Annotated in this window: 99 protein-coding genes and 1 tRNA gene (2 of these 100 only partly in view); 48 read left to right on the top strand and 52 right to left on the bottom strand. The window is 71.1% G+C overall.

Annotated elements, in window-relative coordinates:
- Positions 1–982, top strand: partial view of a LacI family DNA-binding transcriptional regulator gene (locus AC2XR2_RS10545; RefSeq protein ID WP_491514880.1) — the 3' portion only. It extends 251 nt beyond the left edge of the window; 982 of the gene's 1,233 nt are visible here — the last part of the coding sequence; the start codon falls outside the window, past its left edge; its stop codon occupies positions 980–982.
- Positions 979–1,890 carry a carbohydrate kinase family protein gene (locus AC2XR2_RS10550; protein WP_491514881.1) on the top strand — a complete coding sequence of 304 codons (912 nt, stop codon included), beginning with the start codon at positions 979–981 and terminating at the stop codon, positions 1,888–1,890. The genes AC2XR2_RS10545 and AC2XR2_RS10550 overlap by 4 nt, the downstream gene beginning before the upstream one ends.
- A gap of 83 nt (positions 1,891–1,973) precedes the next feature.
- On the opposite strand, the gene uvrA is transcribed toward AC2XR2_RS10550, so the two are convergent.
- Positions 1,974–5,009, bottom strand: coding sequence for an excinuclease ABC subunit UvrA (gene uvrA, locus AC2XR2_RS10555; RefSeq protein WP_491514882.1), 3,036 nt, complete (start codon positions 5,007–5,009; stop codon positions 1,974–1,976).
- A gap of 226 nt (positions 5,010–5,235) precedes the next feature.
- On the opposite strand from uvrA, the gene AC2XR2_RS10560 reads away from it, so the two are divergent.
- Positions 5,236–5,922: a maleylpyruvate isomerase family mycothiol-dependent enzyme gene (locus tag AC2XR2_RS10560; protein WP_491514883.1), complete on the top strand. Its 687-nt coding sequence runs from the start codon at positions 5,236–5,238 to the stop codon at positions 5,920–5,922.
- A gap of 10 nt (positions 5,923–5,932) precedes the next feature.
- Positions 5,933–6,583 carry an MBL fold metallo-hydrolase gene (locus tag AC2XR2_RS10565; protein ID WP_381301438.1) on the top strand — a complete coding sequence of 217 codons (651 nt, stop codon included), beginning with the start codon at positions 5,933–5,935 and terminating at the stop codon, positions 6,581–6,583.
- Positions 6,584–6,791: 208 nt separating this feature from the next.
- On the opposite strand, the gene AC2XR2_RS10570 is transcribed toward AC2XR2_RS10565, so the two are convergent.
- Together AC2XR2_RS10570 and AC2XR2_RS10575 are read right to left on the bottom strand one after the other, a co-directional pair.
- Complete coding sequence (locus AC2XR2_RS10570) at positions 6,792–9,929, bottom strand: RHS repeat-associated core domain-containing protein (protein ID WP_491514884.1); 3,138 nt, start codon at positions 9,927–9,929, stop codon at positions 6,792–6,794.
- Positions 9,930–10,330: 401 nt separating this feature from the next.
- On the bottom strand, positions 10,331–10,738 hold the full coding sequence (locus AC2XR2_RS10575; RefSeq protein WP_491514885.1) for a hypothetical protein: 408 nt from the start codon (positions 10,736–10,738) through the stop codon (positions 10,331–10,333).
- 979 nt (positions 10,739–11,717) lie between these two features.
- On the opposite strand from AC2XR2_RS10575, the gene AC2XR2_RS10580 reads away from it, so the two are divergent.
- Genes AC2XR2_RS10580 through AC2XR2_RS10590 form a run of 3 tightly spaced genes read left to right on the top strand, consistent with a single transcriptional unit; the run spans position 11,718 to position 14,244 of the window.
- Positions 11,718–12,602, top strand: coding sequence for an ABC transporter substrate-binding protein (locus AC2XR2_RS10580; protein WP_491514886.1), 885 nt, complete (start codon positions 11,718–11,720; stop codon positions 12,600–12,602).
- The gene (locus AC2XR2_RS10585) at positions 12,599–13,489 is read left to right on the top strand and encodes an amino acid ABC transporter permease (protein WP_491514887.1); all 891 of its coding nucleotides are present in this window, start codon (positions 12,599–12,601) and stop codon (positions 13,487–13,489) included. The genes AC2XR2_RS10580 and AC2XR2_RS10585 overlap by 4 nt, the downstream gene beginning before the upstream one ends.
- Complete coding sequence (locus AC2XR2_RS10590; RefSeq protein WP_491514888.1) at positions 13,486–14,244, top strand: amino acid ABC transporter ATP-binding protein; 759 nt, start codon at positions 13,486–13,488, stop codon at positions 14,242–14,244. The genes AC2XR2_RS10585 and AC2XR2_RS10590 overlap by 4 nt, the downstream gene beginning before the upstream one ends.
- An 80-nt stretch (positions 14,245–14,324) precedes the next feature.
- Here AC2XR2_RS10590 and aroQ read toward each other — a convergent pair whose 3' ends face one another.
- Complete coding sequence (aroQ, locus tag AC2XR2_RS10595; RefSeq protein ID WP_123760018.1) at positions 14,325–14,798, bottom strand: type II 3-dehydroquinate dehydratase; 474 nt, start codon at positions 14,796–14,798, stop codon at positions 14,325–14,327.
- An 85-nt stretch (positions 14,799–14,883) separates the two neighbouring features.
- Between aroQ and AC2XR2_RS10600 the strand changes: the two genes are divergently transcribed.
- Positions 14,884–15,930 carry a S66 family peptidase gene (locus AC2XR2_RS10600; protein ID WP_491514889.1) on the top strand — a complete coding sequence of 349 codons (1,047 nt, stop codon included), beginning with the start codon at positions 14,884–14,886 and terminating at the stop codon, positions 15,928–15,930.
- Positions 15,931–15,949: 19 nt separating this feature from the next.
- Here the strand turns inward: AC2XR2_RS10600 and AC2XR2_RS10605 are convergent, their stop codons facing one another.
- Complete coding sequence (locus AC2XR2_RS10605; RefSeq protein WP_491514890.1) at positions 15,950–16,645, bottom strand: SDR family NAD(P)-dependent oxidoreductase; 696 nt, start codon at positions 16,643–16,645, stop codon at positions 15,950–15,952.
- Between the two features lie 102 nt (positions 16,646–16,747).
- Here AC2XR2_RS10605 and AC2XR2_RS10610 point away from each other — a divergent pair, with 102 nt between their 5' ends.
- The gene (locus tag AC2XR2_RS10610; RefSeq protein ID WP_491514891.1) at positions 16,748–17,626 is read left to right on the top strand and encodes a helix-turn-helix domain-containing protein; all 879 of its coding nucleotides are present in this window, start codon (positions 16,748–16,750) and stop codon (positions 17,624–17,626) included.
- Positions 17,627–17,689: 63 nt separating this feature from the next.
- The gene (locus AC2XR2_RS10615; RefSeq protein ID WP_491514892.1) at positions 17,690–19,024 is read left to right on the top strand and encodes an MFS transporter; all 1,335 of its coding nucleotides are present in this window, start codon (positions 17,690–17,692) and stop codon (positions 19,022–19,024) included.
- Here AC2XR2_RS10615 and AC2XR2_RS10620 read toward each other — a convergent pair.
- The 7 genes from AC2XR2_RS10620 to AC2XR2_RS10650 all read right to left on the bottom strand — a co-directional run bounded on the left by AC2XR2_RS10620 (position 19,014) and on the right by AC2XR2_RS10650 (position 28,060).
- Positions 19,014–20,114, bottom strand: a complete 1,101-nt coding sequence (locus tag AC2XR2_RS10620) for a calcium:cation antiporter (protein WP_330267670.1) — start codon at positions 20,112–20,114, stop codon at positions 19,014–19,016. The two genes, AC2XR2_RS10615 and AC2XR2_RS10620, sit on opposite strands and share 11 nt — an antisense overlap.
- A 64-nt stretch (positions 20,115–20,178) precedes the next feature.
- Complete coding sequence (locus tag AC2XR2_RS10625) at positions 20,179–20,481, bottom strand: hypothetical protein (protein WP_330267669.1); 303 nt, start codon at positions 20,479–20,481, stop codon at positions 20,179–20,181.
- Between the two features lie 130 nt (positions 20,482–20,611).
- Entirely contained in the window at positions 20,612–21,613 is a 1,002-nt protein-coding gene (locus AC2XR2_RS10630; RefSeq protein WP_356463057.1) for a TerC/Alx family metal homeostasis membrane protein, read from the bottom strand.
- Positions 21,614–21,839: 226 nt separating this feature from the next.
- Positions 21,840–23,993, bottom strand: coding sequence for a TerD family protein (locus AC2XR2_RS10635; RefSeq protein WP_491514893.1), 2,154 nt, complete (start codon positions 23,991–23,993; stop codon positions 21,840–21,842).
- 49 nt (positions 23,994–24,042) lie between these two features.
- Positions 24,043–24,621, bottom strand: coding sequence for a TerD family protein (locus AC2XR2_RS10640; protein WP_381301454.1), 579 nt, complete (start codon positions 24,619–24,621; stop codon positions 24,043–24,045).
- Between the two features lie 130 nt (positions 24,622–24,751).
- Positions 24,752–26,887 carry an excinuclease ABC subunit UvrB gene (uvrB, locus tag AC2XR2_RS10645; protein ID WP_381301455.1) on the bottom strand — a complete coding sequence of 712 codons (2,136 nt, stop codon included), beginning with the start codon at positions 26,885–26,887 and terminating at the stop codon, positions 24,752–24,754.
- 303 nt (positions 26,888–27,190) lie between these two features.
- A complete protein-coding gene (locus AC2XR2_RS10650; protein WP_381301457.1) occupies positions 27,191–28,060 on the bottom strand; it encodes an MHYT domain-containing protein in 870 nt (289 codons plus the stop codon).
- A 280-nt stretch (positions 28,061–28,340) separates the two neighbouring features.
- On the opposite strand from AC2XR2_RS10650, the gene AC2XR2_RS10655 reads away from it, so the two are divergent.
- The 3 genes from AC2XR2_RS10655 to fdhA all read left to right on the top strand — a co-directional run bounded on the left by AC2XR2_RS10655 (position 28,341) and on the right by fdhA (position 31,237).
- Positions 28,341–29,210, top strand: coding sequence for a glycerophosphodiester phosphodiesterase (locus AC2XR2_RS10655; protein WP_491514894.1), 870 nt, complete (start codon positions 28,341–28,343; stop codon positions 29,208–29,210).
- 56 nt (positions 29,211–29,266) lie between these two features.
- Positions 29,267–29,821 carry a methylated-DNA--[protein]-cysteine S-methyltransferase gene (locus tag AC2XR2_RS10660; protein ID WP_491514895.1) on the top strand — a complete coding sequence of 185 codons (555 nt, stop codon included), beginning with the start codon at positions 29,267–29,269 and terminating at the stop codon, positions 29,819–29,821.
- A gap of 189 nt (positions 29,822–30,010) precedes the next feature.
- Positions 30,011–31,237 carry a formaldehyde dehydrogenase, glutathione-independent gene (gene fdhA / locus AC2XR2_RS10665; protein WP_491514896.1) on the top strand — a complete coding sequence of 409 codons (1,227 nt, stop codon included), beginning with the start codon at positions 30,011–30,013 and terminating at the stop codon, positions 31,235–31,237.
- 68 nt (positions 31,238–31,305) lie between these two features.
- Here fdhA and AC2XR2_RS10670 read toward each other — a convergent pair whose 3' ends face one another.
- Positions 31,306–31,734: a VOC family protein gene (locus tag AC2XR2_RS10670; RefSeq protein ID WP_491514897.1), complete on the bottom strand. Its 429-nt coding sequence runs from the start codon at positions 31,732–31,734 to the stop codon at positions 31,306–31,308.
- Positions 31,735–31,832: 98 nt separating this feature from the next.
- Here AC2XR2_RS10670 and AC2XR2_RS10675 point away from each other — a divergent pair, with 98 nt between their 5' ends.
- Together AC2XR2_RS10675 and AC2XR2_RS10680 are read left to right on the top strand one after the other, a co-directional pair.
- Positions 31,833–32,741, top strand: coding sequence for a pseudouridine-5'-phosphate glycosidase (locus AC2XR2_RS10675; RefSeq protein ID WP_381301462.1), 909 nt, complete (start codon positions 31,833–31,835; stop codon positions 32,739–32,741).
- The gene (locus AC2XR2_RS10680; RefSeq protein WP_491514898.1) at positions 32,738–33,676 is read left to right on the top strand and encodes a carbohydrate kinase family protein; all 939 of its coding nucleotides are present in this window, start codon (positions 32,738–32,740) and stop codon (positions 33,674–33,676) included. Before AC2XR2_RS10675 ends, AC2XR2_RS10680 begins: the two co-directional genes overlap by 4 nt.
- Before the next feature lie 156 nt (positions 33,677–33,832).
- On the opposite strand, the gene AC2XR2_RS10685 is transcribed toward AC2XR2_RS10680, so the two are convergent.
- On the bottom strand, positions 33,833–34,627 hold the full coding sequence (locus AC2XR2_RS10685; RefSeq protein ID WP_491514899.1) for a class I SAM-dependent methyltransferase: 795 nt from the start codon (positions 34,625–34,627) through the stop codon (positions 33,833–33,835).
- A gap of 232 nt (positions 34,628–34,859) precedes the next feature.
- Here AC2XR2_RS10685 and AC2XR2_RS10690 point away from each other — a divergent pair, with 232 nt between their 5' ends.
- The gene (locus AC2XR2_RS10690) at positions 34,860–35,987 is read left to right on the top strand and encodes a magnesium and cobalt transport protein CorA (RefSeq protein WP_491514900.1); all 1,128 of its coding nucleotides are present in this window, start codon (positions 34,860–34,862) and stop codon (positions 35,985–35,987) included.
- Between the two features lie 22 nt (positions 35,988–36,009).
- Here AC2XR2_RS10690 and AC2XR2_RS10695 read toward each other — a convergent pair whose 3' ends face one another.
- From AC2XR2_RS10695 to AC2XR2_RS10705, 3 genes are all read right to left on the bottom strand, one after another.
- Positions 36,010–36,441 carry a CBS domain-containing protein gene (locus tag AC2XR2_RS10695; RefSeq protein ID WP_381301467.1) on the bottom strand — a complete coding sequence of 144 codons (432 nt, stop codon included), beginning with the start codon at positions 36,439–36,441 and terminating at the stop codon, positions 36,010–36,012.
- Between the two features lie 111 nt (positions 36,442–36,552).
- Positions 36,553–36,966 (bottom strand): PPOX class F420-dependent oxidoreductase, encoded by a 414-nt coding sequence (locus AC2XR2_RS10700; RefSeq protein ID WP_491514901.1) that lies wholly within the window; start codon positions 36,964–36,966, stop codon positions 36,553–36,555.
- A 97-nt stretch (positions 36,967–37,063) separates the two neighbouring features.
- Complete coding sequence (locus AC2XR2_RS10705) at positions 37,064–37,696, bottom strand: nucleoside/nucleotide kinase family protein (RefSeq protein WP_491514902.1); 633 nt, start codon at positions 37,694–37,696, stop codon at positions 37,064–37,066.
- A gap of 516 nt (positions 37,697–38,212) precedes the next feature.
- Here AC2XR2_RS10705 and AC2XR2_RS10710 point away from each other — a divergent pair.
- The 3 genes from AC2XR2_RS10710 (at position 38,213) to AC2XR2_RS10720 (ending at position 42,056) form a co-directional block, all read left to right on the top strand.
- Complete coding sequence (locus AC2XR2_RS10710; protein WP_491514903.1) at positions 38,213–38,926, top strand: DUF2293 domain-containing protein; 714 nt, start codon at positions 38,213–38,215, stop codon at positions 38,924–38,926.
- A gap of 630 nt (positions 38,927–39,556) precedes the next feature.
- A complete protein-coding gene (locus tag AC2XR2_RS10715) occupies positions 39,557–40,036 on the top strand; it encodes an anthrone oxygenase family protein (protein ID WP_330267652.1) in 480 nt (159 codons plus the stop codon).
- Positions 40,037–40,568: 532 nt separating this feature from the next.
- Entirely contained in the window at positions 40,569–42,056 is a 1,488-nt protein-coding gene (locus tag AC2XR2_RS10720) for a glutamate synthase subunit beta (RefSeq protein ID WP_491514904.1), read from the top strand.
- Positions 42,057–42,081: 25 nt separating this feature from the next.
- On the opposite strand, the gene AC2XR2_RS10725 is transcribed toward AC2XR2_RS10720, so the two are convergent.
- Positions 42,082–42,561: a carboxymuconolactone decarboxylase family protein gene (locus AC2XR2_RS10725; protein ID WP_491514905.1), complete on the bottom strand. Its 480-nt coding sequence runs from the start codon at positions 42,559–42,561 to the stop codon at positions 42,082–42,084.
- Between the two features lie 46 nt (positions 42,562–42,607).
- Here AC2XR2_RS10725 and pdxR point away from each other — a divergent pair, with 46 nt between their 5' ends.
- Entirely contained in the window at positions 42,608–44,251 is a 1,644-nt protein-coding gene (gene pdxR / locus AC2XR2_RS10730) for a MocR-like pyridoxine biosynthesis transcription factor PdxR (RefSeq protein ID WP_491514906.1), read from the top strand.
- Positions 44,252–44,299: 48 nt separating this feature from the next.
- Here pdxR and AC2XR2_RS10735 read toward each other — a convergent pair whose 3' ends face one another.
- Both AC2XR2_RS10735 and AC2XR2_RS10740 read right to left on the bottom strand, forming a co-directional pair.
- Complete coding sequence (locus AC2XR2_RS10735) at positions 44,300–44,554, bottom strand: DUF397 domain-containing protein (RefSeq protein WP_330267648.1); 255 nt, start codon at positions 44,552–44,554, stop codon at positions 44,300–44,302.
- A complete protein-coding gene (locus tag AC2XR2_RS10740; protein ID WP_330267647.1) occupies positions 44,555–45,415 on the bottom strand; it encodes a Sco1979 family transcriptional regulator in 861 nt (286 codons plus the stop codon).
- A gap of 265 nt (positions 45,416–45,680) precedes the next feature.
- Between AC2XR2_RS10740 and AC2XR2_RS10745 the strand changes: the two genes are divergently transcribed.
- From AC2XR2_RS10745 to AC2XR2_RS10755, 3 genes are all read left to right on the top strand, one after another.
- On the top strand, positions 45,681–46,370 hold the full coding sequence (locus AC2XR2_RS10745; protein ID WP_381301474.1) for an ATP-binding protein: 690 nt from the start codon (positions 45,681–45,683) through the stop codon (positions 46,368–46,370).
- Entirely contained in the window at positions 46,361–46,807 is a 447-nt protein-coding gene (locus tag AC2XR2_RS10750; protein WP_330267645.1) for a hypothetical protein, read from the top strand. The genes AC2XR2_RS10745 and AC2XR2_RS10750 overlap by 10 nt, the downstream gene beginning before the upstream one ends.
- A gap of 294 nt (positions 46,808–47,101) precedes the next feature.
- Positions 47,102–48,964, top strand: coding sequence for an ABC transporter ATP-binding protein (locus tag AC2XR2_RS10755; RefSeq protein WP_491518430.1), 1,863 nt, complete (start codon positions 47,102–47,104; stop codon positions 48,962–48,964).
- A 22-nt stretch (positions 48,965–48,986) separates the two neighbouring features.
- On the opposite strand, the gene AC2XR2_RS10760 is transcribed toward AC2XR2_RS10755, so the two are convergent.
- The 4 genes from AC2XR2_RS10760 to AC2XR2_RS10775 all read right to left on the bottom strand — a co-directional run bounded on the left by AC2XR2_RS10760 (position 48,987) and on the right by AC2XR2_RS10775 (position 52,917).
- Positions 48,987–49,169: a DUF8839 family protein gene (locus AC2XR2_RS10760; RefSeq protein WP_123764903.1), complete on the bottom strand. Its 183-nt coding sequence runs from the start codon at positions 49,167–49,169 to the stop codon at positions 48,987–48,989.
- Positions 49,170–49,342: 173 nt separating this feature from the next.
- On the bottom strand, positions 49,343–50,041 hold the full coding sequence (locus AC2XR2_RS10765) for a DUF899 domain-containing protein (protein ID WP_491514907.1): 699 nt from the start codon (positions 50,039–50,041) through the stop codon (positions 49,343–49,345).
- Between the two features lie 181 nt (positions 50,042–50,222).
- Complete coding sequence (locus AC2XR2_RS10770) at positions 50,223–51,392, bottom strand: cytochrome P450 family protein (RefSeq protein ID WP_491514908.1); 1,170 nt, start codon at positions 51,390–51,392, stop codon at positions 50,223–50,225.
- A 172-nt stretch (positions 51,393–51,564) separates the two neighbouring features.
- Complete coding sequence (locus AC2XR2_RS10775; RefSeq protein WP_491514909.1) at positions 51,565–52,917, bottom strand: amidohydrolase; 1,353 nt, start codon at positions 52,915–52,917, stop codon at positions 51,565–51,567.
- 136 nt (positions 52,918–53,053) lie between these two features.
- On the opposite strand from AC2XR2_RS10775, the gene AC2XR2_RS10780 reads away from it, so the two are divergent.
- Entirely contained in the window at positions 53,054–54,034 is a 981-nt protein-coding gene (locus AC2XR2_RS10780; RefSeq protein ID WP_491514910.1) for an endonuclease/exonuclease/phosphatase family protein, read from the top strand.
- Positions 54,035–54,053: 19 nt separating this feature from the next.
- On the opposite strand, the gene AC2XR2_RS10785 is transcribed toward AC2XR2_RS10780, so the two are convergent.
- Both AC2XR2_RS10785 and AC2XR2_RS10790 read right to left on the bottom strand, forming a co-directional pair.
- Positions 54,054–56,192 (bottom strand): FUSC family protein, encoded by a 2,139-nt coding sequence (locus AC2XR2_RS10785; protein WP_491514911.1) that lies wholly within the window; start codon positions 56,190–56,192, stop codon positions 54,054–54,056.
- Positions 56,193–56,389: 197 nt separating this feature from the next.
- Positions 56,390–57,151: a nucleotidyltransferase family protein gene (locus AC2XR2_RS10790; protein WP_491518431.1), complete on the bottom strand. Its 762-nt coding sequence runs from the start codon at positions 57,149–57,151 to the stop codon at positions 56,390–56,392.
- A 90-nt stretch (positions 57,152–57,241) separates the two neighbouring features.
- On the opposite strand from AC2XR2_RS10790, the gene AC2XR2_RS10795 reads away from it, so the two are divergent.
- The 3 genes from AC2XR2_RS10795 to AC2XR2_RS10805 are packed head-to-tail and all read left to right on the top strand — an operon-like array spanning position 57,242 to position 58,763.
- Complete coding sequence (locus AC2XR2_RS10795; protein ID WP_449348983.1) at positions 57,242–57,901, top strand: hypothetical protein; 660 nt, start codon at positions 57,242–57,244, stop codon at positions 57,899–57,901.
- Complete coding sequence (locus AC2XR2_RS10800; RefSeq protein WP_330267631.1) at positions 57,898–58,317, top strand: RidA family protein; 420 nt, start codon at positions 57,898–57,900, stop codon at positions 58,315–58,317. The genes AC2XR2_RS10795 and AC2XR2_RS10800 overlap by 4 nt, the downstream gene beginning before the upstream one ends.
- The gene (locus tag AC2XR2_RS10805) at positions 58,314–58,763 is read left to right on the top strand and encodes a GNAT family N-acetyltransferase (protein ID WP_491514912.1); all 450 of its coding nucleotides are present in this window, start codon (positions 58,314–58,316) and stop codon (positions 58,761–58,763) included. The genes AC2XR2_RS10800 and AC2XR2_RS10805 overlap by 4 nt, the downstream gene beginning before the upstream one ends.
- A gap of 224 nt (positions 58,764–58,987) precedes the next feature.
- Here the strand turns inward: AC2XR2_RS10805 and AC2XR2_RS10810 are convergent, their stop codons facing one another.
- Complete coding sequence (locus tag AC2XR2_RS10810) at positions 58,988–59,710, bottom strand: aspartate/glutamate racemase family protein (protein ID WP_491514913.1); 723 nt, start codon at positions 59,708–59,710, stop codon at positions 58,988–58,990.
- A gap of 5 nt (positions 59,711–59,715) precedes the next feature.
- Positions 59,716–61,185, bottom strand: a complete 1,470-nt coding sequence (locus AC2XR2_RS10815; protein ID WP_491514914.1) for an NCS1 family nucleobase:cation symporter-1 — start codon at positions 61,183–61,185, stop codon at positions 59,716–59,718.
- Positions 61,186–61,362: 177 nt separating this feature from the next.
- Between AC2XR2_RS10815 and AC2XR2_RS10820 the strand changes: the two genes are divergently transcribed.
- Positions 61,363–62,031, top strand: a complete 669-nt coding sequence (locus AC2XR2_RS10820; protein WP_491514915.1) for a GntR family transcriptional regulator — start codon at positions 61,363–61,365, stop codon at positions 62,029–62,031.
- On the opposite strand, the gene pip is transcribed toward AC2XR2_RS10820, so the two are convergent.
- Together pip and AC2XR2_RS10830 are read right to left on the bottom strand one after the other, a co-directional pair.
- Positions 62,028–62,990: a prolyl aminopeptidase gene (gene pip / locus AC2XR2_RS10825; RefSeq protein WP_491514916.1), complete on the bottom strand. Its 963-nt coding sequence runs from the start codon at positions 62,988–62,990 to the stop codon at positions 62,028–62,030. The genes AC2XR2_RS10820 and pip overlap by 4 nt on opposite strands.
- Positions 62,991–63,033: 43 nt before the next feature.
- On the bottom strand, positions 63,034–63,732 hold the full coding sequence (locus AC2XR2_RS10830) for a uracil-DNA glycosylase (protein ID WP_381301486.1): 699 nt from the start codon (positions 63,730–63,732) through the stop codon (positions 63,034–63,036).
- A 65-nt stretch (positions 63,733–63,797) separates the two neighbouring features.
- Here AC2XR2_RS10830 and AC2XR2_RS10835 point away from each other — a divergent pair, with 65 nt between their 5' ends.
- Positions 63,798–64,388, top strand: a complete 591-nt coding sequence (locus AC2XR2_RS10835) for an RNA-binding S4 domain-containing protein (RefSeq protein ID WP_381301487.1) — start codon at positions 63,798–63,800, stop codon at positions 64,386–64,388.
- 174 nt (positions 64,389–64,562) lie between these two features.
- Here AC2XR2_RS10835 and AC2XR2_RS10840 read toward each other — a convergent pair whose 3' ends face one another.
- Entirely contained in the window at positions 64,563–65,033 is a 471-nt protein-coding gene (locus tag AC2XR2_RS10840; protein WP_491514917.1) for a DoxX family protein, read from the bottom strand.
- A gap of 72 nt (positions 65,034–65,105) precedes the next feature.
- Positions 65,106–66,005 carry an acyltransferase domain-containing protein gene (locus AC2XR2_RS10845; protein ID WP_330267622.1) on the bottom strand — a complete coding sequence of 300 codons (900 nt, stop codon included), beginning with the start codon at positions 66,003–66,005 and terminating at the stop codon, positions 65,106–65,108.
- 65 nt (positions 66,006–66,070) lie between these two features.
- Between AC2XR2_RS10845 and AC2XR2_RS10850 the strand changes: the two genes are divergently transcribed.
- Positions 66,071–66,346: a DUF6343 family protein gene (locus AC2XR2_RS10850; protein ID WP_381301490.1), complete on the top strand. Its 276-nt coding sequence runs from the start codon at positions 66,071–66,073 to the stop codon at positions 66,344–66,346.
- A gap of 27 nt (positions 66,347–66,373) precedes the next feature.
- On the opposite strand, the gene AC2XR2_RS10855 is transcribed toward AC2XR2_RS10850, so the two are convergent.
- The 4 genes from AC2XR2_RS10855 to rpsA form a co-directional block, all read right to left on the bottom strand.
- Positions 66,374–66,754 carry a tetratricopeptide repeat protein gene (locus AC2XR2_RS10855; RefSeq protein WP_123760063.1) on the bottom strand — a complete coding sequence of 127 codons (381 nt, stop codon included), beginning with the start codon at positions 66,752–66,754 and terminating at the stop codon, positions 66,374–66,376.
- A 50-nt stretch (positions 66,755–66,804) separates the two neighbouring features.
- Positions 66,805–67,422, bottom strand: a complete 618-nt coding sequence (coaE, locus tag AC2XR2_RS10860; protein ID WP_449348988.1) for a dephospho-CoA kinase — start codon at positions 67,420–67,422, stop codon at positions 66,805–66,807.
- 31 nt (positions 67,423–67,453) lie between these two features.
- Positions 67,454–68,392 (bottom strand): PAC2 family protein, encoded by a 939-nt coding sequence (locus tag AC2XR2_RS10865; RefSeq protein ID WP_330267619.1) that lies wholly within the window; start codon positions 68,390–68,392, stop codon positions 67,454–67,456.
- A 197-nt stretch (positions 68,393–68,589) separates the two neighbouring features.
- On the bottom strand, positions 68,590–70,086 hold the full coding sequence (rpsA, locus tag AC2XR2_RS10870) for a 30S ribosomal protein S1 (protein WP_123760066.1): 1,497 nt from the start codon (positions 70,084–70,086) through the stop codon (positions 68,590–68,592).
- 367 nt (positions 70,087–70,453) lie between these two features.
- Between rpsA and AC2XR2_RS10875 the strand changes: the two genes are divergently transcribed.
- Both AC2XR2_RS10875 and hrpB read left to right on the top strand, forming a co-directional pair.
- Positions 70,454–71,290 carry a class I SAM-dependent methyltransferase gene (locus AC2XR2_RS10875; protein WP_491518432.1) on the top strand — a complete coding sequence of 279 codons (837 nt, stop codon included), beginning with the start codon at positions 70,454–70,456 and terminating at the stop codon, positions 71,288–71,290.
- A 39-nt stretch (positions 71,291–71,329) separates the two neighbouring features.
- On the top strand, positions 71,330–73,855 hold the full coding sequence (gene hrpB, locus AC2XR2_RS10880) for an ATP-dependent helicase HrpB (protein WP_491514918.1): 2,526 nt from the start codon (positions 71,330–71,332) through the stop codon (positions 73,853–73,855).
- On the opposite strand, the gene pgfA is transcribed toward hrpB, so the two are convergent.
- The 3 genes from pgfA to AC2XR2_RS10895 form a co-directional block, all read right to left on the bottom strand.
- Positions 73,845–74,828: a cell envelope lipid trafficking protein PgfA gene (gene pgfA / locus AC2XR2_RS10885; protein ID WP_449348990.1), complete on the bottom strand. Its 984-nt coding sequence runs from the start codon at positions 74,826–74,828 to the stop codon at positions 73,845–73,847. The genes hrpB and pgfA overlap by 11 nt on opposite strands.
- A 21-nt stretch (positions 74,829–74,849) precedes the next feature.
- Positions 74,850–74,984: an SPW_0924 family protein gene (locus tag AC2XR2_RS10890; protein WP_123760070.1), complete on the bottom strand. Its 135-nt coding sequence runs from the start codon at positions 74,982–74,984 to the stop codon at positions 74,850–74,852.
- A gap of 149 nt (positions 74,985–75,133) precedes the next feature.
- Positions 75,134–76,879 (bottom strand): lytic transglycosylase domain-containing protein, encoded by a 1,746-nt coding sequence (locus AC2XR2_RS10895; protein WP_491514919.1) that lies wholly within the window; start codon positions 76,877–76,879, stop codon positions 75,134–75,136.
- A gap of 308 nt (positions 76,880–77,187) precedes the next feature.
- Between AC2XR2_RS10895 and AC2XR2_RS10900 the strand changes: the two genes are divergently transcribed.
- Positions 77,188–78,033: a DUF4184 family protein gene (locus AC2XR2_RS10900; protein WP_491514920.1), complete on the top strand. Its 846-nt coding sequence runs from the start codon at positions 77,188–77,190 to the stop codon at positions 78,031–78,033.
- Positions 78,034–79,037: 1,004 nt separating this feature from the next.
- Here AC2XR2_RS10900 and polA read toward each other — a convergent pair.
- A complete protein-coding gene (gene polA, locus AC2XR2_RS10905; RefSeq protein WP_449353078.1) occupies positions 79,038–81,767 on the bottom strand; it encodes a DNA polymerase I in 2,730 nt (909 codons plus the stop codon).
- Between the two features lie 236 nt (positions 81,768–82,003).
- On the opposite strand from polA, the gene AC2XR2_RS10910 reads away from it, so the two are divergent.
- The 8 genes from AC2XR2_RS10910 (at position 82,004) to AC2XR2_RS10945 (ending at position 91,682) form a co-directional block, all read left to right on the top strand.
- Positions 82,004–84,283, top strand: a complete 2,280-nt coding sequence (locus AC2XR2_RS10910) for an FdhF/YdeP family oxidoreductase (protein WP_491514921.1) — start codon at positions 82,004–82,006, stop codon at positions 84,281–84,283.
- 55 nt (positions 84,284–84,338) lie between these two features.
- Entirely contained in the window at positions 84,339–84,800 is a 462-nt protein-coding gene (locus tag AC2XR2_RS10915; RefSeq protein WP_449349005.1) for a hotdog fold thioesterase, read from the top strand.
- A 343-nt stretch (positions 84,801–85,143) separates the two neighbouring features.
- Complete coding sequence (locus AC2XR2_RS10920; RefSeq protein WP_491514922.1) at positions 85,144–85,827, top strand: hypothetical protein; 684 nt, start codon at positions 85,144–85,146, stop codon at positions 85,825–85,827.
- 226 nt (positions 85,828–86,053) lie between these two features.
- Positions 86,054–87,280, top strand: coding sequence for a branched-chain amino acid ABC transporter substrate-binding protein (locus AC2XR2_RS10925; protein ID WP_449349026.1), 1,227 nt, complete (start codon positions 86,054–86,056; stop codon positions 87,278–87,280).
- Between the two features lie 133 nt (positions 87,281–87,413).
- Positions 87,414–88,343 (top strand): branched-chain amino acid ABC transporter permease, encoded by a 930-nt coding sequence (locus AC2XR2_RS10930; RefSeq protein ID WP_330267610.1) that lies wholly within the window; start codon positions 87,414–87,416, stop codon positions 88,341–88,343.
- A gap of 5 nt (positions 88,344–88,348) precedes the next feature.
- Complete coding sequence (locus tag AC2XR2_RS10935) at positions 88,349–90,118, top strand: branched-chain amino acid ABC transporter permease (RefSeq protein ID WP_381301504.1); 1,770 nt, start codon at positions 88,349–88,351, stop codon at positions 90,116–90,118.
- A 5-nt stretch (positions 90,119–90,123) separates the two neighbouring features.
- The gene (locus tag AC2XR2_RS10940; protein WP_449349007.1) at positions 90,124–90,969 is read left to right on the top strand and encodes an ABC transporter ATP-binding protein; all 846 of its coding nucleotides are present in this window, start codon (positions 90,124–90,126) and stop codon (positions 90,967–90,969) included.
- Positions 90,966–91,682 carry an ABC transporter ATP-binding protein gene (locus AC2XR2_RS10945; RefSeq protein WP_020137532.1) on the top strand — a complete coding sequence of 239 codons (717 nt, stop codon included), beginning with the start codon at positions 90,966–90,968 and terminating at the stop codon, positions 91,680–91,682. Before AC2XR2_RS10940 ends, AC2XR2_RS10945 begins: the two co-directional genes overlap by 4 nt.
- Before the next feature lie 79 nt (positions 91,683–91,761).
- Here AC2XR2_RS10945 and AC2XR2_RS10950 read toward each other — a convergent pair whose 3' ends face one another.
- Positions 91,762–92,412, bottom strand: coding sequence for an ANTAR domain-containing response regulator (locus tag AC2XR2_RS10950; protein ID WP_491514923.1), 651 nt, complete (start codon positions 92,410–92,412; stop codon positions 91,762–91,764).
- 100 nt (positions 92,413–92,512) lie between these two features.
- On the opposite strand from AC2XR2_RS10950, the gene AC2XR2_RS10955 reads away from it, so the two are divergent.
- A tRNA-Leu gene (locus tag AC2XR2_RS10955) sits at positions 92,513–92,595 on the top strand.
- Between the two features lie 86 nt (positions 92,596–92,681).
- Positions 92,682–93,455, top strand: a complete 774-nt coding sequence (locus AC2XR2_RS10960) for a transcriptional regulator (RefSeq protein ID WP_491514924.1) — start codon at positions 92,682–92,684, stop codon at positions 93,453–93,455.
- Between the two features lie 7 nt (positions 93,456–93,462).
- Here the strand turns inward: AC2XR2_RS10960 and pyk are convergent, their stop codons facing one another.
- Positions 93,463–94,899: a pyruvate kinase gene (pyk, locus tag AC2XR2_RS10965; protein WP_491514925.1), complete on the bottom strand. Its 1,437-nt coding sequence runs from the start codon at positions 94,897–94,899 to the stop codon at positions 93,463–93,465.
- A 144-nt stretch (positions 94,900–95,043) separates the two neighbouring features.
- Positions 95,044–95,730 carry an SIMPL domain-containing protein gene (locus tag AC2XR2_RS10970; RefSeq protein WP_381306940.1) on the bottom strand — a complete coding sequence of 229 codons (687 nt, stop codon included), beginning with the start codon at positions 95,728–95,730 and terminating at the stop codon, positions 95,044–95,046.
- Positions 95,731–95,857: 127 nt separating this feature from the next.
- Here AC2XR2_RS10970 and AC2XR2_RS10975 point away from each other — a divergent pair, with 127 nt between their 5' ends.
- Positions 95,858–97,657, top strand: coding sequence for a bifunctional metallophosphatase/5'-nucleotidase (locus AC2XR2_RS10975; protein WP_491514926.1), 1,800 nt, complete (start codon positions 95,858–95,860; stop codon positions 97,655–97,657).
- A 45-nt stretch (positions 97,658–97,702) separates the two neighbouring features.
- Here the strand turns inward: AC2XR2_RS10975 and AC2XR2_RS10980 are convergent, their stop codons facing one another.
- The 6 genes from AC2XR2_RS10980 to AC2XR2_RS11005 form a co-directional block, all read right to left on the bottom strand.
- A complete protein-coding gene (locus AC2XR2_RS10980) occupies positions 97,703–99,124 on the bottom strand; it encodes a lysine N(6)-hydroxylase/L-ornithine N(5)-oxygenase family protein (protein ID WP_491514927.1) in 1,422 nt (473 codons plus the stop codon).
- On the bottom strand, positions 99,121–100,482 hold the full coding sequence (locus AC2XR2_RS10985) for a pyridoxal phosphate-dependent decarboxylase family protein (protein WP_491514928.1): 1,362 nt from the start codon (positions 100,480–100,482) through the stop codon (positions 99,121–99,123). The genes AC2XR2_RS10980 and AC2XR2_RS10985 overlap by 4 nt, the downstream gene beginning before the upstream one ends.
- 116 nt (positions 100,483–100,598) lie before the next feature.
- Positions 100,599–103,085: an aminopeptidase N gene (pepN, locus tag AC2XR2_RS10990; protein ID WP_491514929.1), complete on the bottom strand. Its 2,487-nt coding sequence runs from the start codon at positions 103,083–103,085 to the stop codon at positions 100,599–100,601.
- Positions 103,086–103,141: 56 nt separating this feature from the next.
- Positions 103,142–103,681: a response regulator gene (locus tag AC2XR2_RS10995; protein ID WP_381306952.1), complete on the bottom strand. Its 540-nt coding sequence runs from the start codon at positions 103,679–103,681 to the stop codon at positions 103,142–103,144.
- 138 nt (positions 103,682–103,819) lie between these two features.
- Entirely contained in the window at positions 103,820–104,170 is a 351-nt protein-coding gene (locus tag AC2XR2_RS11000; RefSeq protein WP_330267601.1) for a chorismate mutase, read from the bottom strand.
- 599 nt (positions 104,171–104,769) lie between these two features.
- Positions 104,770–105,642 carry a helix-turn-helix domain-containing protein gene (locus AC2XR2_RS11005; protein WP_330267600.1) on the bottom strand — a complete coding sequence of 291 codons (873 nt, stop codon included), beginning with the start codon at positions 105,640–105,642 and terminating at the stop codon, positions 104,770–104,772.
- A gap of 131 nt (positions 105,643–105,773) precedes the next feature.
- On the opposite strand from AC2XR2_RS11005, the gene AC2XR2_RS11010 reads away from it, so the two are divergent.
- Positions 105,774–107,543 carry a glycoside hydrolase family 35 protein gene (locus AC2XR2_RS11010; RefSeq protein WP_491514930.1) on the top strand — a complete coding sequence of 590 codons (1,770 nt, stop codon included), beginning with the start codon at positions 105,774–105,776 and terminating at the stop codon, positions 107,541–107,543.
- A 37-nt stretch (positions 107,544–107,580) separates the two neighbouring features.
- A complete protein-coding gene (locus AC2XR2_RS11015; protein ID WP_449349015.1) occupies positions 107,581–108,465 on the top strand; it encodes a hypothetical protein in 885 nt (294 codons plus the stop codon).
- Positions 108,466–108,520: 55 nt separating this feature from the next.
- Here the strand turns inward: AC2XR2_RS11015 and AC2XR2_RS11020 are convergent, their stop codons facing one another.
- Positions 108,521–109,243, bottom strand: coding sequence for a vWA domain-containing protein (locus tag AC2XR2_RS11020; protein WP_449349016.1), 723 nt, complete (start codon positions 109,241–109,243; stop codon positions 108,521–108,523).
- 98 nt (positions 109,244–109,341) lie between these two features.
- Between AC2XR2_RS11020 and AC2XR2_RS11025 the strand changes: the two genes are divergently transcribed.
- Complete coding sequence (locus AC2XR2_RS11025) at positions 109,342–110,259, top strand: rhomboid family intramembrane serine protease (protein ID WP_449349017.1); 918 nt, start codon at positions 109,342–109,344, stop codon at positions 110,257–110,259.
- Complete coding sequence (locus AC2XR2_RS11030; RefSeq protein ID WP_381306966.1) at positions 110,256–111,188, top strand: chitosanase; 933 nt, start codon at positions 110,256–110,258, stop codon at positions 111,186–111,188. Before AC2XR2_RS11025 ends, AC2XR2_RS11030 begins: the two co-directional genes overlap by 4 nt.
- Before the next feature lie 164 nt (positions 111,189–111,352).
- On the opposite strand, the gene AC2XR2_RS11035 is transcribed toward AC2XR2_RS11030, so the two are convergent.
- A complete protein-coding gene (locus tag AC2XR2_RS11035) occupies positions 111,353–112,813 on the bottom strand; it encodes a glutamate synthase subunit beta (protein ID WP_381306968.1) in 1,461 nt (486 codons plus the stop codon).
- Positions 112,806–114,421, bottom strand: the final stretch of a protein-coding gene (gene gltB / locus AC2XR2_RS11040; protein ID WP_491514931.1) for a glutamate synthase large subunit. Its footprint extends 2,983 nt past the window's final position; the window shows 1,616 of its 4,599 coding nt (coding positions 2,984–4,599); its start codon lies beyond the right edge, outside the window; its stop codon occupies positions 112,806–112,808. Before gltB ends, AC2XR2_RS11035 begins: the two co-directional genes overlap by 8 nt.

Consider the following 114,421-nt stretch of genomic DNA (forward strand, 5'->3'; position numbering starts at 1 on the left):
CGCCCTGGAACACGGCTACAGCCTGCTCATCGCCGATCCGCACGACGATCCCGTCCACGAGCGCAAGGTCGTCCAACTGCTGCACGAACGGCGCGTGGACGGCATGATCGTCGCGCCCTCGGCGGACCCGCGCGAACTCGTCGCCTATCTCGCACGGCACGAGGTCCCGACGGTGTTCCTCGACCGGGTGGTCGACGCGGCGGCCGAGGTCGGGGGCGACGGGTCGGGGGATGCCGGCGCCGGAGCCGACGGACCGCGGGATACCGGCGCCCGGACGGACGGCCCACGGCGCTTCGACCAGGTGTGCGCCGAGAACGTCGAACCGATGGCCGAACTGGTCACCCATCTCGCCGCACTGGGCCACCGGCGCATCGGGCTGGTCGCCGGCCTGCCGGGGCTCAGCACCACCGCCGAACGGATCACCGGATACCGGCAGGGCCTCACCGCCTCCGGCCTGCCCTACGACGCCCACCTGGTCGTCCACGGCGACTCCGAGTCGCCCGGGGCGGAACGGGCCACCGCCGCCCTGCTCTCCCTCGCGGCGCCGCCCACCGCCCTGGTCACCGCCAACAACTCCATGACCATCGGGACCCTGCGCGCCCTGCGCGAGCGCGGCCTCTCGGTACCGGACGACCTCGCCCTGTGCTGCTTCGACGACTTCGCCTGGGCCGACCTGTTCTCGCCCCGGCTCACTGCGATCGCCCAGCCCAGCAGGGAGATCGGCGCCCAGGCGGTCCGTGTGCTCCTGGACCGCCTCGCCGTGCCGGACCGGCCCACCCGCACCCTGCGCCTGCCCTGCGCCCTCGTCCACCGCACGTCGTGCGGCTGCGCCGAGACCGGGGAGTACGGCCGTCCCGCGCCGCGCTCCCGGTCCTCGCGCCCCTCCCGGTCCTCGCAGTCCCCGCTGTCCTCGCAGTCCCCTCGGTCCCCTCAGTCTCCGCAGTCCTCGCAGTCCTCGCAGTCGAAAGGAACCGTCTCGTGATCGTCGTCGCCGGTGAGGCCCTGATCGATCTGGTACCGCAGGGCAGGGGCGCCCTCGCGAGCCTCAAGCCGGCGCTCGGCGGCGGCCCCTACAACACCGCCGTGGCCCTCGGCCGGCTCGGCTCCCCCACGGCGTTCTGCTCCCGCACCTCGCTCGACGCGTTCGGCGAGGCCCTGCTCGACGGGCTCCGGGAGGCGGGCGTGGACGTGTCCGCCGTCCAGCGCGGAGCCGAACCCACCACGCTGGCTGTCGCCACGATCGACGACGGCGGTTCGGCCGCCTACTCCTTCTACGTCGACGGCACCGCGGACCGCCTGTTCACGGCCCCCGCCGCACTCCCTCCCGGCACACGCGCGGTGTCCTTCGGCACCTGCTCGCTCGTCCTGGAACCGGGGGCGAGCGCCTACGAGGAACTGCTGCGGACCGCTGCCGCGCAGGGCGTGTTCACCGCGCTCGACCCGAACATCCGGGCCGGGCTGATCCCCGACGCGGACGCGTACCGGGCCCGGTTCAAGAGCTGGCTGCCGTCGGTGTCCCTGCTCAAGCTGTCCGAGGAGGACGCGCTGTGGCTCGGCGGCACCCCCCAGGAGTGGCTGGCGGCGGGACCCTCGGCCGTGGTGATCACCCACGGCGGTGACGGGCTGACCGTGTTCACCAAGGACGGGTCGGCGCTTCCCGTGCCCGGCGAGAAGGTCGACGTCGTGGACACGATCGGCGCCGGCGACACCGTGAACGCGGCGCTGCTGCACGGCCTGGCAACCCTGGACGCCCTGTCTCCGGCGGCGCTCAGCGCGCTGCGCGTCGACGACTGGACCCGGCTGCTGCGCTTCGCGGCCCGCGCGGCGGCGATCACCTGCTCACGGGCGGGCGCGGAGCCGCCGTACGCCTCCGAAGTGGGCGAGCTGTAGGGGCCGCCGTAGGGACCGGGCGAGGACGGAAACGACGGAGCGAGCGGTGCCTGGCGGGGCACCGCTCGCTCCGTCGTTCCGGATCAGGCCTTGCGGGCCCGAGTCGTCTTCTTGGCCGGCGTGGCCTTCTTGGTGGCTTCGGCGGCCTTCTTGGTCGCCGTCGTCCTGGCCGTCGCCGTCTTCCTGGCCGTCGTCCCGGCGGCGACGGTCTTCTTCGCCGCCGTCTTCCTGGCCGCGGCCTTCCGCGGGGCCTTCACCGCGGCTCCGTCGCTGATCCGGTCGGCGCCGAGGATCTCCCTCAGGAACTTGCCGGTGTGGCTCGCCGGGACCCCGGCGACCTCCTCCGGGGTGCCCTCCGCGACGACCAGACCGCCGCCCGCGCCGCCCTCGGGGCCCATGTCGACGATCCAGTCGGCCGTCTTGATCACGTCGAGGTTGTGTTCGATGACGATGACGGTGTTGCCCTTGTCGACCAGGCCGGACAGGACCTTCAGCAGCTTGCTGATGTCCTCGAAGTGCAGACCGGTGGTCGGCTCGTCCAGGACGTAGACCGTACGGCCGGTGGAGCGCTTCTGGAGCTCGCTGGCGAGCTTGACGCGCTGCGCCTCGCCGCCGGACAGGGTGGTCGCGGCCTGGCCGAGACGGACGTAGCCGAGTCCGACGTCCTTGAGGGTGTTGAGGTGGCGGGCGATCGCCGGTACGGCGTCGAAGAAGTCCGTGGCCTCCTCGATCGGCATGTTCAGGACGTCGGCGATGGACTTGCCCTTGTAGTGGACCTCCAGGGTCTCCCGGTTGTACCGGGCGCCGTGGCAGACCTCGCACGGGACGTAGACGTCCGGGAGGAAGTTCATCTCGATCTTGATGGTGCCGTCGCCCGCGCAGTTCTCGCAGCGGCCGCCCTTGACGTTGAAGGAGAAGCGGCCCGGCTGGTAGCCGCGGACCTTCGCCTCGGTGGTCTCGGCGAACAGCTTGCGGACGTGGTCGAAGACGCCGGTGTACGTCGCCGGGTTGGACCGCGGGGTGCGGCCGATGGGCGACTGGTCGACGTGCACGACCTTGTCGACGAGGTCGTCGCCCTCCACGCGCGTGTGCCGGCCCGGGACGCTCCTCGCGCCGTTGAGCTCGCGCGCCAGGTGGGTGTACAGGATGTCGTTGACCAGGGTCGACTTTCCGGAGCCGGAGACACCGGTGACCGCGGTGAACACGCCCAGCGGGAAGGACACGTCGATGTCCTGGAGGTTGTTCTCCCGGGCGCCGTGCACGGTGAGCTGCCGCGTCGGGTCGAGGGGGCGCCGGATGTCGGGCAGCGGGATGGCCTTCTTGCCCGACAGGTACTGGCCGGTCTGCGACTCGTCGTTGGCGAGCAGCTCCTTCAGGGAGCCGCTGTGCACGACCTTGCCGCCGTGCTCGCCCGCGCCGGGGCCGATGTCGACGACCCAGTCGGCCACCTTGATGGTGTCCTCGTCGTGCTCGACGACGATGAGCGTGTTGCCCATGTCGCGCAGCCGGACCAGGGTCTCGATCAGCCGGTGGTTGTCGCGCTGGTGCAGGCCGATGGACGGCTCGTCGAGGACGTACAGGACGCCGACGAGTCCGGAGCCGATCTGGGTGGCCAGGCGGATGCGCTGGGCCTCGCCACCGGACAGGGTGCCGGCCGCGCGGTTCAGCGAGAGGTAGTCCAGGCCGACGTCGACCAGGAACTTCAGCCGTTCGTTGACCTCCTTCAGCACCCGCTCGGCGATCTTCTTGTCGCGGGCACTGAGCTTCAGCTCGCCCAGGAAGTCCGCGCAGTCGCTGATGGACATGCCGGAGACCTCGGCGATCGACTTGCCCATGACGGTGACCGCGAGGACGAGCGGCTTGAGGCGGGTGCCCTCACAGGTGGGGCAGGGCACCTCGCGCATGTAGCCCTCGAAACGCTCCCGGCTCGCGTCGGACTCGGACTCGCTGTGCCGGCGCTTGACGAAGGGCACGGCGCCTTCGAACGGGGTCGTGTAGACCCGCTCGCGGCCGTACCGGTTGCGGTAGCGGACCTCGATCTGCGTCTTGTGGCCGTACAGCAGGGCCTTCTTGGCGCGCTGCGGCAGCCCCGCGAAGGGGATGTCGGTCCGGAACCCGAGCGCGTCCGCGAGGGCGCCGATCAGGCGGCCGAAGTAGTCCTTGGTGTGGCCGTGCGACCAGGGGTGGATCGCGCCCTCGTCGAGGGACTTGTCCTCGTCGGGGACGATCAGCTCCGGGTCGACCTCCATGCGGGTGCCGATGCCGGTGCACTCGGGGCAGGCGCCGAAGGGCGAGTTGAAGGAGAAGGAGCGGGGCTCCAGCTCCTCGAAGGACAGGTCGTCGTACGGGCAGTAAAGGTGCTCCGAGAACATGCGCTCGCGCTCCGGGTCGTCCTCGGGGAGGTCGACGAAGTCGAGCACGACCATGCCGCCGGACAGGCCCAGGGCGGTCTCCACGGAGTCGGTGAGCCGACGCTTGGCGGAGTCCTTCACCGTGAGGCGGTCGACGACCACCTCGATGGTGTGCTTCTCCTGCTTCTTCAGCGTGGGCGGGTTGGAGAGCTGGACGGTCTCGCCGTCCACCCGGGCGCGGCTGTACCCCTTGGTCTGGAGATCGGCGAAGAGGTCGACGAACTCGCCCTTGCGCTCCCGCACGAGCGGGGAGAGCACCTGGAAGCGGCTCCCCTCGGGCAGCTCCAGGACCCGGTCGACGATGGCCTGCGGCGACTGGCGCGAGATGGGGCGGCCGCACTCGGGGCAGTGCGGCTTGCCGATGCGCGCGAAGAGGAGTCGCAGGTAGTCGTAGACCTCGGTGATGGTGCCGACCGTCGAGCGCGGGTTGCGCGAGGTGGACTTCTGGTCGATGGAGACCGCGGGCGACAGGCCCTCGATGAAGTCGACGTCGGGCTTGTCCATCTGCCCGAGGAACTGGCGGGCGTACGAGGAGAGCGACTCCACGTAGCGCCGCTGGCCCTCGGCGAAGATGGTGTCGAAGGCCAGGGAGGACTTGCCCGACCCGGACAGGCCCGTGAAGACGATGAGCGAGTCGCGAGGCAGGTCGAGCGAGACGTTCTTCAGGTTGTGCTCGCGCGCGCCACGGACGATGAGACGGTCGGCCACGCCGGTCCGCACCTTTCTTGAGAGAAGTGACAGGGGCGGGGCCCCCGTGCTTTCTCAGACTAGGGGGAGCCACTGACAACGCCGGTCGGATTCCCGGACTGGGGACAACAATCCCCGGCCTTCCAGCATGCCCGACGCCGCACTCGACCATATAGCACGTGCATTCGATTTACGGCACAGCTTCACCACCTTCACCCAAAGGTGTGGCGGAGCTAGGGTCAGCACCATGATTGATCACGCTCATGACCTGGAGTCTGTACGTGGTGCGACCGAACGGCTCCTGACCGCAGCCGCCACGATGGACAACGCGGCCGTGACGCAGTCGTCACGGCTGCCGGGCTGGAGCCGCGGACATGTCCTCGCCCACCTCTCCCGCAACGCCGACGCCCTCGTGAACGTTCTGCAGGGCCGGCCCATGTATCCGTCCGCTGAAGCGCGCGACGCCGACATCGAGCGCGACGCCCCGCGGCCCCTCGACGTCCAGCTCACCGACCTCCGCGAGAGCGCCGCCCGCTTCCAGGAGGCCGGGGCCGCGCCGGCCGACTGGTCCCGCACGGTCGAGCTGCGCAACGGGGTCACCGACTCGGCGTCCCGGGTGCCGTTCCGGCGGTGGGCCGAGGTGGAGCTGCACCACGTGGATCTCAGGATCGGATACGAGCTGGAGGAGCTGCCCGAGGAGTTCACCGAACGGGAGATCACCTTCCTCGCCGACCGCTTCTCCGGCCACCCCGAGGTGCCGGCCACGAGCCTCGCGGACGGTACGCGCGCGTGGAGCACGGGCCGGGACGCGGACCTGCCCGAGGTCACCGTCGCGGGCACCCCCGCCGACCTCCTCGGCTGGCTCGCCGGCCGCCGCGACGGCTCGGCGCTGACGGTCCACGGCGGCCCCCTCCCCTCGCTGCCCCCGCTATAGGCTGGCCGCCATGACGTACAGCGGACAGGTGACGGTCGGCGGGCCCGCCGACGTGCACGAGCTCAAGGACCTGATGATCACCAAGATCGCGGTCGGCCCGATGAACAACAACGCCTATCTGCTGCGCTGCCGGGCCACCGACGAGCAGCTCCTGATCGACGCCGCCAACGAGGCGGACACCCTGCTCGGCATGATCGGTGACGACGGCATCGCGTCCGTCGTCACCACGCACCAGCACGGCGACCACTGGCAGGCGCTCGCCGACGTCGTCGCGGCCACGCGCGCGCGTACGTACGCCGGACGGGCCGACGCCGAGGGCATCCCCGTCCCCACCGACGTCCCGGTCGACGACGGTGACGTCATCCGGGTGGGACACGTGGAGCTGACCGCACGCCACCTGGTCGGCCACACGCCGGGCTCGATCGCCCTCGTCTACGACGACCCGCACGGGCATCCCCATGTGTTCACCGGGGACTGTCTCTTCCCCGGGGGGCCTGGGCGGACAACACGTCCCGAGGACTTCGCGTCGTTGATGTCGGGCCTGGAAGCGAAGGTCTTCGTGCTCCCGGACGAGACCTGGATCTACCCGGGCCACGGCAACGACACCACGCTCGGCGCCGAGCGGCCTCACCTCGGGGAGTGGCACAAGCGGGGCTGGTAGGTCGGCGGCATCGCCGTCCCGGTTCCGTGGCGCGGTGGGTGAGGGGCCGGTGGCCCCTCACCCACCGGTCAGGGCTTGTTTCCGAATCTCTACCTCTTCCTTCCCCTGACGAGGAAGAATGCGATGACAGCAGCTCCGAACAGCAACATGACAATGGTCGCCGGCCAGTTGTCAGTTATCGCCGCTGCTTGTGAGTACATTCCGCCTCCTACATGACCTCTCCGGCGAGAACCCCGCCGGCCCAGTACGCTCCGTTGACGCCCAGGTCCATCGTGCGGGAGGCCCCCAGCGCCTTGGTGGCAAATCCGACCTTGGCTCCGACGAGACCGACAACGACGCCTCCCGCTATTTCGGACCCGCTCTTTCCTTCCATCGCACCTCCAGCGGCTTCCATGCCTATTCCTACGGCGGCCAGGCCCAGCCCCACAGCCTGTCCACCGGGGACGAACATGGCGGCAAGCCCGACCGCCTGGCCGCCACGGGAAAGCCACTCACCACCTGACATACCGAGGAAGTCCAGCCCGCTCGGGTCAATACGGTTGACGGGGTCTCCGGCGGCGTAGGCGTAGGGGTTGCTTTCCTTGCCGGACGGGTCGGGCTGGGTGAAGCGGCCGAGTTGGGGGTCGTAGTAGCGGGCGCCCATCTTGTAGAGGCCGGACGGATCGAGGTAGGTGCCGGTGTAGCGGTAGGGCTGGTTGGTCCCGCTGGTGGTGCGGGCCTCGCCGTAGGGGCCGTAGCTGTAGGTCGCGGTGCGCTTGCCGGAGGCGTCGACGAGGCCGATGACGCTGCCCTGGACGTCGGTGAGGTAGTACTGGCTTGCCCCGCCGGAGGTCATGGCTGTCAAGGTGCCCGAAGCTTCGCGGACGAAACCGGTGGCGTTCTCGCGCGTCATGCCGGTCGCCGCGTTGGTGAAGGTCGAACTGCCGCGTGTGAGGCGGTCGTTGTGGTCGACTCCGGCGTAGCTGTAGGTCGACGCGGCGCCGGAGGCCGTCAGGCTGGAGAGCTGGGTGAAGGGCGTCCACTCGCCGCCCGTGCGGGTGCCGGTCGGGGAGGCGGCGGAGGTTTCGTTGCCGTCGCCGTCGTAGGTGAATCCGGTGTTGCCGCCGAGTGAGGTCAGTTCGTTGGCGTTGTCGTACTCGCGGACGGACTGGGCCTTGTCGCAGGCGGGCAGGCTGGTGCCGGTGGAACGGCCGGTCATGTTGCCGGCCTTGTCGTAGCAGTAGGCCCAGCCGGCGGTGGTGGAGCCGTCCTTGGTCTCCACGGCCTTGGTCAGGCGGCCCTTGGAGTCGTAGGTGTAGGCGAGAGCGGCGCCGTCCGTGGTCCGCGTGTAGATCTTGTCGGTGTCCTTGCCGGACTTGTCGTAGTCGTAGGTGATCGTGGACAGCACGGTGGAGCCGTTCTTGACCTCGATCTTCTGGGCGCGGCTGGACTTGTCGTAGTCCGTCTTCTGCACCGTGCCGCCGGGATAGGTGGTGGTGGTGCGGTCGCCGTTCTTGTCGTAGTCGTAGGTGGTCGTCGCGCCGCCCGGCTGGGTGAGGGTGGCCGGCTGGTTGGCGTCGTTGTAGTCGTACGTGGTGGTGCCGCCCGGGTCGGTCGCGGTCTTCACGTTGCCGGAGGCGTCGTAGGTGACCGAGCTGGTACCACCGGCGGGCAGGGTGCGGATGCGTTCGCGGTTCTGCTCGTCGTAGGTGTAGCTGCTGGTGCCCGCCGGGGTGGTGCGCGTCTTGACGTTGCCGTCGGCGTCGTAGGTGAAGGTGGCGGTCCTGCCGTCACTGGTCTGGGTCTTGAGCCGGTCACGCTTGTCGTAGGTGTAGACCGTCTTCACGCCGCGGCCGTCGGTGACGGTGTCGGTGCGGCCCAGGTCGTCGTAGGTGTAGGTGATGTCCTCCTGTGCGGAGGGACGGTCGACCTTGGCCAGGTTGCCCTTGGAGTCGTAGGTGAACGACGTCTTGTGGTCCTCGGGGTCGGTGGCCGAGCAGCGCTGGCCGGGCAGCCCGCCGCAGTCCATCTCCCCCGTCTTCGGGTTGTAGTCGTAGGTCCACTTGGCGCCGTCGGAACCGGTGGTGGTGTCGGTCTGCGACATCATGTTGCCCGAGGTGTCGTAGCCGTTGGTGACCTTGTCGCCGCTGGCGGAGGTGAGGGTCTCGGGGTAGTGGCCGCCGGCCTTCTGGGTCCAGGCCATCGTGGACTGCGCGCCGGTGGGCTGGGTCGCCGACTTCGGGTTGAAGGAGTCGTCGTAGTCGAACTTGACGGTGTTGCCCGGAGTCGAACCGACCCCCATCCCGTCGACCGCGCTGGTGACGTTGTTGTCCGGACCCCACGTCTTGGAACGCTCGCGGCCCAGCGGGTCGGTGGTCTTCTTCACTCGCCAGCGGGCGTCGACCGTCTTCTGGGTGTTCTTGCCGCGCGGGTCGGTGATCCGGACAACACCCTCTCCCTCGCTGCCGGGCTGCGGGAGGATGTAGCGGAAGGCGGTGGTGGCACCGGTTCCGGCGGTCTTGTCGACGACGCGGGTGATCGAGGCGAGCCGGTTGGTGTCCCAGGTGAAGCGGGTCTCGCGGCCCTCCGGGGTGGTCACCTTCGTCATGCGGTGCGAGGTGTCGTAGTCGAAGACGGTGGTCTTGCCGTCGGTGTCGGTGAACGTCTTCAGATCGTCCCCGGACCACGTGTAGGTGGCGGACCGGCCGGTGTTGTCGGTCACCTTGGTGATCTGCGTGCCGTCGTTGGCGAAGGTCAGGGTGCGGCCGGAGGCGGCGGTGATCTTCGAGGTGAACGCGCCGGAGTAGGCGACGGTGGTGGCGTTGCCGTTCTTGTCCTCGACCTTGCTCACCCGTGCGTCGCCGGTCGTGCCGGAGCGGGTGAAGGTGGTCTTCTGCCCGTTCCTGCGGGAGGTGAGCGTGAAGGACTTCTTGTCAGAGGACTCGGTCAGGTCCTGCTTGTAGCCGGGGGCCGGGGTGAAGTTCGAGCCGTCCCGCTCGAACACGGCGATCGTGCTGGAGGGGCCCTGCACGTACACCGACGTGGTGTTGGGCTCGTGGATCAGGTAGTCACTGCCGGTCGTCGCCTTCCAACTGGTGTTCAGGCCGTTGTAGGCGTGCCCCAGCGACAGGCCGGGGCCGGCGTCGGCGATGTCGAAGGCGTTCACGCCGACCAGCAGGTTGCCGTTGCCGTAGTTGACCTGCGCACCGACGGAGTCCGACAGCGGGGCCTCGTGGAACTCCGACCACGGGACCTGGCCGATTCCCAGGCCCTGGAAGGTGGACTGCAGGATGCCGGCCGTCACCAGCTCGCGGTCCTGGCCCGCGACCCCGATGGGCGTGCTTCCGGGCGCCTTGGTCTGCCCCACGGGGGAGGACGAGGTGGGCTTCGGAGACGGTTCGCCGGGGCCGGGCGATGCTGACGCCTGCATGGGTAACAGAGCAAGTAACAGTGCCGCGCCGGTTGTTGTGGCGACTGCGGCGGTGGCGGCGGTACGTCTGCCGCGTCTGGTGCCGCTTCTGGGCGCCTTGTTTCCGGGCATGACAGAGTGCACGAGGGTCTCTCCTTGGATCGTCGGATCGTTCGGGCCTTCACAGCCGGTTGACGGGAGGCAGACCTCGGCGGGTGACAGCCGGTGGGCGGCTGTCACCCGCGCTCGGTGTCCGCCTTACGGGGTGACCCCGGCCCAGGACGACGCACCGGATCAGCGCGGGACCGGCTGGTTGGGCACCGCATAGGGAATCGACGGGCAGCCGCGCCGCGATCGGGTCAGCAGCGCTTGGACGTCCTGGCGGAGTAGCCGCCCTGCTCGTCGGCGACGGTCAGGGTGCCGTCGCCGGAGGTGCAGTCATCCACCGTGTCGGCGCCGTTGCCCCAGAACTCCTGGCTGTGCGTGTCGAACTCGGTACGAGCGCCCAGCAGCGTCTCGCGGTCGTAGGACCACACGCCGACCCGGAGGTCGAAGTTGATCCCTTGGTCAAGGAACGACTTCCACACCCACACGTAGCCGTAGTTCTCCTTGCACTCGGGCGAGTAGAACTGCTTGACCGAGGCGATCTGCTCCGTCCCCCGGTAGGCGTACGACGTCGTGCCGATCTGATAGGCGTCCGAGCACACACCTGCGGCCTGTGCACGTGCGGACAGCGGATTACCCGCCTCCGACGGCACAGATGACACGGGCGGCTGCTGGTTCGCCGGCGTCGGCCCCGCGCCCGCGGACGCGGTGCCCGCGCATGCCAATACCGTTGCGAATCCTGCCGCCGACAGTGACAGCGTCCGGTGAGCACGCTTCACGTGAACCCCTCCCCTGGGCATGCGGAATCGAACAACCAGCGAGGTTCGGTGCCGCATGAATGAAAGGCGCATTCCCCGATGCGCCTTCACATCATCCCTGCGGTGCGGCGCGGACTACATGATTCCGCGCTTCGGTCACACAGGGCTAGGGTAATCACGTGCCGTTATCGAACGGATTTGGAATGCGTTCCCCTTCGAAACCAGGGCCAAGAAGCGTTCATGATTTTGGAAAGTCCAGGTGGGGTTTCTTGCTGTCTGAGCATCCACAGATGCCCCTCCAGTAGTGACTTGCCTCACAAGAATGCTCGCGTAACGCCGGGGCACACGACGTTGTTTGATCGGCCCCTGAACAGGCGACCACCGACCCCTCGGCGGCCTCGACGGAGTGCCGGACACGGTCGGCGAGGGCACGCAGCCAGGGCCCCGGTCTTCCCGGAGCGGACACACCCAGAACCAGCACGATCGGCGGGCTCTGGAAGGCGACACCCTCGAGGCGGATGCCCCGGATGCTCGCCGGGGCCGGGGAGCGGGGTTGGTGAGACCCGCCGGGTGGCACGCGCGGGGGTGGTGAACGCCGGGGCGCGCAAGGGGTGTTGCGCGCCCCGTGTGAACTCTTCACACGCGCCGGTGGCACACACCCGCTCCCGGCACAGGTGGTTGCGCAGTCAACTGGGGGCAGCCCCGCACAGGATGACGGCTCCTGCGCGGTAAGGGCCGCCGGTCTTTCGATCCCCGCCCTCGGCCGGCGGCCCAGGCAAGCTGTCCGAAAACTGTTCACACAAATGCAACGCCCGTTCCCAATATGCGGACAATAGCCGTCGTGACCTCGACAAACGGGACAGTGGACTGTCACTCTCCCGCCATGCACCCTGCCCCTCGCGCCCTGCGCCGCGCCGTCGCCGCGGCCTCCATAGCCCTGCTCGCCACCGCCGTCGGCTGCGCCCCGCAGCCCGAGGACGACGCGAGCGCCAAGGCCTCGGCGTCGACCGGCAACGCCTGCGCCAAGGGCAAGCTGGCCACGAAGACCTCCGGCAAGCTGACGGTCGCGACCGACGAGCCCGCGTACGAGCCGTGGTTCAAGGACGACAAGCCGGCGAACGGCAAGGGCTTCGAGTCCGCCGTCGCCTACGCCGTGGCCGAGCAGCTCGGCTACGACAAGAGCGCCGTCGTCTGGCAGAGCGTCCCCTTCAACAAGGCCTTCGCGCCCGGGGAGAAGACCTTCGACTTCGACATCAACCAGGTGTCGATCAGCGCCGAGCGCAAGAAGGCCGTCGACTTCTCCTCCGGCTACTACGACGTGCGCCAGGCCGTCATCGCGCTCAAGGGCACCAAGGCCGCCAAGGCGAAGAGCATCGCGGACCTGAAGGGCCTCAAGCTCGGCGCCCAGGTCGGCACGACGAGCCTGAACTACATCCAGGACGTGGTGAAGCCGACGCGGGAGGCCGCCGCGTACGCCAAGAACGACCAGGCGAAGTCCGCCCTGGAGAACAAGCAGGTGGACGCGATCGTCGTCGACCTGCCCACCGCCTTCTACATCACCGCGGCCGAGGTGACGGACGGCACGATCGTCGGGCAGTTCGAGAACCAGGGCGGCACGCCCGAGCAGTTCGGGCTCGTGCTCGACAAGGGCAGCGCGCTCACCTCCTGCGTGACGGAGGCCGTCGACGCGCTCCGCGAGGACGGCACGCTCGCCAAGCTGGAGCAGCAGTGGCTGTCGGACGCCGTCGACGCCCCGGTCCTCAAGTGACGCTCACGAAGGACGAGGCCGGCCAGGAAGGCGCGGGCGACCCGTACACGCCGTCGCAGCGGCGGATCGAGCGGGAGGCGCTCAAGCGTGCCCGCTCCCGCCGCGCGACGGCGATCGCCGCGGTCTCGACCCTGCTCACCGCCGTCGTCCTCTACCTGGTCGTCGTCAACGCGCCCGGCTGGCCGCGCACCAAGGAGACGTTCTTCAACGGGCAGTACGCGCGCGAGGCGTTCCCCAAGGTCCTCGAAGGGCTGTGGCTGAACGTCCGGCTGCTGTTCGTGTGCGGCGCGGCCGTCCTGGTCCTCGGGATGCTCATCGCCATCGCGCGCACGCTGCGCGGGCCGGTGTTCTTCCCGCTGCGCGTCCTGGCCGCCGCCTACACGGACTTCTTCCGCGGCCTGCCGCTCATCATCAACCTCATGATCGTCGTCCTGGGCGTGCCGGCGCTGCGGCTCCAGGGCGTGACGGTCGACCCGGTGTGGCTGGGCGGCACGGCGCTCACGCTGACGTACTCGGCGTACGTGGCGGAGGTGTTCCGCGCGGGCATCGAGTCCGTGCACCCCTCCCAGCGCGCCGCGGCCCGCTCGCTCGGACTCTCCAACCGTCAGGCGCTGCGGTACGTGGTGCTGCCGCAGGCGGTGCGCCGCCAGGTGCCGCCGCTGCTGAACGACCTGGTGTCCCTCCAGAAGGACACCGGCCTCGTGTCGATCGGCGGCGCGATCGACGCCGTACGGGCCGCCGACATCATCGTCGGACGGAGCCTCAACTACACGCCGTACATCGTCGCGGGCCTGGTGTTCGTGGCGCTGACCATCCCGATGACCCGCCTGACGGACTGGGTGACGGCACGCATGGACCGCCGGCGGGCCCAGGGAGGAGTCGCATGAGCGACGCGGACGCACCGGTGCTGCGGATGGAGTCCGTCCGCAAGACCTTCGGCGACTCGGTCGTGCTGCGGGACGTCGACCTGGACGTCGCCCCGCACACGGTGACGGCGCTGATCGGCGCCTCCGGCTCCGGCAAGTCGACCCTGCTGCGCTGCGCCAACCTCCTGGAGGAGATCGACGACGGCGCCATCTGGCTGGACGGCGAGGAGATCACCGATCCGCGGGTCGACCAGGACGCGGTACGGCGCCGTATCGGCGTGGTGTTCCAGGCGTACAACCTCTTCCCGCACATGACGGTGCTGGAGAACATCACGCTGGCCCCGCGGCGGGTGCACGGCGTGGCCCGCGCGGAGGCCGAGGAGCACGCTCGCGAGCTGCTGGAGCGGCTCGGGCTCGGCGGGAAGGCGGGCGAGTACCCGGACCGGCTGAGCGGCGGTCAGCAGCAGCGGGTGGCGATCGTGCGGGCCCTCGCCGTACGGCCCCGGCTGCTGCTGCTCGACGAGATCACCGCGGCGCTCGACCCGGAGCTGGTCGGCGAGGTCCTGAACGTCGTGCGGGACCTCAAGGGCGACGGCATGACCATGGTGCTGGCCACCCACGAGATGGGCTTCGCGCGGGAGGTCGCCGACCAGGTTTGTTTTCTGGACTCGGGGGTCGTGCTGGAGCGCGGCACCGCCCAACAGATCTTCGGCGATCCGCAGCAGGAGCGCACACAGCGATTCCTGCGGCGGATCGTGGAGGCGGGGCGGCTCTAAGGGCGTGTAATGGGCGGCCTTGAGGGCGTGTAATGGGCGCCCCCCATAGCGGGCGCCCATTACAGACGCCCCATACAGACCTACGCCTCGGCCCGCGTCGGCCCCGCCAGCGCCGCCACGCGCTCCACGCCGAAGACGTACCCCTGGACCCCGCACCCGGCGATGACCCCGTCCGCGCGCAGCGAGACGTAGGAGTGGTGCCGGAAGGTCTCGCGCTGGTGGATGTTGGAGATGTGCACCTCCAGCACCGGCATCCCGTCGCAGGTGTTGAGCGCGTCCAGGATCGCGACCGAGGTGTGCGAGTAGGCGCCCGGGTTGATGACGATCCCGCAGTGGTTCAGCCGGGCCTCGTGGATCCAGTCGACCAGTTCGCCCTCGTGGTTGGACTGCCGGAAGTCCACCGTGCCGCCGTGCGCGGCCGCCGCCTTGGCGCACAGGGCCTCGACGTCGGCCAGCGTGTCCTTGCCGTAGATCTCCGGCTGCCGCTGGCCGAGCAGGTTCAGGTTGGGGCCGTTGAGGATCATGATCGGGGCGTTGGCCAGGGTGCGGGGCACGGTTCCTCCGGTCCGGTACGGATGGGCTGCTCGTCCCCGGTTTATCACGGTGCGCCGCGCGCGGTGCCGCCCGTACCCTCCCGGCATGACCACGCTCTCGTACCCCTCCAAGCCCGTACCCGGCGACCGCATCGCCGTGATCTCCCCCGGCGCCGGCCTGCCGGGGCTCTTCCCGCGCCCCTTCGAGCTCGGACTGGAGCGGCTGCGCAAGGAGTACGGACTGGAGCCGGTCGAGTATCCGACGACCCGCACGATGGGCTCGACGCCCCAGGAACGCGCCGCCGACATCCACGCGGCCTTCGCCGACCCGGACGTGAAGGCGGTCATGGCGTCCATCGGCGGTGACGACCAGATCACCGTGCTGCCGTTCCTGGACCGGGAGTTGATCCGCGCGAACCCGAAGCCCTTCTTCGGGATGAGCGACAACACCAACCTGCTGGCGTACCTGTACAACACCGGCATCGTCGGCTATCACGGCGCGACCGTGATGACCGCACTGGGCCGTCCGGTGGCCATGGACCCGCTGACCGCCGACTCCCTGCGGGCCGCCCTGTTCACCTCCGGCCCCTACGAGCTCACCGCCGCCGAACGCTGGAACGACGTCAACCGCGACTGGGCCGATCCCGCCACCTTCGACGCGGAACCCGCGACCCGCCCCGGCGGCGGCTGGAGCTGGGTGAACGCCGACCGGGCGGTGGAGGGCCGCGCCTGGGGCGGCTGCCTGGAGATCCTCGGCTGGCTGCTGATGGCCGACCGCGAGATCGCGCGCGATCTCAGCGAGTACGACGGCGGAGTGCTGCTCCTGGAGACCTCCGAGGAGATGCCGAGCGCCGTCGAGGTCTTCCGCACCCTGCGCAACATGGGCGAACGCGGCCTGCTCCAGCGCTTCTCCGCCCTGCTGATGGGCCGCCCGAAGACCTGGTCCTTCGAACGCCCCAACAGCCCTGCGGAGGCGGATCGTTACGCCGCCGAGCAACGCGAGGCCGTACTCCAGGCCATGCGGGTGTATGCGCCCACCACCACCATCGTCTTCGACGTGGACTACGGCCACACCGATCCCCAGCTCGTCATCCCCTACGGCGGCCTCGTCCGCGTCGACGGTCCCGCCCGGCGCATCACCGTCACGTACTGATCGCCCCCGCTCTGTGCCGTCACCAGGGCACATCGCCGTGGCGGTCGCGGAAGGTGCCGGTCGGTCCGTCCGCCCCGACGGTGGCCAGCTCGACGATCGCGTCGGTCCCCTCGGTCACCGTCTGCGGGCCGCTGTGCCCGTTGAAGTCGGTCGCGGTGTAGCCCGGGTCGGCCGCGTTGACCTTCACGTCCGGCAGGGACTTCGCGTACTGCGTGGTCAGCATGGTCACGGCGGCCTTCGACGCCGTGTAGAGCGGCGCGAGGTTCCTCGACTCGACGCGCTCGGCGTCGTGGGTGGCGGCGAACGACCCCATGCCGCTGGACACGTTGACGATCACCGGGTTCGCGGACTTGCGCAGCAGGGGCAGGAACGCGTGCGTCACCCGGACGATCCCCACGACGTTGACCTCGAACACCTCGCTCGCGTCGGCGGCCGTGATCCGGTCGGCGGGGCTGTGCGTCCCGAGGACGCCGGCGTTGTTGATCAGGACGTCGATGCCGCCCTCGCGGGCCCCGATGTCCGCGGCGGCCGCGGCCACCGACGCGTCGTCCGTGACGTCGATCTGGACGAAACGGGCACCGAGTGCGTCGGCGGCCGCCTGGCCGCGCTGCGGATCACGGGCACCGACGAGGACGGTGTGGCCGGCCTCGATCAGGCGACGGGCGGTCTCGTAGCCGAGGGACTTGTTGGCTCCGGTGATGAATGTTGTGGTCATGCGTTCACTCTCGGCCCGCGACGAGACGACAACCAGTGCCCCCTGCGACGGTAGGACTGCCAGTACCAGGCACCACGGCTGTGCGGCGGACACAATGGCCGAGTGGACGAGACCCTGGGCACGGCACTGCGCCGCTGGCGCGACCGGCTTTCCCCCCTCGACGTCGGGCGGCCCGCGCGGCCCGGACGACGTGCCGCGGGACTGCGCCGCGAGGAACTGGCCGACCTCGCGGGGCTGTCGGTCGACTACGTGGTGCGGCTGGAGCAGGGCCGCGCCACCAACCCTTCCGCGCAGGTCGTCGCGAGCCTGGCCCGGGCCCTGCAACTACAGCCCGCGGAACGCGACTACGCCTACCGGCTGGCCGGGCTCCTGCCTCCCCAGGAGGGGACGGTCTCCACGCACGTTCCCGCGGGGGTCCAACGGATGCTGGCCCGCCTCGGGGAGTTCCCGGCAGCCGTGTTCAGCGCCGACTGGACCCTGCTGTCCTGGACTCCCGCCTGGACGGTGCTGCTGGGCGACCCCAGCACCCGGACCCACACCGAACGGAACCTGGTCCGGGCCGTCTTCACCACCGGGCCCTCGGGGCTCGCGGCCTGGCCCGTGCTCCAGGAGGGCGAGGGCCTCGGCACCGCCCTCGTCTCCGACCTGCGCGCGGCTCTCCTCAGCTACCCCCGCGACCGCGGCCTGAACGGCCTCGTGGAAGAACTGCGCTCCACCAGCGCGGAGTTCGCCCGGCTGTGGGACGAGGGGGCGGTCGGACCGCACGTCTCGGCCCGCAAGACCATCGTCCACCCCCAGGTCGGCGAGGTGCTCTGCGACTGCGACGTGCTCACCGTCCCCGGCAGCGACCTCCGCCTCGTCGTCTACACGGTGGCGGCGGGTTCCCCCGACGCGGAGAAGCTGGCGTTCCTGCGGGTCACGGGCGGCTCCCGCGCCGCGGGCCCCACGCCTCCGGGACCCGGCCTGTACTCCACGCCGTAACTCCTGGTCACCGCGGGTGGTTGACGCTGCATGCACGACGTACGCACCCCAAGGGCGCCCTCCATGCCGCGGCTCGCGGCCGCCTCGCTCGCCGGGACGGCCATCGAGTTCTACGACTTCTTCGTCTACGGGACGGCCGCCGCGCTGGTCCTGGGGCCGCTGTTCTTCCCGACGGTCTCGCCGCTCGCGGGGACACTGGCCGCCTTCGGGACGTTCGGCGTGGGGTTCGTCGCGCGGCCGCTCGGGTCGGTGCTGTTCGGGCACATCGGCGACCGGCACGGGCGGCGGCCGGTGCTCGTGGCCTCGCTGCTGCTGACCGGGGCCGCGACGGTCGCGGTCGGCTGTGTGCCGACGTACGACACGATCGGTGTCGCCGCGCCCCTGCTGCTCCTGGTGCTGCGCTTTCTCCAGGGGCTGGGTCTCGGCGGCGAGTGGGGCGGGGCCGTCCTGCTGACGGCGGAGCACGCGCCCGCCGAGCGACGCGGGCTGTGGACGAGCTTCCCGCAGGTGGGTCCCGCCCTGGGCTTCCTGCTCGCCAACGGAGTGGTCCTGGCCCTGTCGGCCACGCTGTCGGAGGCCCAGTTCGCGCAGTGGGGCTGGCGGGTGCCGTTCTGGGCGGCCGGGGTGCTGGCGGCGGTGGGGCTGTGGCTGCGCTCCTCGCTCGCGGAGAGCCCCGGCTTCCTGGAGATCGACGACCACGCGCGCGTGCCGCTCGCCGAGGTGGCGCGCGACCACTGGCGGCTCGTCCTGCTGACGGCCGGGGCGCTCGCCGTCGGGTACGCGATCTTCTACGCCGTGACGACCTGGTCCCTCGCGTATGCCACGGAGCGGCTCGGGGTGAGCCGTACGGTCATGCTGACCTGCATCATGGCGGCGGTGCTGGTGAAGGGCTCGCTCACGCCCGTGTTCGCGCTGCTCGGGGACCGGTACGGGCGGCGGCCGTTGTGCCTCGCGGGCTGCGCGGCGGCCGCGCTGTGGATGTTCCCGATGGTGGCGCTGCTCGCGACCGGGGAGCCGTTGCTCATGTTCCTCGGGTTCCTGGGCGCGATGATCGCGTTCATCACCATGTTCGCGGTGATCGCCGCCTATCTGCCGGAGCTGTACGAGCCCCGGGTGCGCTGCACGGGTGCCGCTGTCGGCTACAACCTCGGCGGGGTCGTCGGCGGCGCGCTCACACCGATCGTGGCGACGGCTCTGGTGGAGCACGGCGGGCGGGTGCCCTGGGGCGTGGGCGCGTATCTGACCGGGATCGCGCTGCTCAGTCTCGGGTGTTTCGCGTTGCTGCCGGAGACCCGGCCGGTGCGCGGTGCGGAGCCGGTGCGCGGTGCGGTGGAGGAGCCGGTGCGCCGTGGGGAGCCGGTGCGCGGTGGGGAGCCGGCCGCGGACGCTACGGGTTGATCGCCAGCTCCAGGTAGGCGGCGAACAGCACCAGGTGGACGCCGCCCTGGAGCGGGGTGGCCCGGCCCGGCACCACGGTCAGCGAGCTCACCACCACGGTGAGGGCCAAGAGCACCATGTGGGTGGCGCCGAGGCCGAGGACGAGCGGGCCGGAGAGCCAGACGGAGGCCAGGGCGACCGCGGGGATGGTCAGGCCGATGCTGGCCATGGCCGAACCGAGGGCGAGGTTGAGGCTGGTCTGCACGCGGTCGCGGCGGGCCGAGCGCAGGGCGGCGATGGTCTCGGGGAGCAGCACCAGCAGGGCGATGATCACACCGACGACGGCATGCGGGAGGCCGGCCTTGGCCACGCCGGACTCGATGGTCGGCGAGACGCCCTTGGCGAGGCCGACCACTCCGATCAGGGCGAGTCCCAGCAGGCCCAGGCTGATCAGCGCGGTGCGGGCGGTGGGCACATCGGCGTGGTCGTCGCCGGTGATCAGCTCGCCCTGGCGGGTGATCGGGAGGAAGTAGTCGCGGTGCCGCACGGTCTGGGTCGCCACGAACAGGCCGTACAGGACCAGCGAGGAGAGCGCGGCGAAGGTCAGCTGCGTGGTGGAGAACTCCGGGCCCGGCTTGCTCGTCGTGAAGGTCGGCAGCACGAGGCTCAGGGTGGCCAGGGTGGCGACCGTGGCGAGGGCGGCGCCGGTGCCCTCGGGGTTGAACACGGCGGTGCCGTGGCGCAGTGAGGCCACCAGGAGGCTGATGCCGACGATGCCGTTGCAGGTGATCATCACGGCCGCGAACACCGTGTCCCTGGCCAGGGTGGAACTCTTGTCGCCGCCGTCCGCCATCAGGGTGACGATCAGGGCGACCTCGATGATGGTGACGGCGACGGCCAGGACGAGCGAGCCGAACGGTTCACCGACCCGGTGGGCCACCACCTCGGCGTGGTGCACGGCCGCCAGCACCGCGCCGGCGAGGACCAGGGTCACGAGCACCACGACCGCGCCGGGCAGATCGCGCCCCCAGGTGAACACCAGCAGGACGACCGCGAGCACCGGCACGACGGACGTCCAGCTCGTGGTGAGCGAACTGAGCCGAGCGATCATGCCGCGATCGTCCCAGAGGTGAACCGGGCTTGCACTCCTCGGGTTTGCGCTCTTTGGGCTTGCACTACTTGAGTTCGCCCGATTCCAGGACGTCGCAGTTGGTGTAGACGCGCTCGCCGAAGCTCAGTGCGGCCAACTGCTCCGCGAGTTTGCCCGTCTCGGGGTCGTCGCTGTTGCGCATGGCCTCGTCGTACGACTCGAACTCGAGCACCGCCAGGTAGTGGTTGGGCTTGTCGCGGTCCTTCAGGAGCATGCGGTGGGTCGGTCCGCCCGGCCTGCCCGCGTTGCGCTGCCCCGCCTCCTCCATCAGCTGCCGCATCTCCTCCAGGCGCTCCGTCTCGAAGCCGATGATCTGCACGAACTTCATGGGTGTCTCCCGCCGGCCACGGCGCCCCCGGGCCGGGGTACGCGCTCTCGACCAACCAAGCACCGGGAGTGGTGCCCGGCAATTCGCCGCGCACCGCTCCCGGTGGTGGTTCTTTCTACGCCGACCGTGGTCAGGCCTCGATGCTGTCCTTCGGAGCGCCTTCGCTCTCCGCCTGCGCCGCCTCGGCCGCCGCCATCTTCTTGGACGCACGGAGGCTGGTGAGCGTGGTCACGATCAGGACCGAGCAGATCACGCCGAGCGAGACCGGAATGCTGATCTCGGGGACGTGGACCCCGGACTCGTGCAGGGCGTGCAGTACCAGCTTGACGCCGATGAAGCCGAGGATGATCGACAGGCCGTAGCTGAGGTGGACCAGCTTCTTCAGCAGGCCACCGATGAGGAAGTACAGCTGCCGCAGACCCATCAGGGCGAAGGCGTTGGCGGTGAAGACGATGTACGGGTCCTGGGTCAGGCCGAAGATCGCGGGGATCGAGTCGAGTGCGAAGAGCACGTCGGTGGTGCCGATGGCGAGCATCACGACCAGCATCGGGGTCATGACCCGCTTGCCGTTCTCCACGATCCACAGCTTGGTGCCGTGGTAGCGGTCGGCGACACCGAACCTGCGCTCGGCGGCCTTGAGCAGCTTGTTCTCCTCGAACTCCTCGTCCTCCTCGCCAGCGCGGGCCTCCTGGATGAGCTTCCAGGCGGTCCAGATGAGGAAGGCACCGAAGATGTAGAACACCCAGGCGAAGCTGGCGAGGATCGCGGCGCCGGCGGCGATGAAGATCGCGCGCAGCACCAGGGCTATGAGGACACCGACGAGCAGCACCCGCTGCTGGTACTGCGAGGGCACCGCGAACTTCGCCATGATCAGGACGAAGACGAAGAGGTTGTCCACGCTGAGGGACTTCTCGGTGATGAAGCCCGCGAAGAACTCGCCGCCGGCCTGTCCTCCACCGAAGATCAGCAGTCCGAGGCCGAAGAGACCGGCCAGGGCGATCCAGACGACGGTCCAGATGCCCGCTTCCTTGATGGACACGTCGTGCGGCTTGCGGCCGATGAAGAAGTCGACCGCGATGAGGGCGGCGAGGCCCACGACGGTCAGGACCCACAGGGTCACGGATACATCCACAGGTTCCTCCGGCAATACGTAACGGCAAGTAACCAGCGTCGTCGCGCTGCCGGAGGTCTCTTCCACCCACGGTGGGCCGACGCCCCGGGATCAGGCCTGATCCGTATTGACGGGTACGCCGCAGTCGACAGGGAGTACTCCCCTCCGTGCCGTCAACGGTACCCAATCACCAAGGAAAGGTAAAGCGATTGGCAAAATAAAAGTCAAATAAGCAGGTGGGGCGGCTTTACGAGTACTTGGTACGAGCCGCCGCGACCTGCGTCAGGACCTGCTGGAGCACCTGGCTGCCGGGCGGGACGAGGGCGGGCTCGTACGTCCAGGCGTGCCCCACCCAGGGGTCGGCGAGGTGGTCGTCGGGCACCGGGGTCAGGCGCATCAGCGAGCGCCACAGGGGGTCGAGGAGGGGGCCGTAGGCGGAAGCCTCCTCACGGTCCGCGACCATCATCAGGTGGACGCCGACGGACGGGCCCTCGTCCGCGAGGTAGCGCAGCTGGGTCACCGCCCGGTCGTCGAAACCGTGCGGGAAGTCGTTGACGATCAGGAGCTGCTCGGAGGCGTCCACCCCGGGCGGCAGGGAGTCGGCCGCGCCGCCGCGGACCGCCATCTGCACCAGGTCGACGCGCTGGGTGAGCCGCCCGAGGGTCTCGGCGACACCCGCCGCCCCGACGGCGGGCGGGGCGGCGAGCACACCGGTCCGCGCCAGCGGCGCGAGCGCCTGGACCCCTGATCCCGCCGGGTCGATGACGTGCAGGGTGAAGTCGCCCGCGGGGTGCACGGCGATCAGCCGGGCCGCGATCGCCACGGCCGTGTCCAGGGCGAGGCGGTGCAGTTCGTGGGCGTCGAGGAACGAGCCGTCGAGCGATCCGGCGGCTCCGCTGTCGATCCACAGGCCGCGCTCCAGCGGCAGCCTGACCAGCATCGGGATGCGCAGCTCGGGGCACTCCGGCAGATGCAGGTCGCCCAGGCGCACGGCCATGGGGACCTCGAAGGGCACCCGGTAGCCGTGCCAGACCGGGTTGTCCCAGCGGGCGTACGCCGGCGGCAGGGCGGGCTCGACCACCTCGGACTCGGCCGTGAGCTGGCCGAGATCCCGGTCGTAGACCGCGCGTGCCTGTTCGACGAGCTGGGCGTGCTTGGCGCGGGCCGCCTCCCGCGCCGCGTCGCCCTGTCCGCCGATCCGGCTGCGCGGGTCGGCGAGGGCCGCGTCGAGTTCCTTCTCCATCCGCGAGTCGGCGAAGTCGACGGCACTGCGGTACGCGGCCGTGGAGCGGGCCAGGTCCTCGAACATGCCCCACACCTGGTTGTAGAGCCGCTCGTCCATGGACCACCCGGTCGCGTCCCCGGCGACGGGCCGCGCGGGCTGCCCCGGCGGGGCGGGAGGCGCCGTGGGCGGTGGCGTCGGTGGGGCGGCGCTCTGACGGCGGGGGTGGCTGTAGTCGATCGGCCCGCCGGTGGTGGGTTCGGGCGGCTGCGGAGCGGAGGCGTCCGAGGGCCCCTGGCCGTATCCGGACGGCGGCCCGCCGACCGCCGGGGTGCCCTGCGCGCCGTAGGGGGAGGTGGGTTGCGACGTCCCGGGAGCGGGGCTGCCGTGGGGGGACATCGGCTGCGGTGAGCCGGAGGGCGAGCCGCCGTGGGGAGGCATCTGCTGTGGTGGGGTGCCAGATGGCTGGATGCCGGGTGGCTGGGTGCCGTACGGCGACGACGGCGGTACGGCGCTGGGGGCGCCCTGGGGTGCGGAGGAGCTCTGTTCCGGGCCCGGTGCCGGGGTGGCCGTCCGGCGTGGGCGGTCGGCGTCGGCGGTGAGCGGCGGGGGCATCGGCACCGCGCGGGACAGGCTCTGGGCCACCGCGTCGTGGATGGCGCCCGCGATCTGATGGGCCTGGGGCAGGCCCTGGTCGGCGAGGAGTTCGGCGATGCCGCCCGCGTAGCCCTGGCCCACCGCGCGCACCTTCCAGGCGCCCTGCCGGCGGTAGAGCTCCAGCGCGACGACCGCCGACTCGGCGTCCAGGCCGGTGATGGTGTAGCTGGCGAGCTCGGTGCCGTCCGGGCCGGTGACCGCGACGAACGGGGCGGCGACGGCACCGAAGCTCACGGGGCCGCCCGCCGCAGGGAGGGCGAGCAGCACATGGACCCGGTGGACGGCCTCGGGGACCGCACCGAGGTCGACCGCGAGACGGTGGTCGGCGGCGGCCTGCCGGGAGACCTCCAGACCCGGCAGGGTGGGCGCGCCCGGATGGACGACCCACTCCGCGCCGTGCACCGTGCCGTGCTCGTCGCCGAGCGTGGCTCCGGCCACGACCGGCGTACCGGCCGCGATCCGGATCTCGAGACGGGCCTGGGAGAGCGGGTGGTTCTGCCCCCGCACCAGCTCGGCCGTCATCGCCTTCTCCCCCTGTGTCGTGGTGTCGTCGGGTGCCGCTCGGCGGGCGTTACAGGTGCGGCAGGATCGCCGGCATCAGGTCCTGGAAGGTGCGGCCGTTGGCGGGGGTGCCGAGAGCGGTCATCGTCCAGCTCGAACCTGTCCGGTGCACCTTCGCCATGATCTGGGCGGTGTAGGAGCCGCCGCCGGCGAGGGTGTAGCGGGCCAGTTCCTGGCCGTTGGTCTCGTCGACCAGACGGCAGAACGCGTTCTGCACCTCCTGGAAGGTCTGGCCCGTGAAGGAGTTCACGGTGAAGACGATCTGGTCGATGTGGACCGGGACGCGGGCCAGGTCGACGAGGATCGCCTCGTCGTCCCCGCCCTGGCCGACGCCGCCGACGAGGTTGTCACCGGTGTGCTTGACCGAGCCGTCGTCGCTCACCAGGTGGCGGAAGAAGACGACGTCGACGGGCTGCTTGTCCGCGAACAGGACGGCGGAGGCGTCGAGGTCGACCTCCCGCGTGCGCGAGCCGAACAGGCCGCGGCGGGGAGCCGCCTGCCAGCCGAGGCCCATGCGCACCGCGGTCAGGCTGCCTCCGTCGTTCTTCTGCAGGCTGATGGCCTGACCCTTGGTCATGTTGACGGTCACGCGCCGAACCCCTCTCGCTGTCCCCTGTTGCCGCGGCGCCCGCGGTTGACCAGCACCCTACGCAGGGCCACTGACGGCGACGCACCCCGGAGCGCACTTTGTGTCGGTCTTGCAACACAGCGCGATGGGGTCAGGCCAGGCCCGCCTCCTTCATCTGCCGGAGCTCCTTCTTCATCTCGGACACCTCGTCGCGCAGCCGGGCCGCGATCTCGAACTGGAGGTCGGCGGCGGCCGCACGCATACGTGCCGTCATCTCCTCGATCTGCTCGGTGAGTTCGGCCGCGGGACGATCGGTCGGGACGGTCTCCTTGGCCTTGCCCTTGGCGGCCTTGGTGCCCGCCGCCTTGCCGCCGAGGGCCGGCACCGGGGCCTTGGCCCCCTTGCCGTCCTTGCCCTTGCGGTAGCCGGAGCCGAGCAGCTGCTCGGTGTCCACGTCCTCGCGGGCGATCTGGGCGACGATGTCGTTGATCTTCTTGCGGAGCGGCTGGGGGTCGATGCCCCGCTCCTGGTTGTACGCGACCTGCTTCTCCCGGCGGCGGTTGGTCTCGTCGATGGCCTTCTCCATCGCCGGGGTGATCTTGTCGGCGTACATGTGGACCTGGCCGGAGACGTTTCGCGCGGCGCGGCCGATGGTCTGGATGAGGGAGGTGCCGGAGCGCAGGAAGCCCTCCTTGTCGGCGTCGAGGATCGCGACCAGGGAGACCTCGGGCAGGTCGAGGCCCTCCCGCAGGAGGTTGATGCCGACCAGGACGTCGAACTCGCCGGAGCGCAGCTCGCGCAGCAGCTCCACGCGGCGCAGGGTGTCGACGTCGCTGTGCAGATAGCGGACCTGGATACCGAGCTCGAGGAAGTAGTCGGTGAGGTCCTCGGCCATCTTCTTGGTGAGCGTGGTGACCAGGACGCGCTCGTCCTTCTCGGTGCGGGTGCGGATCTCGTGCACCAGGTCGTCGATCTGGCCCTCGGTGGGCTTGACGACGACCTCGGGGTCGACCAGGCCGGTGGGGCGGATGATCTGCTCGACGACGCCGTCCCCGCGCGAGAGCTCGTACTTGCCGGGGGTAGCCGACAGGTAGACCGTCTGCCCGATGCGCTCCGTGAACTCCTCCCACTTCAGGGGGCGGTTGTCCAGGGCCGAGGGGAGTCGGAAGCCGTGGTCGACGAGGGTGCGCTTGCGGGAGGCGTCGCCCTCGTACATGGCGCCGATCTGGGGCACGGTCACATGGGACTCGTCGATGACGAGGAGGAAGTCGTCCGGGAAGTAGTCGAGCAGGGTGTTCGGCGGGGAGCCCGGCTGGCGGCCGTCGAAGTGCATCGAGTAGTTCTCGACACCGGAGCAGGAGCCGATCTGGCGGAGCATCTCAAGGTCGTAGGTGGTGCGCATGCGCAGGCGCTGGGCCTCCAGGAGCTTGCCCTGCTTCTCCAGCTCGGCGAGCCGCTCCCCGAGCTCCTTCTCGATGTCGTTGACGGCCCGCTCCATGCGCTCGGGGCCCGCGACGTAGTGGGAGGCCGGGAAGACGTACAGCTGCTCGTCGTCGCTGATGATCTCGCCGGTGAGCGGGTGGAGGGTGGACAGCGCCTCGATCTCGTCGCCGAACATCTCGATGCGGACGGCGAGTTCCTCGTAGACCGGGAAGATCTCGATGGTGTCGCCACGCACGCGGAAGGTGCCGCGGGTGAAGGCGAGGTCGTTGCGCGTGTACTGGATGTCGACGAAGCGGCGCAGCAGCTGGTCGCGGTCGAGTTCGTCGCCTACCCGCAGGGGGACCATGCGGTCCACGTACTCCTGGGGCGTACCGAGGCCGTAGATGCAGGAGACGGAGGCGACCACGACGACGTCACGGCGGGTGAGCAGCGAGTTGGTCGCGGAGTGGCGCAGGCGCTCGACCTCCTCGTTGATCGAGGAGTCCTTCTCGATGTAGGTGTCCGACTGCGGGACGTAGGCCTCGGGCTGGTAGTAGTCGTAGTACGAGACGAAGTACTCGACCGCGTTGTTCGGCAGCAGCTCGCGGAACTCGTTCGCCAGCTGGGCGGCCAGGGTCTTGTTCGGCGCCATCACGAGGGTGGGGCGCTGGAGCTTCTCGATCATCCACGCCGTGGTGGCGGACTTTCCGGTGCCGGTCGCGCCGAGCAGGACGACGTCCTTCTCGCCTGCCTCGATGCGCCTGGCCAGGTCGGCGATGGCCGCCGGCTGGTCGCCGCTGGGCTGGTAGGGGCTGACGACCTCGAAGGGCGCCACCGTACGTTCGATGTGGGAAACGGGCCGCATGGAGTCAACCGTACGACTCCCCACTGACAACGCGTCCCGATCAGGGGTTTCGGGCGGCGGGGGAAGCGGTGGGACGGCGGTCCGGACCGCTGAATCGGTGGGCCGGCGGTCCCGGGGGCGGTCGGCGGGGGGCGGCGGTCCCGGGTGGCATTCGGCGCGGTGGGCCCGGCTATCCCGGGTGGATTTCGGCGCAGTAGGCCCGGCTGTCCCGGGCTACGGACGGCGCGGAGGGCCCGGCTGTCCCGGGCGGCGGACGGCGCAATGGGCCCGGCTGTCCCGGGTCGCGTTCGGCGCGGGGGTGGGTCAGCGGTTCTGGGGGGTGCGGGTGTCGCGCTGGGGCACGCCTCGGCGGGGGCGGAGCGAGGAGCGGCGGGCGGCCGGGTGGTGGACCAGCTCGCGGGCTGGGACTCCGGGCTTGTTCTCGGCGGGCGACCACACCGGCTTGCCCATGACCATCAGCGGATCGAACAGCACGACGACGCCCGCGAGCAGCAGGAAGGCGAGCGGGCCGATCATCATGGGCGCCAGCAGGGAGGCGGGCGAGTCGCCCGAGACGGGGCTGCCGGTGTTGTGCAGATGGACGCTGAGGGCGGCCATGCCGGTGTAGTGCATGCCCGTGACGGCGAGGCCCATGACGAGGCTCGCGCCCACGCTCCACAGGAAGCCCCTGACCTGCCCGGCGGCCCACAGGGCTGCGGTGGCGGCGACGACGGCTATCACCACGGAGACGGCCACGGTGACGGTGTTGTACTCGAGCTGTCCGTTCAGGCGCATGCCCGCCATGCCCAGGTAGTGCATGGAGGCGATGCCCAGACCGGTGACGGCACCCCCGGTCATCAGGGCCGTCCCGGTCGCACCCCGGTAGCCGACGATGAAGACGCCGATGCCCACCATCACGATGGCGACACCCAGGCTGGCGAAGGTGATGCCCTTGTCGTAGTGGATGGGCGCCTCCTTGACGGTGAATCCCATCATCGCCACGAAGTGCATGGTCCAGATGCCGGAGCCGATCGCCGCCGAGCCGAGCGCCAGCCAACCGGGGCGCCAGGACCGGTTGACCAGCATCGATCTGGTGGTGCAGCGCAGGCCGAGGGCGCCGCCGAGGCAGGCCATGAGGTAGGCCACCAGCGGTGTGACGAGTCCGTAACTGAATCCGTCGACCGTGCCTTGCATGCGCGGCTACCCTTCCGCCTTCTTACGTCATGGAATTCCCTGAAACATGCCCGTTCCCAGTACCGCCCGGACGGTCGGGGTCGAGGCAGAGAGTATGACCCCCACCGGAATGGTCGAACGATTTTCCGGCAAAGAAACACGTCCTTGCCCCAGTTGTGCGGCGCTGGTGAGCGGACTTGGGACGTACCCGTTCAGGATGTGTCCATTCTGTACCCCGGTGCCGTTGACCCGGTGCTGTCAGAGTGGTGCTGTACGTGATTGCTCGACGCGAGGAGTACGTATGCACGCGCGCGCAGCGACCACCATGGGCACCGCGCTCCTGGGAACCGCCGCCCTCCTGCTTCCCGCAACCGACGTCCGCGCCGTCGAGGACGGCACACCACCCGCGATCATCGCCCACCGGGGCGCCTCCGCCCGCGCCCCCGAGAACACCCTGGCCGCCGTCGACAAGGCCGCCGCGCTCGGCGCCGTCTGGGTCGAGAACGACGTCCAGCGCACCAGGGACGGCGCACTCGTCGTCCTTCACGACGACAGCCTGGCGCGCACGACCGACGTCGAGGAGGTCTTCCCCGGCCGGGCCCCCTGGAAGGTGAAGGACTTCACCGCCGCCGAGATCCACCGCCTGGACGCCGGCACCTGGTTCGGCGCCTCCTACGCGGGCGCGCGTGTGCCGACGCTCGAGCAGTACCTGCACCGAGTCGATCTTCACCGTCAGAAGCTGCTCCTCGAACTCAAGAACCCGGAGCTGTACCCGGGCATCGAGCGGCAGACCCTCAAGCTCCTGAGCAACGAGGGGTGGTTCGACCGACGGCACCGGGACCGGCTCGTCGTGCAGAGCTTCAGCGCGGCCTGCCTGCGGACCGTCCACCACCTCAAGCCCGGTGTGAAGACCGGCTACCTCGGGAAGCCGGCGGTCGCGGACCTGCCCGCGTACGCGGACTTCGCCGACCAGATCAACCCGTCGTACACCGCCCTCTCCGAGGCGTACGTCTCCGCGGTGCACGCCTTCACGGGCCCGCACGGCAAGCCGCTGGAGGTCTCCGCCTGGACCGTGAACACCGCGGACGCGGCCCGGCGGGTGGCCCGGTACGGTGTCGACGGCATCATCACCAACAAACCCGACGTGGTGCGGGACGCGCTGGTCGGCTAGGAGCCCGTTTTCGCAGGTCACGGGGGTTTGTCAGTGCCGGCCCGTACGGTGGGCGCATGAACAGCCATGGGCAGGACGAGCAGCAGGTCGTGTGGGCCGTCGTCGGCACGGGCATCGGCCCGCTGCTGCTGGCCGCGACCCCCGAAGGTCTGGTCAACGTGGTCTTCCACGCCACCGACGCGGTGCGCGACAAGGCGCTGGAGCGGCTCGCGTCGCGGCTGGGCACCGAGCCCGTCGAGGCTCCCGGTTCCCCGCTGCTGGCCGAGGCGATACGCCAGGTCGAGGCTTACTTCGCGGGCGACCGCCAGACCTTCGAGCTGCCCCTGGACTGGTCGCTGATCTCGGGCTTCAACCGCCAGGTGCTGCGTGAGCTGGCGTCCGGTGTGGCCTACGGCCAGGTCGTCGGGTACGGCGATCTGGCCGGGCGGGTCGGCCAGCCCGGTGCCGCGCAGGCCGTCGGGGTGGCCATGGGTTCCAATCCGCTGCCGGTCGTCGTGCCCTGCCACCGTGTCGTCGAGAGCGACGGCGGTATCGGCGGGTTCGGCGGCGGCCTGGAGACCAAGCGGAAGCTGCTCGCGCTGGAGGGCGTGCTGCCGGAGCCGCTGTTCTGACGCGCGTCCGCCACCCTTCGTGGGGCCACTGTTCCGTGACGGGCCCTGCGCACCTTGGCGAAAGGCCCCGCACTGCTTGGTAGAGGCCCTGCGCGACGGCTGGTCGGAACGCCGACGCGGTAGCAGACTCCGCCGTGCGCACAGCCACTGGCATCCGAGGGCTCGGAGCCGAAGGGACGGCGATCAGACATGAGCGGAAACAGGGCAGTCGCGTATCTCAAGCCGGGCGCGGTGGAGGTCAGGACCGTCGACCACCCCACGCTCGAGCTCCAGGACGGGCCGGGGGTGTCTCCCGAAGCGGTCGGCAGGAAGTGCCGGCACGGGGTCATCCTCAAGGTCCTCGCCACCAACATCTGCGGAAGCGACCAGCACATGGTGCGCGGGCGGACGACCGCGCCCGAAGGGCTGGTCCTCGGACACGAGATCACCGGGGAGGTCGTCGAACGCGGCCCGGACGTCGAGTTCGTCGAGGTCGGCGACATCGTCTCCGTACCGTTCAACATCGCCTGCGGACGGTGCCGCAACTGCAGGGAGGGCAAGACCGGCATCTGCCTGAACGTCAACGCGTCCCGCCCGGGCGCGGCCTACGGCTACGTCGACATGGGCGGCTGGGTCGGAGGCCAGGCCGAGTTCGCCATGGTTCCGTACGCGGACTTCAACCTGCTGAGGTTCCCGGACCGGGACGAGGCCCGCGAGAAGCTGCTCGATCTGACCATGCTGTCGGACATCTTCCCGACCGGCTTCCACGGTGTGGTGAGCTCGGGCGCGGGCGTCGGTTCGACCGTGTACGTCGCCGGGGCGGGCCCGGTGGGGCTGGCGGCGGCCGCGTCGGCACAGCTGCTCGGTGCCGCCGTGGTCATCGTCGGGGACCTCAACGCCGAGCGGCTCGCCCAGGCGCGCAGCTTCGGGTGCGAGACCGTCGACGTGTCGCAGGGCGCCGTGGAGGACCAGATCGCGCAGATCCTCGGGGAGCCCGAGGTGGACGCCGCGGTCGACGCGGTGGGCTTCGAGGCACGCGCCCACGGCGAGGACGCCCCGGAGGCGCCCGCGACGGTCCTCAACTCCCTCATGGGCGTCACACGCGCGGGCGGTGCGCTGGGTATCCCGGGCCTGTACGTCACCGATGACCCCGGCGGGGTCGACGAGGACGCGAAGAGCGGGACGCTGAAGGTGCGGCTCGGGCTCGGCTGGGCCAAGAGCCACCGCTTCACGACCGGGCAGTGCCCGGTGATGAAGTACCACCGGAGCCTGATGATGGCGATTCTGCACGGCCGTGTGCACATCGCCAAGGCGGTCAACGCCACCGTCATCGGCCTGGAGGACGCACCGCGCGGCTACGCCGAGTTCGACCAGGGAGCCAGCCGCAAGTACGTGCTCGACCCGCACGGCGCGCTGAACGGCGTACGGCCGGTCTGACACCGACTGGAGGGTGGGGCCACGCGCACACGCGCGTGGCCCCTCTCACCTCAGCCGTGAGGGCACGTTCAGTCGTAGTGGCGCGCTTCGAAGACGTTGCCGTCCGGGTCGCGGAAGTAGAAGCTGCGCCTGGCCAGTCCGCGGGCGCCGAAGGAGTCGTGGGAGAGCCCCGAGACGGGCACCGCCCGTTCCTCCAGACGGGCGCGGAGTGTCTCGAAATCGTCGGCGGGCAGGGCCAGACACACATGATTGACGGGGTGTCCCGCGCTCTCCGCGGCCCCGGGGACCATGGTCATGCGCTCGGCCGCGGCGACCGGCATGAGGTCGAAGATGGTCTCGTCGTTGAGCCGTACGGAGGGAAAGGGCGCCGCTCCTGCGGCGTAGTCGGTGGTCCTCACGGGTTCCATGCCCAGCGTCTTCTCGTAGAAGTCGGCCGACGCCAGCGGGTCGCGCACCCAGAGGACGACATGGTCGAGACGTGTCGAGTTGTCCGTCATGCACCCCAGGCTGGTGTCGTCCGCCACCACCCGCAAGGGTTTGACCGGACGCGCCGCTCGCCAGAGATGAGGGAAGACCGACCGACAGGAGGCAGGCCGTGGTGCTGGTGTTGTCCGAAGAGGTGCGCGAGGCGATCGACGCGCGTCGACCCGTGGTGGCCCTGGAGTCCACGATCATCGCGCACGGGCTGCCGCGTCCGCGCAATCTCCAGGTTGCGCTGGAGCTGGAGGACGTCGTGCGGCAGGAGGGGGCCGTACCGGCGACCATCGCCGTGCTGGACGGTCGGCCCCATGTCGGCCTGGACAAGGAGCAGTTGGAGCGGGTCGCCAACGAGGACGGCATCCGCAAGCTGGGCCACCGTGATCTGCCGCTCGCGGTGGCCACCGGGGCGAGCGGGGCGACCACGGTGTCGGCGACGGCGCAGCTGGCGGCGCTGGCCGGGGTGCGGGTGTTCGCGACGGGCGGGCTCGGCGGGGTGCACCGGCAGTGGACCGTCACTCAGGACGAGTCGGCCGACCTCGGCCTGCTGGCGCGCACGCGGATCACCGTGGTGTGCGCGGGGGTGAAGTCCATCCTGGACGTGCCCGCGACCCTGCAACGGCTGGAGACGCTGGGAGTCGCGGTGGCCGGCTACGGCACGGACCGCTTCCCGGGCTTCTACCTCTCCGACTCGGGGCACCCCGTGGAGTGGACGCTGCACACGCCGGACCAGGTGGCGGACGTGATGCGGGCCCAGGACGCGCTCGACGGCCCCGAGTCCTCGCTGATCGTCGCCAACCCGGTGCCCGAGGCGCAGCAGCTGGATCCCGGTCTGCACGCGCGTGTGCTCGCGGAGGCGCTGCACGCGTGCGAGGAGGCGGGGGTCACCGGGCAGGGGGTCACCCCGTTCCTGCTGGACTACCTGGTGCGCCACACCGACGGTGCCTCCCTGAGCGCCAACCTGGCGGCGGTGCGCGGCAATGTGCGGCTGGCGGGTCGGATCGCGGCGGCCTGGGCCGGGGCGTGACCACGGGCGGGCCCGGTGCGGCCGCGACTGACCGGGGCGGCGCCCTGCTGGTCGTCGGTGACGTCATCACCGATGTCGTCGCCCGGCACCGGGGGCCGCTCGCCGTCGGCACGGACACGGTCGCCGCGATCCGTACGGTGCCGGGCGGGGCGGGCGCCAATGTGGCCTGCTGGGCCGCGTACGGGGGCGGTGCGGAGGTACGGCTGCTCGGGCGGGTGGGCGCGGATGCGGTCGCGTGGCACGAGCGGGAGCTGACCGCGTGCGGGGTACGGCCGCGGCTCGTCGTCGACCCCGAGGCGCCGACCGGGACGGTCATCTGCCTGGTGGACGCGGGTGAGGGCGCCGAGCGGACGCTCCTCACCGACAGCGGGGCGTCGCTGCGGCTGGAGCCGGCCGACTGGTCGGACGACCTGCTCGACGGTGTCGGGCGGCTGCACCTGTCGGGCTATCTCCTGTTCGCGGAGTCGAGCCGCGCCCTGGTGTCGGTGGCCCTGGAGTCGGCACGCGCGCGTGGGGTGCCGGTGAGCCTGGATCCGGCGTCGGCGGGCTTCCTCAGGGAGCTGGGCGTGGACCGCTTCCTCTCCCTGGTCGAGGGGGTGGACGTCCTGTTGCCGAGTCGGGACGAGGCGTGCCTGCTCACCGGGTTGCCCGACGCGGCGGACGCGGCGGCCAAGCTGAGCCGCCATGTCCCGCTGGTGGTCACCAAGCAGGGAGCCGAGGGCGCGCTGATCGCCCGGTCCGGTTCGGTGTATGCCCACGTGCCCGCCGTAGCGGCGAAACCGCGGGACACCACGGGGGCGGGCGACGCCTTCACCGGCATGTTCCTCGCGGCCCTGCTCACGGGCTCCGGGCCGGAGGACGCGGCGGAGCAGGGGTGCCGGGCGGGGGCGCTGGCGGTGGGGCGGGTGGGCGGGAGACCGCCGGGGTCGGACTGACGCCGGTCGGCCGGCCACCGCTGCCGAACCGGCGACGGCGGGTGCTCCCATCGCGGCCGGCGCACGCCCCTGCGGAGGCGGGACCGGCGCCGGCCGATGGTTCCGTAACGGCACCCGGAACCCGCAGGACCTGCCCGCCCGCCGGCCTCCTCCCGATTACGCCTTGCGCCCCCACGCCGAGATCAACGGGGCCGTGGCCAGATCCATCGTGCCGGTGGCCACGTTCGCGAGGTGCTGGTCGATGTCCGCGTCCGTGGCGAGGCCCGCCGTGACGAGCTGGCCGCGGATCTGGCGGATCGTGGCGGACTCCAGGGCGGCGCAGGCCGGTGAGGCGAGCGGGAAGTACGCGTCGGCGGTGACCTGGCGCAGTCCGGCCTCGCGGAGCAGGCGCGGGAGGGTGCGGCCGTAGGAGAGGTCCGCGCCGCGGTCGGCGAGCAGCGAGCGGAAGCCCTGCCGCAGCCGGTTCGCCAACTGCTGCTCGGGGCCGTGTTCGTCGGGGCAGGTCAGCGGCTGAAGGGCCGGGTCGGCATCCTCCAGCAGAAGCCGTCCGCCGGGGCGCAGCGCCTTGATCATCGAGCGCAACGCCCGTTCACGGTCCGGTACATGGACGAGGACGAGCCGGGCGTGCACCAGGTCGAAGCCCTCCCCCGGCGGTTCCTCGGCACTCACGTCGTGGACGCGCACGTCCACCGGCGGGCGGGCCGCAGGGGTGAGCCTGGTGGTGTCGATGTCCGTCGCGACGACCTTTCCGGTCGGGCCGACCTTCTTCGCCAGCCAGGACACCACCGAGGTGCCGCCGGCGCCGACCTCCCAGCAGCGCCAGCCCGGTCCGATGCCGAATCCTTCGAGGTGCCGGAAGGTCGTGGGATCGAAGAGGGTCGCGAAGGCGTCGAAGCGCTCCGCCGCCTCCGCCTGCCGGTTGTCGAGGAGATACCCGTCGGTTCGTGTCATGCGGCGATGATCCCAGTTGCCGGGCTTGTCCGGAACGGACGACGCGGTCGCTACGACGAGATGGTCGAGGACGGTCCGGCACGGAGGCCGGTGCGGGCGGTTGTCCACAGGCGGGAACCAAACGGAATGGTCCCTGTCCACAGGCTCACCCGGCGCTTACGTCGGACTGGCACACTGGCTCGCCAGGACGCAGCAACGCGTCGAACGGGGAGATCCACGCAAGGAGATGCAGATGTCCATGGCAGGGAATCTGCGCAAGGTCACGAGCCTCGGCAGGGTCGGCGGCCTGCGCAAGGTGGCCCGGCTGGCCCGGCGGCGCCCGCGCGTCGACCTGAGCCACCACGCCCGCTCCCCGCTGGGCACCTCGGTCGTCAACTGCGTGACGTACCGGGAAGGAGCGCGGATCCCGGTCGAGGGCGATCTGGTGGACACCGTGGAGCGGATGCGCAAGAGCCGTGACGGTTTCGTCTGGCTCGGTCTGCACGAGCCGTCGGACCACGAGTTCGAGGGCGTCGCCGACCTCTTCGACCTCCACCCGCTGGCCGTCGAGGACGCGGTGGAGGCCCATCAGCGCCCGAAGGTGGAGCGCTACGGCGAGACGCTGTTCGCGGTGTTCAAGACGGTCTGCTACGTGGAGCACGAAGAGCTCACGGCGACGAGCGAGGTGGTCAACACCGGCGAGATCATGGTGTTCGTCGGCGAGGACTTCGTGATCACGGTGCGGCACGGCAGCCACGGTTCGCTGGGCCCGCTGCGCGAGGAGCTGGAGGCCGACGCCGCGCAACTCGCCAAGGGGCCGGCCGCGGTGCTGCACGCGATCGCGGACCATGTGGTCGACGACTATCTGAGCGTCACCGACTCCGTGCAGTCGGACATCGACCTGGTCGAGACGGCGGTGTTCTCGGAGAGCGGCGCCCGGGTGGACCCGGGCCGCATCTACCAGCTCAAGCGGGAACTCCTGGAGCTGAAGCGGGCGGTGGTGCCGCTCAGCCGTCCGATCGAGGAGCTGTCCACCCGGCCGATCCAGGTCATCGCCCCGGAGATACAGGCGTACTTCCGCGATGTCTCCGACCATCTGCTGCGCGCCAAGGAGCAGATCGCCGCCTTCGACGAACTGCTCAACTCGATCCTTCAGGCACACCTCGCGCAGGTGACGGTCGCGCAGAACGAGGACATGCGGAAGATCACCGCCTGGGCGGCCGTGATCGCCGTCCCGACGATGGTCTGCGGGGTGTACGGAATGAACTTCGACCACATGCCGGAGCTGCACTGGACGTTCGGTTATCCGTTGGTCATGGGCGTCATAGCCGTCGCGTGCGCGGTGCTCTACCGCGGCTTCCGGCGGAACGGCTGGTTGTGAGAGGGGGCGTCCGCGTGGCGCGTCAGTGGGTGGTGGCGGAGCGGGCGTAGACGCTCTCGGCCCAGCCGGCGATCTGTTCTTCCGTCAGATGCCGGGCCAGGTCGGCCTCGCTGATCATGCCGACCAGGCGCTTGTTCTCGATGACGGGGAGCCTGCGGATCTGGTGCTCGCGCATCTCGTGGAGGACGTCGTCGACGTCGGCGCTCGCGTCGATCCAGCGCGGGGTGCCCTGGGCCATCTCGCCCGCGGTGACCCGGGCCGGGTCGTGCCCCACGGCCACACAGCCGATGACGATGTCGCGGTCGGTGAGGATGCCGCACAGCCGTTCGTTCTCGTCGCTGATCGGCAGGGCTCCGACGCCGAGTTCACGCATCAGCTGGGCGGCGCGGTCGAGGGTCTCGTGGGCGGGGATCCACTGGGCACCCCGGTGCATGATGTCTCCGGCGGTGGTCATGGAGTACCTCCCGGTGCCGGACGGCCGGCGCGGCGCGGACGGCACCGCAAGTCCCGGCGCCCTACATTCTCGCGGTGCCGTCGGGGGCGCGCACCCGGGGGCGGGCGGAGCTCAGGCCGAGAAGCTCACGATCTTCCGCGGGACCACCCGGATGATCACGCGGACTTCGTCGTCCTTCTCGGCGGGCGGGTCGATACCGAGGTACTTGTGCGAGAGCTCGCGCGGGAGCCGCTTCTCCTCGTCCGGGAGGATCTCGGCGGTGCCGCGGATCTCGACCGAGGTGTAGGGGTCGGCGAGGTCGAAGACCGAGAGGCTGATGCGGGGGTCACGGCGGAGGTTGCGCACCTTCTGGCGTCCGTCGGTGGAGGAGAAGAGCACGGTGTCGCCCTCACGCCGGATCCAGACGACAGAGTTCTGCGGAGCGCCGTCCGAGCCGAGGGTGGCGACGCTGGCGAAGTTCTTGCCGTCGAGCAGGGCGCGGACGGAGTCGCCGAAGGTGACGGGAGCAGTGGAGGAGGTCGTCATGGGACCAGGGTAAGTAAATGCACGCGCATATAAAAGCGGTTTGATCGAAAAGGCTCGATCGAGGCGGAGTTCTTCGATCGAGGCGGGGGTCGTCGAATCAGCCGCTCCACGCCGGGTGGCGGGGGTCGTCGGCGCGGACGAGGACGTCGGCGGTGCCGGCCGGGTCGGTCTCCTCGGCGTAGCGCTCGTAGGCGGGGAGGGTCCAGTGGTCGGGCTCGGGGGTACGGCGGCGGAGGGCGCCCTCGGAGAGGAGGACGTGGACGGACAGGTCGAAGGGGAACCAGTGGCGTAGCAGGAGGGGGCCGTGGAGCAACAGGACGCCGCCGGGCGGGAGTTGGACGTAGGGGCTGCGGGTGGCGCGGTCGGTGACGGGGTCCCACAGGTCGGGCAGGACACGGCCGTCTCCGCCGGGTTCGAGGGGGCCGAAGACCTCGCGCCAGAGGGCGGCGGTGTCGAACCAGCCGTTGTAGTAGGCCTCCAGGTCGTGGTGGCCGTATTCCAGACGGAGCGAGGCGGGACGCAGGAAACCCTCCAAGCCGACGACGAGCGAGGGGCGACCGCGTATGCGCAGCGCCTCACCGACCCGCTCGGCGAGCTCGCCCGGCCGGGCCGCGGGGGCGCCGTCGAGGGCGACGCGGGGCCAGGGGCTGCCGTCGGCCGGCTTCAGGTCGAGGAGCCGGTCGGCCAGGTGATCGCCGAGCCGTTCCCAGGTGATCGCTTCGAGTCGCACATGGCCATGATGCGGGAGTCGGCGATCGGGTGGGGCGGTGAGCCGGTGCGGGAGTTGGGGGGGTGGGCGAGGTGTCGCGGGGGGGGTGGGGCTGGTGGAGGCGGCGGTTGCGGTGGTTCGTAGCGGTGGCGGCGGTTGGGCTCGACGGGATCGTGTCGCCGACGTGGCATTGGATACGGAGGGCAATGGGGGCGGCGGACGGGGATCGGTGGACGGGGGTCGGTGGTCAGGGGCCAGTAGACGGGGCCGGTCGTCAGAAGGTTCGGTGGTGGCAGGGGCGGGGTGGGGGCGGTTGGGGCTCTACGGAGTCGTGTCGCCGACGTGGCATCGGGTGGGGCAGGCAATGGGGGCGGGGGCCGGTGGACGGCGGATCGGTGATCGGGAAATCGGGCCGGTGGTCAGGGGGTTCGGTGGACGGGGGCGGTGGTCAGGGGGTTCGGTGGTGGGAGGGGCGGGGGGTCGGGGGTGGGAGGGGCGAGGGGTCGGGGGTGGGGGCGGTTGGGGAATGAACTCGTCATGGCAGGCCTCGCTACTCCCCCGGCTCGTGGTGGTCCTCTGGTCGTCCAGCCGTTGCGGAGGCGGCACTGTGCGGAGTGCCGGGGCGGGCCGTTGGCGCTGCTCGTGGTGGAGGGCGGGGCGCCTCGGTGTCTCGACTGCGCCGACCTCGGGCATCTGGTCTTCCTGCCACGCGGGGACACGGCGCTCACGCGTCGGTCGCGGGAGGAGAGCGCGCTGTCGGCGGTGGTCGTCCGCTTCAACCGGCGCAAGGGGCGGTACGAGCGGCAGGGGGTGCTCGTAGAGGAGGCCGGGCTGGCGCGGGCCGAGGAGCGGTGTCTGGCTGACGCGGAGGCACGGCGACGGCGACGGGTGCGGGACGCCAGGCGGCGTGCGGTGGAGGACGTGCGGTTCGCGGAGGCGTTCGCGGCGGAGGTACGGCGGCTGTTCCCGGGGTGCCCGGACGAACGGGCCGCGGCCATCGCCTCCCATGCGTCGGTGCGGGGCAGTGGACGGGTGGGGCGGAGTGCGGCGGGGCGGGCCTTGTCGGAGCGGGCGGTGACGTCGGCGGTGGTGGCCGCCGTGCGGCATGTGGATACGCCGTACGACGCGTTGCTGATGAGCGGGGTGACACGGCATGAGGCTCGGCGGCGGATCGCGGGGGATGTGGAGGCGGTGCTGAGGGGGTGGCGGGGTGCGGGGGTAGGGGTGCGGCGGGAGGAGACGGCGAGCTGAGGCCGCCGGGTACGGGGGGGTTCGGCACCGCGGGGCATGGCATCGCGGCTCGCGCGCCGTGCCGACGGAGCGGGGGGCCGTCGGGCCGACGAGCACTGCCAGGCATGACATCGCGCGTCAGGCGCCGTCCCGGCGGGGCGGGGGGCCGTCGGGCCGACGAGCACTGCCAGGCATGACATCGCGCGTCAGGCGCCGTCCCGGCGGGGCGGGGGGCCGTCGGGCCGACGAGCACTGCCAGGCATGACATCGCGGCTCGCGCGCCGTGCCAGCGGGGCGAGGAGTCCGGCGGGCCGACGAGCACTGCCAGGCATGACATCGCGGCTCGCGCGCCGTGCCAGCGGGGCGAGGAGTCCGGCGGGCCGACGAGCACTTACGGGAGGAGAGGCCGGAAGGGGGAGGGCGGGGTACCGGGCTGGGCCGAGGTCCGCTCTGCCCCTCCACCCGCGGCCGTCCCCCTGCCCGTTCCCCTTCCCCTTCTCACCTCCCACCTCCCGCTTCCCGCCTCTCCCTCCCCCTGGACGGTTGCGTATGGAAGTGCGCGGATAGGTCATGGATTGAAGGGCGGGGGTGGGATTGGCTGGTGGGGTCGGTGGGGGTGGGGCTTGGCTGGAGGCGGGAGCTGGTGTGGTGATGATCGATGGGCCTTACTTCTGGCTGGTGGTGCTGGGGGTGCTCGGGACCGGCCTGGTGGCCGGGGTGTTCTGCGCGTTCTCGACCTTCGTGATGCGGGGACTCGCCGCGTTGCCGCCCGCTCAGGGGGTCGCCGCGATGAACTCGATCAACGTGAACGCGGTACGTCCGCCGTTCATGACCGTGTTCGCGGGCTCCGCGGTGCTGTGCGCGGTGATCGCGGTGGTGACGTTCGTGCTGTGGCCGGACGAGGGGACCGTGGAGCTGCTGGTGGGCAGCGCGCTGTATCTGTTCGGCTCGTTCGGGCTGACGATGGTGGCGAACGTGCCCCGCAACGACGCCCTGCTCAAGCTGGACCCCGGCACCCCCGAGGCGGCCACCTACTGGCCGACGTACGTGCGCGAGTGGACGATGTGGAACCACGTCCGCGCGATCGCCTCCGGCGCTGCGGCGGTGGCGTACGTACTGGCCCTCACCTGAGCGACGCCGCCAACCCCCGGCGCCGAGCACCCCGACCGCACCCCAAGCGCCCCGCCCCGCACGCCACCGCACACCGACCGCACTCCACCCCGCCCCGCGCTCCACACGCCACCGCACCGCGAAGCGCGCTCCACCGCCCCCGGCCCCCACGCCATCCCGCCGCGACCCGCACGCCACCGCTCCCCAACCCCCACGCCACCCCACCGCGCCCCGTACGCCACCGCACCCAGCCCCACACCCCGACCGCACAGCACCGCCCCACGAACCGCGCTCCACCGCCCCGCAAACCGCACACCACCGCCCCGCGAACCGCGCTCCCCGCGACCCGCACACCACCGCCCCGCGAACCGCGCTCCCCGCGACCCGCACACCACCGCCCCGCGAACCGCACTCCCCGCACCGCGAACCGCACCCTGCGCCCCCGGCCCATGCGTCGTATCGTGGCCGGAAGGAGTTCCGCAAGCGTGCCGCCCGATGACGCACGGCCGCGTCGGACGCGTCGGGGTCACCAGCGCGAGCAAGGAAGACGGCCATGGCCGATCCCAAGGGATTCATGAGCACGCCTCGCCGGGACTGGCCTCGCAGGCCGGTCGAGGAGCGGGTTCGGGACTGGGACGAGGTGTACGTCCCCGGGGCGCTGCTGCCCCTCATCAGCAAGCAGGCGGACCGTTGCATGGACTGCGGGATCCCGTTCTGTCACGAGGCCTGTCCGCTGGGGAACCTCATCCCCGAGTGGAACGACCTGGTCTCCCGGGAGGACTGGCGGCAGGCCGCCGACCGGCTGCACGCGACGAACAACTTCCCCGAGTTCACCGGGCGGTTGTGCCCGGCGCCGTGCGAGGCGGGGTGTGTGCTCGCCATCAACCAGCCGGCGGTCACCATCAAGAACGTCGAGGTCGCCGTCGCCGACCGGGCCTGGGAGCTGGGGTTCACGCCGCCGCGCCCGCCGGACCGGCTGTCCGGGCGGACCGTCGCGGTGATCGGGTCGGGGCCGACCGGGCTCGCGGCGGCACAGCAGCTGACCCGGGCGGGACACACGGTCGTCGTCTACGAGAAGGACGACAGGCTCGGCGGGCTGATGCGGTACGGCATCCCCGAGTTCAAGATGGAGAAACACCATCTGGAGCGCCGCATCGAGCAGATGCGGGCCGAGGGGACGAAGTTCCGTACGTCCACGGCGGTCGGGCGGGATGTCGGGGCCGCGGAGCTCCGGGCCCGCCACGACGCGGTGGTGGTCGCGACCGGGGCCACGGCGTGGCGTGAACTGGACGTGCCGGGGCGCGAGTTGGCCGGGGTGTGGCAGGCCATGGAGTATCTGCCGCTGGCGAACCGGGTGTGCGAGGGGGATCTGGAGGTCTCCCCCATGTCGGCGGCCGGGAAGCATGTCGTCATCGTCGGTGGGGGTGACACCGGAGCGGACTGTCTGGGTACGGCGGTGCGTGAAGGGGCCGCGTCCGTCACCCAGTTGGACATCTACGCGCAGCCGGAGGGGGCGCGCGACGAGGATGCCGAGCCCTGGCCGACGTACCCGAAGATCTACCGGTTGTCGGCGGCGCACGAGGAGGCGCGGGAGTTGGGGACGGCGCCCGCGGCCGACGCGGACGCGCGGTTGTTCGCCGCGTCGACGCTCCGCTTCGAGGGGGATGCCGAGGGGCGGGTGCGGTCGCTGCACCTCGTAGGGGTGGATGCACAGCGCAGGCCGGTGGAGGGCACGGGACGGACACTCCCGGCCGACCTCGTGCTCCTCGCGCTCGGCTTCTCCGGGCCGGACCGGGGCGACGGGCTGGTGGAACAGCTGGGGTTGGGGATGGAGGCTCGGGGGACGGTCGCGCGGGACGGGGAGTTCCGTACGAATGTGGCCGGGGTGTTCGCCGCGGGGGACGCCGCTCGGGGGCAGTCGTTGATCGTGTGGGCGATCGCGGAGGGACGAGCGGTCGCGGCGGCGGTCGACCGTCATCTGACGGGGAGTTCGCGACTTCCGGCACCCATCGGACCGTACGACCGCCCCATGACCGTTTAGGAACAGGGTTCAGGGACAGGGGTGTTCAGACCCTCTCGTCCGTCCCCGCCACCTTGCCCGTCGACAGCGCCACCCTGTTCCACGTGTTGATCGTGAGGATGAGGGACAGGACGCGGGCCAGTTCCTGTTCGTCGAAGGATGCCGCCGCCCGGGCATAGACCTCGTCGGGGACCCCTTTCTCGGCCACCAGCGTGACCGCCTCCGTGAGGGCCAGGGCCGCCTGTTCCTTCTCGGTGAAGAAGTGCCGGGCCTCCCGCCAGACCGGGACCATGTGGAGGCGGTCCTCGCTCTCGCCGGCCTTGCGGGCGTCATTGGTGTGCATGTGCAGGCAGTACGCGCAGTGGTTGAGGTGGGAGGCGCGGATCTGGATCAGTTCGACGAGGGTGGGGTCGAGGCCTTCGCGGGCCGCCGCGTCGAAGCCGACCAGGGCGCGGAACACCTTCGGCGCCGCCTTCGCGAGGTTCAGTCGAGCCGTACCGGTCACGTGCGTGTTCGTCGTCGTCATGTGACCAACCTACGGGCCGCAAAGACCGGTTGTAGGGTGCATTTCCATGGCGGAATCATGGGTCAATCACGTGGACCGGATCGGCGGATCCGACCTGCATCTGGAACTCTCCGGCCCGGGCAGCAAGCGGGCCGCGCTGACCCGGGCGCTGCGGGACGCCGTACGCAGTGGCCGGCTCGCCCCCGGCACCCGGCTGCCGCCCTACCGCTCGCTCGCCGCGGACCTCGGTGTCGCGCGCAACACGGTCGCCGACGCCTACGCCGAACTCGTCGCCGAGGGCTGGCTCACCGCCCGCCAGGGCTCCGGCACCCGTGTCGCCGAACGCGCCCGGCCACTCCGGACCACCGACCGGCCCCGGCCGCGACACACCGCCGTACGCCCGGAAGGACCCGCGCCACACGCGCACCCGCACTCACCCCCGAACCCGGCCCCGGCCCCGGCCCCGGATTCAACCCCACCCCCACACCCACGCGCGCGTGCCCTCCGACACGACCTCCGCCAAGGCTCCCCCGACGCCTCCGCCTTCCCCCGGACCGCCTGGCTCGCCTCCTACCGCCGCGCCCTCCAGCAGGCCCCCAACGAGGTCTTCGGCCCCGGCGATCCCGCCGGCCGCCCCGAGCTGAGGGCCGCCCTCGCCGAATACCTCGCACGCGCGCGTGGCGTGCGGACCGAGCCGGACCGGATCGTCGTCTGTTCCGGGTTCGCGCACGCCCTGCGACTCCTGTTCGGCGGAGGCGCGGGCGGGCAGGTCCTGCGCGGCCCGCTGGCCGTGGAGGCGTACGGGCTCCCCTTCCACCGGGAGCTGCTCGCCGCCGAGGGCGTACGTACCGTGCCGCTCCCGATCGACGACCGCGGGGCACGGGTCGACCGTCTCGCGCGCGAGCGGGCCGTACTGCTGACGCCCGCGCACCAGTTCCCCACCGGCGGTCCGCTGCACGCCGAGCGGCGGGCCGCGGTGGTCGACTGGGCGCGCGGGCGGGGCGGGGTGGTGCTGGAGGACGACTACGACGGGGAGTTCCGCTACGACCGCAAGCCCGTCGGCGCCCTCCAGAGCCTCGATCCCGAGCGGGTGATCCTCATCGGCTCGGTCAGCAAGAGCCTGTCGCCCGCGGTGCGGCTGGGATGGATGGTGCTGCCCGAGCGGTACGTCGGTGACGTGCTCGCGGCGAAGGGGGAGCGGGAGGCCTGGGCGAGCGTCCTCGACCAGCTGGCCCTCGCCGACCTCATCGTCTCCGGGTCGTACGACCGTCACGTACGGCGGATGCGGCAGCGGTACCGCGCCCGTCGGGACCGGCTCGTGACCGCGCTGGCCGAGCACGCGCCGCACATCGAGGTCGGCGGGGTCGCGGCGGGACTGCACGCGGTGCTGCGGCTGCCGCCCGGCACCGAGGGGTCCGCCGTCAGGGCCGCGGCCCGGCTGGGCGTCGCGCTGGACGGGCTCGCGGAGTTCCGCCACCCGGACGCGGCGGACGGACCAGAGGGACCGGACGGGCCGGACGGGCCCGGCGGACCGGACACAGTCGTGCCGGCCCGCGACGGCCTGGTCGTGGGATACGCGACCCCGTCCGAGCACGCGTACGCGGCGGCCCTGGAGGCCCTGTGCGGAGCACTTCCGCCGGCAGACGCCCAGGTGCCGCCACAGCACCTCAACCTGTCAGTGATTACCGAGCAATTGAACGATGGAGCATGAGCAAAGGAACATGCAGCAACGGAGCAACGGAGCAAATGAACAACGACGTCACGAGAGCAGGAAGTCGGCCACCCCCGCCTTCGCGCCCTCGATGAACGCGGTCATCTCGTCGGTGGTGTAGATCAGCGCCGGTCCGTCCGGATCGGTGGACTGGCGGACGGCGATCCGGCCGTCGGCGAGCTTCATCGCCTCCAGGCAGTTGCCGCCGTTGCCGCCGCTCCACGGCTTGTGCCAGCCTTCGCTCCCCAGCTCCCGGGCGGGCATGCCGTTGTAGACGGGTTTGCGCGGCTTGATGCGGTTCATTCACAACTCCTTGCGGAGGTCCCGGAGGATCTCCTTCGTGCGATGTGCTGTAGCGGCCTGCGCCGCCATGCGGTCCATGACCTCGAGGTGGGTCGCCACCTCGACGCGCGCGTCCAGATAGATCGCGCCGGTCAGGTACTCGCTGTAGACCATGTCCGGAAGTTCGGGCACGGCGAATCGGAAGAGCACGAAGGGCCCGTACGTCCCCGGGTGCGGCCCGTTGGCGAACGGGGCGACCTGGAGCGTCACGTTGGGCAGCTTCGTTGCCTCGAGCAGTTTGTCGATCTGGGCACGCATCACCTCCGGGCCGCCGACGGGGCGGCGCAGCACGGTCTCGTCCATGACGACCCACAGCCTGGGTGCGTCCTGACGGGTGAGCAGTCCTTGACGTTCCATGCGCAGGGCGACATGGCGCTCGATGTCCTCGGGGCTGGTCTGGCCGATGGCCCCGGAGCGCAGCACGCCACGCGCGTAGTCCTCGGTCTGGAGCAGGCCGGGCACGAAGTGCGGTTCGTACTCGCGGATGAGGGCGGCCGCGCCCTCCAGGCTGACGTGCATCGAGAACCAGCCGGGCAGCACGTCGTGGAAGCGCTGCCACCAGCCGGGGCGGTTGGCGTCCTCGGCGAGCTGGACGAAGTCCTCGGCCTCCTGGTCGCCGACGCCGTAGGCCTTCAGCAGCAGCTGGAGGTAGGGGATCTTGAGAGCGACCTCGGCCATCTCCATCCGGCGGACGGTGGCGGGCGCCACGCGGAGGATGCGGGCCGCCTCCTCGCGCTTGAGTCCGGCGCGTTCCCGCAGGTCCAGCAGGCGCCGGCCGAGGACGACCTGGCCGACCGTCGGCGCGGACCGCGGTTCGCTCACGCTCCACCTCCACGAAGTCCCGTATTGAAGTCGACCGAAGTCGGGGTGCCGTCGACCGAAGTCGCGCCACCTGCATGCTGACAGCCCAGCGGCGCCATTCGAAGACCTAAATCGAAAATCTGTACGGATACAACCATCGGTACGAATACCGACCGCGTACGGATCTCCGGTGATCCCAACTGGCGCCGCTCAAGATGCTGTTGCGAGCAGTGTGCCACGGCCTCTCACCACGTCACACAGCACTCTGCATTTTTCAGAGTGACACTTGCCAAGTGTTCACGACGGGGCGATAGTGGCAAGCGTGATTCCGTCCCCGCCCTTAGGAACAGACGCTGCCGAAGGCCGCCCCCAGGGTCTCGGTGCCGCCGGGAGAGTGGGGCCCGACAGGGCTGCCGCCCGGCGCCGGTTCCGTTTCGAGCTGGCCGCGCATCCGGGTTCTCCCGCGCAGGCCAGACGCCTGACGAGGGCCAGGCTGACCCACTGGTCGGTCTGCGAGGACACCTGCGACTCGGCGGCCCTGGTGGTCTCCGAACTGGTCACCAACGCCATCGTGCACACCGCGAGCAGCCGTGTGGTCTGCGAGCTGCACGACAACGACGACCTGGTCCGGATAGCCGTACGCGACGAGGGCTGTGCGCCGGGTGAACCCCACCCGTCCCCGCAGCGTGGCGAAGAGGAGCACGGGAGGGGACTGCTCCTGGTCGACTCCCTCTGTCACGCCTGGGGCGCCCATGAGCACGGCCCCGGGCTGCTGGTCTGGGCGGAGCTGCCGCGCAAGGCGGACGAGCCCCGCGAGGACACCGGCCCGCGCAACGACCTGGGCTGGGGCGCCCGCCCGAAGCCGGTTCCCTCCGGGGGGTCGGGCGAGGGGGACGAGGCCGAGGAGCACCACAGAGCCCGGCCCGACGGCGAAGCGCGCGGTCACGGGTCAGGGGGCCCGGGCGCATGGGCGTGAGCGGCGGCTCCGGCGGCCAGGTGCTGACCCTGGACTCACTGGTCCGCCTCGGACGCGGGCTGCGGGCGCCCGGGACGCCGTTCCGGCTTCCGGTGCCGCAGGGGATGACCGTGCCGCTGGGCTGCGACGCGGTGGGGATGCCGGCGCCGCTGGGGCAGCAGCTGGTGCCCCGGCTGCCGCGGGTCGGGTGTGTGTACGCCGATGACACGCACTGGTGGTGGCTCGTTCCCGCCGACTCCGACTACGCGCTCGAATGGCCCGCGCCCGCTCAGTACGCCACCGGGGCGGTTGTTCCGGACGCCCCGGTGGTGCCGTCCCTCGTGCGTCGGCCGGAGGGGACGTTGCCCTATACGCCGCCGATACCGCTGTACCTGGCCCTGTGCCGGTTGACGGGGACGACACCGAACTGGTCCCGGCCGGTGAGCTCGGCGGGTTAGCTCCGCGAGTTGACTCCGTCGGTCGGGTCGGCTTTCGGGTGCGGCTGAGTGGGAGCTGGTCGCGCCCGCGCGGTGGAGCCGCGGATTGGCACCGTCCCGCGCCCCTGAAGGCGGGTGTGCGCCCCGCGTGTTCACTCCTTGACCTTCTGCGCCCTGCCCCAGCCCCGCCCGCGCCGCCATAGTTGCCCCGTCCACGATCGGGGGAGGTCTGTGGTGGGAAAACGGCACGGCTCCGGGCAACCCGGTGTCTCCGAGTCCGAGCAGCTGCTCTTCGGGGGGCCGCTGCGGTACGACATGGGGTGGAACTCGCACTCCGACGCGTTCCTGGAGCTGGGATTCCGGTCCATGGTCGTCCGGTTGCCGGCGTTGTTGTCGGCAAGTCTCCGGCTGGCCTGGCAGGCCGACCGGTGGGCCGCGCGGACCGTGCTGGCCGCCGAGGTGGGCCGGGGACTGACGCAGGCCGTGAGTCTGCTCGCCGTCAACAGTGTGCTGGGCCGGCTGATCGACGGGGGCCCGCTGGAGGACCGGCTGCGCGGGGCCGTGCCCGCGCTGGTCACCATGGCGGCGGTGATGCTGGTCGGGGCGCTGCTGCGGGCCACCTCGACGTACGCCACCGGGCGGCTCGAACCCAAGGTGGAGCGGGTGGCGACGGAGCGGTACCTGGAGCGGGCGGCGACCGTGGAGCTGGCCGCGATCGAGGACCACGCCTTCCACAAGCTGCTGGACACCGCGCAGTACGGCGCGAGCTCGGCGCGCCGGATGATCCCGTGCGCCACCCGGGTGATCAACGCGGCGATCTCGATGATCGCGGCGGCGGGCGTGCTGACCGTGCTGCATCCGGCGCTGCTGCCGCTGCTGGTCACGATGACGATCCCGAGCGCGTGGAGCGCGCTGACCATCGCGCGGCGGCGCTACGAGTGGTACCACGCCTGGGTGCAGCACGTACGCGCGAGCCGGCTGCTCGGCGCCCTGCTGATCGAGCCCGAGGCAGCGCCGGAGATCCGCGTGCACGGGGTGGGGCCGTTCCTGCTGCGGCACTTCCGCTCGATGGCGGAGACCGCGGAGGCGGAACAGACCCGGCTGTCCCGGCTGGCGGCCCGCACCGGACTGATCGCGGCCGCCTGGACGGGCCTCGCGACGGCGGCGACGTACGCGACGCTGGGCGCCCTGCTTCTGGCGGGCGCCATGGCGCTGTCCGTGGCCGGTACGGCCGTGATCGCGATCCGTACCGGCTCACAGAGCCTGGAGACGCTGGTCCTGGAGGTGAACTCGCTGCACGAGGACGCCCTGTTCGTCGGCGATCTCCAGCGGCTGTACAAGGAGGCGGCCGAACGGGCGATCCCGGTGGGCGGGGCGGCGCTGCCGGAGGAGCCGCGGGAGATCCGTTTCGAGCACGTCTCCTTCACCTACCCGGGTGAGGCCACCCGCCCCGCCCTGGACGACGTGACGCTCACCCTGCCGCTCGGCAAGATCGTCGCGCTGGTCGGCGAGAACGGTTCGGGCAAGACCACGCTGGTCAAACTGCTGGCGGGCCTGTACGCCCCCGACCGGGGACGGGTCCTGTGGGACGACGTCGACGCGGCGCGGGCGGACCGGCGGCTGCTCGCCGAGCGGGTCGCGATGGTCGCCCAGGACTTCAAGCGGTGGCCGTTCACCGCCCGCGTCAACGTGGCGGTGGGCCGCTCCTCGGTGCCGCTCACCGACGAGCGGGTGTCCGGCGCGGTCGCGGAGGCCGGGGCCGGGGAGGTGCTCGAGGACCTGCCGCGCGGCCTGGACACCCTGCTGGCCCGCAACTTCAGCGGCGGGCACGAGCTGTCCGGCGGCCAGTGGCAGCGGCTCGGGATCGCCCGGGCCGCCTACCGCAGCGGGCACATCCTGATCGTGGACGAGCCGACGGCCGCGCTGGACGCACGGGCCGAGCTGGAGGTCTTCGAGAGGATCCGCGCCCTGGCCGGCACCGGGCAGACGGTCGTCCTGATCACCCACCGGCTGGCGTCCGTGCGCCACGCGGATCTGGTGCACGTGCTGGAGCAGGGCCGGCTCGTGGAGTCGGGCACGCCCGACGAGCTTCTGGCCTCCGGCGGTGTCTACGCGGAGCTGTACTCGCTCCAGGCCGAGCAGTTCACGGCAAAGGTGCCCGCCGAGGAGGCGGGCTGACCTCATGCGACGGCGACGACGCTCATGCGACGGCGTCGGCCGCCTCTCCACTGCGGACGATCACCAGGAACATGTCGGACGCGAGGTCCATGACGACCTCCGCCGGCATCCCCTCGAGACGCCTCGCCTGCGCGAACTCCTCCGCGGGCCACGATCCTCGCGGTCCGCCGGCGGGAAAGCGTTCGAGCACTGTTCGCCCGTTCACCACCCTGCACCTCCAGAAAGCGTTGCACTCACCTGTAGGAGCGCTTGTAGGAGTTAACGCCTTCCGGAGCCCGATCGCCTCGTTGAGTTGCCGTACTGAGACGTAGTTGACACGCGTTCAGCGCGAAGCGTGAGAGTTCGGTTACTCAACGGTCACTTTCGCTACCTTCCGTGTCAGAAGTCGTACTCGTCGTGATACCTGATGCGCACAGCGCCCGCGGGCGCCCCGAGAGCGGACGCGCGCCCCGTGGGTTCCTCCCACGGCTCCTGCCGGCCCAGCGCGGTGAGGTCGAGGAAGCTGGTCGTCGAACCGAGCCCGTCGAGGCCGCGCTCATAGGTCGAGTAGGTGTGGAAGACCCGGTCCCCGTCCCTGAGGAAGCAGCTGATGCCGGGCCGCTCGACCTGCTCCCCGTCGGCCCCGTCGGTCTCCAGGGTGACCTCGAAATCGTGGTTGAAGCCGCCGCCGTACGACGAGTACCAGGGCACGGTCCAGCCCATCCGCGCCTTGAACGGCAGGATCTTCGTGTACGGCGCCCTCGACACGGCCGCGAACGTCGTCCCCCGTGCCTTCAGGTGGGCCAGGTGACCGACCTGGTCCAGGAACGCGGAGCAGCTGCGGCACCCGGCGTCCCACTCGGGCGCGAACATGAAGTGGTAGACGACGAGTTGGCCGCGCCCCTCGAAGAGGTCGAGCAGGGTGGCCTTGCCGTCACCGCCCTCGAAGACGTACTCCTCCTCGATCTCGACCATGGGCAGCCGGCGCCGCTCGGCGTTGAGCGCGTCCCTCGCGCGCGTGGCCGCCTTCTCCCTGACCAGCAACTCCGCGCGGGCAGCGCGCCATTCCTCCCGCGAGGCGATCTCCGGAAGCGCCATGGGGTCCCTCCTGTGCAACGGTCCGTTCGGAGGGGTGACCGGGGGGAGGGACGGAACTCATCGCTGTCGCGGGAGATTTCCGCTGGGGCGGGAGATTCCCTTCCGGAGATGTCTCCTTCAGGAGGTGTCTTCTTCAGGAGGTGCCTTCGTCAGGAGGTGTCTCCTTCAAGGGGTGCTTCCTTCAGTACGACACCGGCAGCGCGAGCAGGCCGCGGGCGCGCAGGGAGGTGCGCCACCGAGGTGCGGGGTCGGTGAGGGTGAGGTCCGGGAAGCGTTCCAGGAGTGCGGTGAGGGCGATCTCGGTCTCGGTGCGGGCCAGCGGGGCGCCCAGGCAGTAGTGGATGCCGTGGCCGAGGGAGAGGTGGCCGGAGGCGTCGCGGGTGAGGTCGAGGCGGTCGGGGTCGGGGAAGCGGGCGGGGTCGCGGTTGGCGGCGGACGGGGAGACCCAGACCGTCTCCCCCGCGGGGACGGTCACCCCGCCGATGGTGACGTCCTCGACGGGGAAGCGCCGGATGGCGAGCAGGGCGGGACCCTCGTAGCGGAGGAACTCCTCGACGGCCGCGGGGAGTTGTGCGGGGTCCCGGCGCAGGGCGGCGAGCTGTTCGGGGTGCTGGAAGAGGGCCAGCAGCGCGTTGCCGATCAGCTGCACGGTGTTCTCGTACCCGGCGAAAAGGATGAGGAAGGCCAGCGACATCAGCTCGTCCTCGCTGAGCCGGTCGCCCTCGTCGCGCACGGCGATCAGATCGGAGAGCAGGTCGTCGGCGGGGGCCCGGCGCTTGTCGGCGAGGAGCCTCGTGAAGTACCCGAGCATCGCCACGACCGCTTCCTTCGCGGCCCCGGGTCCCGCCGCGGGGTCGGGGGCGACGAGGGTGTCGGTCCACACCCGGAAGTCCATGCGGTGCTCGTCCGGGACGCCGAGCAGGTCGCAGATGACGGTGATGGGGAGGGGCGCGGCGTAGGAGGCGATGAGGTCGGTGGTCCCGCGGTCGCCGAGTGCGTCGAGGAGGCGGTCTGCGGTGCGGCGGATCGGCGTCCGGAGCGCCTCGATGCGGCGCGGGGTGAAGGCCCGTCCCACCAGTCGCCGGATCCTCGTGTGGTCCGGCGGGTCCATGTTCAGCAGGTTGGCGTCGAGGGCGGGCGGCAGCGCGAACCCCTTGTAGGTCCCCGCCGTGGCGTGCCGCTTGTCCAGCGACAGCCGCGGATCGGCGAGAGCGGCCCGCACGTCCTCGTACCGCGTCACGATCCAGGCGGGTGTCCCGTCGGGCCCGGCGATCCGGTGCACGGGCGCGGTGTCACGCAGGCGCCGGTAGACGTCGTAGGGGTGGTCGAGGAGGCCGTCGGCGGGATCCATGAGCGCCAGCCTAGTGCCGGGCCCGATCACGGACCGCCCGACTCCGGTTGCCCCCTGGGGGAGTTGACCGGCCGACGAGATGACCGGCCCCAACGAGATGACCGGCCGACGAGGTGACCGTCCGGCGAGTTGCCCCGCCACCTCCCCGTCGGCGCCCCCCGGTCACCGGATCTCAGGTGTCGTACTCCTGGATCCGCCCGCCATGGCTCCGGTCCAGCAACGCCGGCATCCGCTCCCCCAACTCCCCCACGACGGCGGCCACATCGATGGTCAGCAGCTCGCGGTCCCGCATCAGGACGCGGCCGTCGACGATCGTGGTGCGGACGTCGGAGGAGCGGGCGCTGTGGACCAGGGTGGCGGCGAGGTCGTGGACGGGCTGGGTGTGCGGGCCGGTGAGGTCGACCAAGATGATGTCGGCACGGCGGCCGGGCGCGATGCTGCCGACGACGTCGCCGAGTCCGACCGCGCGGGCGCTCTGAAGGCTTGCGTGGTGCAGGGCTTGACGGGCCGTCAGCCAGCGCGGGTCTCCGGTCGTCGACTTCTGGATGAGCGCGGTGAGCGCCATCGACTCCCAGACGTCGAGGGAGTTGTTGGAGGCGGCCCCGTCCGTGGCGAGTCCGACGGGGATGCCGATGTCGCGCAGGGCGCGCACGGGCGTGGTGGTGGGCCAGGCGAACTTGAGGTAGCCGCGCGGGGCGGTCGCAACGGCCGTACGGCCAGCGGCACTTGAGAGGAGGGTCAGGTCGCGGTCGAGGATTCCGGTGCCGTGGGCGATCAGGACGTCCGTGTCGAGGATCCCGGTGCGGTGCAGCACCTGGATGGGGGTGACGCCGTGCCGGGCGAGGCTCGTCTCGGCCTGGTCGCGGTTCTCGGCGGCGTGGAGATGGACGGGGAGCCCGTGCTCGTGGGCGAGTGCGGCGGTCGCGGCGAGGTCGGCCTCGTCGACGGTGTAGGGGGCGTGCGGGGCGAGCGTGGTGGTGATGCGGCCACCGGCGCCGCCTCGGTTCCGTAGCGCGAACTCCAGTGACTTCTCGCGTCCTTGGGGGCCCTGCGAGGAGAAGTAGGCCTCCCCGAGATGCGCCCGCATCCCGCACTCGTCGACGACCGCGGCGACCGCGTCCATCGAGAAGTAGTGGTCGGCGAAGCAGGTGACCCCGCCCCGGATCATCTCGGCGCAGGCCAGCCGAGCCCCCAACTCCACGTCCTTCTCGGTGAGGTTGGACTCGATCGGCCAGACGACGTCGTTGAACCACTCCTCGGTCGGCAGGTCCTCCGCGACCCCGCGCAGGGCGACCATGGGCGCGTGGGTGTGGCAGTTGACGAGCCCGGGAAGGGCGATCTGCCCGCGCGCGTCGATGCGCTCCACGGCGGGCAGTTCCTCGGCCCGCGCGCTGCTGGTCACCGACTCGATCACCCCGTCCCGTACGACGATCGCGGCGTCCGGCGCGAACCCGACCCGCTCTTGATCGTCGTGCGTGAGCACCGTGCACCGGGTGATGATGAGACCTGCGGGAGAAGGCGTCATACAGGCACCGTACGACGCGGTCGTGCCCTCGCAGTGGGTCAACCGCGCATCCCGTCGCCGCTCTGTCGCGGCGGCGCGGGCGCGGGCACGCTGGCCTCATCACCGCCCGTCGTACGCCTTCCGGAAGGGGTCCGGCATGCTCGTCGGCACCTGGAATCTAGAGAATCTGATGCTGCCGCGCAGCGGCGACGGCGCGCCCAGGACAGAGGCCGAGTACGAGGCGAAGGTGGAGGCCCTGGCCTCCGTGATCACCGCGCTCGACCCGGCGCTGCTGGGAGTGCAGGAGGTCAGGCAGGAGGAGACGCTCGCCGATCTGGCCAAGGCGGCCGGCGGGCAGTGGCACACTGCGCTCTCCCGGCACGCCGACCGCAGGGGCATCCGGGTCGGCTTCCTCAGCCGCACCCCGCTGCGGATACGGCGGGACACCCATGTGTTCGCGGAGCTGCTGCGTCCCGTGCAGGGCGACGACGGCGCCGAGCCGGACGCGCACGACCGGGAGACCAGCCGGGGCTTCCTCGCGGTGGAGACCGACACCGCGGACGGGGTGCTCCACGTGGCCGTCGCCCATCTGAAGTCGAAGCTGCTGTCGTACCCGGGCACCGGGGGCAGGAGCCGCTTCCAGCCGCACGACGAGGCCGAACGGGCCCGCTACGGCGCCTACGCCCTCTACCGACGGGCGGCCGAGGCGACGACCCTGCGCGCGGTCGCGGACTTCCTGCTCGAAGGCGCCGGGACGGAACGGGACGTGATCGTCCTCGGCGACATGAACGACGTGGTGAACGCCGCCACCACCCAGATCCTGCTCGGCCCGCCCGGCTCCGAGCTCGACAAGCCGCGCGCGTTCGCCAAGTCCGACCTGGGCGATCCGTTCCGGCTGTGGGACATCGCCCCGCGCATACCCGAGGAGCGCCGCTTCTCCCGCGTCAGCTTCGGACGCGCCGAGCTGATCGACCACGTCCTGGTGAGTCACCGTCTGGCCAAGCGCATCGCGGAGGCGGGGACGGGACTGCCCGAGCACCGGGACGACGCCCTCGAACTGCCCTCGGTGGAAGAGGACCCGAGGAAACGGGTGGGGACGCCCGGCTCGGACCACGCGCCGGTGTGGGTCCGGGTGTGACTCCGGTCCGGTCCGACTCCTAACCGGCGAGGGGGACTTCGGGCAGCCGGACCCCCACCCGCCGGTGGCCCTCGTCGAGTCGCTGGAGTTCGTCGAGGAGTTCGCCGAGCCGTCGGACCTGTTCGGGGGCGAGCCGCCCGGAGTCGTCGAGGTGCACGGCGCACGCGGTGGTCGTGTCGACGATCCGTTCGAGCACGGCGACGATCTCGTCGGCGCCCTCCGAGTGCCGGGCGAGCGGGGGGAGTTCGGCGGCGGCGAGGGCGATGGCGGTACGGGCCTCGGCGAGCGCCCGGTAGGCCTCGCGACGGAGGGTCCAGCGCAGGGCCCGGGTGTCGTCGGCGGGGCCGCGCGGCACGCTCTGCCGTACGGCGGGCCAGGCGGTGTCCCGCAGAACGAACCGCTCGGCTTCCCGCGCAACAGGCCCCACGGCCTCCGACTTGGCCGCGTCAGACCCTCCGGCCTCCCGCAGAACCGGCCCCTCAGCCTCCAGCTCGGCCGCGTCAGACCGTCCGGCCTCCCACAGAACCGGCCCCACAGCCTCCAGCTCGGCCGCGTCAGACCCTCCGGTCTCCCGCAGAGCGGGCCTCTCGGCTTCCCGCGCGGCCACGCCAGGCGTCGCGGCCTCCCGCAGGACATGCGCGAGGTACGCCTCCGCCGCTCCGCCCGCCGCCGTCAGCCGGGCCCGCACTCCCCCGCCCCGCTGCCCCGGCATCGGCAGATGACCCACGATCAGCACGATCGCGCAGGCGAGCAGGGTCTCGGTGATCCGGCTGGCGGAGGCCTGCGGCTCGCCGCCGACCATGACGAGCGCGAGGACGAGGACCGTGACGACGGCGGTCTGCGCGGCGAAGTGCCGGGTGGCCACGGGGATGAGCGCCCCGCTGACGGCGACGAGCGCGACGAGCCCCTCGGGCCGCGGCAGCACGAGCGCGAACCCGGCGAAGACCAGTGCCCCGAGGACGGTTCCGGCGGCCCGGCACAGCACCCTGGAGACGAGCGGTCCGAGGTCGGGCTTGACAAGGAAGACGGTGGTGGCGGGCAGCCAGTACCAGTGCGCGTGCTCCCCGTACCAGTGGGAGTGGTGCAGCGCCTGTGCGACGGCGGCGCTGGCCCCGAAGCAGAGGGCGACCCGCAGTCCGTACTCCCGCCCGCCCGCCCCGAGGGCGGACCGCAGCACGCCCCGGACGGTGAGCCGGCGCGTGTGCAGATCGCCGCCCCGCCCCCGGTCGAAGGCCTCGGCGGCCCGCAGCAGCGCGTCGTCGAGCGCCCGCAGCGCGGGAGCCGACCGGGTGGGCGCGGGCAGCGGCCCGGTGTGCGTGTTCTCCCGTACGGCCACGGCGAGCCGCCGGGGCCCGGCGGAGGCCCGCCCCGGCACCGCCTCTCCGGCCCAGGCGAGCGCGGTGGCGGCCTCGGCGAGGGGCAGCGCGGCGGCGTACTGCGCGTGCAGTCGCCGCTCGGTGGAGGAGCTGGCGTACCGCCGCAGCCGGGGGCCGGTGAGGGCGTCCTGCGCGTGATCGAGGGCGGCGGTGAGCGCGACGCGCCGGTCGGTGGCGTGCTCGGTGCCGACGGCGTCGAGGAGGGCGGCGACGGCGTCGTACACCTCGGCGACGGCCTCCCGCTCGCCGTCGAACCGGAAGTCACCGGCGAGGGCGCCGGGGGTGGGCAGCACGAGCCGCAGCGCGAGCAGCCAGCAGGCTCCGGCGAGGTAGGCGAGGGCCCGCAGCCAGCCTTCCTCGGGCAGCGGCATGCCCGCGCCGATCGCCGCCCCGACGAGCAACTGCGTACCGCTTCCGGAGGCGACGGGTCCGACGGCACTGACACCGCCGGCGACCAGCCCGACGAGGGTGAGCACGACGGTGAGGGCGACGGCCCCCAGGTACTCCCCCGCGTACGTCCCGAGGGCCATCCCGATCGCCCCCGCGAACGCCGGCGCCCCGATCCGCGGCACGGAGGCCCGCCGGCTCCCGGGCCGGTCGTTGACCCCGGCCAGCATGGCGGCGATGGCGGCGACGACACCGAGCGAGGTGCGGTCGGCGAGCACGCCGGCCAGCAGAAGGGGCCCCGCGGACAGGGCTCCCCGCACCACGGCGCTCCAGGGGATCGGCCCCCGTTGAGCACGCAGGGCGTGGGCGAGCCAGGGCGGTAGGACGAGTGACACAGGGCTCCTGTCGTCTGAACGAGGCGGGGTGTGCCTTCGGGCGACGGTGGCCGGGCGGTGAACGGTGTCTCCACGTTAGATCGCGTTCCTGGAGACTCCGGGACGCTTGTGTTACCCGCGTGTGACGATGCATGCAAAAGCCACGTTCTTTATGAACGCAACCCCGGAAAGCGAGCCGACGGCGGCTCTACGCCCCCTCAGCCCACCCGGTCGAACAGCTCCCGTGTCTCCGTGACCGCGCGCACGGCCGACCCGGGCGACGCCGACAGCGCCCCGATGATCCGATCGGCCTCGCGCAGCCCGGCCCGTTCCAGCAGCCGCTTCTCGTTCGTCACCCACTCCCCCCGCGCGGCCAGCACGGAGTGGCCCATCTGGACGGCGGCCGTGGCGAGGGCGCCCGCGGTCTCGGTGAGGCGGCCCGTCGGGGCGTGGTTGGCCTCGGTGTAGGCGAGGGTCAGGTGGGCGGTGTCGCGCCAGCGGGTGGCGGCGGCGGTGCGGAGCTTCTCCGGGTAGGCCGCCGGGCGGGGGAGCTCGCCCCGCAGGACCTGGTTGACGGCGAGCTCGGCCACGATCAGGTAGGTGGGAATCCCCGCGAGATGGAAGAGCAACGGCTCCACCCGGAACCGGCCCTGCGCCGCCTCGGCCAGTTCGCGCTCCACCACGTCGAGGTCCCGGTAGTGCACGTCGACCCGCCGCCCGTCGATCGTCAGCCAGGCGCCCCCGTTGAACACCCCGCCGCCCCAGCCGCCGATGTCGGACACTTCGCCCTCCCAGCCGACGGCGCGAAGAGCGGCCGGGTCGAACGCGCCCCGGTAGTAGACGGCCAGGTCCCAGTCGCTGTCGGGCCGCGCGGTGCCCTGGGCCCGGGAGCCGCCGAGGGCCACGGCCCGGACGGCGGGCAGGGCGGCGAGGCGGTCCGCGGTGGTGTCGAGGAAGTCGGCGTCGGAGCGTGTGGGGATCACGGGCGCAGGCTACGAGAAGGCCCGTTGTCAGTGCCACGCGTTATCAATGAAGTCGTCACTCAGTGTCACGGCGACGGGGGATCAGTGATGACGACAGGCGAGCAGGATCAGGACACTCGGGGGCGGGGCACGTATCTCTCCGCTGCCGGCCTGCGGGCCCGCGGCTGGACTGCCGGGATGGTCCGCCGGCTGCTCGGCGAGCCCGATCTGCGGCGGGCCAACCCGTACTTCCGTACGGCCCCGCCGACCCGTCTCTACAGCGTCGAGCGGGTCGAGGCGGTCGAGCGGAGCGAAGAGTTCAGGGCTGTCTCGGCGGTGGCCGTCCGGCGGTCCGGCGCGGTGCGGGAGGCGGTGCTGCGCAGGCGGCGGGAGGTGCTCGCGCGGATCGCGGCGGAACCGATCGAGGTGCCCGTGCTCGCCCCCGAGGAGCTGGCGGCCCTGGCCGTCGAACACCGTGAACGTCAGGGCGGATCACCGGAGTTGCCGCTCGCCCACTGGAAGGTCGCCTGTCTCTGCGATCGGCTGGCCCGCTACGACGACATCCTCGACGGGCTGTCCGGCCGCACCGGACGCGCGGCCGCGGAACAGCTGCTGCGGCGCAGGGTCTACGCGGCCATCGCCCAGGCGTACCCGGACCTCGCCCGGGAGTGCGCCGACCGGTCGGGCCCGGAAAATCAGGTGCGGTCCGGCCCCCCTCCCCCGATGATCGGAAAGTTGCCCTTCGTCCGCCCCCAGGAGCCCACGTGATCCAGCGCGTCACCGCACCGGCGCTCTTCCCGCCGCCGACCTACTCGCACGCCTCCGTCGTCGAGGCCGGCACGAAGCTCGCGTTCCTCGCCGGGTCCGTTCCGCTGGACGCCGAGGGGAATCTCGTCGGTGAGGGGGATCCCGCGCGGCAGGCCGAGCAGGTGATCGCGAACCTGAGAGAGCAACTGCACGCGGTGGGCAGCGACTTGGAGCATGTGCTGGCGACCGACGTGCACGTCGTGAGCAGCGAGCCCGCGGTGCTGTCCACCGTGTGGGAGGTCGTCGAGGCGTCCGGTCTGAGCAGCGGCCCGCACTCCTCGACACTGATCGGGGTCGCCTGTCTCGGGTACACCGGCCAGCTGGTGGAGATCACGGCCACGGCGGTCGTGCCGGAACCCGATGGGGCAGCGCGGTGAGCGGGGTCGTCATCCGCCGGGCCACCGCCGCAGACGCCGACGCCACGGCCGACGTCTATCTGCGCTCCTTCACCGCGGCGCTGCCCACGGTCGTCCGGCCCCGGTCCGACGACGAGGTGCGCGCGTACATACGGGATGTCGTGGTGCCGGCGCGCGAGACCTGGGTGGCCGTGGCGGAGGGACGGGTGGTGGGGCTCATGGTCCTCGCCGACGACCTGCTGTCCCAGCTGTATCTCGACCCCGACTGGCGGGGGCGCGGTATCGGCGACCGGTTCGTCACGCTCGCCAAGGAGCGCAGTCCAAAGGGCCTGAGCCTGTGGACCTTCCAGGTCAACAAGCCCGCCCACCGCTTCTACGAACGCCACGGCTTCGTCGAGACCGAACGCACCGACGGCACCGACAACGAGGAACGGGAGCCGGACGTACGGTACGTCTGGCGCCCCTGAGGTCACCCATGGTGGGGGCGCCGCCTGGCGGGCACCTGGCGGCGAGCGGCCACAGCCCCGAGAGCCACCCGGCGGCCGGCGGTCGCGGCGCGAGAGCCACCCGACGGCAGGCGGTCACGGCCCGAGAGCCACCCGACGGCAGGCGGTCACGGCCCGAGAGCCACCCGACGGCAGGCGGTCACGGCCCGAGGGATATCCACTGCCCGCGATAGCGGCCCCAAGGGTCACCGCGCGGTCGGCGGCCCCCACACGCGTCGCTTCGGGACCGGCCGCGCGTAGCTTCCGGCCCGGCTGGTGCTGAGCCCCAGGCCCACCAGGGACTCCGCCAGCTTCACGGCCGCCCCTACCCCGTCGACCACGGGAAGGCCCAGCTTCTCCCCCACCGTCCGCTGCAACCCGGTCATGCCCGCGCACCCCAGCACCAGGACCTCCGCGCCCGCCTCCCGCACCCGCTCGGCGGCCGCCAGGAACGCCGCCTCCGTGCGGTCGGTGTCGCCCAGGTCGAGCACGCCGAGCCCCGTCCCGACGACGGCGGCGCAGTTGCGCCCCACCCCCGCCAGCTCCAGGCTGTCCTCGATCTGCCCGCAGGAGCGCTCCAGCGTGGTCACCACGCCGTAGCGGCGGCCGAGCAGACAGGCCAGATGGGCGGCGGCCTCGGTGATGTCGACGACCGGTACGTCCACCAACTCCCGGACGCCCTCCCGTCCGTGCTCACCGAAGCCGGCCATCACGACCGCGTCGTAGGAAGGACCCTCGTACGTGCGCAGCAGGTCGATGACCGCCGCCGCGGAGAGGTAGCTGTCGAGCCAGCCCTCCGCGGACTCGGGACCCCACGCGGGGGTGAGCCCGAGCACGGTGGTGCCCGGGCCTGCGGCGGCCCGGGCACCTCGTACGATTTCCTCGGTCATCTCCTGCGTGGTGTTGCAGTTGGTGACGACGATCCGCACGTCTCTCAGACCTCCACGGCCTCGGGGACCCCACGAGCGGCTCGCTCGCTCCGGGTCAGCAGCGCGTACAGGCCGGCCGCCAGGGCCGTACCGATGAACCAGGAGTAGGGGGCCACGTCGCTGAAGGTCTTCACCAGGGCGAGGACTCCCGCGACGCCCGCCGCGGGCAGGAACGCCCACAGGGCCTTGGGGTTGACGCCCTTGCGGTAGTAGTAGCGGGAGCCGGGCTCGGCCTTGAAGAGCTCGTCGACGTCGACGCGGCCCTTCTTGACCCAGTAGTAGTCGAGCATGATCACGCCGAACAGCGGTCCGAGGAAGGCACCGAGCCCGCCGAGGAAGTAGTTGACGACCGTGGGGTTGGAGAAGAGGTTCCACGGGGTCACGACCAGCGCGGCGACCGTGCTGATCATGCCGCCGACCTTGAAGGTGATCTTCTGCGGCCAGACGTTGGCGAGGTCGTACGCCGGGGAGACGAAGTTGGCGACGATGTTGACGCCCATGGTGGCGACGGCGAAGGTGAGCGCGCCCAGGACCATCACCCAGGTGTTGCCGACCTTGGCGACCAGCTCCGCCGGGTCGGTGATGGCCTGGCCCCAGACCTCCAGCGAGCCCGCGGTGACGATGACCGAGACGACCACGAAGGCCGTGGAGTTGATGGGCAGACCCCAGAAGTTGCCGCGGCGGACGGTCTTGTAGTCCGGCGCGAAGCGGGAGAAGTCGCAGAAGTTGAGCATCAGCGTGCCGTAGGTGGCGAGGATCAGGCCGATCGCGCCGAACCACTGCCGCCACTGCTCGCCGACCGAGACCGGGTGCGGGGTGGTGGTGAGCGAGATGCTCCAGCCGGCCTTGGACAGCACCCACACCGCGAGGGCGATCATGACGAGCCAGATCGCCGGGCCGCAGAAGTCCTGGAACTTCCTGACCGACTCCATGCCCTGGCTGATGATCAGCGCCTGGACGAGCCAGAGGGAGAGGAAGGAGACCCAGCCGAGCGCGTCGAGGCCGAGGAAGGAGCTGTGCGTCCAGGACTCCAGTCCCGGCCAGGCGGCCAGCAGCATCACGTTGACCGCGACGGAGGCGAGGTAGGTCTGGATGCCGTACCACATGATGGCGATCACGGCCCGGATGAGGGCCGGGATGTTGGCGCCCCACACACCGAAGCTGATGCGGCTGACCACGGGGAACGGGACGCCGTGGCGCTGGCCGATCTTCCCCATCCAGTTCATGCCGACGTAGATGAGCACGAAGCCGACGAGCAGGGAGGTGAAGACCTGCCAGACGTTCATGCCGAGGACCAGCAGACCGGCCGCGAAGGTGTAGTTGCCGAGGTTGTGGACGTCGGACATCCACATGGCGAAGAGGTCGAAGACCTTCCAGTTCCGCTTGCCCGCGGGCGCCAGGTCTTCGTTGGTGAGCCGGGGATCGGGGACGAACGCTGGTGTGCCGGTGACTTCGGCACGGTCGGCGAGGGACACAGGGCCTCCAAGGACGGGGACAGGAGGAGGATGGCGGCCGCCTGGCATCCGGTTTTGGTATACCAAACTGCCGACATGGTCCCGCCGTCAAGAGGTCCGACCGATGTCGCGTTCGTTAAGGCTCCGTAAAACAGCTCCCGCGTCAACGACGGGTCCCGCGTCGGAGAAGATGGCTCCATGAGCTCCACGACGAACACCGAGCCCCTCGGCGCCGTCCGCGAACGCGTCCTGGCCACCCTGCGGCAGGAGATCATCGCGGGCGGACTGCGCCCCGGCGACCGGCTGGTGGAGCGGGAGCTCGCCGACCGCTTCGGGGTCTCCCGGGTACCGGTCCGCGAGGCGATCCGCGCGCTGGTCGCCGAGGGCTTCGTCCACTTCGAGACACCGCGCCGGATCGTCGTACGGCGACTGACCCCGAACGACGTCAAGGAGCTCTTCGAGCTGCGCGAGGCCCTGGAGGTGTACGCCGCCGGGCTCGCCGCGGCCCGCGCCACCCCGCAGGACCTCGCCGAGGTGGAGCGGCTGCTCGACCTGGCGGCGGCCGCGACCGAGGCGGGCGACGCGGAGGCCATCACCGACGTCAACAGCCGTCTGCACGACAGCATCGTGGCGATGGCCCGCAACAGCCTGCTGGTCGAGGCCCTGGAACCGGTTGCGGGGCGCCTGCGCTGGATGACCCGGCGGAACGAGGAGTGGCCCCAACTCCTCGTCGAGCACCGCGACTTGTACGAGGCCATCGCGTCCGGCGACCCGGAGCGGGCCCGCGCGCACGCGCTGGCACACGTGCGGACCAACTACGAGTCGACGGTACGGCAGTTGTTCGGGGACGCCGACGAGCCGGTCTAGCGGGGCCGGCCGCGCGCGTACCTGTCCGTCGCCGCCACCAGCGCCTCGACCGCTCCGGGGTTCCCGGGGCCGTGCCCGGCCTCGTCGATCACCGTCAACTCGCTGCCCGGCCAGGCGTGATGGAGCCGCCAGACGGTGCCGAGGAGGTTGCCGAAGTCGAGACTGCCCTGCACGAGGGTGCCGGGGACGTCCTTCAGCAGGGGCGCGTCGCGTAGAACGACGCCGTCCTCGTCGAGGAAGTGACCCTTGCCCCAGTAGTGGGTGACGGTACGGGCGAAGCCCATGCGGAACACCGGGTCCTGGAAACGCTCGACCGACCCGGGCGGGGCGGGAATGGTGGCGGTCTCCCAGTCCGTCCAGGCCTGTGCCGCCCGCTCACGCACCGCCGCGTCGGGCGACTCCAGCAACCGGTTGTACGCGGCGGCGAGGTTCCCGCCCCGCTCGGCGGGGCTCAGCTCGCCCACGAACCGTTCGAAAGCCTCGGGGAAGATCTTCCCCATCCCCCGGGTGAGCAGGGCGACCTCCGCGTCGGACCCCGTCGCCACCCCCGTCAGCACGAGCTCCGTCACGACATCAGGATGCGTCTGCGCGTACCGCAGCCCCAGCACCGACCCGAACGACACCCCCCACACCAGCCACCGCCCGATCCCCAGATGCCGCCGCAACGACTCCAGGTCCGCGATGAGACGGGGCAGCGTGTTGACGCTCATGTCCGTCTCGTACGCGCTCGCGTGCGGGGTGGACCGCCCGGCGCCCCGCTGGTCGAGCAGCACGACCCGGTACAGGGCGGGATCGAACAGCCGGCGCGCCCAGGGCGTGCACCCGGACCCCGGCCCGCCGTGCAGCACCACCGCCGGCTTGCCGTCCGGATTCCCGCAGGTCTCCCAGTACACGCGATTGCCGTCGCCGACATCGAGCATGCCGTGGTCGTACGGTTCGATCTCCGGGTAGAGAGGCATCCGGCGACCCTAGCCGTCGTACGACGGCGTCGTCGCCCCCTTTTCAAGCGGTACGACCCCGCAGTCCCGCCACCTCCGCCGCCGTACCCAGCACCTCCCTCAGCATCCCGGGCGTGAGCTTGCCGGTGAAGGTGTTGCGCTGGCTGACGTGGAAGCAGCCGAAGAGTTCGAGGCCGTCGAGCGGGACGCGTGCCCCGTGCCCGAAGGCGGGCCTCGGCCGGGGCACGCTCCAGCCGGCCGCCGCGAACGCGGGCAGCGCCGCCTGCCAGCCGAAGGCGCCGAGCACGACGACGGACCGCAGGGTCGGCCGCAGCAGGTTCAGCTCCTGGACCAGCCAGGGCCGGCAGGTGTCGCGCTCCCCGGGCGTCGGCTTGTTGGCGGGCGGCGCGCAGTGCACGGGCGAGGTGACCCGCACGCCGTACAGTTCCAGCCCGTCGTCGGCGGTCACGGCCGTCGGCTGCGAGGCCAGCCCGATGTCGTACAGCGCCTGGTACAGCACGTCGCCGGAGCGGTCACCGGTGAACATCCGTCCCGTGCGGTTCCCGCCGTGCGCTGCCGGGGCGAGCCCGACGATCAGCATCCGCGCGTCCGCCGGTCCGAACCCGGGCACGGGCCGCCCCCAGTACGTCCAGTCGGCGAAGGCGGCCCGTTTGGTCCGGGCGACCTCCTCCCGCCAGTCGACCAGCCGGGGACAGGCACGGCAGTCCGCGATCCGGCGGTCGAGCTCGGCGAGGGCGTCCACGCCCCCACCGTACGGGCAGGAAAAGCACGCCGGGGTACCCGGTCCCGGGTACTAAGGTCGGAGCCATGGCTGTGGAACGTACGGACGACAACGAGACCGGGGCCGTGGCTCCCCATGCCGTCACCCCCGAAGCCGTGGCCCCTGACGCACCGGACCCGAAGGTCGTCGCCGCGATCGCCGCCGCGGAGGCGGCCGGGCCGCAGCACGGCGAGACCGTGCGCACCGACAGCTGGATCTGGTCCGTACGGCTGGTCAAGACCCGTTCCGCGGGAGCCAGCGCCTGCCGGGGCGGGCATGTGCAGGTGAACGGCGAGCGCGTGAAGCCCGCGCACTCGCTGCGCGTCGGGGACGAGGTGCGGGTCCGGCAGGAGGGCCGGGAGCGGATCGTCGTCGTCAAGCGCCTGATCCGCAAGCGGGTCGGTGCCCCCGTGGCCGCCCAGTGCTACGTCGACAACTCTCCCCCGCCGCCGCCTCGCGCGGCCTTCGCCCCCGCCGGTGTCCGCGACCGCGGCGCCGGCCGCCCCACCAAGCGCGACCGCCGGGAACTGGAGCGCCTGCGCGGCCTCGCGGAGGGCAACCGCCGCGGCCGCTTCGCCGGACCGGGTGGACCGGGTGGCGCGAGTGGCTCACGCGAATCGGGTGAGTCGAGGAACTGAACCGGCCGGGCGGGCCGGGCGTCCCGAGCTGCTGAGCTGGTGGGCCCTGCCGGGCCCGCCGAGGAGCCCACCGATCCCGCGTCCCGCGGGAACACCCCGTCGGCCACCACGCCGAAACCGGCCCCCTCCCCGAAGGGCAGGGCCGGCCCCGGCGCCGTGGCCGTGGAGTGCACCTCACGCCCGTCGTCGCAGCAGCCGCACCAGGTCCGCGTTGTGCCGGCGGCGGGCCCAGGCGATCAGGGCGAGCGGGACGATCAGGATGAGCGGGGTCGCCGCGTTCTCCCCGTCGAAGTAGGTGAGCTGGACGACGAACGCGCCGACCATCAGCCCGCTCAGCGCGACGGCCGCCACCGACTGGAGGACCGGGACCAACAGGGCGATCCCGCCCGCGAGTTCGAGCGCGCCGATGATGTACATCCCCGCGCTGCCCCAGCCCATCTTGTCGAAGCCCTCGGCGGCCGAGGGGTGCGCGATCAGCTTGGGGAGCGCGCTGGCGAAGACGTAGAACAGGGCGAGCACGCCCTGGAGGACGCGCAGGGCGATCCGGGCCCGGCGGCCGCGGGCGGTCGAGGACTCGGCGATGACACGGGAGCCGGCGACGGAGGAGGCGGCGGCGCGGGTGACGGGGGCGGTGGTCTCGGACATCGGGGTCTCCTGTGGGAAGCGGTCCGTGGTGCTGTCGGAGAGATGGACCCGCACCCGCACCGGAACTCATCGCTACAGGGGAAACCAGCCGTGACCGATGTACCAGTGGCCGCCGGACCGCAGGTGATCGCCGATCGCCCGCTCCAGCACCGTCCGCCGCGGCAGGCTCTCCACCGCCAGCTCCGGGTCCCCGAACACGAACTGCACCGGCTCGGTGTCCTCCGGCTCCGCGTCCTCGGGGGCCAGCCGGAAGCGTTCCTGGAACCGGACGATGTTGGAGTCGGCGGGCAGGTACCGCTTCAACTGCGGGTCGAGCAGCCAGGAATGACACAGCGCGGCCCGGTGCGGCTCGTCCGCGAAGTGCCGGCCGAAGAAGTCGGCGGCGAGGGCCAGCGAGCGGTCACAGGACCGGGGTGACAGCGGGCCGAGGAACTCGGGGATGTGCAGGCTCAGACAGGGCGTGCCGGCGGGAATGTCCAGCCCGGCCTCGCCGAGCGTCCGCTTGTTCCACGGGCCGTACACGGTCCGCTCGAACTGGAGCCGGCCCAGCTGGTACAGCTCGCCCCGGAAGTGCCGGGTCAGCCAGCGCGGTGACTGCACGCCCGCCCTGCCGTACCGCCTGCGGTGGATGGCCATGTTCCGCCCGAGGTCGGCGAGGGTGCGCCGGGAGACGTCGGCCGGGATGCCGCGCGAGCGGTGGTACGCGCGCGTGTGGGGCAGCGCGGCCACGAACACGTAGACGGGGAAGCAGCGTTGCAGGGCACCGGCCGGCCAGTCGAGCTCGGGCAGGGTGACCGGTTCCTCGATCTCCCCCATGCCCCGGACGAGTTCGTCGACGGAGTGCTCCAGGAACCGCCGCAGCTCCGGGTCGTCGACGACCCGTCGGCCGATCCGCACTAGTTCGCCCACGTCCTCGTGCGGTACGGCGAGTTCCACCAGCACCTCGGCCAGTTCGTCGGCATCCGGAAGCACGCGGTGACCTCCTGCTCGGACCTTTGGTGACGTCCGTTACGAAGAGTACGGTGCAATGAGGAGCGATGATCCCTGTGCGTACGGGCAGTGAGCCGACGACAGCACGCAGTGCGCTGCGGGCGAGGTTCTGGCTGAGCGTGTGGGGGCTGGTCTGGACGATCGCCGGCACGGCGGCGTTCGCGCTGGCGGGACGCCCCGGGTGGGCCGTCGCCTGCGGCGCGCTGTGGCTGGTGATCACCGTCGACCTGTGGCTGATCCTGCGGCACATCCGCCAGGGCCCGCACTACCAGCCGGGCCCGGACATCCCGCCGTACCGCCCGCCGGAGAACCGTCCCAGGTAGCCGGTCGGTCTTACGGGCGCCGGCGTCTCAGGACTCGAACCGCGCCGCCTTCAGGAACTCCGGGTTCGGGTCCAGCGCGGCCGCCAGCCGGAAGTGCCGCCTGGCCTGGTCCGGCCGCCCCTGCCGCTCGTAGGTGCGGGCGAGCGCGAAGTGGGCGAAGGCGTTGTCGGGCTCGCGCTCCAGGACGATGGTGAACTCCAGTTCGGCGGGCCGCAGTTGCGCGGCGGCGAAGAAGGCACGCGCGCGCAGCAGCCGGGCCGCGGTGTTCTCCGGGTGGGCGGCGATGACGGAGTCGAGCAGTTTCACCGCGCCTCGCGGGTCCCGCGCGGTGAGCAACTGCTCCGCCGCGCGGAAGTCGATGACATGCGTCTCCGGAGTACGTCCGGTCGATCCGCTGATCTCGGGCACGGCACAGTCCTTCCCTCACTGGAAGGGTTCAACGCCCGGACCGGGTCACGCTATTCCTGTGACGGCCGGGACGCGCGCGCCCGTCGGACGAGGTCGTCCCACACCTCCCGCACGCGTCGGTGCAGGTCGTCGAGGGGTACGTCGTTGTCGATCACGATGTCCGCGATCTCCAGGCGCTTCTCGCGCGTCGCCTGGGCGGCCATCCGCGCGCGTGCGTCCTGTTCGGTCATGCCGCGCAGCCGGACGAGCCGGTCGAGCTGGGTCTCCGGGCTCGCGTCGACGACGACCACGAGGTCGTAGAGCGGGGCGAGGGAGTTCTCCGCGAGCAGCGGGACGTCGTGGACGACGACGGCGTCCTCGGCCGCGGCGGACTCCAGCTCCCGGGACCGGGCGCCCACCAGGGGGTGCACGATCGAGTTCAGTACGGCGAGCCGGTCCGGGTCGGCGAAGACGATGGAGCCCAGTTTCGGCCGGTCGAGGCCGCCGTCCTCGGCGAGTACGCCCTCGCCGAAGGCCTCCACGACGGCCGCCAGGCCGGGCGTGCCCGGCGCGACGACCTCGCGTGCGATGCGGTCCGCGTCGATCAGGACGGCGCCGTGCTCCACGAGCAGCCTCGACACCTCGCTCTTGCCGGCGCCGATACCGCCGGTCAGGCCCACCTTCAGCATGACCGGAAGCCTAGACGCTCGGCGCCGGGCGTCAGTTGTCGCCTTCCCGTTCCGCCAGGAAGCGCTCGAACTCGAGCCCGATCTCGTCCGCCGACGGGATGTCCACCGGCTCGGCGAGCATGTTGCCCCTGGTCTCCGCGCCGGCCGCCGCGTCGTACTGGTGCTCGAGGCCCTGCACCAGGGCGACCAGGTCCTCGTCGCCCTCCTGGATCTGCCGGTCGATCTCGGTCTGGGTGCGGTGGGCGTCGGTGCGCAGGGCGTGCGCGATGCCGGGCAGGACCATGCCGGTGGCGGCCGTGATGGCCTCCAGGACGGTCAGGGCGGCGTCCGGGTACGGCGAGCGGGCGATGTAGTGCGGCACGTGCGCCGCGACGCCCAGGACGTCGTGGCCGGCCTCCATGAGCCGGTACTCGACGAGGGCCTCGGCGCTGCCGGGCACCTGTGCCTCCTCGAAGGGGCTGCGGTGGCCGGGGACGAGGTCGTGCCGGTTGCCGTGCGGGGTGAGCCCGACGGGCCGGGTGTGGGGCACGCCCATGGGGATGCCGTGGAAGTTCACGGACAGCCGTACGCCGAGCCGCTCCACGATCTGCTGGACGGCGGCGGCGAAGCGCTCCCACTCGACGTCCGGCTCCGGGCCCGACAGCAGTAGGAAGGGCGCGCCGGTGGCGTCCTGGACGAGCCGCACGTCGATCGTGGGCTCCTCGTACTCCGTCCAGCGGTCCCGCTTGAAGGTGAGCAGCGGACGGCGGGCGCGGTAGTCCACGAGCCGGTCGTGGTCGAAACGGGCCACGACCTGGTTCGGCAGTGTGTCGAGCAGCCGGTCGACGATCTGGTCGCCGGTCTCGCCCGCGTCGATGTATCCGTCGAAGTGGTAGAGCATGACCAGGCCGGCCGACTCCTGCGCGAGCGCCATGTCGACGACGGCGAGGCCCTTGGGCTCCCATGCGTACAAACCCTGCGGATCAAGCACAGTGACCGCTCCTCCTCGTGTTCATCCATGTCAACACGCCCTGGAACAGCGGCATTCCCACTGGGTGCCGTGAAATAGCGCCCCGTAGGGGCGCGGGGAACTGCGCGATCAACCCCCACCGGCCGTCGGACAAAAAACTGAGGGACCGCACCCGGAAAGGTACGGCCCCTCAGTCAAGAGCTACTGCTCAGTGGGCGTCAGCTCTGCCCACCCGCCAGCTTCTCCCGCAGCGCGGCAAGCGCCTCGTCGGAAGCCAGCGCACCGGAGGTGTCCGCACCCTCGGAGGAGTACGAGCCACCACCCGCGGCCGGAGCCGCACCCGCAGCGTCGCCGCCCTCGGCCGCGGCAGCGGCGTCGGCCTCGCGGCTCTTGATGACCTGCTGCTGGTGCTGCTCGAAGCGGGACTGCGCCTCGGCGTACTGGTTCTCCCACACCTCGCGCTGAGCCTCGAAGCCCTCGAGCCAGTCGTTGGTCTCGGGGTCGAAGCCCTCGGGGTAGATGTAGTTGCCCTGGTCGTCGTAGGACGCGGCCATGCCGTACAGGGTCGGGTCGAACTCGACCGAGGCCGGGTCCGAACCGAAGGACTCGTTGGCCTGCTTCAGGGACAGCGAGATCCGGCGACGCTCGAGGTCGATGTCGATGACCTTGACGAAGATCTCGTCGTTGACCTGGACGACCTGCTCCGGGATCTCCACGTGGCGCTCGGCCAGCTCGGAGATGTGGACCAGGCCCTCGATGCCCTCGTCCACGCGGACGAACGCACCGAACGGAACCAGCTTCGTGACCTTGCCGGGCACGACCTGGCCGATCTGGTGGGTCCGCGCGAACTGCTGCCACGGGTCTTCCTGGGTCGCCTTCAGCGACAGGGAGACACGCTCGCGGTCCATGTCGACGTCGAGGACCTCGACGGTGACTTCCTGGCCGACCTCGACAACCTCGGAGGGGTGGTCGATGTGCTTCCAGGACAGCTCGGAGACGTGGACCAGACCGTCGACGCCACCCAGGTCCACGAAGGCACCGAAGTTGACGATCGAGGAGACGACGCCGGAACGGACCTGACCCTTCTGGAGGGTCGTGAGGAACGTCTGGCGGACCTCGGACTGGGTCTGCTCCAGCCAGGCACGGCGGGACAGGACCACGTTGTTGCGGTTCTTGTCCAGCTCGATGATCTTCGCCTCGAGCTCCTTGCCCACGTAGGGCTGGAGGTCGCGGACACGGCGCATCTCGACCAGGGAGGCCGGGAGGAAGCCGCGGAGGCCGATGTCGAGGATGAGACCACCCTTGACGACCTCGATGACGGTACCGGTGACGATGCCGTCCTCTTCCTTGATCTTCTCGATGGTGCCCCAGGCACGCTCGTACTGGGCGCGCTTCTTCGAGAGGATCAGGCGGCCTTCCTTGTCCTCCTTCTGGAGGACCAGGGCCTCGATCTCGTCACCGACGGCGACGACCTCGTTGGGGTCGACGTCGTGCTTGATCGAGAGCTCGCGGCTCGGGATGACACCTTCGGTCTTGTAACCGATGTCGAGCAGGACCTCGTCCCGGTCGACCTTCACGATGACGCCGTCGACGATGTCGCCGTCGTTGAAGTACTTGATCGTCTCGTCGATCGCGGCGAGGAAGGCTTCCTCGTTACCGATGTCGTTGACCGCTACCTGCGGGGTGGTGGCGGTGGTCTCGGTGCTGCTCGTCATGTGGGAAAGGGCTCCGGTACGGACATTGAAGTCGTAGGTACTGCTACGCCGGGAGCCCGTGTCGCTCTGAAGAAGCCGGACAGCCAAGGAAGCGCCCCACCGGAATCCGGTGATGGCGCCTCGACAACCGAGGGGACATACGACAGATGCGAGCGCAGCCTGCTACGTCTGAGGTGCGCAGGCCCGCAGCGCAACTTGTAGCATACGGGGGCAGCCGGACAGGGTCAATGCGCGAAGGCGCACACCCGGGGCGGATCGCCGCATACCCGGCACAAAACCTGTCTCACGAGGCCACGCGCGCGTGACGGCGTCCCATTTATGACGGCCGCCGCGACGGGTTGGACGGAAGAGTACGACGAGGGAGCCGATCATCCAAGAGCCCGCATCACACCAGCAGGCGGCCGGGCCGGACGCCGAGTCGGAGGCCACCCGGCGCGACGCCGGCGTCACCGAGAGCGCCCGCGCGAACCGGGGCTGGTGGGACCGCAACGCGGACGAGTACCAGGTCGAGCACGGCACGTTCCTCGGGGACGACCGCTTCGTGTGGGGCCCCGAGGGCCTCGACGAGGTGGAGGCCGAGCTGCTGGGCCCGCCCGAGGACCTCAAGGGCAAGGACGTCCTGGAGATCGGCGCGGGCGCGGCCCAGTGCGCGCGCTGGCTGGCGGCGCAGGGCGCCCGCCCGGTCGCCCTCGACATCTCCCACCGCCAGCTCCAGCACGCCCTGCGGATCGGCTCGTCCTTCCCCCTGGTGTGCGCCGACGCGGGGGCGCTGCCCTTCGCGGACGGCTCCTTCGACCTGGCGTGCTCGGCGTACGGCGCGCTGCCGTTCGTCGCCGACCCGGTGCTGGTCCTGAAGGAGGTGCGCCGGGTCCTGCGCCCGGGCGGCCGTTTCGTCTTCTCGGTCACGCACCCGATCCGCTGGGCCTTCCCGGACGAGCCGGGCCCCGAGGGCCTCTCGGTCTCCGCCTCCTACTTCGACCGCACGCCCTACGTCGAGCAGGACGAGAACGGCGACGCGGTGTACGTCGAGCACCACCGCACGATCGGCGACCGGGTCCGTGACGTGGTCGCCGGCGGCTTCCGCCTGGTCGACCTGGTCGAGCCGGAGTGGCCGGCCTGGAACACCTCGGAGTGGGGCGGCTGGTCCCCGCTGCGCGGCAACCTGATCCCGGGCTCGGCGATCTTCGTGTGCGAGCGGGACTGACGGACTCGGACGTCCGGGCGGTCGTACGACACTAGGGGCGTGATCCGTTACGACGCCCTGGACGCCCTTCCCGTACGCAGTGCCCTGCCCGCGCTGGGCGACGCCCTGGAGGGACACGGGACGGCGGTCCTGGTGGCGCCGCCCGGCACGGGCAAGACGACCCTCGTCCCGCTGGTCCTGGCCGGTCTGCTGGACCCGCAGGCGCCCGCGCGGAGGGTCGTCGTCGCCGAGCCCCGCCGGATCGCCGCCCGCGCGGCCGCCCGGCGGATGGCGTGGCTGCTCGGCGAGAAGCCCGGGGAGGGCGTCGGGTTCACGGTGCGCGGCGAGCGGGTGGTCGGGCGGCACACGCGTGTGGAGGTCGTGACGACGGGGGTGCTGCTCCAGCGGCTCCAGCGCGACCAGGAGCTGGCGGGCGTCGACGTGGTGGTGCTCGACGAGTGCCACGAGCGGCATCTGGACGCGGACACGGCCGCGGCCTTCCTGTGGGACGTACGGCAGACCCTGCGCCCGGAGCTGCGGCTGCTGGCGGCCTCCGCGACGACGGACGCGCAGGGCTGGGCCCGGCTGCTGGGCGACGCGCCCGTGGTCGAGGCGGCGGGCGTCTCGCATCCGGTGGAGGTCGTCTGGGCGCCGCCCGCCCGTCCGGTACGGCCGCCGCACGGCATGCGGGTCGATCCCGCGCTGCTCGCGCACGTGGCGTCGGTCGTACGGCGGGCCCTGTCCGAGCGGGACGGGGACGTGCTGTGTTTCCTGCCCGGCGTGGGCGAGATCGCGCGCGTGGCCGGGCAGATGGGCGGCCTCGGGGACGTGGAGGTGCTCCAGGTGCACGGCCGGGCGCCCGCCGCCGTGCAGGACGCGGTGCTCACGGGCGGGGAGCGGCGCCGGGTGGTCCTCGCGACCTCGGTGGCCGAGTCGTCCCTGACCGTGCCCGGGGTGCGGGTGGTCGTCGACTCGGGGCTGGCGCGGGAGCCGCGCGTGGACCATGCGCGGGGGCTGAGCGCGCTGGCGACCGTGCGGGCCTCGCAGGCGGCCGGACGGCAGCGGGCGGGGCGGGCCGGGCGGGAGGCGCCGGGTGCGGTGTACCGGTGCTGGGCGGAGGCCGAGGATGCCCGTCTGCCGCGTTTCCCGGCCCCGGAGATCAAGGTGGCCGACCTGACGGCGTTCGCGCTCCAGGCGGCCTGCTGGGGCGATCCCGACGCCTCCGGCCTGGCGCTGCTGGATCCGCCGCCGGGCGGGGCGATGGCGGCGGCGAGGGCCGCTCTCGCGGCGGTGGACGCGGTGGACCCGGCCGGACGGGCCACACGGCGGGGCGTCCGGCTGGCGCGGCTGGGGTTGCACCCGCGGGTGGGGCGGGCACTGTTGGACGCGGCCGCCTCGGTCGGGGACGAGCGGGCCGCCGAGGTCGTCGCGCTGCTGAGCGAGGAGGCGCCTCGGGAGTACGGGGACGACCTCGTGGGCGCCCTGCGCACCGCCCGGCGCGGCGGCGACGCCTACGCGGCGCGGTGGCGGGCGGAAGTGCGCCGGCTGCGGGCCGTCGCGGCGGGGTCCACGGACGCGCCCGCCCCTGGTGGCACCCGGCCGGTGGTCGCCGGCGAGGACGGCGTCGCCGGGCTGGTGGCCGCCCTGGCCTTCCCCGAGCGTGTGGCCAGGAAGGACGGCGGCTCCTACCTCATGGCCTCCGGCACCCGCGCCGAACTCCCCGCCGGCTCCCCGCTCCAAGGCGCCCCCTGGATCGCCGTGGCCGTGGCGGACCGGCCCGTGGGCAAGGGCCACGCGCGCGTGCAGCTCGCCGCGGTGATCGACGAGGACACGGCCCGGTCGGCGGCCGCCTCCCTGTACTCCGAGCGCCAGGAGGTGCACTGGGCCGAGGGGGACGTCGTGGCGCGGCGGGTGGAGCGGCTCGGGGCGATCGAGCTGGCGGTGCGGCCGCTGCGCGACGCCGACCCCGTCCTCGTACGCGAGGCGCTTGTCGAGGGGCTGCGTCAGGAGGGGCTACGGCTGCTGCGGTGGACGCCCGAGGCGGACGTACTGCGGCAGCGGCTCGCGTTCCTGCACCACCACCTCGGCGACGCGTGGCCGGAGGTGTCCGACGAGGCGCTCCACGCGCGCGTGGACGAGTGGCTGGAGCCCGAACTGAGCCGCGCCCGGCGGCGGGCCGAACTCGCGCGCGTGAACGCCGGAGAGGCGCTCCACAGACTCCTGCCGTGGGCCTCCGGTGAGGCCGCGCGGCTGGACGAGCTGGCGCCCGAGCGGATCGCCGTACCGAGCGGGTCCAGAGTCCGGATCGACTACGGGGACCCCGAACAGCCGGTGCTCGCGGTGAAGTTGCAGGAGATGTTCGGGTTGCAGGAGTCGCCGCGGGTCGCCGGGGTGCCCCTCGTGGTCCATCTGCTCTCCCCGGCCGGGCGCCCCGCGGCCGTCACGGCCGACCTGGCGTCGTTCTGGAAGGACGGCTACAAGGGCGTGCGGGCGGAGTTGCGCGGCCGCTATCCGAAGCATCCGTGGCCGGAGGACCCGGCCGGCGCAGAGCCGACGCGGCACACCAACGCGCGGCTCAGGCGGTGACCGGCTGCGGTTGCTCGGCCTTCGCCGGGGCCGGGCGGCGGCTTCGGGCCTCCAGCCACAGGGCGAGGACCAGGAGCAGGACGCCCAGGGTCAGGAAGCCCCAGGGGAGGTAGGACGTCATCAGCAGGACCAGCAGGCGGTTGGACTTCACCAGGTCGACGGTGTGCTCGATGTAGTCCTCGCGCATCTTCACGTGCCCGGCGAAGGCGGTGACCTTCTCGCGGCCGCCGAGGAGGGTGCCGCCGCGCAGCTCCTCCTTGTGGATCTCCTCGCCGTAGACGGGGGCTCCGGTGAGCGGTTCGACCCAGAACTTGCGGACCGTGGTGTACCAGCGGGTGGTGCCGGTCTTGGCGACGGTCTCGGGGGTGATGCCCTTGACCGGCATGGTCTTGGGGAAGGGCACCTTGGTCCAGGGGATGGTCTGCTCGAAGTAGTAGACCTCCACACCACGGAAGGTCTGGGTGCCCTTGTAGTGGATGGGGTTGGTGGTGCGGGTCTGCGCGTCGAAGTACTCGTAGTCGCGTTTCTCCGTCAGGAAGGGCCACTTGAACTCGATGCCGGTGCGCTTGACCGGGTCGCCGTCGACCATCTCGCCGGGGGCGTGGACGGGGGCCTGGGTGTGGGCGTCGAAGATGTAGCGCTCCGGGATCTCGGAGACCATCTTCCCGTCGGGCCCCTGGACGTAGGACAGCCCGTCCCAGACGACGACGTCCTTGCCGGCCGTCTTCTCGATCTTCTCGGAGGCCGCCACATCGCCCTTGAGGGTCTGCACGACGGTGACCTTCGGGACCTTCTTCGCGGTCATCGAGCCGTAGTCGAGGAGGGTGGCGTCCTTCGCCTCCAGGACCATGTCCTGGTACTGGTTCGCGGGGATCTTGGCCAGGCGCGGGAAGGCGTACCAGCGCAGCAGCGGGGACAGCGCCGCGAAGAACACGGCGAGGGCGAGCAGGACCAGGCTGGTCTTGCGGCGCATCTCGGCCTCCCGGGCGGACGGTTAGGGGTGGGCGGGCACTGTCGTCAGCAAGGGCTTGGGTGATGTCCCGCCCGTCTGCTGCCCCATGGCGGTGATCGCGAGGATCAGCGCGAACGCCAGGACGAGACCGGTCGTGGCGGCGATCAGGGCGCGCATGTCTGCCTCCCTGCGGACGGGAACTGATACATCGTCAGGTCCGGCACCGTAGCAACGCCCGGGCGAGATGAGAACAGGTCGCACACGGACGGAGGGCGCCCTGTCCGCCGAAGCGGAAAGGACGCCCTCCGGGGTGGGTCCGGTGCCGGTTACGAACTCGCGCTCGGGCTGGGCGAGGGGCTCGCGGAGGTGTCCGTGGCGGGCGCCACCACGGTCAGGGTCACGTCGAGGGTGGCGCCGCCCGCGGTGGTGATGCGGAGCAGGAAGGTGCCGGTGGTGTCGTCGGAGTAGAGCTGCGGCAGCTTCAGCAGACCGTCGGCGTCCGTCGTCAGGCCCGTCAGGGTGCGGACGGTCTTGCCGTCGGCGTCCTTGAAGTAGGGGCCCTTGTCGTTCTCGGTGGCGTCGTCGGCCGACTTGATCAGGGTGGCGGTGGCGGCGACCTTGTCGGCGACCGCGCCCTTGTAGGTGGCCTTCACCTGGACCGCGTCGGCGAACTGACCGCTCGGGACGCAGGTCAGGTCCGTGGTCGTGGTGCGGACCAGGGTGTCGGCGACGCGCTGGGTGACGGTGGCCGTGTAGTCGGGGGCGGTGACCGTACGGCCGATGAGGCTCGTGCGGACCGTGAAGGTGCCGGTGGTCTCGCCGGCCTGGAGCGCGGGCGCGGTGGCCACGCCGGAGGCGCCGGTGAGCGCGGTGGCGACCTTCTCGCCGCCGGCGAAGGTGGCGTCGGTGTCGCCGACGATCGTGAAGCGGATCCGCACCTTGGGGACGCCCATGCCCGCGGCGTTCTCGGCCCGGGTGCTGATCTTGTCGCCGAACGCGTCGCCGGCCATGGCGGTGAGCTTCGCGGTGCCCGAGTCCTCCAGGTGGTCCACCGACTGGGTGGGCGTGACGGGAGGCGTCGACGGCGGGGTGGTGGGGCCGCCCGACGGGGGCGGGGTGGTCGAGGGCGGAGTCGCGGGCGGCTTCGGCTTCGTCGGGCCGGTGCCGGGCGCGCTCGGCGAGGTGGTGCCCGGGGTCGACGTCGAGGGCGCCGAGGGGGTCGAGCCGCCGGTGCTGCCGTCGCTGCGGTTGCCCGGGACGGTGCCGGTGCCGTCGGGGATCTCGTGGGTGCCCTTGCGGTAGTACTCCAGCCACGACAGGACCGTGTTCAGGTAGTGCCGCGAGGGGTTGTAGCTGAGGATCGCGTCTTCCAGGCCGCCGCTGGTCGCGAGGTCCCAGTTGTTGCGGCACAGGTAGTGCCCCGCGGCGAGGGAGGCGTCGTAGATGTTGTTCGGGTCCTTCACCCCGTCGCCGTTGCCGTCGCGGCCGGCCCACGCCCAGGTGGACGGGATGAACTGCATGGGTCCGACGGCCGAGTCGTAGGCCGTGTCGCCGTCGTAGGCACCGTTGTCGGTGTCCTTGATGAGCGCGAAGCCGTTGCCGTCGAGCTGCGGGCCGAGGATCTTGGAGGTCGTGGTGCCGTCGGCGTCGACGCGGCCGCCGCGGGCCTGGCCCGACTCGACCTGGCCGATGGCGGCGAGCAGCTGCCAGGGCAGGTTGCAGCCGGGCTTGGACCGCTGGAGTTCGGCCGCGGCCTTCTTGTAGGCGGCCAGGACCGTCGCGGGTATGCCCGCCTCGCTCTCCACCGGGGAGAGGGAAGGGGTGCTGCCGTCGGTCGGCGCGGGGCTCGGGGTGTTCAGCGGCGGCAGGTCCGTGTAGTACGGCGAGTTGCCGGTCGCGCCGTTCCCGGCGGTCGGGTCAGGAGAGGCCTCGGCACCGGCGGCGGTCGATCTGCCGTTGTCGTCGGCCGTCACCCCGGGAGCCTGGGAGGCGGACAGTGCCGCGACCGCGAGTGCTGCCACGGCGGTGGTCGTCGCCCCTTTGGCCAGCCTCCTGCCGAATTGCGCCGCCATAAAGTGAACCCCTCCTGTGGACGCCCGAACGCCCGTCTCCGTCTGTCGCTCTCGTCCAGTTGTGACGGTCGAACCACCCTGGAGGTTGCCCCTGTGACGCGCGGCAATTCCTGATTCGCACGTTCGACCGAGCTCCCCGGCACGGCGACCCGTGTGACCCTACGACAACTTGCTTTCCACGGACACCGGTTCGTGCCCGATATTCACCGGTTGGCCATGTTCGATCGATGGCCGGCCGCGTCACCCATACTGAACGGAAGCGATCACCCGCACCGCCACCCCGCCAACACCCGTCGTGAGGAGCCCCGTTGCCGTTCACCCTGAGCCACGCGGCGGCGGCACTGCCCGCACTGCGCCCCGACGGGACCGGTCGGGGCGGACTGGTTCCGGCCGTCCTCGTGGCCGGAACCTTCGCACCCGACATGACCTATTTCGCGGCAAGTGCCCTGTCCGGGGCGATGGAGTTCGGCACGTTCACGCACTCCCTCCCGGGCGTCTTCACCGTGGACGTACTGATCGCCTGGACCCTGGTGGGCCTCTGGCTGCTCCTGCGCGAGCCACTGGTGGCCCTGCTGCCCCGCGCCCGGCAGTCCGCTCCGGCGACCCTGCTGCGCTGCGGAACCCCCCACGCGCGGCTGAGCCCGGCCCTGGCCGCCCGCTGGTACATCTGCGCCGCGCTGGGAGCCCTCACCCATGTCGTGTGGGACGCGTTCACCCATCACGACCGGTGGGGTCTACGGCTCTTCCCGGCCCTGGACCGGACCGTGGCCGGCTTCCCCCTGTACTGGTACCTCCAGTACGGCAGTTCGGCGGTGGCGGCACTGGCCATAGCGGCGTTCTGCGTACGCGCCCTGCGCCGCCTGCCTGTATCGGCCGCCCCCATGGGTGTCCCGGCCCTTTCCCTGCGGGACCGGTGGTGGGCGCTGGCCGTGATCGGGGGCTGTGTGACGGTGGGCGCGCTGCAACGGGCCGTGCGGTGGTGGGCGTACTGGGGCTCCACCGCGAAACCCTGGGAACTGATCCCGACGCTGTGCTTCGGAGCGGGCGCCGGGCTGGTGCCGGGTCTCCTGCTCTACACCGCGTTCGTCAGACTGCGCCGCCCGGCCCCGACACGGGATGCTCCGCGGGAGGCCGAGCTCCCGCTCCCCCGCTGACGGCCCCCTCCGCCGCGACGAACACCGTCATGGCGGGCACGGGCCGGGACCGGGGCAGCAGGGTGAGAGCGAGCGCGAGATAACGGAGAGCCAGCTCGCGGAGCCGACGCGGCAAGGGCTCCCCTTGCCCTCGGCGAAGACGCCGCCGCAGGCGTGCCGTGAGGCCGACAGGAACACGGGCAGTGCTCGCACCGACCGCGTGGGCCGGCACCGGGGGCCGCAGGGAGTACGGGGCCTGCTCGACGCACACCTGTACGGGTGCCGTCCGGCGGTGAAGCATGCGTATACCCATGAGCGCATCCTGGCCGGGGGTCGGTGAGGGGGCGCGATGTGGAGTCCAGGCGGGTGACGTGTGCGCCTGTGGGGGTGCCGGGTTCTGTTGTTGGGCGGCTGCGGGTGCGGTGTGCGCTGGGCTTGAGCCGGGCGCCTAAGGGGGTGCCGGGGCAGGTCGTCGGGCGGGTGCGGGTGCGTTGTGGCTGGTCGCGCAGTTCCCCGCGCCCCCGCTGCGCTGGGCTGGTGCCGGGCGCCTACGGGGGTGCCGGGTTCTGTCGTCGGGCGGGTGCGGGTGCGTCGTGGCTGGTCGCGCAATTCCCCGCGCCCCTAGGGGGTTGCAGTTGACCTGCGCCACGACGGGACCGTCAGCCGCCTACGCCCGCCGCCGCGGACCGTTGGCCGCCCGCCTCCGCGCCCGCCCTTACGGACCATTGGCCGCCCGCGTCCGCCCCCACCGACCGTTGGCCGCCGACGGCGCGAAGGGGACGGGGTGGGGGGTGTCCGCCCGCAGCGGCCGGCGTCCGTTACAGGGCCCCTCATAAGTGACCGAACCGCCGGACCGAGGACGGATACCCCCCACCCCGGCACCGACCCACCCACCGAACGAAACGCGCTACACCCGCCCCCACCGGACAGCAACGGGCCGCCGCAGGCCCCCAGGGGCGCGGGGAACTGCGCAAAACGCCCGCCCCCACCCACCCCGCGGACAAATACGGCCCAACCGCCGGAGGCTAGTGCGCTGCGGACTCCCAGTCCGCCCCATCCCCCACCGAAACCCCCAGCGGCACCCGCAACCGCACCGCGTCCGCCATCCCCCGCCGCACGATCGACTCCGCGGCCTCCCGCTCCCCCGGAGCCACTTCCAGCACGATTTCGTCGTGGACCTGCAACAGCATCCGGGAGACGAGCCCCGCCTCCCGCAACGCCCCGTCCACCTTGAGCATCGCGATCTTCACGATGTCCGCCGCCGTGCCCTGGATCGGCGCGTTCAGCGCCATCCGCTCGGCCGCCTCACGCCGCTGGCGGTTGTCGCTGTTGAGGTCGGGCAGATACCGCCGGCGCCCGAACAGCGTCGCCGTGTACCCCGTGGCCCGCGCCTCGTCGACCGCCCGCCGCAGATAGTCCCGCACCCCGCCGAACCGCTCGAAGTACGCGTCCATCAGCGCCCGCGCCTCGCCCGCCTCGATGTTCAGCTGCTGCGAGAGCCCGAACGCGGACAACCCGTACGCCAGCCCGTACGACATCGCCTTGATCTTGCGCCGCATCTCCGCGTCGACCTGGCCGGGCTCGACCGCGAAGACCTGCGAGGCGGCGGTGGTGTGCAGGTCCTCCCCGGACGTGAACGCCTCGATGAGCCCCTCGTCCTCGGAGAGGTGCGCCATCACCCGCAGCTCGATCTGGCTGTAGTCCGCGGTCATGAGGGACTCGAAGCCCTCCCCCACCACGAACCCGCGCCGGATCGCCCGCCCCTCGTCCGTGCGGACGGGGATGTTCTGGAGGTTGGGGTCGGTCGACGACAGGCGTCCCGTCGCCGCGACGGTCTGGTTGAACGTCGTATGGATACGGCCGTCCGCGGCGATCGTCTTGATCAGGCCCTCCACGGTCACCCGCAGCTTGGCCTGCTCCCGGTGCCGGAGCATGATCACCGGCAGTTCGTTGTCCGTCTGGGTCGCCAGCCACGCCAGCGCGTCCGCGTCCGTCGTGTAGCCGGTCTTCGTCTTCTTCGTCTTCGGCAGGCCCAGCTCCCCGAAGAGGACTTCCTGGAGCTGCTTGGGCGAGCCGAGGTTGAACTCGTGCCCGGCCGCCGCGTGCGCTTCCTTCACGGCCTGCTGGACCGCCCCGGCGAACATCTGCTCCATGGCCTCCAGGTGGGCCCGGTCGGCGGCGATGCCGTGCCGCTCCATGCGGGCCAGCAGTTCGGAGGTGGGCAGTTCCATGTCGCGCAGCAGGTCCGCCGCGCCGACCTCCTCCAGGCGGCCCGCGAAGGCCGTGCCCAGGTCGAGCACGGCCCGCGCCTGGATCATCAGCGCCTCGGCCTCGGCCCCGTCGTCCGCGCCGAAGGCGAGCTGCCCGTCGGCCGCGGCGGCGGGCGCCAGCTCCCGGCCCAGGTACTCCAGGGACAGCGCGTCCAGGTCGAAGGACCGGCGCCCGGGCTTGACGAGGTAGGCGGCGAGCGCGGTGTCCATGCCGACTCCGGCGAGGGACCAGCCGTGCTCGGCGAAGACCCGCATGGCGCCCTTGGCGTTGTGCAGGACCTTGGGCCGGTCGGCGTCGGCGAGCCAGGCCACCCACGCGCGCTCGTCGGCCTCGTCCAGCTCGGACGGGTCGAACCAGGCGGCCGCCCCGCCGCCCGCGGCGAGGGCGACCTCGGCGACCGATCCGGTGCCGAGTGCCCAGGTGTCGAGCGTGGCGATGCCGAGGGGCTGCTGTGCGCCGTGCTCGGCGAGCCAGCCGGCCAGCTCGCCGGTGCCGAGCACCGTGCCGTCCACCGCCACGCCGGGCGCGGCGACGGGGGCGCCCTCGGCCTCCTCGGCGCCCGGGTCCACGGCCAGCAGCCGCTCCCGCAGGGAGGGGTTCCTGATCTCCAGGGTGTCGAGGATCATCGCGAGGGTCTTGCGGTCGTACGGCAGGCGCTCCAGGTCGGTGACCGTCTTCGGCAGCTCCACCGTGCGCACCATCTCGGTGAGGCGGCGGTTCAGCTTGACGGACTCCAGGTGGTCGCGGAGGTTCTGCCCGGCCTTGCCCTTGACCTCCTCGACCCGCTCGACGAGCTCCGCGAACGAACCGAACTGGTTGATCCACTTCGCGGCGGTCTTCTCGCCGACGCCGGGGATGCCGGGGAGGTTGTCGGACGGGTCGCCGCGCAGGGCCGCGAAGTCGGGGTACTGGGCGGGCGTCAACCCGTACTTCTCGAAGACCTTCTCCGGAGTGAACCGGGTCAGCTCGGAGACGCCCTTGGTCGGGTAGAGGACGGTGGTGTGCTCGGAGACCAGCTGGAAGGAGTCGCGGTCGCCGGTGACGATCAGCACCTCGAAGCCCTCGGCCTCGGCCTGAGTGGCGAGCGTGGCGATGACGTCGTCGGCCTCGAAGCCGTCGACCGCGAACCGCGAGACGTGCATGGCGTCGAGGAGCTCGCCGATCAGCTCGACCTGGCCCTTGAACTCGTCCGGGGTCTTGGAGCGGTTGGCCTTGTACTCCGTGAACTCCTCGGAGCGCCAGGTCTTCCTGGACACGTCGAAGGCCACCGCGAAGTGGGTGGGCTCCTCGTCGCGCAGGGTGTTGGCCAGCATCGACGCGAAGCCGTAGATCGCGTTGGTCGGCTGGCCGGTCGCGGTGGTGAAGTTCTCCGCGGGCAGCGCGAAGAACGCGCGATAGGCCAGCGAGTGCCCGTCCATGAGCATCAGGCGCGGGCGGCTGCCGCCGGGGCTGTTGTCGGTCTTCTTCGCTGCTGTCTCTGCCACGCCCCCGATCCTGCCACGCGGCACTGACAGTCGGCTGCCGCGGTGAGCCCGGCACCGCCCACGAGCTTCTCCGGGGGCCGGTCGGCGTCGTAACCGAAGCGAGGCGAAGCGCCCCGGGAACGCGGGACGCAAGCTGTGGTCCCTTCCCGTCCCCGACCCCCGGGGGGTGATCGTTGTCACCGCCCCGTGGGAGGATCGGGAACGTACTCGCACGTGTAGGCGAAGGAGAGTGCGCGATGGCCACGAAGCCGCCCAAGGGTGATCCGGTTCAGGACGCTCCGCAGGTCACCGAACCGAAGCACGCGGCGGCCGGCCTCCCGGCCATCGGCCACACCCTGCGCATCGCCCAGCAGCAGATGGGCGTCAGGCGCACCGCGCTCACGCTGCTGCGGGTCAACCAGAAGGACGGCTTCGACTGTCCCGGCTGCGCCTGGCCGGAGCCGGACCACCGGCACGCGGCGGAGTTCTGCGAGAACGGCGCGAAGGCGGTCGCCGAGGAAGCCACCCTGCGCCGGATCACCCCGGAGTTCTTCGCCGCGCACCCCGTCGCCGACCTCGCGCACCGCAGCGGCTACTGGCTGGGCCAGCAGGGCCGGCTTACCCACCCCATGTACGTCCCCGAGGGCGGCACCCACTACGAGCCGGTCTCCTGGGAGCGCGCGTTCGACATCGTCGCCGAGGAGATCGCCGCCCTCGACTCCCCCGACGAGGCCGTCTTCTACACCTCGGGCCGCACCAGCAACGAGGCCGCGTTCCTCTATCAGCTCTTCGCGCGCGAGCTCGGCACCAACAACCTGCCGGACTGCTCCAACATGTGCCACGAGTCGTCCGGTTCGGCGCTCAGCGAGACCATCGGCATCGGCAAGGGCAGCGTCCTGCTGGAGGACCTCTACAGGGCCGACCTGATCATCGTCGCCGGTCAGAACCCGGGCACCAACCACCCGCGCATGCTCTCCGCCCTGGAGAAGGCCAAGGCGAACGGCGCGAAGATCATCAGCGTCAACCCGCTGCCCGAGGCGGGCCTGGAGCGCTTCAAGAACCCGCAGACCCCCCAGGGCATGGTCAAGGGCGCCGCGCTCACCGACCTCTTCCTCCAGATCCGCATCGGGGGCGACCAGGCCCTCTTCCGCCTCCTCAACAAGCTGATCCTGGAGACGGAGGGCGCCGTCGACGAGGCGTTCGTCGCCGAACACACCCACGGCTACGAGGAGTTCGCCGCGGCCGCCCGCGCCGCCGACTGGGAGGAGACGCTCACCGCGACCGGGCTGTCCCAGCAGGAGATCGAGCAGGCCCTCTCCATGGTCCTCGCCTCGGAGCGGACCATCGTCTGCTGGGCCATGGGCCTCACCCAGCACAAGCACTCCGTGCCGACCATCCGCGAGGTCGTCAACTTCCTTCTGCTGCGCGGCAACATCGGCCGCCCCGGCGCCGGCGTCTGCCCGGTCCGCGGCCACTCCAACGTCCAGGGCGACCGCACCATGGGCATCTTCGAGCGTCCCGCGCCCGCCTTCCTGGACGCCCTGGAGAAGGAGTTCGGCTTCGCCCCGCCGCGCGAGCACGGCTTCGACGTGGTCCGCGCCATCCGCGCCCTGCGCGACGGCGAGGCCAAGGTCTTCTTCGCCATGGGCGGCAACTTCGTCTCCGCCTCCCCCGACACCGAGGTCACCGAGGCCGCCATGCGGCGCGCCCGGCTGACCGTGCACGTGTCGACCAAGCTCAACCGCTCGCACGCGATCACGGGCGCGCGTGCCCTGATCCTGCCCACGCTCGGCCGCACCGAGCGTGACGTCCAGGGCAGCGGCGAGCAGTTCGTGACCGTCGAGGACTCCATGGGCATGGTGCACGCCTCCCGGGGCCGTCTGGAGCCGGCGAGCGGGCAGTTGCTGTCCGAGCCCGCCATCGTGGCCCGCCTCGCCCGCCGGGTCCTCGGCGAGAACAGCACCACGCCCTGGGAGGACTTCGAGAAGGACTACGCCACCATCCGCGACCGCATCGCCCGCGTGATCCCCGGCTTCGAGGACTTCAACGCGCGCGTGGCCCGCCCCGGCGGCTTCACCCTGCCGCACGCCCCGCGCGACGAGCGGCGCTTCCCCACCGCCACCGGCAAGGCCAACTTCACCGCCGCGCCCGTCGAGTACCCCGAGCTGCCCGAGGGCCGGCTGCTGCTCCAGACACTGCGCTCGCACGACCAGTACAACACCACGATCTACGGCCTCGACGACCGCTACCGGGGCATCAGGAACGGCCGCCGGGTCGTGCTGGTCAACCCCGAGGACGCGCGCGGTCTCGGGCTCGCCGACGGGTCGTACGTCGACCTCGTCAGCGAGTGGAAGGACGGGGTGGAGCGGCGGGCGCCCGGGTTCCGGGTCGTGCACTATCCGACGGCCCGGGGCTGCGCGGCCGCGTACTACCCGGAGACCAACGTCCTGGTGCCGCTGGACGCCACCGCCGACACCAGCAACACCCCGGCCAGCAAGTCCGTCGTCGTACGTCTGGAACAATCGGCGACCGACTGAGCGTTTGCTCAGCCGTAGGCAGCCGTAGCGCACACGATGAACGGAGCCCTGGCCCATGGGTGAGCAGCAGCACGTCACGTTCCCGCAGGAGGTCATCGACGAGTACGCCGCCCTCGGCGTCGACCTCGTCGCGATGTTCTCGGCCGGACACCTGGGCACGCGCATGGGCGTCGAGATCGTGGAGGCCTCCGCCGAACGGGTCGTGGGGACCATGCCGGTCGAGGGGAACACCCAGCCGTACGGGCTGCTGCACGGCGGCGCCTCCGCCGTCCTCGCCGAGACCCTCGGGTCGGTCGGCTCCATGCTGCACGCCGGCAGCTCCAAGATCGCCGTCGGCGTGGACCTCAACTGCACCCACCACCGCGGCGTCCGCTCCGGCCTCGTCACCGGCGTGGCCACCCCGGTGCACCGGGGACGCTCCACCGCGACCTACGAGATCGTGATCAGCGACGACCAGCAACGACGCGTCTGCACCGCCCGCCTGACCTGCCTCCTACGCGAGGCCCCGGCCCGCTAGGCCCTGCCGGGCGGATCGGGTCAGCCGCGTGGGGAACGGTGCGGATCGACACAGGGCTCGACCACGCTCGTCGCCGACGACGCCGCCGGGGTCGTACGCGGACCGGAACGCCCTGCGGCCAGGTCTGGACGTGTCGAACCGGAAGGCGGAGGAGGGCGACCCGCGACGGGACCCCTTGGCGGGAGCCGGCACCGACGCCAACGCCGCAGACCAGCCTGTCGGCCCCCCGCCACACCGGCCTGATCCGCCTGAGGCCTTGACCCAGCCCCCGCCCCCCGGAACCCGCGCACCGGCTGGGCACCAGCCCCCCGCTCCCCTACCGTTTCCCCATGAGGTCGGCCTCATGACCGGGATCGGTCCCGTCGAGCCAGTCGACTCGACGGACACGGGGAAGAGCCAGGACGTCATCGGCGCCGACGCGCCCCGGCTGACGGATCGCTGGCGCGCGTGGTGGGACGGGCTGACGCCACGCGCACGCAAGGCCCTCGCGGCGACGGCGGCCGCCCTGCTCGCGGCCGGAGTCCTCCTCCCCCGCGCCCTGCCCGAGGACCCCCGCCCCGAGCCGCCCGCCACCCCCCTCCCCTGGCCCGCCAACGTCACCGCCTGGCGCTACCTCGGCCCCGCCGGACTCCCGGAGCCCGCCGGCACCCACCCCACCAGCGGACGGTTCCGCTTCGCCGTCGACGTCAGCCACGGACCGCCCGTCACCCTCCAGGTCACCGGCGCCGCCTTCCCCGGCCTCAGCGCCCACGCCGTACCCGAGGCCTTCACCGTGCACGCCGGCACGACACACCGGGTCACCGTGGAGATAGCGGTTTCCGACTGTTCCGGCCTGCCCCGTAATGCCGACCTACCATTTCTTGACGTAACGCTCCGTAACGCGCGCGCAATACAGCACCACAGCTTCATCTTCGGCCGGGCGTACTCCCACGACCTTTTCCAGCTCCTCCGAGGCGCCTGCTCGCCGACATCCCTGCCACAGGCCGGACGGCCAAGCGGAAGTGCAGGTTCTCAAAATGCGGACTGAGGGGAAATTCCGCCAAAACGGCTGAGAGCCCCCTCCGCGGAAGCCCACCATCCACCACGTCATAACAAGAAAGTCACAAGCCAGTGCACAGCGATGCCGCTGCCTGCAAACCGGGCTTAGAGTCACGGCCAGTCACCGCTCCATCGGGAGTTCGGTAAAGCGCGGGCACCAGCCGCACCCACGAGGGCGCGCGTGCCTGCGGAAAGGACTGATTGTGCGACGTTCCATGGTGATCCTGACCTCCGTCATGGCGACGGGGGCTCTCACACTCACCGCCTGCGGCTCCCGAGACGACAAGGGCGGCGACAGTGACAGCGGGGGTGGCACCACCCTCACCATCGGCGTGGACGCCCCGCTCTCCGGCGAGAACTCCACCACCGGTCTCGGCATCCAGTACGGCGCCCAGATCGCCGTCGACGACGCCAACAAGAACAAGCTCGTCCCCGGCGTCACCTTCAAGCTGAAGGCCTACGACGACAAGGCGCAGCCGGCCACCGGCCAGTCCAACGCCACCGCCATCACCGGCGACAAGACCGCCGTCGGCGCCGTCGGCCCGCTGAACTCCGGTGTCGCCCAGTCGATGCAGCAGGTGTTCGCCTCGGCCAACATGGTCGAGATCTCCCCCTCGAACACCAACCCCGCCCTGACCCAGGGCAAGGACTGGCAGACGGCCAAGAAGCGTCCCTACAAGACGTACTTCCGCACCGCCACCACCGACGAGCTCCAGGGCAGCTTCGCCGCCGACTACGCGTACAACGGCCTCAAGAAGAAGAAGGTCTTCGTCGTCGACGACAAGCAGACCTACGGCGCCGGCCTCGCCAAGATCTTCAACGAGCAGTTCAAGAAGCTCGGCGGCACCGTGGTCGGCACCGACCACGTCAACACCGGCGACAAGGACTTCGGCTCCCTCGTCACCAAGATCAAGACCTCCAAGGCCGACCTCCTCTACTACGGTGGCCAGTACGACGAGTCGTCGCTGATCACCAAGCAGATGAAGGACGGCGGAGTCAAGATCCCGCTCTTCGGCGGCGACGGCATGTTCGCCTCCACCTACATCGAGACCGCGGGCGCCGCCTCCGAGGGCGACCTGGCCACGGCCGTCGGTGTCCCCGCCGACACCCTGCCCGCCGCCAAGACGTTCATCGAGACGTACAAGGCCAAGGGCTACAAGGGTGACTACGGCGCCTACGGCGCGTACTCCTACGACGCCACCACCGCCATCATCAAGGCCGTGAAGGCCGCCGTGGACGCCAACGACGGCAAGGTCCCCAGCGACATCAACGCCCTGCGCTCCTCCGTCGTCGACAACGTCCAGAAGTCCGACTTCGAAGGCATCTCCGGCAAGGTCTCCTTCGACGAGTACGGCGACACCACCAACAAGCAGCTCACCGTCTACCAGGTCACCAAGGGCGCGTGGAAGGCTGTGAAGACCGGCACCGCCGACCTCGGCTAGTCCGGGCCCCCACAGCAGACAGCACCACCACACGGGCCGCGCGGGAGGGGACCCCGACCGCGCGGCCCTTGCCACACCCCACCCCTGCACACCACCAGTGCACACGACCACCAGCGACAATGGAGGCCACGCGGTGAACACCCTGCCGCAGCAGCTGGCCAACGGGCTGCTTCTGGGCTCGATGTACGGGCTGATCGCCATCGGCTACACGATGGTGTACGGCATCGTCCAGCTCATCAACTTCGCGCACGGCGAGATCTTCATGACCGGCGCCTTCGGGGCCTTCACGGTCTACTTCTACATCCTTCCCGACGGCGTCTCGATGGCCGTCGCCGTCCCCCTGATGCTCGTCGGCGGCGGCATCGTCGCGATCCTCATCGCGGTCGGAGCGGAACGGTTCGCCTACCGGCCCCTGCGCGGAGCACCACGGCTCGCACCACTCATCACCGCGATCGGCCTCTCCCTGGCCCTCCAGGAAGTCGTCCGCAACTTCTACCCGCACGCGGACCGCGCCGTCGCCTTCCCCGGCCTCGACGCCACCCACGAGATCGGCTCCGTCACCATCAAGGACGCCGACATCTTCCTGATCGTCGCCGCGATCGTCTGCATGTCCGCGCTCGCCTTCTTCGTCCGCAAGTCCCGCACCGGCCGCGCCATGCAGGCCACCGCCCAGGACCCGGACACCGCACAGCTCATGGGCATCGACACCAACCGCATCATCGTCATCGCCTTCGCCATCGGCGGCTTCTTCGCCGCCGTCGCCGCCGTCGCCTACGGCCTCAAGTACGGCAACATCGACTACCGCATGGGCTTCCTGATGGGCCTCAAGGCCTTCACCGCGGCCGTCCTCGGCGGCATCGGCAACATCTACGGCGCCATGCTCGGCGGCCTGGTCCTCGGCGTCGCCGAGACCCTCGCCTCCGCCTACATCGACGGCATCCCCGGCATGGACAAGCTCGGCGGCCAGAGCTGGGCCAACGTCTGGGCCTTCGCGCTCCTCATCATCGTTCTCCTCGTCAGGCCACAAGGCCTGCTCGGCGAACGCGTCGCGGACAGGGCGTGACCACCATGACCGACACCATCACCCGCGGCCTGATCCCGCTGCCCCTCGCAGCCGCCCGCGCGCTCCTCCTCGCCGGCGGCATCGCCACCGCCGCCTCCGCCTTCCTCGCCTGGACCTGGACCAGCGAGTTCCCCGGCGACCTCACCATCACCGGCTACCCCGGCGGCCTCCAGTGGCTGACCTTCATCGCCGGCCTCCTCATCACGGTGTTCGCCCTCGCGGCCTACGACATCCCCGGCCTGCGCGCCCTCATCCCCGCCCGCAACAACGCCCCCCTGGTGCTCACCGCCCTCGGCGGCTTCGGCGTCACCTGGTACACGATCGTCTCGATCGCCGCCGAACTCGGCGGACTCGCCAACCTCGAGCCGGGCGGCTGGGTCGCGGCCATCGCCTCCCTCCTCCCCGTCATCGGCGCCTTCGCCCTCCCCGAGACCCGCACCGCGAACGCCAAGGGCAACGTCAAGGCGTACCTCGCCAAGCCCGACCGCATCCCCGCCCCCGCACCCATCAGCCCCTGGGTCGAGCGCGCGATCATCACCCTCGCCACCATCGTCGGCCTGGCCGTCTTCACCTACGGCATCGACACCGAGTACGGCGAGCTCTTCGTCGGCTACCTCATCGTCGTCGTCTTCGCCGTCTGGGCCCTGCACACCGCGGGCCTCATGGACCGCTTCTCCCGGATCGTCGCCCACAACCGCAGCTTCACGCTCGCCATGGGCTTCGCCGCCGCGATCGCGTTCCCCTTCACCCAGACCGACGACCACTACGCCAACATCGGCGTCAACATCCTGATCTTCGGAACCGTCGCCCTGGGCCTCAACATCGTCGTCGGCCTCGCGGGCCTCCTCGACCTCGGATACGTCGCCTTCCTCGGCGTCGGCGCCTACACCGCCGCCCTCGTCTCCGGCTCCGAGTTCTCCCGCTTCTCCGGCGTCCACTTCCCCTTCTGGGCCGCCGCCCTCGCCGGCGCCGCCGCATCGCTCATCTTCGGCGTCCTCATCGGCGCCCCCACCCTGCGACTGCGCGGCGACTACCTCGCCATCGTCACCCTCGGCTTCGGAGAGATCTTCCGCATCGCCGTCAACAACATGGACGGCGAATCCGGCCCCGACATCACCAACGGCCCCAACGGCATCCCGTCGATCCCGGACCTCAACTTCTTCGGGTTCAACCTCGGCGAGGCCCACGACATCGCCGGCTTCACCATCGGCCGCTTCGCCAACTACTACCTGCTCATGGTGCTGATCATGGCCATCGTGGTCCTGGTCTACACCCGCGCCGCCGACTCCCGCATCGGCCGCTCCTGGATCGCCATCCGCGAGGACGAGACCGCCGCCACCGCCATGGGCATCAACGGCTTCCGCGTCAAGCTCATCGCCTTCGCCCTCGGCGCCGCCCTCGCCGGCCTCGCCGGCACCGTCAGCGCCCACGTCACCTACAGCGTCGTCCCGACGCCGTACCAGTTCGCGGGCTCGACACCCCCCAACTCGGCCTTCCTCCTGGCCGCGGTGGTCCTCGGCGGCATGGGCACGGTGGCCGGCCCCATCCTCGGCGCCGCACTCCTCTACCTGCTGCCCGAGAAGCTCGTCTTCCTCCAGGACAAGTCGCTGCTGGCCTTCGGCATCGCCCTCATCCTGCTGATGCGCTTCCGCCCCGAAGGCATCATCGCCAACCGCCGCCGACAGCTCGAATTCCACGAGACCGGCCAACTCGACGTACCAGAGACAACAACACTGTCCGGCGAACCGACCGCCGTCACCAAGGCCGGGGCGTGAGCACCATGACGACACCTGTACTCGAGGCCCGCAACGTCACCATGCGCTTCGGCGGCCTCACCGCCGTCCGCTCGGTCGACTTCACCGTCAACGCGGGCGAGATCGTCGGCCTCATCGGCCCCAACGGCGCCGGCAAGACGACCTTCTTCAACTGCCTCACCGGGCTGTACGTCCCCACCGAGGGCACCGTCTCCTACAAAGGCACCGTCCTCCCGCCCAAGCCCCACCTCGTCACCAAGGCCGGCATCGCCCGCACCTTCCAGAACATCCGCCTCTTCGCCAACATGACGGTCCTCGAGAACGTCCTCGTAGGCCGCCACACGCGGACCAAGGAAGGCCTCTGGTCGGCGCTGCTCCGCGGCCCCGGCTTCAAGAAGGCGGAGAAGGCCAGCGAAGAACGCGCCATGGAACTCCTCGAGTTCATCGGCCTCGCCGGCAAGCGCGACCACCTCGCCCGCAACCTCCCCTACGGCGAACAGCGCAAGCTGGAGATCGCCCGAGCCCTGGCCTCCGAGCCCGGCCTGCTCCTGCTCGACGAGCCCACGGCCGGCATGAACCCCCAGGAGACGCGGGCGACCGAGGAGTTGGTCTTCGCCATCCGCGACAAGGGCATCGCCGTCCTCCTCATCGAGCACGACATGCGCTTCGTCTTCAACCTCTCCGACCGCGTCGCCGTCCTCGTCCAGGGCGAAAAACTCGTCGAAGGCACCTCCGAGGTCGTCCAGGCCGACGAACGCGTCATCGCCGCCTACCTCGGAGAACCCTTCGACGGCGACCCCGGCACGGCGGAAGCCGCCGAGGCCGACGCAGCCGAAGCGGGCACCACCAGCACCAAGGGAGAAGGCCAGTGACCGCACTCCTCGAAGTCGAGGACCTCCGGGTCTCCTACGGCAAGATCGAAGCCGTCAAAGGCATCTCCTTCAGCGTCGAAGCCGGCCAGGTCGTCACCCTCATCGGCACCAACGGCGCCGGCAAGACGACGACACTGCGCACCCTCTCGGGCCTGTTGAAGCCGACCTCCGGAAAGATCACGTTCGACGGGAAGCCGCTCAGCGGCATCCCGGCCCACAAGATCGTCTCCTTCGGCCTCGCCCACTCCCCCGAAGGCCGGCACATCTTCCCCCGCCTGACCATCTTCGAGAACCTCCAGCTCGGAGCGTTCCTGAGGAAGGACAAGGAAGGGATCGAGAAGGACATACAGCGCGCCTACGACCTCTTCCCGATCCTGGGAGAGCGCCGCAACCAGGCCGCGGGCACCCTGTCCGGCGGCGAGCAGCAGATGCTCGCCATGGGCCGCGCGCTCATGTCCCAGCCGAAACTCCTCATGCTCGACGAGCCCTCCATGGGCCTCTCCCCGATCATGATGCAGAAGATCATGGCGACCATCGTCGAACTCAAGTCCCAGGGCACGACGATCCTCCTGGTCGAACAGAACGCCCAGGCCGCCCTCTCCCTGGCCGACCAGGGACACGTCATGGAGGTCGGCAACATCGTCCTCTCCGGCACCGGCCAGGACCTCCTGCACGACGAGTCGGTCCGCAAGGCGTACCTCGGCGAGGACTGACCCCTTCGGCTGTACGACGAGGCCCGCGCCCCCTGTTCGGGGACGCGGGCCTCGTCTTGTGCGACTGTCGAGCTCAGCCCTAGTTGGCCTTCTTCTCGTCGGCGTCCTGGATGACCGCCTCCGCGACCTGCTGCATCGACATACGGCGGTCCATCGACGTCTTCTGGATCCACCGGAACGCGGCGGGCTCGGTCAGACCGTACGACGTCTGCAGGATCGACTTGGCACGGTCGACGAGCTTGCGCGTCTCCAGGCGGAGGGTGAGGTCCGCGACCTCGTTCTCCAGCTCCCTGAGCTCGGTGAACCGGGACACGGCCATCTCGATCGCCGGCACGACGTCACTCTTGCTGAACGGCTTCACGAGGTACGCCATGGCACCGGCGTCCCTCGCCCGCTCGACGAGGTCGCGCTGCGAGAAGGCGGTGAGCATGAGGACGGGCGCGATGCGCTCTTCGGCGATCTTCTCGGCGGCCGAGATGCCATCGAGCTTGGGCATCTTGACGTCGAGGATCACGAGGTCGGGCTTGTGCTCACGGGCGAGCTCGACGGCCTGCTCACCGTCACCGGCCTCGCCGACGACGCTGTAGCCCTCTTCTTCCAGCATCTCTTTGAGGTCGAGCCGGATCAGGGCCTCGTCCTCGGCGATGACGACACGGGTCGTCAGCGGAGGCACGTGCGACTTGTCGTCGTCGGGCGCGTCTACGGGCTGGGGCGACTCGGGGGCGGTCACGGGGGCTCCTTGTTACGGGCCGGGCAGGTACTGCTGCTTAGGAAGCCTACCTAGAGGCAGGGAGCTTCGGTGACCCGGTATGCTTCTGGCCTGTCGCCTAGCCGGGTTGATGGAAGGGTAGACATGATCGCCTCAAAAGCGATTGTCCGAAAGGGCGTGCGGGTTCGAATCCCGCACCCGGCACTCTGACCCAGAAGCGGATGTCCACGTTCTCGTGAACATCCGCTTTTTGCTGCGTGTCTTCGCGATCACTCGCCCAGAGTGGCCGCATGTACGACGTCAGCACACGCAAGCGAGCGTTGGCCCTTGTCGCTCAGGGGCGCAGCCTGAACTCCGTGAGCAAAGAAGTCGGAGTCTCGCGATTCGCGATCCGCGCCTGGCAAGCACGCATTGATCCCATGAGGCGTAGTGGCAGACCATGCCCGCGATGCCAGGAACGCCCCGAGCCTCCGGACGCGCCCGAGATGTACTCGTACTTGTTGGGCCTCTATCTCGGCGACGGGTGCATCAACCTCCACCGGCGCGGGGTCTACTTCATGCGCATCGTGCTGGACAACACCTGGCCAGGTGTGATTGACGAGTGCGAGTCCGCGATGCGCTCCGTCCGCCCGGACAACAGCGTGTGCCGTGTCAAGAAACAGGGCTGTGTCGCTGTCACGGGCTCCAGCAAGCACTGGCCCTGCCTCTTCCCTCAACACGGCCCCGGCAAAAAGCACGAGCGCGTCATCGCCCTCGAACCCTGGCAGCAGACCATCGTCGACGCTTACCCCTGGGAGTTCATCCGGGGTCTCATCCACTCCGACGGGTGCCGCATCACCAACTGGACAACCCGACTCGTAGCCGGTGAACGCAAGCGCTACGAATATCCCCGGTACTTCTTCAGCAACAAGTCCGACGACATCCGGCGCCTCTTCACCGACACCCTCGACGAGGTGGGTGTCGAGTGGACGACCCTCGCTCGCGGCAGCGACCCGTTCAACATCTCCATCGCCCGCAAAGCCTCAGTCGCCCTCATGGACACCCACGTAGGCCCCAAACACTGACCCCGCCCTACTCAGGACTGTCGTCCTCCCCGATGTGGTGCACCCGGACCAGGTTCGTCGACCCGGAAACCCCAGGGGGCGAGCCCGCCGTGATCACGACCACGTCGCCCTTCTCGCAGCGCCCGTACTGCAACAGCAGCTCGTCCACCTGGTCCACCATCGCGTCCGTGGAGTCGACCTGCGGGCCCAGGAAAGTCTCCACGCCCCACGTGAGGCTGAGCTGCGAGCGAGTCGCCGGCTCCGGGGTGAAGGCCAGCAGCGGGATCGGGGAGCGGTAGCGGGAGAGGCGGCGGACCGTGTCGCCCGACTGGGTGAAGGCCACCAGGAACTTCGCGCCGAGGAAGTCGCCCATCTCCGCCGCCGCCCGGGCGACAGCCCCTCCCTGGGTGCGCGGCTTGTTGCGTTCGGTCAGCGGCGGCAGCCCCTTCGCCAGGATGTCCTCCTCCGCCGCCTCGACGATCTTCGCCATCGTCCGGACCGTCTCGACGGCGTACTTCCCGACGCTCGTCTCGCCGGACAGCATGACCGCGTCGGTGCCGTCGATGACCGCGTTGGCGACGTCGGACGCCTCGGCGCGCGTCGGCCGCGAGTTCTCGATCATCGAGTCGAGCATCTGCGTCGCCACGATCACCGGCTTCGCGTTCCGCTTGGCCAGTTTGATCGCGCGTTTCTGGACGATCGGCACCTGCTCCAGCGGCATCTCGACGCCGAGGTCGCCGCGGGCCACCATGATGCCGTCGAAGGCCGCCACGATGTCCTCGATGGCGTCGACCGCCTGCGGCTTCTCCACCTTGGCGATCACCGGAACCCGGCGTCCCGCCGAGTCCATGATCCGGTGGACGTCCTCGATGTCACGCCCCGACCGGACGAAGGACAGGGCGATCACGTCGAAGCCCATGCGCAGGGCCCAGCGGAGGTCCTCCTCGTCCTTCTCGGAGAGCGCGGGGACCGACACCGCGACGCCCGGCAGGTTGAGTCCCTTGTGGTCGGAGACCATGCCGCCCTCGACCACTCGGGTGTGGACGCGGGGGCCCTCCACCGAGGTGACCTCCAGGCAGACCTTGCCGTCGTCGACGAGGATCCGCTCGCCCACGGACACGTCCCCGGCGAGTCCGGCGTACGTCGTCCCGCACTGCTGTTGGTCGCCCTCGGCTCCCTCCTCCACCGTGATGGTGAAGGTGTCGCCGCGTTCAAGGAGTACGGGGCCTTCCCCGAAGTGGCCGAGGCGGATCTTCGGGCCCTGAAGGTCGGCGAGGAGGCCGACGCTGCGGCCGGTCTCGTCGGAGGCCTTGCGGACGCGGTGGTACCGCTCCTCGTGCTCGGCGTAGCTGCCGTGGCTGAGGTTGAAGCGGGCGACGTCCATTCCGGCGTCGACCAGGTCCTTGATCTGGTCGTAGGAGTCGGTGGCGGGGCCCAGGGTGCAGACGATCTTTGCTCGGCGCATGTTTCGACATTAGGCCTTACCGGCGGGTAGGGAATTGGCCGCACATGACGACTCAACAACCTTCGGGTGAAAGCCTCTTGACAAGTGTTGAAGTGTGCGGGGCCCCGCTCCGATGAGCATCGCGGGAGCAAATCCGGCGGCCTCTCACAGCCTCGGTGGTGCCATCGTGAAACGTGCGTTGACGTGGGCGTAGACGTGTTGGCGCTGGGGTTCGAGGTCGAGTGGGGCGGCCGAGGTGTCGGCTGCGGCCTCGTAGGCCATGGAGCGGGCGCGGCTGGCCTTGCCGACGAAGCGGGGTTCGGGGTCCTCGGCGCCGATGTCCGCCAGTTCGAGCAGGGACGCCAAGGAGGTATCCAGTGCCTCCGCGTACTCCTTCGCCCGCTGGACGGCTTCCCGTACCGCTTGTTGGCGGGCTTCGCGGTAGACGGGTGAGTCGCGGCGCAGGGCCCACCAGGGTCCGTCGACCCTCGTCAACTCCTGGTCGGCCAACCGGGTCGTCAGCTCTCCCAAGGCCGTGAAGTCGGTGAGTTCCGCGGTGATGGTGACGCGGCCGTGGTAGGCGTGGACGCGTTCGCCGCGGCCGTGTTCCTTGAGTTCGGGGGTGACGGAGAAGGAGCCGGTCTCGAGGTGTTCGACGGCGTCGCCGTAGGACTTCAGGAGGTCCAGCACGGTGGCGTTGCGGCGGGTGAGGTCGTCGAGGGCGGTGCGGCGGTCCTTGCCGCGGGAGGCGACGGTGACGCCGATGCGGGCGAGTTCGGGGTCGACTTCGAGGTGGGCTTCGCCGCGGACGGCGATGCGGGGTGCGTCGGGGGTGCCGTAGGGAACGGTCATAACGCCTCACTGTGTCAGTTTTCGCGGGGTGAGTCACCAGATCGAAACCTGTGGGGGCTGTTGCCGTTCGGCATGGCCGGGTCAGAATCTACGCGCGTTGTTGACCTTTCCCCGAGGAGATCAAGACATGCCCTTGAACCGCAGGAAGTTCCTGGAGAAGTCCGCCGTGACCGGGGCGGGGGTCGCGCTGGCGGGTGCCGTGGGAGCTCCTGCCGCGCAGGCCGCGGAGAGCGGGAGGAAGCCGGTGAAGCGGTACTCGCTCACGGTCATGGGCACCACCGACCTGCACGGTCATGTCTTCAACTGGGACTACTTCAAGGACGCGGAGTACAAGGACGCGGCGGGCAACGCGCAGGGTCTGTCGCGGATCTCGACGCTGGTGAACCAGGTCCGCAAGGAGAAGGGCCGCTGCAACACGCTGCTTCTGGACGCGGGCGACACGATCCAGGGCACTCCGCTGACGTACTACTACGCGAAGGTCGACCCGATCACCGCCAAGGGCGGTCCGGTGCATCCGATGGCCGCGGCGATGAACGCGATCGGGTACGACGCGGTGGCGCTCGGCAACCACGAGTTCAACTACGGCATCGAGACGCTGCGCAAGTTCGAGGAGCAGTGCGACTTCCCGCTGCTCGGCGCGAACGCGCTGGACGCGAAGACGCTGAAGCCCGCTTTCCCGCCGTACTTCATCAAGAGGTTCCACGTGAAGGGCGCGCCGCCGGTCAAGGTGGCGGTGCTGGGTCTGACGAACCCGGGTATCGCGATCTGGGACAAGGCGTATGTGCAGGGGAAGTTGACGTTCCCGGGGCTCGAGGAGCAGGCCGCGAAGTGGGTGCCGAAGCTGCGGTCGATGGGTGCGGACGTGGTGGTCGTGTCGGCGCACTCGGGGTCCTCTGGCACGTCGTCGTACGGTGACCAGCTGCCGTACGTGGAGAACTCGGCGGCGCTGGTGGCGCAGCAGGTGCCGGGGATCGACGCGATCCTGGTCGGGCACGCGCATGTGGAGATCCCGGAGCTGCAGGTCACCAACACGCAGACCGGGAAGACGGTGGTGCTGTCGGAGCCGTTGGCGTACGCGGAGCGGCTGTCGCTGTTCGACTTCGAGCTGGTCTTCGAGAAGGGCCGTTGGTCGGTCGAGTCGGTGTCGTCGAAGGTGCTCAACTCGAACTCGGTGGCGGACGATCCGAAGATCACCAAGCTGTTGAAGGACGACCACGATGTCGTCGTGAAGTACGTCAACCAGGTGGTCGGGACGGCGACGGAGACGCTGACGACGGTCGAGGCGCGCTACAAGGACGCCCCGATCATCGACCTGATCACGAAGGTCCAGGAGGACGTGGTCAGGGCGGCGCTGGCGGGCACGGAGTACGCCTCGCTGCCGGTGATCGCGCAGGCCTCGCCGTTCTCGCGGACCTCGGAGATCCCGGCCGGCGAGGTGACGATCCGGGACCTGTCCAGTCTGTACGTGTACGACAACACGCTGGTGGCGAAGCTGCTGACGGGTGTCCAGATCAGGGCGTACCTGGAGTACTCGGCGGAGTACTTCGTGCGGACGGCGGCGGGTGCGGCCGTGGACGTGGAGAAGCTGACGAACGCGAACAACCGTCCGGACTACAACTACGACTACGTGTCGGGGTTGTCGTACGACATCGACATCGCGCAGGCGGCGGGTTCGCGGATCAGGAACCTGACGTACAACGGTGCCGCGCTGGACGACGCGCAGAAGTTCGTGTTCGCGGTGAACAACTACCGTGCCAACGGCGGCGGCGCGTTCCCGCACGTGGCCTCCGCCACCGAGCTGTGGTCGGAGTCGACGGAGATCCGCACGCGGATCGCGGAGTGGGTGACCGCGAAGGGCGTGCTGGACCCGAAGGACTTCGCGTCGGTGGACTGGAAGCTCACGCGGGACGGGACGCCGGTGTTCTAGTGGTGCGCGCCGGCGACGTCGCTCCGCACGCCGTCGCCGGCGTTCTCACCGTCCTTCGACCAGGGGGGTCAGTGCGGGGGCGGTGCGGGCCTGGGGGATCTGTGGTCGCTGTTCGAGGCCGAAGCTGGTGAAGGCGGTGCGGGCGGGCAGCGGGTAGGCGTCCTTGCCGGTGACGGTGTTGAGGATGGTGGCGCTGCGCCAGGCGGCGAGGCCTAGGTCGGGGGTGCCGACGCCGTGGGTGTGGCGTTCGGCGTTCTGGACGTACACGTGACAGTCGGCGCCGCTGACGGAGGGGTCCAGGACGAGTCCGAACTGCTCGTCGACCCGCGGGCGTTCGCGGCTGTCGCGGCGCAGGTAGGGGTCGAGTCCGGCGAGGATGCGGTCGAGGGGGCGTTCGCGGTAGCCCGTGGCGAGGACGACGGCGTCGGTGGTGAGCCGGGAGCGGCTGCCCTGCTGGATGTGTTCGAGGTGGAGTTCGACCTTGGTGGTGGCGATGCGGCCGGCGGTGCGGACGCGGACGCCGGGGGTGAGGACGGCGTCGGGCCAGCCGCCGTGCAGGGTGCGGCGGTAGAGCTCGTCGTGGATGGCGGCGATGGTGTCGGCGCCGATGCCCCGGTGGAGTTGCCACTGGGTGGTGCCGAGGCGGTCGCGGACGCTCTCGGACAGGGCGTGGAAGTAGCGGGTGTAGTCCGGGGTGAAGTGTTCCAGGCCGAGCTTGGAGTACTCCATCGGCGCGAACGCCTCGGTACGGCCGAGCCAGTGCAGTTGCTCGCGGCCCGCCGGGCGGTGTCTGAGCAGGTCCAGGAAGATTTCGGCGCCGGACTGTCCGGAGCCGACGACCGTGACGTGTTCGGCGGCGAGGAGGCTTCGCCGGTGGTCGAGGTAGTCGGCGGCGTGGATGACGGGCACGCCGGGCGCCTCGACGAGGGGCTTCAACGGCTCCGGTACGTAGGGCTCGGTGCCGATGCCGAGGACGATGTTCTTGGTGTACGTACGGCCGAGGGCCTCGGCTTCTCCGTCGCTGTCGAGCTGGGTGAAGTCGACTTCGAAGACGTCGCGTTCGGGGTTGAAGCGGACGGCGTCGACCTGGTGGCGGAAGTGCAGGCCGGGGAGGTTCTCGGCGACCCAGCGGCAGTAGGCGTCGTACTCGGCGCGCTGGATGTGGAAGCGCTCGGCGAAGTAGAAGGGGAAGAGGCGCTCGCGGGCCTTGAGGTAGTTGAGGAAGGTCCAGTCGCTGGCGGGGTCGGCGAGGGTCACCAGGTCGGCGAGGAACGGGACTTGGACGGTGGCACCCTCGATGAGCAGGCCGGGGTGCCAGTCGAAGGCGGGGCGCTGTTCGTAGAAGACGGCGTCGAGGGTGGTGAGGGGCTGGGCGAGGGCGGCGAGGGAGAGGTTGAAGGGGCCGATGCCGATGCCGACGAGGTCGCGGGGCGCGTCGGGCTCGTGGTGTGGGGGGTGGGGGTTCATCGGGGGGTGCTTCCTTCCACGAGGGTCAGGAGTCCGGCGAGGTCGGCCGGCCGGGTGGTGGGGTTGAGGAGGGTGACCTTGAGCCAGAGCCGGTTCGCCGCGCGGGCTCGGCCGAGTACGGCCCGGCCGTCTTCGAGGAGTTGTCGGCGTACGGCGGCGACGGCGTCGTCGGTGGCGTCTGCGGGGCGGAACAGGACCGTGCTGATGGTGGGCGGGGCGTGGAGTTCGAAGCCGGGGTGTTCGTCGACGGCTTTCGCGAACTCCCTTGCCTGTTCGCAGACTTGGTCGACGAGGGCGGCGAGTCCTGTGCGGCCGAGGGTTTTCAGGGTGACGGCGATCTTGAGGACGTCGGGGCGGCGGGTGGTGCGCAGGGAGCGGCCTAGGAGGTCGGGGAGGCCGGCTTCGGTGTCGTCGTCGGCGTTGAGGTAGTCGGCGCGGTGGTGGAGGGCGGCGAGGTCGTTCTTGTCGCGGACGGCGAGGAGTCCTGCGGCGACCGGCTGCCAGCCGAGTTTGTGGAGGTCGAGGGTCACTGTGTCGGCCGCGGCCAGCCCGTCGAGTTTCGCCCGGTGCCGGGAGCTGAAGAGGAGGCCGCCGCCGTAGGCCGCGTCGATGTGGAGACGGGCTCCTCGGTGTGCGCACCAGTCGGCGATCTCGGGGAGAGGGTCGATGAGGCCGGCGTCCGTGGTGCCGGCGGTGGCTGCGATGACCGACGGTCCGTGCAGGGCTTTGTCGAGGGCGGCGGGGTCGAGGGTGCCGTTGGGCGTGGGGACGATGATCGGGGCGGGCATGCCAAGAAGCCAGGCTGCTCTTGGCAGGGAGTGATGGGCGTTCTCGCCGCAGACCAGTCGGACCCCCGGGCCCAGGGTCTCTCTGGCCAGGAGGAGGGCGAGTTGGTTTGATTCCGTGCCACCGGTTGTGATCAAAGCGTCAGGCCGGTGGGGGCTGGTCGCGCAGTTCCCCGCGCCCCTAGGTGTCTCGCCGTAGACCTCTCTCGCAAGGTGCCGTGTCACCAGTGACTCCAGCTCCGATGCTGCCGGAGCCTGGTCCCAGGAGTCCATCGATGGGTTCAGGACGCTGACGGCCAGGTCTGCTGCCGCCGCCACCGCCAGGGGTGGGCAGTGGAGGTGGGCCGCGCAGAGGGGGTGCGCCGGGTCCGCGGCGCCTTCCGCCAGGGTGCGCACCAGGTGCCGTAGGGCCTCCGGGTCGCCGTCGTCCGGGAGTACGGTCCCCACCGCGGCCCGTACCCGCTCGGCCACCTCCGACGGGCCCCCGGCCGGCAGCGGCCCGCCCCTCAGGCGGGTCCCCTCCTCCAGCGCCTCCAGGACCGTGTCGAGCAGCGGACGCAGTGGCGTGTGCATCGTCGACCTCCGGGGGCGCTGGGGACTTCCAGCTTGGACGCGGCTGCCTGGGCGCGCCCGGAGAGTTCAACGATCCTGACCCGAAAGGGGGTACTCCCGTACGGGGAAAACCCGCTCTATGCCTGGCGCACCCGCAACGCGCGGCCGAGGTCGTCCAGTTGGTCGACGAGTTTGCGGCGCAGGGCGGGGATGGGGTCGGCGTCGTCCAGGCAGGTCCGGCCGAGGCTGAGGTTGTCCTCGTCGATGGCGTGGTCGGGGAAGGCCCAGCGGCCGACGGCGTCGGCGATCGCGGGGCCCCGGCGGGCGGCGAGGGCGACGGCGTCGTCGTAGTAGCGGGGCACGTACTGCCGTACGAGGTCGGCCTGTTCGGGTTGCCAGAAGCCCTGGGCGGTGGCGGTGAAGAGGTAGTTGGAGAGGTCGTCGCGGGTGAACATGGCGTCCCAGGCTGCTGCCTTGGCCTCCTCGGAGGGCAGGGCGGCGCGGCAGCGGGCGGCGCCTTCCTGGCCGGTGGCCGAGGGGTCGCGGGCCAGTTCGGCGGCGATGGCGGCCTCGTCGGTGGCGCCGAGGACGGCGAGGCGGGCGAGGACGCGCCAGCGCAGTTCGGGGTCGAGTTCGGGTCCGCCGGGGACGGTGCCGTCGGCGAGCCAGGCGGCGATGGTGTCGGGATGGGCGGCGACGTTGATGCAGTGGCGGACGGCGATCAGGCGCAGACCGGGGTTGTCGCCGTCCTCGGTGCGGCGGATGAGGTCGCGGCACAGGGCGGTGAGGAGGGACAGGGCGGCGGGGCGTTCCTCGGGGGTGACGTAGCGGTCGGCGACGTAGCCGGCGGCGAAGGCGAGGACGCCCTGGACGAGGGCGAGGTCGGTCTCGTGCGGGAGGTGGGCGCGGGCGGCCTCCAGGTAGGCGGAGGGGGCCAGTTCGCCGTCGCGGACGGCGTCGCGCAGGGCGTTCCAGACGACGGCGCGGGTCAGCGGCGAGGGCAGCCCGGAGAGGCACTCGGTGACCGTCGTGAAGGACTCGGCGTCGAAGCGGACCTTGGCGTAGGTGAGGTCGCCGTCGTTGAGGAGCAGAAGGGCGGGGCGCTTGCCGATGGGGAGGGGTTCGGTCTGCGGGACGTCGAGGTCGAGGCGGTCGCGGAGGACCAGGTGGCGGCCCTCGTCGGTGACGTCCTGGTCGTAGAGGCCGACGGCGATGCGGTGCGGGCGGCTGCCCTGGTGCTGGACCTGGAGGGTGTACGTGCCTTCCTCGCCGCGGGTGACGACGGGACTGAGGGTGTCGACGCCGGTGGTGCGCAGCCAGGCGTCGGCCCAGGCGTGGACGTCGCGTTCGGTGGCGGAGGCGAGGGAGTCGATGAAGTCGGCGAGGGTGGCGTTGCCGAACCTGTGCCGGGCGAAGTGGGTGTTGATGCCGGCGAGGAAGTCCTTCTCGCCGAGCCAGTGCACCAACTGCCGCAGCGCGGAGGCGCCCTTGGCGTAGGAGATGCCGTCGAAGTTGAGGAGGGCCGAGGCGGTGTCGGGCACGTCTTCGGGGGCGACGGGGTGGGTGGAGGGGCGCTGGTCGGCGTCGTAGCCCCAGCCCTTGCGCATGACGCCGAAGTCGACCCAGGTGTCGGTGAAGCGGGTGGCCTCGGTGAGGGTCTGGTAGCCCATGTACTCGGCGAAGGACTCGTTGAGCCAGATGTCGTCCCACCAGCGCAGGGTGACGAGGTCGCCGAACCACATGTGGGCCATCTCGTGGGCGATGACCATGGCGCGGGTCTGGCGTTCGGTGTCCGTGACGGCGGAGCGGTAGACGAACTCGTCGCGGAAGGTGACGAGTCCGGGGTTCTCCATGGCGCCGGCGTTGAACTCGGGGACGAACGCCTGGTCGTAGGAGTCGAAGGGGTACGGCTCCTCGAACTTCTCGTGGTAGCGGTCGTAGCACTGCTTGGTGATCTCGAAGATCTCGTCGGCGTCCGGGTCGAGGTAGGGCGCCAGCGAGCGGCGGCAGTGGATGCCGAAGGGCAGGCCGCGGTGTTCGGTGCGCACGGAGTGCCAGGGACCGGCGGCGACGGCGACGAGGTAGGTGGAGATCAGGGGGGTGGTGGCGGCCTGCCAGCGGCCCTCGCCGAGGTGTTCGGTGATGCCGTTGGCGAGGACGCTCCAGCCTTCGGGGGCCGTGACCGTCAGGTCGAAGACGGCCTTGAGGTCGGGCTGGTCGAAGGCGGCGAAGACGCGCTGGACGTCGTCCATGAACAGCTGGGTGTAGACGTACGATTCGCCGTCGCTGGGGTCGGTGAAGCGGTGCATGCCCTCGCCCGTGCGGGAGTAGCGCATGACGGCGTCGATCCGCAGTTCGTGCTCGCCGGCGGTCAGGCCCGTCAGGGGGAGCCGGTTGCCGTCGAGGGTCTCCGGGTCGAGGGGGCGGCCGTCCAGGGTCGCCTCTCGCAGTTCGGCCGGCTTGAGCTCGACGAAAGTGTCCGCCTCCGCACGCGCGGTGAACCGGACGACGGTCTGGGACGCGAAGGTCTCGTCGCCGGTGGTGAGGTCGAGCGCGATGGTGTAGCGGTGAACGTCGAGGAGCTTGGCACGGGTCTGCGCTTCGTCGCGCGTCAGTACGGACATGCAGGACATGCTGCCTGATGGCAGGGCCAACTCACAGAGGCGGATCGGTACACGCCTTATGTCCGGTCCTGTTCGAGCTCCTCGGTGTGCGCCCCCTGTCCGCGCTGCACGGGGACCCGGGCGTCGGGGTGGGGCAGGGCGGGCCGTTCGGCGGGCTCCCCGGGCTTGACGAGCGCGCGCAGTTCCCGCACCTCCTGTTCGAGGGCGAGGTGGCGGCGGTGGGCGTCGAAGAGGTAGCGGACCTTGGTGCGCAGGGCCCAGGGGTCGATGGGCTTCATCACCAGGTCGGCGACGCCGAGTCCGAAGGCGGCGGAGGTCAGTTCGTGGTCGGGGCCGAAGCCGGTGAGCAGGACGACGGGGATGTGCTGGGTCTGTTCCAGGCGGCGCATGTAGCGGACCACGTCGAGGCCGCTGACGCCGGGCATCCGCACGTCGAGGAGCAGGAGGCCGACCTGGCCGCGCAGGACCTGCTTGAGGGCCTGGTCACCGCTGGTGGCGCGGCCGAGCTGGTAGCCCAGCGGGGCCAGGGCACTCTCCAGGGCGTAGAGCGTGTCCTCGTGGTCGTCGACGATGAGGATCCTGGCATCCGACGGCATGGCCCGACGTCCCTCCCTCGCGGAGAACCAGCCTACGCCCGGGTGCTGACGGGGAGTGCTCGCAGGCTGACAAGGAGTGCACGGGGCAGCATGCCGGGTGCGGGCCGCCGTGTCACGTCCCTGGGGAGTTCCGCGAGGTCAATCGGTCACGGTGGGGGTGCCGTTGACGGTGTCCTCGGCGATGCGCTCGTGGTGCCGGATGACCTCGGCGATGATGAAATTCAGGAACTTCTCAGCGAAGGCCGGGTCGAGTTTGGCGTTCTCGGCGAGGGTGCGCAGCCGCTCGATCTGGCGGGCCTCGCGGGCCGGGTCGGCGGGGGGCAGCTGGTGGCGGGCCTTGAGGTGGCCGACCTGCTGGGTGGCCTTGAAGCGCTCGGCGAGCATGTGGACGACGGCCGCGTCGATGTTGTCGATGCTGTCCCGCAGCCGCGCGAGCTCCGCACGGACAGCGGGGTCGACGTCACCGGTTCCGGTGTTGCTGGTGGTCATGGTCGACAACCCTACGGGGCGGGGGGCAGGGGGGTGATCGGCGGAGGGCACCGACCGCGACCATGAGGACCTGCCGCCCTCGCCACGAGCGGCTCCGCCCGGGAACGGGGAGGCTGCCGGCCGGGCGTACCGCTGGGCGAGCCTGCCGCGGGCGACCACGCTCGGGGTCGGCTCGCCCGCGTGCGTCTCAGCCGACCGGGGGCGTCCGGGCAAGCTCCGAGGTTCCGGCCCCGACGGATGCCGCGGGCTCCGAACCCTCCGGAGGACCGTCCCGGCCGGGAAGGAGGGCTCAGATCCGCGGGGGCCATCCAGACCGGGCGGCCCGAAGGCTCCGCCCCACGGAGACGGCCCTGCGGAGTCCGTGGACTCCCACCCTCCGGAGCACCGTGCCCCGGCCGGAAACAGGGGCTCGGATCCCCAGGAGAACACCCCTGCCGGGCCCGTCAGCTCCTGGGCTCGGTCCCGGCCGGGCCCACGCGCTCCGAACCTGCCGGCCCCTCCCAGCCAGCCCCGCACTCCGCCCCCAACCCCCCACCTGGCCAGGTCGCCCCCTCCCCCCAGCCCCCCCGCTCAGCTCCTCCGAAAACCTCCCCCCGGTCTCAAATTCTCGGTGGATCGTCCGGGTCCGGGACCTGGTTGCTCCAGCCGCCGGGGACGGTTCGGCTTTCCTGGGCGCGGAAGCGGACGGGGGCCATGCCGACGCGGCGGGTGAAGAGGCGGGAGAAGTAGGCGGGGTCGTCGTAGCCGACGCGGCGGGCGACGGACGCGACAGGGAGTTCGGTGGCGGCGAGGAGTTCCTTGGCGCGGCCGAGCCGGATGCCGAGGAGGTAGTCCTTGGGGCTGCACCCGGCGCCGCGCCGCACGGCGGTGCGCAGTTCGGCGAGGGTCATGCCGTGCCGGGCGGCATGGTCGGCGACGGACATCGCCTTGAAGGCGTCCCGGGCGAGCGCCTTGAGGACGGGGTCGCCGTCGGGCGCGAGGTCGGCGCGGGCGCGGCGCAGGGCCACCAGCAGCTCGTGGACGGCGGCACCGGTCTCCACCTCCAGCAGGGGGTTGTCGCGGCGGGCGGCCCGCGCGATCCGGGCGATCACCGCGCGGGGACCGGCGGCGTCGGACAGGGGCACGACGGGCCGGTCGGGCTCGATGTACCCGAGTTCCGTGTACGTCGCGGTCGCGGGCCCGGTGAAGCCGACGAACCCCTCGTCCCAGCCGGTCTCCGGGTCCGGCGCGTAGTGGTGCGGGACGCCGGGCGTGAGCCACAGCAGCGCGGGCGCGGTGACCGTGCGGCGCCGCCCGTCGGGGGTCTCGTACCACCCGGTGCCGGTGCTGATGACGACGGCGACGTGGCTGTCGAGGGTGCGGGGGCCGACGGTGGGCAGCGGACCGTACTGGAGGCCGACGCCGAGGCAGACGAGGCCGAGGCGGTGGTGGACGGGGCCGGGCGAGAAGAACCGCATCCAGGTGTGGTACATCACCGCGCCTTCCCACATCGCTTCGCTTCGCGACCATCGCTTCGGTTCGACAACCATCGCTTCGCTTCGGTCCAAGCAGCGCCGATCTTTGTCCATGGACGTGATCGCCGCCAGTCGTGAAGGTGGAGCCTATGAGCGAGTTCTCGACGGGTGAAACCGATTTCCTGCTGGACGGCCGGCCGGTCCGGCTGCTGTCCGGCGCGCTGCACTACTTCCGGGTGCACGAGGCCCAGTGGGGGCACCGGCTGGCGATGCTGCGGGCGATGGGCCTCAACTGCGTGGAGACGTACGTGCCGTGGAACCTCCACGAGCCGCGTCCCGGTGACTTCCGGGACGTCGAGGCGCTGGGCCGGTTCCTGGACGCGGCCCGGCAGGCCGGGCTGTGGGCGATCGTCCGCCCCGGCCCCTACATCTGCGCGGAGTGGGAGAACGGCGGCCTGCCGCACTGGCTCCGGGGGCGGGCGCGCACGAGCGACGAGGTGTACCTGGGCGAGGTGGAGCGCTGGTTCGGGCGGCTGCTGCCGCAGGTGGTGGAGCGGCAGATCGACCGGGGCGGCCCGGTGCTGATGGTCCAGGTGGAGAACGAGTACGGCAGCTACGGCACGGACGCCGACTACCTGCGCCGGCTGGCGGAACTGCTGCGCGCGCAGGGCGTGACCGTTCCCTTGTTCACCTCGGACGGCCCCGAGGACCACATGCTCACCGGCGGCTCGCTCCCTGGTGTCCTCACCACGGTCAACTTCGGCTCGGGCGCCCGCGAGGCCTTCGAGGCGCTGCGCCGGTACCGCCCGGACGGTCCGCTGATGTGCATGGAGTTCTGGTGCGGCTGGTTCGACCACTGGGGCGGCGAGCACGTCGTACGGGACGCGGGGGACGCGGCGGCGACGCTGCGGGAGATCCTGGAGCTCGGCGCCTCGGTGAACCTGTACATGGCGCACGGCGGCACGAACTTCGCGGGCTGGGCGGGCGCCAACCGGGGCGGGGGCGCGCTGCACGACGGTCCGCTGGAGCCGGACGTGACGTCGTACGACTACGACGCGCCGATCGACGAGTACGGCAGGCCGACGGAGAAGTTCTGGCGCTTCAGGGAGGTGCTCGCCGCCTACGGCCCGGTGGCGGAACTGCCGTCCGCGCCCGAGGTGTTGGGGGCGCCGGACGAGGTGCGCCTCACCGGCTGGGCGGCCCTGTCCGCCGTACTGGAGGAGCGGGGTGGAGCGCCCTTCGAAGGGCCCGTCCCGCCGACCTTCGAGGAGCTGGACGTCGACCGGGGGCTGGTGCGGTACGAGGTGAGCGTGCCGGGGCCGCGGCAGCCGTACCCGCTGATCGCGCGCGGTCTCAGGGACCTCGCGGTGGTGTACGTCGACGGGGAGCGGGCCGGGGTGCTCACCGAGGACGACGTGCAGCTCAAGGAGCCGGTGGCGGGTCCGGCGCGGGTGGAGCTGTGGGTGGAGTCGCTGGGGCGGGTCAACTACGGGCCCAGGAGCGGGGAGGCCAAGGGGATCACGGGGGGCCTGCTGCACGAGCGGCAGTTCCTGCACGGGGTGCGGGCGCGGGGGCTGCGGCTGGACGCGCTGGACTCCGTGTCCGGCATCGGCTTCGGCCCGGCGCCGGGCGACGGTTCTCCCGGCCTGTACCGGGGTGAGCTGAGCGTGCGCGGCGCGGGGGACGCGGTGCTGGAGCTGCCGGGCTGGACCCGGGGGTTCGTCTGGGTCAACGGGTTCAATCTCGGCCGGTACTGGTCCGTGGGCCCGCAGCGGTCGCTGTACGTGCCCGGTCCGGTGCTGCGGGAGGGCGGCAACGAGGTGTGGGTGCTGGAGCTGGAGGAGGCTCCGGCCGACGGACCCGTACTCCTGCTGCGTGCTCCGGATCCGACCCCCGTGGATCCGCTCACGACCTCGTAGAGTGGAATCGGGTTCAGGGCGTCTTGGGGGTACGGGCGTGACGAACGACGGACCGGTCCAGCACGGCTACCCGCACCTGGAGACGGTGCGGGCGGCGATCACCGCGCTCTACAAGCGGCTCTCCTACGACACCGTGCGGACGTTCGCGACGAGCGTGGCGCCGGTCGACGTGGCGTTCTGCGACACCGACGACCTCTATCTGGGCGCGCAGCGGGTGGCCCGGGAGCTGGTGCGGCACTACCGGCTGCCGGACGCGCGGTTCGTCGTGAGCTTCCGGGAGATGACACACGCGGCGAACGTCGAACTCACCGCCGGGCCGGAGTACTTCGTCGAGCTGAACGACCGGTTCCGCACGCACCGGCGGGACATCGGGGCGGCGCTGGCCCACGAGGTCATGCATGTGTATCTGCACCGGCTGGACCTGTCCTTCCCCGGGGTGCGCGAGAACGAGATCCTCACGGACACGGCGACGACGTACCTGGGGGCGGGGTGGCTGCTCCTGGACGCGTACCGGGAGGACGCGGCGTCGTCCCAGAAGCTGGGTTACCTGACCCCGGAGGAGTTCGGGTACGTCCTGGCGAAGCGCTCCCTGGTGTTCGGCGAGGACCCGTCGGTGTGGTTCACCAGCCCGCAGGCGTACACGGCCTACGGCAAGGGCCTGGCCCTGGCCCGCGAGGACGAGCAGCAGCCCCCGCTGACGGCCGCGGGCTGGGCGGGCCGCCGCCGCTACGCCCACGACCGCCGGCACGGCGGCCCCGGCCCCCGCCCCGGCGTCCCCTACACCTTCACCCCGGACGGCGTCGGCCGGCTGAGGGTGTCGTTCCCCTGCCCCACCTGCCGCCAGCGGATCCGGGTACCGGTCCGGGGGCGGGTACGGGCCCGGTGCGCCCTGTGCCGGACGGTGCTGGAGTGCGACACGTAGGGCCGCGTCGGGGGCTGATCACGCCGGACCGGGACGACCTCCCCCCAGCGGCGGCCTACGTCCGTACGATCCCCTCGGCCCGTGCCGCCAGCAGCCACTTCGGGAACTCGCTCACCAGACGGTCGTACAGCCGGCTGTCCGGGACCGTGCGCGGGTCCTCGCCCGCGTGGAAGAACCCGGCGTTGTCCACCGCCCGCCGGTCCGGTACGGGGAGTTCGTCGAGCCTGCGCAGGAAGTCGAACTGCTTGCTGTGCGGGTCGCCGAAGCCGATGAACTGCCAGAACAGGGGCAGCTTCGCCGCCTTGCACAGGTACCGTTCCGCGGCGAGCTTGTTGATCGGGCCGCCGTCGGTCTGGAAGACGACGAGGGCGGGGGCCGTGCTGCCGCTGTCGAGGTAGTGGTCGATGACGGCGTCCATGGCCAGGTGGTAGCTGGTCTTCCCCATGTGCCCGAGGCCGGCCACGATCCGGTCGACGCAGCCCTCGTGACCGGCGAGTTCGATGTCCGTCACGGCGTCCACGTCGGTGGAGAAGAACACCACGGGCACCCTGCCGTCGTCGTCGAGCTGCGCGGACAGCCCGAGCACCCGGTCGGCGAGGGCCTGCACCGTGCCGTCCTTGTAGTACGGCCGCATGGAGCCCGAGTAGTCGACCACGAGGTAGACCGCGGCCCGTAGCCCCTCCAGCCCGTGCTTCACCAGGGACACCCCGGCGCTCTTGTACAGGTCGACCAGCGCGGGCGCCGTCTCCGCCACCTTGCTGGGACTGATCGCGACCATGACCCCTCCGCTCTCCGCAGTCACCGGCGTTCGATATTTTGTTCGCCGCCGTCCCCACCGGCTCAATGATCACCCCTGTTCACTCCGAGGAGCCGGACGTGGAACCCGAATCCACCCTCACCACCTGCTTTCGCCACCCGAAGGTGGAGTCCCACGTCCGCTGCACCCGCTGCGAGCGGTTCATCTGCCCGGACTGCATGCGGGCGGCGGCCGTCGGCCACCAGTGCCCGGAGTGCGTGCGGGAGGGGGCCCGGTCGGTACGGCAGGCGCGGACCGCGTTCGGCGGGCGGATCACGACCGTACCGCTGGTGACGTACGTCCTCATCGGCCTCAACGTGCTCGCCTACGTCGGCGAGTTGGTGCGCCCGGCGATCGTGGACCGGTTCGAGATGCTGGGGGCCGGTCTGGTGGGCCCGGACGGCGGCCACTACGTGTGGCAGGCCGCCTACCCGCCCGACTTCCACGTCGAGGGGGTCGTCGACGGCGAGTGGTACCGGCTGCTGACCGGCGCGTTTCTGCATCTGCCGCCCACCGAGGGCACGTTCGGGATCCTGCACATCGTGATGAACATGGTGTCGCTGTGGAACATCGGCCGTGTGGTCGAGGCCCAGCTGGGCCGGATCCGGTACCTCGCCCTCTATCTGCTCTCGGCGCTCGGCGGCTCGGTCCTCGTGCTGCTGGCCGCGCCCCACGACCCCACGCTCGGCGCGTCCGGCGCGATCTTCGGGCTCGGGGCCGCCTACTACGTGATGGCTCGCCGGCTCGGCGCCGACATGGCCCAGGTCAACCGCTTCATGGCGGGCCTGCTGCTGTGGCTGGTGCTCTCCGCGGCCATGACGTCCTGGGAGGGCCACCTCGGCGGGCTGCTCACCGGAGCCGCGGTCACGCTCGCCTACGCGTACGCTCCCCGGGACGGCCGTCGCGCCCTCGTGCAGGCGGGAGCCTGCGCCGCGCTGCTGGTGCTGCTCGTGGTGTGCGCCTGGGCGAAGGCCGCCGAGCTGACGGGAGCCCAGTGAAACGCGCCGGACTGCTGCTCTTCGCCGCCGTCCCCGTGATCGTCACGGCGTCGGTGTACTTCCTCGCGCCCGAGGACGGCGACGCGAGCCGGGCGGGCCCCGATCTCTCCGCCGCCTACCGGGCGCAGGCGGCCGAGGACACCGAGGACGCCCAGGGTGCCAAGGACTGGGCGGAGCAGTCGGGGGGCTCGGCGAGCTACAAGGTCATCGGCGGTCTCCCGCCGGGCCTCGCGGCGCCCGCGGAGAAGGACCTCGCGCAGCAGCTGGTGGCCAGTGCCGAGAACTCCACCCTCGACTGGCGCAGCGCCTACGCCTACATCGAGGACATCGGTGACGGCCAGGGCTACACGGCCGGCATCATCGGCTTCTGCACCGGCACCAACGACCTGCTCACCCTCGTCGAGGGCTACACGAAGGCCCACCCGGACAACGGCCTCGCGCGCTACCTGCCCGCCCTGCGCGCGGTCGACGGCACGGACTCCCACGAGGGCCTGGACCCGGGCTTCACGGCCGCGTGGAAGGCGGAGGCCCAGGTGCCCGCCTTCCGGAAGGCCCAGGACGCGGCGCGCGACCGCGTCTACTTCGACCCCGCGGTCCGCCTCGCCAAGCTCGACGGGCTCGGCGCCCTCGGCCAGTTCGTCTACTACGACGCCATGGTCTTCCACGGCCCGGGCACCGACGCCACCAGCTTCTACGGGCTGCGCGCACGCGCCCTGCGCAAGGCCGCGAGCCCGACCGGGGGCGGCTCCGAGAAGGCCTACCTGAAGGCCTTCCTGGACATCCGCGAGGACGCCATGCGCACCAAGCACCCCGGCATCGACACCACCCGCGTCGACACCGCGCAACGGCGGTTCCTGGAGGACGGGAACCTGGGCCTGCGGACCCCGCTGGAGTGGCAGGTGTACGGGGAGACGTTCAAGGTGCCGTAGGAGAGGTGCCGTACGAGAAGGTGCCGGAGGAGAAGGTGCCGTACCAGCGCATGCGACGGCGCCCGCCTCGGTCCGGTCGGGGACGTGAGGCGGGCGCCGTCAGTGTTCCGTACGCCTTTGTACGGGACGCTGTGTGAGGGGCCGTCAGGCCCCCCTGGTGACCGTCAGACCATCAGCGAACGGTCCGTCGGCCGGATCGGTGCCGGCAGCTCGCTCGCGCCCGCCAGGAAGCGGTCGCAGCCGCGGGCGGCCGAGCGGCCCTCCGCGATCGCCCACACGATGAGCGACTGGCCGCGGCCGGCGTCACCGGCGACGAACACGCCCGGCACGTTGGTCTGGAAGTCGGCGTCGCGGGCGATGTTGCCGCGCTCGTCGAGCTCCAGGCCGAACTGCTCGACCAGGCCGTTCTCCCGGTCGGTGCCGGTGAAGCCCATGGCGAGGGTGACCAGCTGGGCGGGGATCTTGCGCTCGGTGCCCGGCTTCGGGGTCAGCTTGCCGTCGATGAACTCGACCTCGCTGAGGTGCAGCCACTGGACGTTGCCGTCCTCGTCGCCCTCGAAGTGGGTCGTCGAGACGGAGTAGACCCGCTCGCCGCCCTCCTCGTGCGCGGAGGTGACCTTGTACAGCATGGGGAAGGTCGGCCAGGGCTGGTTGGGGTTCCGCTCCTCGCCCGGCCGGGGCATGATCTCCAGCTGCGTCACCGAGGCCGCGCCCTGGCGGTGGGCGGTGCCCACGCAGTCCGCGCCGGTGTCGCCGCCGCCGATGACGACGACGTGCTTGCCCTCGGCGGAGATCGGGGAGGTGACGTAGTCGCCCTCCTGGACCTTGTTCGCCAGCGGCAGGTACTCCATGGCCTGGTGGATGCCCTTGAGCTCGCGGCCCGGCACCGGCAGGTCACGCGCGGTGGTGGCACCGGCGGCGATCACGACGGCGTCGTACCGCTTCTTCAGGTCGGTCGCCTTGAGGTCGCGGCCGATCTCGATACCGGTACGGAAGCGGGTGCCCTCCGCGCGCATCTGCTCGATACGGCGGTTGATGTGCCGCTTCTCCATCTTGAACTCCGGGATGCCGTACCGGAGGAGGCCTCCGACGCGGTCCGCGCGCTCGTAGACGGCGACGGTGTGACCGGCCCGCGTGAGCTGCTGGGCGGCGGCGAGACCCGCCGGGCCCGAGCCGATCACGGCGACGGTCTTGCCGGACAGGCGCTCGGGGGCCTGCGGCGCGACATCGCCGCTGTCCCACGCCTTGTCGATGATCGAGACCTCGACGTTCTTGATGGTCACGGCCGGCTGGTTGATGCCGAGCACACACGCCGACTCACAGGGAGCCGGGCACAGCCGCCCGGTGAACTCCGGGAAGTTGTTGGTCGCGTGCAGACGCTCCGACGCGGCCGCCCAGTCCTCGCGGTAGGCGTAGTCGTTCCACTCGGGGATGAGGTTCCCGAGCGGACAGCCGTTGTGACAGAACGGGATGCCGCAGTCCATGCAGCGGGACGCCTGCTTCGAGATGATCGGAAGCAGCGAGCCCGGGACGTAGACCTCGTTCCAGTCCTTCAGACGGACGTCGACGGGGCGGGACTTGGCGACCTCGCGGCCGTGGTTCAGGAAGCCCTTCGGGTCAGCCATTGATCGCCGCCTCCATCATCTTCTCGGTGATCTCGGACTCGGAGAGTCCCGCCTGCTCGGCGGCGTCCTTGGCGGCGAGCACTGCCTTGTACGTGCTGGGGATGATCTTGCTGAAGCGGTCCACGGCGGTGTCCCACTCGGCCAGGAGCTTCTCGGCGACCGTGGAGCCGGTCTCCTCCTGGTGGCGGCGCACCACGTCGTGCAGCCACTGCTTGTCGGTGTCGTCGAGCGCCTCGACGGCGTCCACGTTGCCGACGTTGACGTTGTCCTTGTCGAGGTCGATGACGTAGGCGATGCCGCCGGACATGCCGGCCGCGAAGTTGCGACCCGTCTCGCCGAGGACCACCGCGTGACCGCCGGTCATGTACTCGCAGCCGTGGTCGCCCACGCCCTCCGAGACCACCAAGGCGCCGGAGTTGCGGACGCAGAAGCGCTCACCGGTACGACCGCGCAGGAACAGCTCGCCGCCGGTCGCGCCGTAGGCGATGGTGTTGCCGGCGATCGTGGAGTACTCGGCGAGGTGGTCGGCGCCCCGGTCGGGACGGACGATCACCCGGCCGCCGGAGAGGCCCTTGCCGACGTAGTCGTTGGCGTCGCCCTCCAGGCGCAGCGTGACACCGCGCGGCAGGAAGGCACCGAAGGACTGGCCGGCGGAACCGGTGAAGGTGATGTCGATGGTGTCGTCGGGCAGGCCCGCGCCGCCGAACTTCTTCGTCACCTCGTGGCCGAGCATGGTGCCGACCGTGCGGTTGATGTTGCGGACCTTGACCTGGGCGCGGACCGGCTGGGCGTCGGTCGCGGAGTCGGCGGCCAGGGCGTCGGCGGCGAGCTTGATGAGCTCGTTGTCGAGCGCCTTCTCCAGGCCGTGGTCCTGCTCGATCAGCTGGTGGCGCACCGCGCCCTCGGGCAGCTCGGGCACGTGGAACAGCGGCTCCAGGTCCAGGCCCTGTGCCTTCCAGTGGTCGACCGCGCGGGTCACGTCGAGGGTCTCGGCGTGGCCGACGGCCTCCTCGATGGAGCGGAAGCCCAGCTCGGCGAGGATCTCGCGGACCTCTTCGGCGATGAACTTGAAGAAGTTGACGATGTACTCGGCCTTGCCGGAGAACCGGTCGCGCAGGACGGGGTTCTGGGTGGCGATGCCGACCGGGCAGGTGTCCAGGTGGCAGACGCGCATCATGACGCAGCCGGAGACGACGAGCGGCGCGGTCGCGAAACCGAACTCCTCGGCGCCGAGCAGCGCGGCGATGACGACGTCACGTCCGGTCTTGAGCTGGCCGTCGGTCTGGACGACGATCCGGTCGCGCAGACCATTCAAAAGCAACGTCTGCTGGGTCTCGGCGAGGCCCAACTCCCAAGGACCACCCGCGTGCTTCAGGGAGGTCAGCGGGGAGGCACCCGTACCACCGTCGTGGCCGGAGATCAGCACCACGTCCGCGTGCGCCTTGGACACACCCGCCGCGACCGTGCCGACGCCGACCTCCGAGACCAGCTTCACGTGAATCCGCGCCTGCGGGTTCGCGTTCTTCAGGTCGTGGATCAGCTGGGCCAGGTCCTCGATGGAGTAGATGTCGTGGTGCGGCGGCGGGGAGATCAGACCGACACCCGGGG

It is taken from the genome of Streptomyces sp. LS-MS-L19 (assembly GCF_058382285.1).

Bases quoted from the DNA above. Each gene is read 5' to 3' on its own strand.
- AC2XR2_RS10910 (WP_491514921.1), top strand. From the start codon at position 82,004: ATGGCCACGAAGCCGCCCAAGGGTGATCCGGTTCAGGACGCTCCGCAG.
- AC2XR2_RS10725 (WP_491514905.1), bottom strand. From the start codon at position 42,561: ATGACGACGACGAACACGCACGTGACCGGTACGGCTCGACTGAACCTC.
- AC2XR2_RS10890 (WP_123760070.1), bottom strand. From the start codon at position 74,984: ATGCGCGCCCTGATCGCCGCCACGACCGGTCTCGTCCTGGCGTTCGCG.
- AC2XR2_RS10635 (WP_491514893.1), bottom strand. From the start codon at position 23,993: ATGACGGCCGAGCTGGTGCGGGGGCAGAACCACCCGCTCTCCCAGGCC.
- AC2XR2_RS10840 (WP_491514917.1), bottom strand. From the start codon at position 65,033: ATGTCCGAGACCACCGCCCCCGTCACCCGCGCCGCCGCCTCCTCCGTC.
- AC2XR2_RS10750 (WP_330267645.1), top strand. From the start codon at position 46,361: ATGGGCGTGAGCGGCGGCTCCGGCGGCCAGGTGCTGACCCTGGACTCA.
- AC2XR2_RS10590 (WP_491514888.1), top strand. From the start codon at position 13,486: ATGAGCGACGCGGACGCACCGGTGCTGCGGATGGAGTCCGTCCGCAAG.
- AC2XR2_RS10995 (WP_381306952.1), bottom strand. From the start codon at position 103,681: ATGCCGTCGGATGCCAGGATCCTCATCGTCGACGACCACGAGGACACG.
- AC2XR2_RS10820 (WP_491514915.1), top strand. From the start codon at position 61,363: ATGAGCTCCACGACGAACACCGAGCCCCTCGGCGCCGTCCGCGAACGC.
- AC2XR2_RS10895 (WP_491514919.1), bottom strand. From the start codon at position 76,879: ATGGCGGCGCAATTCGGCAGGAGGCTGGCCAAAGGGGCGACGACCACC.
- AC2XR2_RS10780 (WP_491514910.1), top strand. From the start codon at position 53,054: ATGCTCGTCGGCACCTGGAATCTAGAGAATCTGATGCTGCCGCGCAGC.
- AC2XR2_RS11020 (WP_449349016.1), bottom strand. From the start codon at position 109,243: ATGGTCGCGATCAGTCCCAGCAAGGTGGCGGAGACGGCGCCCGCGCTG.
- AC2XR2_RS10685 (WP_491514899.1), bottom strand. From the start codon at position 34,627: ATGACACGAACCGACGGGTATCTCCTCGACAACCGGCAGGCGGAGGCG.
- AC2XR2_RS10710 (WP_491514903.1), top strand. From the start codon at position 38,213: ATGGCAGGCCTCGCTACTCCCCCGGCTCGTGGTGGTCCTCTGGTCGTC.
- pyk (WP_491514925.1), bottom strand. From the start codon at position 94,899: ATGCGCCGAGCAAAGATCGTCTGCACCCTGGGCCCCGCCACCGACTCC.
- AC2XR2_RS11000 (WP_330267601.1), bottom strand. From the start codon at position 104,170: ATGACCACCAGCAACACCGGAACCGGTGACGTCGACCCCGCTGTCCGT.
- rpsA (WP_123760066.1), bottom strand. From the start codon at position 70,086: ATGACGAGCAGCACCGAGACCACCGCCACCACCCCGCAGGTAGCGGTC.
- AC2XR2_RS10715 (WP_330267652.1), top strand. From the start codon at position 39,557: ATGATCGATGGGCCTTACTTCTGGCTGGTGGTGCTGGGGGTGCTCGGG.
- AC2XR2_RS10650 (WP_381301457.1), bottom strand. From the start codon at position 28,060: ATGCAAGGCACGGTCGACGGATTCAGTTACGGACTCGTCACACCGCTG.
- AC2XR2_RS10935 (WP_381301504.1), top strand. From the start codon at position 88,349: ATGACCGACACCATCACCCGCGGCCTGATCCCGCTGCCCCTCGCAGCC.
- AC2XR2_RS10920 (WP_491514922.1), top strand. From the start codon at position 85,144: ATGACCGGGATCGGTCCCGTCGAGCCAGTCGACTCGACGGACACGGGG.
- AC2XR2_RS10670 (WP_491514897.1), bottom strand. From the start codon at position 31,734: ATGACGGACAACTCGACACGTCTCGACCATGTCGTCCTCTGGGTGCGC.
- pgfA (WP_449348990.1), bottom strand. From the start codon at position 74,828: ATGCGCCGCAAGACCAGCCTGGTCCTGCTCGCCCTCGCCGTGTTCTTC.
- AC2XR2_RS11005 (WP_330267600.1), bottom strand. From the start codon at position 105,642: ATGTACCACACCTGGATGCGGTTCTTCTCGCCCGGCCCCGTCCACCAC.
- AC2XR2_RS10765 (WP_491514907.1), bottom strand. From the start codon at position 50,041: ATGGCGCTTCCGGAGATCGCCTCGCGGGAGGAATGGCGCGCTGCCCGC.
- AC2XR2_RS10770 (WP_491514908.1), bottom strand. From the start codon at position 51,392: ATGGATCCCGCCGACGGCCTCCTCGACCACCCCTACGACGTCTACCGG.
- fdhA (WP_491514896.1), top strand. From the start codon at position 30,011: ATGAGCGGAAACAGGGCAGTCGCGTATCTCAAGCCGGGCGCGGTGGAG.
- AC2XR2_RS10985 (WP_491514928.1), bottom strand. From the start codon at position 100,482: ATGCACACGCCACTGCGTCCGCTGCTCGACACGGTCCTGGAGGCGCTG.
- AC2XR2_RS10775 (WP_491514909.1), bottom strand. From the start codon at position 52,917: ATGACGCCTTCTCCCGCAGGTCTCATCATCACCCGGTGCACGGTGCTC.
- AC2XR2_RS10605 (WP_491514890.1), bottom strand. From the start codon at position 16,645: ATGACCACAACATTCATCACCGGAGCCAACAAGTCCCTCGGCTACGAG.
- AC2XR2_RS10735 (WP_330267648.1), bottom strand. From the start codon at position 44,554: ATGAACCGCATCAAGCCGCGCAAACCCGTCTACAACGGCATGCCCGCC.
- AC2XR2_RS10695 (WP_381301467.1), bottom strand. From the start codon at position 36,441: ATGACCACCGCCGGAGACATCATGCACCGGGGTGCCCAGTGGATCCCC.
- AC2XR2_RS10655 (WP_491514894.1), top strand. From the start codon at position 28,341: ATGCACGCGCGCGCAGCGACCACCATGGGCACCGCGCTCCTGGGAACC.
- AC2XR2_RS10625 (WP_330267669.1), bottom strand. From the start codon at position 20,481: ATGAAGTTCGTGCAGATCATCGGCTTCGAGACGGAGCGCCTGGAGGAG.
- coaE (WP_449348988.1), bottom strand. From the start codon at position 67,422: ATGCTGAAGGTGGGCCTGACCGGCGGTATCGGCGCCGGCAAGAGCGAG.
- AC2XR2_RS10850 (WP_381301490.1), top strand. From the start codon at position 66,071: ATGATCCCTGTGCGTACGGGCAGTGAGCCGACGACAGCACGCAGTGCG.
- uvrB (WP_381301455.1), bottom strand. From the start codon at position 26,887: ATGCGGCCCGTTTCCCACATCGAACGTACGGTGGCGCCCTTCGAGGTC.
- AC2XR2_RS10690 (WP_491514900.1), top strand. From the start codon at position 34,860: ATGTCCATGGCAGGGAATCTGCGCAAGGTCACGAGCCTCGGCAGGGTC.
- pip (WP_491514916.1), bottom strand. From the start codon at position 62,990: ATGCCTCTCTACCCGGAGATCGAACCGTACGACCACGGCATGCTCGAT.
- AC2XR2_RS10915 (WP_449349005.1), top strand. From the start codon at position 84,339: ATGGGTGAGCAGCAGCACGTCACGTTCCCGCAGGAGGTCATCGACGAG.
- pdxR (WP_491514906.1), top strand. From the start codon at position 42,608: ATGGCGGAATCATGGGTCAATCACGTGGACCGGATCGGCGGATCCGAC.
- AC2XR2_RS11035 (WP_381306968.1), bottom strand. From the start codon at position 112,813: ATGGCTGACCCGAAGGGCTTCCTGAACCACGGCCGCGAGGTCGCCAAG.
- pepN (WP_491514929.1), bottom strand. From the start codon at position 103,085: ATGTCCGTACTGACGCGCGACGAAGCGCAGACCCGTGCCAAGCTCCTC.
- AC2XR2_RS10660 (WP_491514895.1), top strand. From the start codon at position 29,267: ATGAACAGCCATGGGCAGGACGAGCAGCAGGTCGTGTGGGCCGTCGTC.
- AC2XR2_RS10795 (WP_449348983.1), top strand. From the start codon at position 57,242: ATGACGACAGGCGAGCAGGATCAGGACACTCGGGGGCGGGGCACGTAT.
- AC2XR2_RS10980 (WP_491514927.1), bottom strand. From the start codon at position 99,124: ATGAACCCCCACCCCCCACACCACGAGCCCGACGCGCCCCGCGACCTC.
- AC2XR2_RS10755 (WP_491518430.1), top strand. From the start codon at position 47,102: ATGGGGTGGAACTCGCACTCCGACGCGTTCCTGGAGCTGGGATTCCGG.
- AC2XR2_RS10600 (WP_491514889.1), top strand. From the start codon at position 14,884: ATGACCACGCTCTCGTACCCCTCCAAGCCCGTACCCGGCGACCGCATC.
- AC2XR2_RS10615 (WP_491514892.1), top strand. From the start codon at position 17,690: ATGCCGCGGCTCGCGGCCGCCTCGCTCGCCGGGACGGCCATCGAGTTC.
- AC2XR2_RS10700 (WP_491514901.1), bottom strand. From the start codon at position 36,966: ATGACGACCTCCTCCACTGCTCCCGTCACCTTCGGCGACTCCGTCCGC.
- AC2XR2_RS10940 (WP_449349007.1), top strand. From the start codon at position 90,124: ATGACGACACCTGTACTCGAGGCCCGCAACGTCACCATGCGCTTCGGC.
- AC2XR2_RS10975 (WP_491514926.1), top strand. From the start codon at position 95,858: ATGCCCTTGAACCGCAGGAAGTTCCTGGAGAAGTCCGCCGTGACCGGG.
- AC2XR2_RS10565 (WP_381301438.1), top strand. From the start codon at position 5,933: ATGACGTACAGCGGACAGGTGACGGTCGGCGGGCCCGCCGACGTGCAC.
- AC2XR2_RS10970 (WP_381306940.1), bottom strand. From the start codon at position 95,730: ATGACCGTTCCCTACGGCACCCCCGACGCACCCCGCATCGCCGTCCGC.
- AC2XR2_RS10620 (WP_330267670.1), bottom strand. From the start codon at position 20,114: ATGATCGCTCGGCTCAGTTCGCTCACCACGAGCTGGACGTCCGTCGTG.
- AC2XR2_RS10560 (WP_491514883.1), top strand. From the start codon at position 5,236: ATGATTGATCACGCTCATGACCTGGAGTCTGTACGTGGTGCGACCGAA.
- AC2XR2_RS10835 (WP_381301487.1), top strand. From the start codon at position 63,798: ATGGCTGTGGAACGTACGGACGACAACGAGACCGGGGCCGTGGCTCCC.
- AC2XR2_RS11010 (WP_491514930.1), top strand. From the start codon at position 105,774: ATGAGCGAGTTCTCGACGGGTGAAACCGATTTCCTGCTGGACGGCCGG.
- AC2XR2_RS10580 (WP_491514886.1), top strand. From the start codon at position 11,718: ATGCACCCTGCCCCTCGCGCCCTGCGCCGCGCCGTCGCCGCGGCCTCC.
- AC2XR2_RS10925 (WP_449349026.1), top strand. From the start codon at position 86,054: ATGGTGATCCTGACCTCCGTCATGGCGACGGGGGCTCTCACACTCACC.
- AC2XR2_RS10720 (WP_491514904.1), top strand. From the start codon at position 40,569: ATGGCCGATCCCAAGGGATTCATGAGCACGCCTCGCCGGGACTGGCCT.
- AC2XR2_RS10960 (WP_491514924.1), top strand. From the start codon at position 92,682: ATGTACGACGTCAGCACACGCAAGCGAGCGTTGGCCCTTGTCGCTCAG.